The sequence below is a fragment of the Flavobacterium sp. 38-13 genome (genome assembly GCF_001899155.1).
GTDB lineage: Bacteria > Bacteroidota > Bacteroidia > Flavobacteriales > Flavobacteriaceae > Flavobacterium > Flavobacterium lindanitolerans.
On record NZ_MKVG01000012.1, the window covers coordinates 68,499 to 183,841 of the forward strand.

The 115,343-nt window shown below is 35.9% G+C and carries 105 protein-coding genes and 1 tRNA gene (1 of these 106 only partly in view); 62 read left to right on the forward strand and 44 right to left on the reverse strand.

Annotation, left to right across the window (positions count from 1 at the left end; genetic code table 11):
* Window positions 1-107 precede the first annotated feature (107 nt).
* From BGO88_RS07030 to BGO88_RS07040, 3 genes are all read right to left on the reverse strand, one after another.
* Window positions 108-1,979: an OmpA family protein gene (locus BGO88_RS07030; protein ID WP_056066940.1), complete on the reverse strand. Its 1,872-nt coding sequence runs from the start codon at window positions 1,977-1,979 to the stop codon at window positions 108-110.
* Window positions 1,980-1,998: 19 nt separating this feature from the next.
* A complete protein-coding gene (locus tag BGO88_RS07035) occupies window positions 1,999-2,931 on the reverse strand; it encodes a PorP/SprF family type IX secretion system membrane protein (protein WP_286706420.1) in 933 nt (310 codons plus the stop codon).
* Between the two features lie 63 nt (window positions 2,932-2,994).
* Entirely contained in the window at window positions 2,995-9,855 is a 6,861-nt protein-coding gene (locus BGO88_RS07040; protein WP_286706421.1) for a choice-of-anchor J domain-containing protein, read from the reverse strand.
* 466 nt (window positions 9,856-10,321) lie between these two features.
* Between BGO88_RS07040 and hflX the strand changes: the two genes are divergently transcribed.
* Complete coding sequence (gene hflX / locus BGO88_RS07045; RefSeq protein WP_286706422.1) at window positions 10,322-11,551, forward strand: GTPase HflX; 1,230 nt, start codon at window positions 10,322-10,324, stop codon at window positions 11,549-11,551.
* Window positions 11,552-11,615: 64 nt separating this feature from the next.
* On the opposite strand, the gene BGO88_RS07050 is transcribed toward hflX, so the two are convergent.
* The 6 genes from BGO88_RS07050 to BGO88_RS07075 all read right to left on the reverse strand — a co-directional run bounded on the left by BGO88_RS07050 (window position 11,616) and on the right by BGO88_RS07075 (window position 15,712).
* Window positions 11,616-12,500: a DUF3078 domain-containing protein gene (locus tag BGO88_RS07050; protein ID WP_374117954.1), complete on the reverse strand. Its 885-nt coding sequence runs from the start codon at window positions 12,498-12,500 to the stop codon at window positions 11,616-11,618.
* A gap of 67 nt (window positions 12,501-12,567) precedes the next feature.
* Entirely contained in the window at window positions 12,568-13,071 is a 504-nt protein-coding gene (locus tag BGO88_RS07055) for a DUF2480 family protein (RefSeq protein WP_286706423.1), read from the reverse strand.
* Between the two features lie 117 nt (window positions 13,072-13,188).
* Window positions 13,189-13,512, reverse strand: coding sequence for an SUF system Fe-S cluster assembly protein (locus BGO88_RS07060; protein WP_056066957.1), 324 nt, complete (start codon window positions 13,510-13,512; stop codon window positions 13,189-13,191).
* 103 nt (window positions 13,513-13,615) lie between these two features.
* Window positions 13,616-14,041, reverse strand: coding sequence for a SufE family protein (locus BGO88_RS07065; RefSeq protein ID WP_273237581.1), 426 nt, complete (start codon window positions 14,039-14,041; stop codon window positions 13,616-13,618).
* A gap of 4 nt (window positions 14,042-14,045) precedes the next feature.
* Entirely contained in the window at window positions 14,046-14,483 is a 438-nt protein-coding gene (locus BGO88_RS07070) for a hypothetical protein (RefSeq protein ID WP_273237583.1), read from the reverse strand.
* A gap of 14 nt (window positions 14,484-14,497) precedes the next feature.
* Window positions 14,498-15,712 (reverse strand): aminotransferase class V-fold PLP-dependent enzyme, encoded by a 1,215-nt coding sequence (locus tag BGO88_RS07075; RefSeq protein ID WP_286706424.1) that lies wholly within the window; start codon window positions 15,710-15,712, stop codon window positions 14,498-14,500.
* A 287-nt stretch (window positions 15,713-15,999) separates the two neighbouring features.
* On the opposite strand from BGO88_RS07075, the gene BGO88_RS07080 reads away from it, so the two are divergent.
* From BGO88_RS07080 to BGO88_RS07095, 4 genes are all read left to right on the forward strand, one after another.
* A complete protein-coding gene (locus BGO88_RS07080; protein ID WP_286706425.1) occupies window positions 16,000-16,875 on the forward strand; it encodes a heme/hemin ABC transporter substrate-binding protein in 876 nt (291 codons plus the stop codon).
* 79 nt (window positions 16,876-16,954) lie between these two features.
* Entirely contained in the window at window positions 16,955-17,989 is a 1,035-nt protein-coding gene (locus tag BGO88_RS07085; protein WP_056066971.1) for a FecCD family ABC transporter permease, read from the forward strand.
* A gap of 1 nt (window position 17,990) precedes the next feature.
* Entirely contained in the window at window positions 17,991-18,767 is a 777-nt protein-coding gene (locus BGO88_RS07090; RefSeq protein ID WP_056066975.1) for a heme ABC transporter ATP-binding protein, read from the forward strand.
* A gap of 11 nt (window positions 18,768-18,778) precedes the next feature.
* Window positions 18,779-19,816 (forward strand): hemin-degrading factor, encoded by a 1,038-nt coding sequence (locus tag BGO88_RS07095; protein ID WP_286706426.1) that lies wholly within the window; start codon window positions 18,779-18,781, stop codon window positions 19,814-19,816.
* Window positions 19,817-20,092: 276 nt separating this feature from the next.
* On the opposite strand, the gene BGO88_RS07100 is transcribed toward BGO88_RS07095, so the two are convergent.
* Window positions 20,093-21,181: an HmuY family protein gene (locus tag BGO88_RS07100; RefSeq protein ID WP_286706427.1), complete on the reverse strand. Its 1,089-nt coding sequence runs from the start codon at window positions 21,179-21,181 to the stop codon at window positions 20,093-20,095.
* Between the two features lie 17 nt (window positions 21,182-21,198).
* Window positions 21,199-23,322, reverse strand: coding sequence for a TonB-dependent receptor plug domain-containing protein (locus tag BGO88_RS07105; protein WP_286706428.1), 2,124 nt, complete (start codon window positions 23,320-23,322; stop codon window positions 21,199-21,201).
* Between the two features lie 160 nt (window positions 23,323-23,482).
* On the opposite strand from BGO88_RS07105, the gene BGO88_RS07110 reads away from it, so the two are divergent.
* Both BGO88_RS07110 and BGO88_RS07115 read left to right on the forward strand, forming a co-directional pair.
* Window positions 23,483-24,829, forward strand: a complete 1,347-nt coding sequence (locus BGO88_RS07110; RefSeq protein ID WP_286706429.1) for a serine hydrolase domain-containing protein — start codon at window positions 23,483-23,485, stop codon at window positions 24,827-24,829.
* 53 nt (window positions 24,830-24,882) lie between these two features.
* Entirely contained in the window at window positions 24,883-25,569 is a 687-nt protein-coding gene (locus BGO88_RS07115) for a hypothetical protein (protein WP_286706430.1), read from the forward strand.
* Window positions 25,570-25,626: 57 nt separating this feature from the next.
* Here BGO88_RS07115 and sufD read toward each other — a convergent pair whose 3' ends face one another.
* From sufD to BGO88_RS07140, 5 genes are all read right to left on the reverse strand, one after another.
* Window positions 25,627-26,943 carry a Fe-S cluster assembly protein SufD gene (sufD, locus tag BGO88_RS07120; RefSeq protein ID WP_056066997.1) on the reverse strand — a complete coding sequence of 439 codons (1,317 nt, stop codon included), beginning with the start codon at window positions 26,941-26,943 and terminating at the stop codon, window positions 25,627-25,629.
* A 104-nt stretch (window positions 26,944-27,047) separates the two neighbouring features.
* Window positions 27,048-27,416 (reverse strand): four helix bundle protein, encoded by a 369-nt coding sequence (locus BGO88_RS07125; RefSeq protein WP_056067002.1) that lies wholly within the window; start codon window positions 27,414-27,416, stop codon window positions 27,048-27,050.
* 112 nt (window positions 27,417-27,528) lie between these two features.
* Window positions 27,529-28,275, reverse strand: coding sequence for a Fe-S cluster assembly ATPase SufC (sufC, locus tag BGO88_RS07130; RefSeq protein ID WP_056067005.1), 747 nt, complete (start codon window positions 28,273-28,275; stop codon window positions 27,529-27,531).
* Between the two features lie 33 nt (window positions 28,276-28,308).
* On the reverse strand, window positions 28,309-29,757 hold the full coding sequence (sufB, locus tag BGO88_RS07135; protein ID WP_056067009.1) for a Fe-S cluster assembly protein SufB: 1,449 nt from the start codon (window positions 29,755-29,757) through the stop codon (window positions 28,309-28,311).
* A 58-nt stretch (window positions 29,758-29,815) separates the two neighbouring features.
* Window positions 29,816-30,145, reverse strand: coding sequence for a HesB/IscA family protein (locus BGO88_RS07140; RefSeq protein ID WP_056067012.1), 330 nt, complete (start codon window positions 30,143-30,145; stop codon window positions 29,816-29,818).
* 179 nt (window positions 30,146-30,324) lie between these two features.
* Between BGO88_RS07140 and BGO88_RS07145 the strand changes: the two genes are divergently transcribed.
* The 3 genes from BGO88_RS07145 (at window position 30,325) to BGO88_RS07155 (ending at window position 35,006) form a co-directional block, all read left to right on the forward strand.
* Window positions 30,325-31,182 carry an MBL fold metallo-hydrolase gene (locus tag BGO88_RS07145; protein ID WP_286706431.1) on the forward strand — a complete coding sequence of 286 codons (858 nt, stop codon included), beginning with the start codon at window positions 30,325-30,327 and terminating at the stop codon, window positions 31,180-31,182.
* A 265-nt stretch (window positions 31,183-31,447) separates the two neighbouring features.
* Complete coding sequence (locus BGO88_RS07150; RefSeq protein ID WP_056067018.1) at window positions 31,448-33,043, forward strand: S8 family peptidase; 1,596 nt, start codon at window positions 31,448-31,450, stop codon at window positions 33,041-33,043.
* Between the two features lie 58 nt (window positions 33,044-33,101).
* Window positions 33,102-35,006, forward strand: a complete 1,905-nt coding sequence (locus BGO88_RS07155; protein WP_286706432.1) for a M1 family metallopeptidase — start codon at window positions 33,102-33,104, stop codon at window positions 35,004-35,006.
* 32 nt (window positions 35,007-35,038) lie between these two features.
* Here the strand turns inward: BGO88_RS07155 and BGO88_RS07160 are convergent, their stop codons facing one another.
* Window positions 35,039-35,737 (reverse strand): S24 family peptidase, encoded by a 699-nt coding sequence (locus BGO88_RS07160; RefSeq protein WP_056067023.1) that lies wholly within the window; start codon window positions 35,735-35,737, stop codon window positions 35,039-35,041.
* Window positions 35,738-35,979: 242 nt separating this feature from the next.
* Here BGO88_RS07160 and BGO88_RS07165 point away from each other — a divergent pair, with 242 nt between their 5' ends.
* From BGO88_RS07165 to BGO88_RS07185, 5 genes are all read left to right on the forward strand, one after another.
* On the forward strand, window positions 35,980-36,705 hold the full coding sequence (locus BGO88_RS07165; RefSeq protein WP_286706433.1) for a hypothetical protein: 726 nt from the start codon (window positions 35,980-35,982) through the stop codon (window positions 36,703-36,705).
* Between the two features lie 257 nt (window positions 36,706-36,962).
* Window positions 36,963-37,439 (forward strand): M15 family metallopeptidase, encoded by a 477-nt coding sequence (locus BGO88_RS07170; protein WP_286706434.1) that lies wholly within the window; start codon window positions 36,963-36,965, stop codon window positions 37,437-37,439.
* A gap of 7 nt (window positions 37,440-37,446) precedes the next feature.
* Complete coding sequence (locus BGO88_RS07175; protein WP_286706435.1) at window positions 37,447-37,914, forward strand: hypothetical protein; 468 nt, start codon at window positions 37,447-37,449, stop codon at window positions 37,912-37,914.
* A gap of 5 nt (window positions 37,915-37,919) precedes the next feature.
* Window positions 37,920-38,240, forward strand: coding sequence for a hypothetical protein (locus tag BGO88_RS07180; protein ID WP_286706436.1), 321 nt, complete (start codon window positions 37,920-37,922; stop codon window positions 38,238-38,240).
* Window positions 38,241-38,284: 44 nt separating this feature from the next.
* Window positions 38,285-39,322 carry a patatin-like phospholipase family protein gene (locus BGO88_RS07185; RefSeq protein ID WP_056067051.1) on the forward strand — a complete coding sequence of 346 codons (1,038 nt, stop codon included), beginning with the start codon at window positions 38,285-38,287 and terminating at the stop codon, window positions 39,320-39,322.
* 65 nt (window positions 39,323-39,387) lie between these two features.
* Here BGO88_RS07185 and BGO88_RS07190 read toward each other — a convergent pair whose 3' ends face one another.
* Complete coding sequence (locus BGO88_RS07190) at window positions 39,388-39,648, reverse strand: hypothetical protein (protein WP_157485998.1); 261 nt, start codon at window positions 39,646-39,648, stop codon at window positions 39,388-39,390.
* A 357-nt stretch (window positions 39,649-40,005) separates the two neighbouring features.
* On the opposite strand from BGO88_RS07190, the gene BGO88_RS07195 reads away from it, so the two are divergent.
* The 4 genes from BGO88_RS07195 (at window position 40,006) to BGO88_RS07210 (ending at window position 43,430) form a co-directional block, all read left to right on the forward strand.
* Window positions 40,006-40,413, forward strand: a complete 408-nt coding sequence (locus BGO88_RS07195; protein WP_056067056.1) for a hypothetical protein — start codon at window positions 40,006-40,008, stop codon at window positions 40,411-40,413.
* 12 nt (window positions 40,414-40,425) lie between these two features.
* Complete coding sequence (gene rnpA / locus BGO88_RS07200; protein ID WP_286706437.1) at window positions 40,426-40,818, forward strand: ribonuclease P protein component; 393 nt, start codon at window positions 40,426-40,428, stop codon at window positions 40,816-40,818.
* A 154-nt stretch (window positions 40,819-40,972) separates the two neighbouring features.
* Window positions 40,973-42,610 carry a S41 family peptidase gene (locus BGO88_RS07205; protein WP_286706438.1) on the forward strand — a complete coding sequence of 546 codons (1,638 nt, stop codon included), beginning with the start codon at window positions 40,973-40,975 and terminating at the stop codon, window positions 42,608-42,610.
* Window position 42,611: 1 nt separating this feature from the next.
* Window positions 42,612-43,430: an OmpA family protein gene (locus BGO88_RS07210; protein ID WP_286706439.1), complete on the forward strand. Its 819-nt coding sequence runs from the start codon at window positions 42,612-42,614 to the stop codon at window positions 43,428-43,430.
* Here BGO88_RS07210 and BGO88_RS07215 read toward each other — a convergent pair.
* The 4 genes from BGO88_RS07215 to BGO88_RS07230 all read right to left on the reverse strand — a co-directional run bounded on the left by BGO88_RS07215 (window position 43,427) and on the right by BGO88_RS07230 (window position 48,105).
* Window positions 43,427-43,873 carry a GNAT family N-acetyltransferase gene (locus BGO88_RS07215; protein ID WP_286706440.1) on the reverse strand — a complete coding sequence of 149 codons (447 nt, stop codon included), beginning with the start codon at window positions 43,871-43,873 and terminating at the stop codon, window positions 43,427-43,429. The genes BGO88_RS07210 and BGO88_RS07215 overlap by 4 nt on opposite strands.
* An 8-nt stretch (window positions 43,874-43,881) precedes the next feature.
* Window positions 43,882-44,853, reverse strand: a complete 972-nt coding sequence (locus BGO88_RS07220; protein WP_286706441.1) for a DUF4837 family protein — start codon at window positions 44,851-44,853, stop codon at window positions 43,882-43,884.
* A gap of 41 nt (window positions 44,854-44,894) precedes the next feature.
* The gene (locus BGO88_RS07225; protein ID WP_286706442.1) at window positions 44,895-46,814 is read right to left on the reverse strand and encodes a LysM peptidoglycan-binding domain-containing protein; all 1,920 of its coding nucleotides are present in this window, start codon (window positions 46,812-46,814) and stop codon (window positions 44,895-44,897) included.
* 103 nt (window positions 46,815-46,917) lie between these two features.
* Window positions 46,918-48,105, reverse strand: a complete 1,188-nt coding sequence (locus BGO88_RS07230) for a phosphoglycerate kinase (protein ID WP_286706443.1) — start codon at window positions 48,103-48,105, stop codon at window positions 46,918-46,920.
* Between the two features lie 255 nt (window positions 48,106-48,360).
* On the opposite strand from BGO88_RS07230, the gene BGO88_RS07235 reads away from it, so the two are divergent.
* The 3 genes from BGO88_RS07235 to BGO88_RS07245 all read left to right on the forward strand — a co-directional run bounded on the left by BGO88_RS07235 (window position 48,361) and on the right by BGO88_RS07245 (window position 50,736).
* The gene (locus BGO88_RS07235) at window positions 48,361-49,131 is read left to right on the forward strand and encodes a hypothetical protein (RefSeq protein WP_286706444.1); all 771 of its coding nucleotides are present in this window, start codon (window positions 48,361-48,363) and stop codon (window positions 49,129-49,131) included.
* A gap of 67 nt (window positions 49,132-49,198) precedes the next feature.
* Window positions 49,199-50,347: a DNA polymerase III subunit gene (locus BGO88_RS07240; RefSeq protein WP_286706445.1), complete on the forward strand. Its 1,149-nt coding sequence runs from the start codon at window positions 49,199-49,201 to the stop codon at window positions 50,345-50,347.
* Between the two features lie 5 nt (window positions 50,348-50,352).
* Window positions 50,353-50,736, forward strand: a complete 384-nt coding sequence (locus BGO88_RS07245; RefSeq protein WP_056067076.1) for a DoxX family membrane protein — start codon at window positions 50,353-50,355, stop codon at window positions 50,734-50,736.
* A 1-nt stretch (window position 50,737) separates the two neighbouring features.
* On the opposite strand, the gene BGO88_RS07250 is transcribed toward BGO88_RS07245, so the two are convergent.
* The 7 genes from BGO88_RS07250 to BGO88_RS07280 all read right to left on the reverse strand — a co-directional run bounded on the left by BGO88_RS07250 (window position 50,738) and on the right by BGO88_RS07280 (window position 60,989).
* On the reverse strand, window positions 50,738-53,008 hold the full coding sequence (locus BGO88_RS07250) for a helix-turn-helix domain-containing protein (RefSeq protein ID WP_286706446.1): 2,271 nt from the start codon (window positions 53,006-53,008) through the stop codon (window positions 50,738-50,740).
* Window positions 53,009-53,098: 90 nt separating this feature from the next.
* The gene (locus BGO88_RS07255; RefSeq protein ID WP_056067390.1) at window positions 53,099-53,677 is read right to left on the reverse strand and encodes an OmpH/Skp family outer membrane protein; all 579 of its coding nucleotides are present in this window, start codon (window positions 53,675-53,677) and stop codon (window positions 53,099-53,101) included.
* Window positions 53,678-53,908: 231 nt separating this feature from the next.
* Window positions 53,909-54,757: a class I SAM-dependent methyltransferase gene (locus BGO88_RS07260; protein ID WP_286706447.1), complete on the reverse strand. Its 849-nt coding sequence runs from the start codon at window positions 54,755-54,757 to the stop codon at window positions 53,909-53,911.
* Window positions 54,754-55,170, reverse strand: a complete 417-nt coding sequence (locus tag BGO88_RS07265; protein WP_286706448.1) for a hypothetical protein — start codon at window positions 55,168-55,170, stop codon at window positions 54,754-54,756. Before BGO88_RS07265 ends, BGO88_RS07260 begins: the two co-directional genes overlap by 4 nt.
* Before the next feature lie 109 nt (window positions 55,171-55,279).
* Window positions 55,280-57,151: a tRNA uridine-5-carboxymethylaminomethyl(34) synthesis enzyme MnmG gene (gene mnmG / locus BGO88_RS07270; RefSeq protein WP_286706449.1), complete on the reverse strand. Its 1,872-nt coding sequence runs from the start codon at window positions 57,149-57,151 to the stop codon at window positions 55,280-55,282.
* A gap of 96 nt (window positions 57,152-57,247) precedes the next feature.
* Entirely contained in the window at window positions 57,248-57,667 is a 420-nt protein-coding gene (gene ybeY, locus BGO88_RS07275) for an rRNA maturation RNase YbeY (RefSeq protein WP_286706450.1), read from the reverse strand.
* Window positions 57,660-60,989: a coiled-coil domain-containing protein gene (locus BGO88_RS07280; protein WP_286706451.1), complete on the reverse strand. Its 3,330-nt coding sequence runs from the start codon at window positions 60,987-60,989 to the stop codon at window positions 57,660-57,662. Before BGO88_RS07280 ends, ybeY begins: the two co-directional genes overlap by 8 nt.
* A 207-nt stretch (window positions 60,990-61,196) precedes the next feature.
* Between BGO88_RS07280 and gltX the strand changes: the two genes are divergently transcribed.
* Both gltX and BGO88_RS07290 read left to right on the forward strand, forming a co-directional pair.
* Window positions 61,197-62,711, forward strand: coding sequence for a glutamate--tRNA ligase (gene gltX, locus BGO88_RS07285; RefSeq protein ID WP_286706452.1), 1,515 nt, complete (start codon window positions 61,197-61,199; stop codon window positions 62,709-62,711).
* Between the two features lie 70 nt (window positions 62,712-62,781).
* A complete protein-coding gene (locus BGO88_RS07290) occupies window positions 62,782-63,792 on the forward strand; it encodes an SPFH domain-containing protein (protein ID WP_056067091.1) in 1,011 nt (336 codons plus the stop codon).
* A 30-nt stretch (window positions 63,793-63,822) separates the two neighbouring features.
* On the opposite strand, the gene BGO88_RS07295 is transcribed toward BGO88_RS07290, so the two are convergent.
* The 4 genes from BGO88_RS07295 to BGO88_RS07310 all read right to left on the reverse strand — a co-directional run bounded on the left by BGO88_RS07295 (window position 63,823) and on the right by BGO88_RS07310 (window position 67,158).
* Window positions 63,823-64,065 (reverse strand): DUF6327 family protein, encoded by a 243-nt coding sequence (locus tag BGO88_RS07295; RefSeq protein ID WP_056067094.1) that lies wholly within the window; start codon window positions 64,063-64,065, stop codon window positions 63,823-63,825.
* Between the two features lie 11 nt (window positions 64,066-64,076).
* On the reverse strand, window positions 64,077-64,430 hold the full coding sequence (locus BGO88_RS07300) for a hypothetical protein (RefSeq protein WP_056067095.1): 354 nt from the start codon (window positions 64,428-64,430) through the stop codon (window positions 64,077-64,079).
* A 12-nt stretch (window positions 64,431-64,442) separates the two neighbouring features.
* Window positions 64,443-64,769: a YtxH domain-containing protein gene (locus BGO88_RS07305; protein WP_101470999.1), complete on the reverse strand. Its 327-nt coding sequence runs from the start codon at window positions 64,767-64,769 to the stop codon at window positions 64,443-64,445.
* A 295-nt stretch (window positions 64,770-65,064) separates the two neighbouring features.
* Complete coding sequence (locus BGO88_RS07310) at window positions 65,065-67,158, reverse strand: glutamine--tRNA ligase/YqeY domain fusion protein (protein ID WP_286706453.1); 2,094 nt, start codon at window positions 67,156-67,158, stop codon at window positions 65,065-65,067.
* Between the two features lie 127 nt (window positions 67,159-67,285).
* On the opposite strand from BGO88_RS07310, the gene folB reads away from it, so the two are divergent.
* Window positions 67,286-67,645, forward strand: coding sequence for a dihydroneopterin aldolase (gene folB / locus BGO88_RS07315; protein WP_286706454.1), 360 nt, complete (start codon window positions 67,286-67,288; stop codon window positions 67,643-67,645).
* Here folB and BGO88_RS07320 read toward each other — a convergent pair whose 3' ends face one another.
* Window positions 67,646-69,583, reverse strand: a complete 1,938-nt coding sequence (locus BGO88_RS07320; protein WP_286706455.1) for an LTA synthase family protein — start codon at window positions 69,581-69,583, stop codon at window positions 67,646-67,648.
* A gap of 133 nt (window positions 69,584-69,716) precedes the next feature.
* Here BGO88_RS07320 and BGO88_RS07325 point away from each other — a divergent pair.
* Window positions 69,717-69,790, forward strand: a tRNA-Cys gene (locus tag BGO88_RS07325).
* 59 nt (window positions 69,791-69,849) lie between these two features.
* Here the strand turns inward: BGO88_RS07325 and BGO88_RS07330 are convergent.
* The 3 genes from BGO88_RS07330 to rnr all read right to left on the reverse strand — a co-directional run bounded on the left by BGO88_RS07330 (window position 69,850) and on the right by rnr (window position 73,545).
* Complete coding sequence (locus BGO88_RS07330) at window positions 69,850-70,536, reverse strand: LysE family translocator (RefSeq protein ID WP_056067396.1); 687 nt, start codon at window positions 70,534-70,536, stop codon at window positions 69,850-69,852.
* Window positions 70,537-70,651: 115 nt separating this feature from the next.
* On the reverse strand, window positions 70,652-71,332 hold the full coding sequence (locus BGO88_RS07335; protein ID WP_286706456.1) for a head GIN domain-containing protein: 681 nt from the start codon (window positions 71,330-71,332) through the stop codon (window positions 70,652-70,654).
* A 26-nt stretch (window positions 71,333-71,358) separates the two neighbouring features.
* The gene (rnr, locus tag BGO88_RS07340) at window positions 71,359-73,545 is read right to left on the reverse strand and encodes a ribonuclease R (RefSeq protein WP_286706457.1); all 2,187 of its coding nucleotides are present in this window, start codon (window positions 73,543-73,545) and stop codon (window positions 71,359-71,361) included.
* 140 nt (window positions 73,546-73,685) lie between these two features.
* Here rnr and BGO88_RS07345 point away from each other — a divergent pair, with 140 nt between their 5' ends.
* The 4 genes from BGO88_RS07345 (at window position 73,686) to BGO88_RS07360 (ending at window position 77,673) form a co-directional block, all read left to right on the forward strand.
* Window positions 73,686-73,925 carry a putative signal transducing protein gene (locus BGO88_RS07345; protein ID WP_286706458.1) on the forward strand — a complete coding sequence of 80 codons (240 nt, stop codon included), beginning with the start codon at window positions 73,686-73,688 and terminating at the stop codon, window positions 73,923-73,925.
* A 636-nt stretch (window positions 73,926-74,561) separates the two neighbouring features.
* On the forward strand, window positions 74,562-74,993 hold the full coding sequence (rpiB, locus tag BGO88_RS07350; RefSeq protein ID WP_286706459.1) for a ribose 5-phosphate isomerase B: 432 nt from the start codon (window positions 74,562-74,564) through the stop codon (window positions 74,991-74,993).
* A 99-nt stretch (window positions 74,994-75,092) separates the two neighbouring features.
* A complete protein-coding gene (locus tag BGO88_RS07355; protein WP_286706460.1) occupies window positions 75,093-77,246 on the forward strand; it encodes a Tex family protein in 2,154 nt (717 codons plus the stop codon).
* Between the two features lie 82 nt (window positions 77,247-77,328).
* Entirely contained in the window at window positions 77,329-77,673 is a 345-nt protein-coding gene (locus BGO88_RS07360; RefSeq protein WP_056067110.1) for a helix-turn-helix domain-containing protein, read from the forward strand.
* Window positions 77,674-77,708: 35 nt separating this feature from the next.
* Here BGO88_RS07360 and BGO88_RS07365 read toward each other — a convergent pair whose 3' ends face one another.
* The gene (locus BGO88_RS07365) at window positions 77,709-78,089 is read right to left on the reverse strand and encodes a DoxX family membrane protein (RefSeq protein WP_286706461.1); all 381 of its coding nucleotides are present in this window, start codon (window positions 78,087-78,089) and stop codon (window positions 77,709-77,711) included.
* Window positions 78,090-78,268: 179 nt separating this feature from the next.
* A complete protein-coding gene (locus tag BGO88_RS07370) occupies window positions 78,269-78,448 on the reverse strand; it encodes a Sec-independent protein translocase subunit TatA/TatB (protein WP_056067112.1) in 180 nt (59 codons plus the stop codon).
* 248 nt (window positions 78,449-78,696) lie between these two features.
* Here BGO88_RS07370 and BGO88_RS07375 point away from each other — a divergent pair, with 248 nt between their 5' ends.
* From BGO88_RS07375 to BGO88_RS07455, 17 genes are all read left to right on the forward strand, one after another.
* Window positions 78,697-79,566, forward strand: coding sequence for a M23 family metallopeptidase (locus BGO88_RS07375; RefSeq protein WP_056067113.1), 870 nt, complete (start codon window positions 78,697-78,699; stop codon window positions 79,564-79,566).
* A 46-nt stretch (window positions 79,567-79,612) separates the two neighbouring features.
* Window positions 79,613-81,094 carry a GH3 auxin-responsive promoter family protein gene (locus BGO88_RS07380; protein WP_286706462.1) on the forward strand — a complete coding sequence of 494 codons (1,482 nt, stop codon included), beginning with the start codon at window positions 79,613-79,615 and terminating at the stop codon, window positions 81,092-81,094.
* A gap of 4 nt (window positions 81,095-81,098) precedes the next feature.
* Window positions 81,099-81,974, forward strand: a complete 876-nt coding sequence (locus tag BGO88_RS07385) for a carboxypeptidase-like regulatory domain-containing protein (RefSeq protein ID WP_286706463.1) — start codon at window positions 81,099-81,101, stop codon at window positions 81,972-81,974.
* Entirely contained in the window at window positions 81,974-82,876 is a 903-nt protein-coding gene (locus tag BGO88_RS07390) for a carboxypeptidase-like regulatory domain-containing protein (protein ID WP_286706464.1), read from the forward strand. Before BGO88_RS07385 ends, BGO88_RS07390 begins: the two co-directional genes overlap by 1 nt.
* Before the next feature lie 42 nt (window positions 82,877-82,918).
* Window positions 82,919-84,616, forward strand: a complete 1,698-nt coding sequence (locus BGO88_RS07395; protein WP_056067121.1) for a DUF6909 family protein — start codon at window positions 82,919-82,921, stop codon at window positions 84,614-84,616.
* A gap of 2 nt (window positions 84,617-84,618) precedes the next feature.
* The gene (locus tag BGO88_RS07400) at window positions 84,619-85,605 is read left to right on the forward strand and encodes a hypothetical protein (protein WP_286706465.1); all 987 of its coding nucleotides are present in this window, start codon (window positions 84,619-84,621) and stop codon (window positions 85,603-85,605) included.
* A 223-nt stretch (window positions 85,606-85,828) separates the two neighbouring features.
* A complete protein-coding gene (locus tag BGO88_RS07405; protein ID WP_101470988.1) occupies window positions 85,829-86,365 on the forward strand; it encodes a hypothetical protein in 537 nt (178 codons plus the stop codon).
* Between the two features lie 97 nt (window positions 86,366-86,462).
* Window positions 86,463-87,719, forward strand: coding sequence for a flippase (locus BGO88_RS07410; RefSeq protein WP_286706466.1), 1,257 nt, complete (start codon window positions 86,463-86,465; stop codon window positions 87,717-87,719).
* Window positions 87,720-87,721: 2 nt separating this feature from the next.
* The gene (locus BGO88_RS07415) at window positions 87,722-88,813 is read left to right on the forward strand and encodes a glycosyltransferase family 2 protein (protein ID WP_286706467.1); all 1,092 of its coding nucleotides are present in this window, start codon (window positions 87,722-87,724) and stop codon (window positions 88,811-88,813) included.
* A 352-nt stretch (window positions 88,814-89,165) separates the two neighbouring features.
* Complete coding sequence (locus BGO88_RS07420; protein ID WP_180326394.1) at window positions 89,166-90,167, forward strand: O-antigen ligase family protein; 1,002 nt, start codon at window positions 89,166-89,168, stop codon at window positions 90,165-90,167.
* A complete protein-coding gene (locus tag BGO88_RS07425; RefSeq protein ID WP_180326393.1) occupies window positions 90,160-90,972 on the forward strand; it encodes a glycosyltransferase in 813 nt (270 codons plus the stop codon). Before BGO88_RS07420 ends, BGO88_RS07425 begins: the two co-directional genes overlap by 8 nt.
* On the forward strand, window positions 90,956-91,678 hold the full coding sequence (locus BGO88_RS07430; RefSeq protein WP_286706468.1) for a class I SAM-dependent methyltransferase: 723 nt from the start codon (window positions 90,956-90,958) through the stop codon (window positions 91,676-91,678). Before BGO88_RS07425 ends, BGO88_RS07430 begins: the two co-directional genes overlap by 17 nt.
* Before the next feature lie 33 nt (window positions 91,679-91,711).
* Window positions 91,712-92,908: an O-antigen ligase family protein gene (locus BGO88_RS07435; RefSeq protein ID WP_286706469.1), complete on the forward strand. Its 1,197-nt coding sequence runs from the start codon at window positions 91,712-91,714 to the stop codon at window positions 92,906-92,908.
* Window positions 92,895-94,019, forward strand: coding sequence for a glycosyltransferase (locus tag BGO88_RS07440; RefSeq protein WP_286706470.1), 1,125 nt, complete (start codon window positions 92,895-92,897; stop codon window positions 94,017-94,019). Before BGO88_RS07435 ends, BGO88_RS07440 begins: the two co-directional genes overlap by 14 nt.
* Before the next feature lie 201 nt (window positions 94,020-94,220).
* Entirely contained in the window at window positions 94,221-95,204 is a 984-nt protein-coding gene (locus tag BGO88_RS07445; protein WP_101470980.1) for a UDP-glucuronic acid decarboxylase family protein, read from the forward strand.
* The gene (locus BGO88_RS07450; protein ID WP_286706471.1) at window positions 95,205-96,557 is read left to right on the forward strand and encodes an undecaprenyl-phosphate glucose phosphotransferase; all 1,353 of its coding nucleotides are present in this window, start codon (window positions 95,205-95,207) and stop codon (window positions 96,555-96,557) included.
* A gap of 2 nt (window positions 96,558-96,559) precedes the next feature.
* On the forward strand, window positions 96,560-97,336 hold the full coding sequence (locus tag BGO88_RS07455) for a glycosyltransferase family 2 protein (protein ID WP_286706472.1): 777 nt from the start codon (window positions 96,560-96,562) through the stop codon (window positions 97,334-97,336).
* On the opposite strand, the gene BGO88_RS07460 is transcribed toward BGO88_RS07455, so the two are convergent.
* Window positions 97,322-98,638, reverse strand: a complete 1,317-nt coding sequence (locus BGO88_RS07460) for a phenylacetate--CoA ligase family protein (protein WP_286706473.1) — start codon at window positions 98,636-98,638, stop codon at window positions 97,322-97,324. The genes BGO88_RS07455 and BGO88_RS07460 overlap by 15 nt on opposite strands.
* 90 nt (window positions 98,639-98,728) lie before the next feature.
* On the opposite strand from BGO88_RS07460, the gene purD reads away from it, so the two are divergent.
* Window positions 98,729-100,000 carry a phosphoribosylamine--glycine ligase gene (gene purD / locus BGO88_RS07465; protein ID WP_286706474.1) on the forward strand — a complete coding sequence of 424 codons (1,272 nt, stop codon included), beginning with the start codon at window positions 98,729-98,731 and terminating at the stop codon, window positions 99,998-100,000.
* Between the two features lie 57 nt (window positions 100,001-100,057).
* Here purD and BGO88_RS07470 read toward each other — a convergent pair whose 3' ends face one another.
* A complete protein-coding gene (locus BGO88_RS07470; protein WP_286706475.1) occupies window positions 100,058-100,288 on the reverse strand; it encodes a DUF6341 family protein in 231 nt (76 codons plus the stop codon).
* Window positions 100,289-100,403: 115 nt separating this feature from the next.
* Here BGO88_RS07470 and BGO88_RS07475 point away from each other — a divergent pair, with 115 nt between their 5' ends.
* Window positions 100,404-101,333, forward strand: a complete 930-nt coding sequence (locus BGO88_RS07475; RefSeq protein ID WP_286706476.1) for a DUF6427 family protein — start codon at window positions 100,404-100,406, stop codon at window positions 101,331-101,333.
* Here the strand turns inward: BGO88_RS07475 and upp are convergent.
* Window positions 101,328-101,981, reverse strand: a complete 654-nt coding sequence (upp, locus tag BGO88_RS07480; protein WP_056067163.1) for a uracil phosphoribosyltransferase — start codon at window positions 101,979-101,981, stop codon at window positions 101,328-101,330. The two genes, BGO88_RS07475 and upp, sit on opposite strands and share 6 nt — an antisense overlap.
* Before the next feature lie 175 nt (window positions 101,982-102,156).
* Here upp and BGO88_RS07485 point away from each other — a divergent pair, with 175 nt between their 5' ends.
* The 3 genes from BGO88_RS07485 to BGO88_RS07495 are packed head-to-tail and all read left to right on the forward strand — an operon-like array spanning window position 102,157 to window position 104,068.
* Window positions 102,157-102,762, forward strand: a complete 606-nt coding sequence (locus BGO88_RS07485; protein WP_056067165.1) for a DUF4254 domain-containing protein — start codon at window positions 102,157-102,159, stop codon at window positions 102,760-102,762.
* 6 nt (window positions 102,763-102,768) lie between these two features.
* Complete coding sequence (locus BGO88_RS07490; RefSeq protein WP_056067167.1) at window positions 102,769-102,972, forward strand: hypothetical protein; 204 nt, start codon at window positions 102,769-102,771, stop codon at window positions 102,970-102,972.
* A gap of 55 nt (window positions 102,973-103,027) precedes the next feature.
* Complete coding sequence (locus BGO88_RS07495) at window positions 103,028-104,068, forward strand: glycosyltransferase family 9 protein (RefSeq protein WP_286706477.1); 1,041 nt, start codon at window positions 103,028-103,030, stop codon at window positions 104,066-104,068.
* 10 nt (window positions 104,069-104,078) lie between these two features.
* Here BGO88_RS07495 and BGO88_RS07500 read toward each other — a convergent pair whose 3' ends face one another.
* On the reverse strand, window positions 104,079-104,978 hold the full coding sequence (locus tag BGO88_RS07500) for a DUF4349 domain-containing protein (RefSeq protein WP_286706478.1): 900 nt from the start codon (window positions 104,976-104,978) through the stop codon (window positions 104,079-104,081).
* A 149-nt stretch (window positions 104,979-105,127) separates the two neighbouring features.
* On the opposite strand from BGO88_RS07500, the gene BGO88_RS07505 reads away from it, so the two are divergent.
* From BGO88_RS07505 to BGO88_RS07530, 6 genes are all read left to right on the forward strand, one after another.
* On the forward strand, window positions 105,128-105,490 hold the full coding sequence (locus BGO88_RS07505; RefSeq protein ID WP_286706479.1) for an S-adenosylmethionine decarboxylase family protein: 363 nt from the start codon (window positions 105,128-105,130) through the stop codon (window positions 105,488-105,490).
* The gene (locus BGO88_RS07510; RefSeq protein ID WP_286706480.1) at window positions 105,490-106,710 is read left to right on the forward strand and encodes a DUF4178 domain-containing protein; all 1,221 of its coding nucleotides are present in this window, start codon (window positions 105,490-105,492) and stop codon (window positions 106,708-106,710) included. Before BGO88_RS07505 ends, BGO88_RS07510 begins: the two co-directional genes overlap by 1 nt.
* Window positions 106,711-106,918: 208 nt before the next feature.
* Window positions 106,919-107,134 carry a DUF350 domain-containing protein gene (locus tag BGO88_RS07515; protein WP_056067403.1) on the forward strand — a complete coding sequence of 72 codons (216 nt, stop codon included), beginning with the start codon at window positions 106,919-106,921 and terminating at the stop codon, window positions 107,132-107,134.
* A complete protein-coding gene (locus tag BGO88_RS07520) occupies window positions 107,127-108,644 on the forward strand; it encodes a polyamine aminopropyltransferase (RefSeq protein ID WP_286706481.1) in 1,518 nt (505 codons plus the stop codon). Before BGO88_RS07515 ends, BGO88_RS07520 begins: the two co-directional genes overlap by 8 nt.
* Window positions 108,622-110,256 (forward strand): flavin monoamine oxidase family protein, encoded by a 1,635-nt coding sequence (locus tag BGO88_RS07525; protein ID WP_286706482.1) that lies wholly within the window; start codon window positions 108,622-108,624, stop codon window positions 110,254-110,256. Before BGO88_RS07520 ends, BGO88_RS07525 begins: the two co-directional genes overlap by 23 nt.
* Window positions 110,237-111,253, forward strand: coding sequence for a hypothetical protein (locus BGO88_RS07530; protein WP_286706483.1), 1,017 nt, complete (start codon window positions 110,237-110,239; stop codon window positions 111,251-111,253). Before BGO88_RS07525 ends, BGO88_RS07530 begins: the two co-directional genes overlap by 20 nt.
* 50 nt (window positions 111,254-111,303) lie before the next feature.
* Here the strand turns inward: BGO88_RS07530 and BGO88_RS07535 are convergent, their stop codons facing one another.
* Window positions 111,304-112,356: a ferredoxin--NADP reductase gene (locus tag BGO88_RS07535; RefSeq protein ID WP_273237647.1), complete on the reverse strand. Its 1,053-nt coding sequence runs from the start codon at window positions 112,354-112,356 to the stop codon at window positions 111,304-111,306.
* A 124-nt stretch (window positions 112,357-112,480) separates the two neighbouring features.
* Between BGO88_RS07535 and BGO88_RS07540 the strand changes: the two genes are divergently transcribed.
* The 4 genes in view from BGO88_RS07540 to BGO88_RS07555 are tightly spaced (at most 54 nt apart) and all read left to right on the forward strand, a layout consistent with a single transcriptional unit that may run on beyond the window.
* Window positions 112,481-112,816 (forward strand): PadR family transcriptional regulator, encoded by a 336-nt coding sequence (locus BGO88_RS07540; RefSeq protein WP_056067185.1) that lies wholly within the window; start codon window positions 112,481-112,483, stop codon window positions 112,814-112,816.
* 1 nt (window position 112,817) lies between these two features.
* The gene (locus BGO88_RS07545; protein WP_286706484.1) at window positions 112,818-113,486 is read left to right on the forward strand and encodes a hypothetical protein; all 669 of its coding nucleotides are present in this window, start codon (window positions 112,818-112,820) and stop codon (window positions 113,484-113,486) included.
* A gap of 54 nt (window positions 113,487-113,540) precedes the next feature.
* Window positions 113,541-114,239 (forward strand): hypothetical protein, encoded by a 699-nt coding sequence (locus BGO88_RS07550; protein ID WP_286706485.1) that lies wholly within the window; start codon window positions 113,541-113,543, stop codon window positions 114,237-114,239.
* A gap of 54 nt (window positions 114,240-114,293) precedes the next feature.
* Window positions 114,294-115,343: the 5' portion of a DUF5687 family protein gene (locus BGO88_RS07555; protein ID WP_286706486.1), read on the forward strand. It continues 423 nt past the right edge of the window; 1,050 of the gene's 1,473 nt are visible here — the first part of the coding sequence; the start codon lies at window positions 114,294-114,296; its stop codon lies off the right edge, out of view.

A 115,343-nucleotide genomic window follows, 5' to 3' on the forward strand; every position in this document is an offset into this window, starting at 1 on the left:
TTCAACTTTCAACTTTCAACTTTCAACTTTCAACTTTCAACTTTCAACTTTCAACTATAAAAAAAGGGTTGCCTTTCAGCAACCCTTTTTTCTATTGACTTTAGAAATTATCTCTTGATAATCAAGAATTCACTTCTTCTGTTTTTAGCATGATCTTCTTCTGTACAGTTTTCTTTGCAATCCACTTTAGGCTCGCTCTCGCCATAACCTTTTCCAGAAATTCTGGATTTGTCGATTCCTTTAGAAATAACATACTGAACAGTTGATTTTGCTCTTCTGTCAGAAAGGTTCATGTTGTAAGCATCGCTACCTCTGTTATCGGTGTGACTCTTAACCATAATAACCATCTGGTCGTTGTTTTTCATTACCTGAACAAGCTTGTCTAGCTCAAATGCACCTTCCTGTGTGATGTTGCTCTTGTTAAACTCGAAGAAAATCTCTTTCAAGACAATTTCTGTTGGAGTAACAATCACATCGATTGGCTGCAGGTCAGCATTCACGTTTACGATTCCTCCGTTAGTTTTGGCAACCGGAAATACATTGCTTTCGTAACCGTCTTTTGCCACCTGAAGTGTATAAGCTCTGTTACAATCTACACTGTAAACCACTTGTCCGTCTGCAGCTGTAGTTCTTGTTTCGATAACATTTTTCTTATCGTCAAGAATAGCAACTCTTGCATCAGACAAGATAGCTCCTGTTTTAGCATCTCTAACAATAGTAACAACTTCTACGCCGCAAACCGGAGTTGCCTGATAGATATTGTCATTACCTGTTCTGTTACTTGAGAAGAAACCGATATTTTTAGCGGTGTTAAATGTAAACGCAAAATCATCTTTTGATGTATTTACCGGAGCTCCAACGTTTATTGCATCAGTCTTTTTGTTGAAATCGATTAGGAAAACATCCAAGCCTCCAAAACCTTTTCTTCCGTCTGAAGCAAAGAACAATTTGTTGTCATCTGTAATGAAAGGGAAACTTTCATTACCTTCTGTGTTTACTTTAGTTCCCAAATTCTCAGGAGTTCCAAAGCTTCCATCAGCGTTAACAGCTACTTTCCAGATATCGTTTCCACCGAGAGATCCTGGCATGTTCGAAGAGAAGTAAAGTGTTTTACCGTCTTTGCTGATACTTGGATTGCTTACTGAATATTCCTTGCTGTTAAATGGAAGTGCTTTTACATTACCCCATTTATCACCTTCTTTAGTTGCTTTGAACAAATAAACCTGTCCGAATTTAAGCTTTTTCGATTTGTCTTTTTCGAAGTCACCTTCTTTAAAACTTTCGCTGGCAAAATACATTGTATTTCCATCAGCAGTAATTGAAGCCGGGCCATCGTGGAATTTTGTATTGATTTCAGAAACCGTTACAGGCTCGCTGAATGTTCCATTAGCATTGTATGTTGCTTTGTAAAGATCCAGGAACGGCTCTTCATTCCAGCCATAAGTTTTTCTTGACTTATTTCTGGCACTCGCAAAATACAATGTATTGTCATTTGTCAATACAGCACCAAAATCTGATTGGTCACTATTAATATCTAATGACTTTTCATCATACAATTTGGTTTGGCTTTTCAGTTTTGGAAGATAATTAGGATCTTGCTTAAATGCTATAGCTCTCTGGTCGTTTGGAGCCATACCTGCAAATTTCTGCATTTGCACATTGGACTCTTCATACTTCCCTTCTGCTTTTAGCATTTGTGCATATCTGTAATAAGTTTCTGCATCCTGCTTTTCCTGAGTTGCTTTAGCATACCACTTGATAGCTTCCTTTGTATTAAAAACATTATAATAGCTATCGGCTAGCTGCTTATAAACATAATTATCAGCCTTACCTTTGTCTACTAGCTTCAGGTATTCGTTAGAAGCATCAACATATTCAAATCTGTTGAATAGTTTGTCGGCCTTTTCGGTATCTTTATTTTGTGCTGATAGTGTCATACTAGCGATCACAAAACTTAATGTAATATATAAATTTTTCATTGTCTAGGTCGCTTTTAGGTTAGAAATATCTTGGTGAACGTGATACCTTTTTCGGGAAATTCAAATCAAATAACAGGATAACCTCGTGAGAAGCCGGAGTTGTAACTTTCAGGTCAGAAATAATTCTGTCATAAGCATAACCCACTCTTAGGTTTGGAGTAATTGCATAATTAACCATTCCTCCAAAAGAGTCATCCAGTCTGTAAGTTGCACCAATCTCAAACTTTTCATTGAATAAAAAGTTAGTCGAAACGTCAAATGATGTTGGTGCATCAAAAGCTGACTTCACCATTGCAAACGGTTTGAATTTGATGTTATCTGTCAATTGGAACACATAACCTCCCGTTAAGAAATAGTGTTGTGTTTCCTCACCATAATATCTTTCCTGACCATCTCTCCTAACATTCAAATGCTTTGATTTGAGCATGTTTGGAACCGACAAAGCGATATAATAATTATTAGTATAATAGAAAAAACCTGTTCCGATATTGAAATATGTATTGTCACTATCTTCTGAGAATGCCTCATCAGTCGGATCAGGTAAAGACCCATTAATATCTGAAAACAAGCCTATTTTTTGGAAAGTGGCACCTGCTTTAATACCCAAGGCTAAGCGGTGCTCTCCACCAAGATTTAATGTATAGGAGAAATCCCCATAAACGTTCTGTTCTTTAACAGGACCAATTTCGTCAGAAATCACAGACAAACCTAAACCTACGTTTTTTCCGGCAGGAGAGTGTCCTGAAAAAGTAAACGTTCTTGGAGCGTCTTCGATTCCTTCCCATTGCTGTCTATACAATAATCCAAAAGATAAGTTTTCTTTTGAACCCGCATAGGCTGGATTGATCACGTTCATATTATACATGTACTGCGTATAATGCGGATCTTGCTGCGCTTCAACATCAACAAAAACCGACAGTGTTATCAGTGCGGTGAAAAGTATTTTCTTCATTGGTTTGATTTTTTTATAGTATCAAAACACTGCCTGCCATAGCAGGCAGTGTTTTTGACATATCTATTTTGTTTGTCTATTGATTTGAATCCATCCTGTTTTAGAAGGTACACCGCTACGCTCTATCACATAATAGTAGGTTCCGTCAGGCAATTCTTTGTCTTTGCTAGATTGACCTCTCCATTCGTTCGTGTAGTTCGTACGAGTGTATACTTCTGTTCCATAGCGGTTAAAGATAGTCAATTTCTTCACATTGAAACCGGCAAGGTCAAAATAATCATTTTTACCATCGTTGTTTGGCGAAATACCTTTTTGAATGTCACAGAAAGTGCTTTCTACAACAACAGGTTTTACATTCAAACATCCAGTAGCTGTACTGATTGTCACCGTAAAGTTCAATGGATACTGAACTTCTCCCGAAAGGTTGGCAACATATTGCGAAACATTAAAGATGTTGCTGTTGGTTCCAACCGGAGCTCCTAAAGCATCTTTCCATACAAATGTATAGCTTGGATCAGAAGGCTCAGCAATAAGAACATACTCATTGTTTCTACATTCGTCAGTAACATTAATTTCGAATGTGCTCTCAATAGTCACAGTATATGAAGATTCTGATCTGCTTCTGCAAATTGCAGGATCAGCCGGAATTATATACTTAATCACATAAGTACCTGGTGTACTTGTACCTGCCATAAATTCACCCGTTGTAGGATTCACATTCAATCCCGTGCTAGGCTCAACCGTAAACTGTCCGCCCGGTTCGAAAGCACCTGTTGGCAATTGTCCTGGTAGCGTAGCGCCTGAACAGAAACTATCATCCGCATAACTGAAATCTGTTACCGGGGTAATAGAGTTGGTAATTACGATAGTTGCATCAAATGTTCCTCCTGCTTTACATTCTGCAGGAATAGCATCCAATAAATAATTAATCGTGTAAGTACCTGGTTGTGTATTGGCAAGGTTGATTTCTCCTGTTGCCGGATTTACAGAAACGTTAGCATCTGTTGACGAGAATACTCCACCCGTTACAAAACCTGCTCCTAAATTAGGTGTTGGGTTTGTCGTTGCACTCTTACAAACTGGTGTTGTATAGTTAAATGTAACTACCGGTACAATAGTAGTACCTGCAATAGTTATTGTAAACTGACCTGTCTTATCATCCGTACAGTTTGTAATTGCAGGAGTTACTGTATACGTAACGGTATAGTCACCAGCAGTAGCTCCGTCAAGAGTAATTGTTCCTGTAGCAGGATCAATTGGCAATGCCGGAGAAATTGTATAGCTTCCGCCTGCAGTAAATGTTGCAGCGGTTACCGCTGTCGGACTAATTGTACCTGAAGGACAAACCGGTGTTGGGTATGTGAACTCAGTATCAATTTGATTCACCTGTACAGTAAACTCTAGCGTTTCATCACAGCCTGCTGTCACTTTTACACTATAAGTTCCTCCATCAGCAGCCGTCGCTGCAGCAATATTGAATGTAGATCCTGTCTGGCTGGAAACAGTTCCATCAGGCAATGTCCATTCAAAAACAGCATCAGCCACATTAAAGTTAGTTGCCTCAACAGTAAGAGTAGTAGAATCACCTTCACAAAGTATTGTGTCTCCTGTTACTGTAAATGCAGGTAGCGGAGCAGTTGGATCAACATTAAATTCTCTTGTTACAAAACATCCTGTTGAAATTTTCTCGATTCTTACATAAATAGGAGCAACAACTGTAGAAATAACAGAAGTAATTCCCGGTGTAGATCCGTCTTCAGCTTCTGGCTGAGTCAGGTAGTAAGAAATTTCATAATCATCAGAATTATCAACACCATCAAGAATTACGGCCGTATTTTCGGTTACGTTAAATGAAGTTGTAGTTCCTGTACAAGCCAGTAAATCATTTGGCTCATTGATTGGGAATTGATCTACTTTTAATGTTACTTCAGCTTTTCTTTCAGTAGTAGTTCCATCACACTTGTCGTATAGAGCTACAGCCTGCATTAATTCAACATCATCAGCACAAACATTAATACTCAAGTCACTACTGTAGAATTCACCATTTTTAAGCCATTTGAAAACTACGTTAGACAAGTCTCCATCCGGAATAAACCTCCAGGCTTCGTTACTGGCTGTCCACGTACCAACGTTTCTTCCTGGTGGAACAGCAAATTCTGTATTTGTGTCTCCCTGGATACCGATAACACCAAGCCCCTGGTTATGACTATTACAAGGAGTTCTGCTTTCAACGTAAACGTCAATCATATTACTTCCTTCATACAATACAATCTGGCTGGTCTGCAATTGACTATTACAGCCATAAGAAGCCATTTTATAAATATTCAAAACGAAAGCCCTACATGGAGCCGTACCAAGAACCGTATAGTTGATAGAAGCATCTGCCGGTGAATTCCCAGGTCTTGGATCTAAATCCTGTAGTACTCCTGAAATAGAATTTCGGTATGGCAATTGTGTTGGCGCATTTGTAGGCGGAATACTTGGTATTTGTCTGTTGGTAGCCATTGTCCATCCTGCATTATCAGATCCTGGTGTATACATACCACCGTTTCCTTGTGGTCCGGCAATACTGAATGTAATAGCACCGTTATCCGTCACTAACAATTTGCTGTATGAATCTCCAAAGAAACAGAAATTAAATGGCCTGCTGTTTCCAGTAGAATCACTAAGTAATGTCAGGTCAATAAGTGGTGACCAGTCGTCATCCACGTTTACCGGAACTGTAATACTTCCAGGTCCTGCAGTGTAAGGGAATGGCGGAGCATAGTCGATACGCTCAACACGATATCTGTTAGTAGCCTGTGTCTGGAAATAACTTGCCGTCAGGTCAATACAGTTGTCATTTGGACAAAGAAGTTTTTCTTCTCCCACAGACATTGTAATACCTTCAATATCTACACCAATACATCCTGGTGAGTTATAGATTGTAAATTCATATGGTCCGGCCCAGTAACTTACGTTATCCGGTCCGCAAATTGCTCTTACATAATATTCATATGGAGTAGCTTGCGCCAATCCGGTAATGTTAGCATGTGGCACGTTTACACGCTGTCCAGGCAAGTTTCCAGGATAGTTACCTCCAGCTGGCTGGAATACATACTCCCATGCCTGCTCCGTTCCTCCCGGTGACCAGGTAAGGTTTGCGGAAACCGGTGAAGTTTGCTCAACGGATAAGTTGGTTGGATAAGGACATGTAATTGTAGAACAGAAAGGCATCCCTCTGTACAATCTACTGTTTGGTCTTCCGGTTCCGGCAGGTTTAGTATATACTACTTCATTATAGAAGTTTGTAATTGTCAAACCAACCTGAGCCAGGTTTGCCGTACTGGCTGTACTTGGATTCCAGAATACTTCAAATTGTACTCCAGGACAGAAGTTAACCACTTGTGTAGCTGAAGCCTGTCCGTTAGCAGGACCCGTTAAAGTAGCGATAACCAATCCGTTTTGGATAATGTTCATCGAAACTCCTGTACCCCATCCGTTAGATGCAGTATCTGTCATTGTGAAAGTATAAGCACATAAATCTGCTGTTTCGCAAAGAAGTGTTCTGAACACGATTGGTCCAACCCACTGGCTTACATTTGGATCAGCACAGATTGCTCTTACATATACTTCATATTGGTTTCCTGGCTGTAACGGAGTACCGTTAACAGTATTTGTGTTTGCCAGGAAGTTTACGTTGTTTGTAGTAACAGCCCCATTAAAGTTAGCTGCCGGAACTCCTGTTCCGATTGGCTGAACTGCTACCTGCCATTGTGTTTCCTGATATCCTGGTGTCCAGAATATTTGTGCAGAAGTTGAAGTGATACTGTTCGTCACTATTCCTAAATCCATAGGATCCGGACATGCAGGAATTGGCTCAAACACTACATCATCAATAAAGATTTTGTTTGCGTTGTTTACTCCCGGAGGAACACGGAAAGCGATATTTACCAAATCACCATTAGTTGTGGCACTACCACGACCAACAAGATTAATGATACGCTCCTGATAAGTAGTATTTGTCAATGTACCTGTCCATAATGGTGTCGCGGCAAAATCTGATGGAGCAATTCCAGTATTTCCTGCGTTTGTAATTCTGATTTCAAGCGCATTTGCTGCAGTAGCACTGGCTACCTTATATTTATATCGCAATCTATAGTTCTGTCTTAAATCTAATGTTGGCGAAATCAGCCAGTCATCATTATTGGTACCGTTATTAGGCGTAAAAGTAGCTACTTCGTTTCCTTCAGAAGGAGTTGCCGTATCGTTCATGTTCCAGGTATTGGTACCCAAAACACTCAATACAGACCAGCAAAGTTCTCTTGTTGAAGTACTGTTGAATCCTTCAGAATAAGGAACCGCTAGCGGCTCACAAGCAGTGTTGAACAGGAATGGTCCTACCCAACGGCTAACATCTAAAGGAGAAGTTGAACAAACCGCTCTTACATAATATTCATATTGGGTAGCCGGAGTTAAGGCAGAACCTGCCCCTCCCGTTCCATATGTTCCACCGTTTGCTAAATTCACTGCTCTGGTATCATCATAGGCAGGAGCTCCTGCTCCCGGTGCCTGAACTACTACCTGCCATGCAGAAGCGCCTCCTAATGCAGGCTGCGTCCAGAATAAATCAGCACTTGTTGTCTGAGGGTTTCTTACGCCCAGAGCAGTAGGAATACCACAAGATACGGCCGTTCTGAAAGTAAACGGACCTACCCATGTACTTGCCCTGTTTGTTCCACATACCGTTCTGATATAGAATACATACTGAGTATCTGAAATCAATCCGGTTCTTGGATTAGGACGAACTGTTGTAGTGTTCGCTAAATTGATTGGATCATCATTTCCAGGTGCCACAGCAGTTGCCTGTGGTGCCAGATAAATTTCCCATTCCGTAGTTGGTCCCGAAGGAAGTGAAGCCGGTGTCCATGTTAGGGTAGCACCGCTTGCTGTGATTGCTGTTGCTCCCAGGTTGATTGGAGGAGGACATTTCGGGAATTCACAATCTACCATTTCTGTATGCAATGGCGTAGTGCCCGGTGCTCCGGTTCCAGCCGTTTTTTGATATAATAATTGTCCGAAAGAGTTTTGGACAACGATTCCTACACTTGCCTGTGCTGTACCACCAGATACCCAAACCAGTTCAAAAGGAATACCGTTACACAAAGGTACCGGAACTACTAAGGAAGTACCTGAAGTGAATTGAGGCCCTAATACTTTTACGGTAATACCGTTTTGTCGTACATGCATAACCGCTCCTTGCCATCCGTTAGTACCGGTTAGCCTGAAATTATGAACGCACTGTGCGTTTGGTAAAGTAGCATCACATATAGGTGTGAAGAATTCGAACGGACCTGCCCATGGGCTATAAGTCGTACCACCTTCCACACACAATGCTCTTACCCAATATTGGTAAGCAGTAGAACCCACAATTGGGGTTCCGTCAACTGTGGTAGTAAAATCTCTATTTGTCGTTACCAGAGTTCCTGAAACACCAGGACCAGGAATAGATGCTCCTGCCGGTTGAATAGCCACTTCCCATGTTGCATAAGCAGGGTTAGGATTATCCCATGCCAAAGTAACTCCTGTCTGATTAACAACCGGCGCACTTAAGTTAGTTGGCTCCGGACAAGTTACATATTGCAATTCTAAATAATAGCCTACTGTTTGTGTAGCACTGGTTGAAGAAATAACCACAATATAAGTCTGTCCTTCTGTTACTGCCAAAGCAGGAATTATTCTTGTACCACTTCCGGTGTTTGCCACACCCGTAATACAGCTCACTCCTACGTTAGCACAACTGTTGTATACAAATAAAGCGGAGTTTGGTCCGGTTGGCGTCATTTCAATTCTGACATCTCCGGTTGACGGAGCTACGAAAGAATAGAATACTTCGTTACCTGTCATATAATTTGTAGTGGCAGGAACGGCTCCACAACCTGTCCCCTGAGCTACATCGGTTCTGTCATTTGAGTTGCTTGTATTATTATTGGTAGAATACGGTATGCCCGGCATCACAATAGGATCCGAACACCTTTCTCCTAAAGCAGCTGTTGTAAAGAAATAGGGTGCAGTCCAATCACTCTTATTGGTTGCAGAACAAACAGCTCTTATATAATATTTATAATTGGTAGCAGCAGTCAATGTCCCTACAGGAATAGTGTAGGTTAGAGCGCCTGTTATAGGTATTATTGTACCCTGGTCCAATGTTTGTGTATCACGAACAATAACCAATTCAAAATCAGTTGCTCCTCCTGCCGGAACATTCCATGTAAGTACCGCATTCGTCATATTAATGGTAGGTGCCGCCATGTTTATAGGCATCTCACATTTTTTAGAAACACGCACATCGTCAATATACCAACGGTCACCTCCAAGGGCAGCGGTTGGCTGTGTGAAGACACGGACAAAAGCAATATACACCTGTTGCCCGGCATTATAGCCCAATGCTTTCAGGTTAACTGTTTTTTCGTCCCAGTGTGGTGTAGTACCGTCAGCTTCATAAATCCCATTTGGATTTAATTGCTGTTCATTCCAGGTTTCAGCAAGAGCATAATCTGCTAAAACACTAGGATCAGCATTTCTGGAAACCCTAATTTCATAGATGGTTCCCTGATCTTCATTAAGGAATGCTCTGGTTAAAAATTGGAGTTGGGCGTTTTCCGGCAAAGTAACCCGAGTAGTGGATAACCAGTTTCTCGAGGTGTTTCCCTGTCCAATCTGATAATTCTGTACAAATGCAGAATTGGGAACTGAAGCAGAGAAATTGGGTTGTGTGTTAATCAGCCAGTTTCTTTGTGCAGGAGAACCTGCTGGCAAACTACCATTATACCAATTCCAACCTGCAGGGAGTGCCGTACCTCCATCAAAATTCTCTGTCAGGCCTTGCCCATAGGCGACAAGAGAGATGAAAAAGGTAAGAAGTAATAACGTAATTTTTTTCATAAAATGAAAAGTTTAGGTTGTTTAATATATTTTGATAAAAATTTAAGAACTCCAAATTTAACTATTTTTAAGAATATCGTAACAAAAAAATGACATTTAACTAAATTGTTTTGTGAATATCAGCAGTTTTTGGGTCTATGGTGAGTTTAACGTAGAATTTTTTTCTCTTTTTTAAAGTATTATTTGCTGATTTTTTTAAAGTTTCTCCTAAAAAACATTCATCTTTATATATAATATTTCAATTTAACATTTTTTATGAAATGTTACTCAATAAATCATATTTTGCATTAAAATTCATGCAAAAGAAACCATGGGTTAGATATTAAAACGCCCTTTATAATCTTAATGAAGATTCTATATAACAAAAAAAAGCCTCCATGAATATAGAGACAAACAAATAATTTACATAAAAAAATAATCTTTTGGCACTCCTGTTATTAGCCAAACTGTTTTTATCTTTGCACTTATGCTAGAAAAGGAAACCATAAAGTTTGAAAAAACGGTAGTTGTCGGGATAGTCACACAACACCAGAATGAAGAAAAGCTCAACGAATATCTTGATGAGCTCGAATTCCTGACCTTTACGGCCGGCGGAGAAGTTGTAAAGCGCTTCTCCCAGAAAATGGAACGCCCTAATCCGAAAACTTTTTTAGGTACCGGAAAAATGGACGAAATCCACCATTATGTAAAGGAACACAACATCAATACGGTTATTTTTGACGATGAGCTTTCGCCTTCGCAACAAAAGAATATTACCAAAATACTAAACTGTAAAGTACTGGACAGGACGAACCTCATCCTGGATATTTTTGCGCAACGTGCCGAAACATCCTATGCCAGGACACAGGTAGAATTGGCACAATGCCAATACCTGCTGCCAAGATTGTCCGGAATGTGGACCCACTTGGAACGTCAAAAAGGAGGTATCGGGATGCGTGGTCCCGGTGAAACTGAAATCGAAACGGACAGGCGTATTGTACGTGACCGTATTGCCTTGCTGAAAGACAAAATCAAGGTTATCGATAAACAAATGTCTGTACAACGAAGCAACCGTGGCGCTATGGTTCGTGTGGCTTTGGTAGGTTATACTAACGTGGGTAAATCAACATTGATGAACGTCATCAGCAAAAGTGAAGTTTTTGTTGAAAACAAACTGTTTGCCACATTAGATACTACCGTACGCAAGGTGGTTATCAAAAACCTGCCGTTCCTGTTATCAGATACCGTTGGATTTATCCGTAAATTGCCGACACAGCTTGTAGAATCGTTCAAAAGTACGCTGGATGAAGTGCGCGAAGCCGACCTGCTATTGCATGTTGTCGATATTTCGCATCCGGATTTTGAAGACCATATTGAATCCGTAAACCAGATTCTGGCCGACATCAAAAGTGCAGACAAGCCCACAATTATGGTGTTTAACAAAATTGATTCGTACAAGCACCTGACTATTGATGCTGACGACCTCATTACTGAGAAGACAACCAAGCACTATACCCTTGAAGAGTGGAAAGACACCTGGATGTCACGTATGGGAAAAGACAGGGCGCTTTTTATTTCTGCACTCAACAAGGAAAACTTCGAGGAGTTCCGCGAAAAAGTATATGAAGCCGTAAGAGAAATCCATATCACACGTTTTCCTTACAACAAATTTTTATATCCGGATTATAAAGAAGCTCCTGAAGATCAAAATGATTAAAAAACAATAAAAAGAAAGCCTTCCGATGGAAGGCTTTTCTTTTAATATGTAGTGGTGTTTTTTTTTAAAAACCGTAATTGGCTCCTACCCCAAATACTTGTCTGATTTGGAATCCCTGAAAAGCATTGTCATCATAAATAGTCTGGAACGACAGGTTGGTAGAAAGATATTTGTTGATTTTCATCACGATATTTAACTGGTAGTCCAAATCCACATTCTGAGGATCTTCAAGATAATTGGAATAAAGGCTCAGGATGTTTTCAAAAGTCACATTGGCCATAATATCAAGCTTGTAATATGCCGAAGCATAGGCTCCCAATTCATAACGCAGCGACTTACCTTCTTTTACACCAAAATAGGCCTCATTAGGTAATGTAAAATTCTTGTCCACAAAAGTGATTTTTGAAGTAGCCGGTGCAAAGTTGAATTTCAAATTGTCATCTCTTTTCCAAAGAACACCCGGACCAAAAGTAAGATAGGCCGGAGAGAGGAAGTTGGTAATTTCGCTCCTTATTTCCACTCCATTGGCGTCTTTCCCATACTCATAACCTTTGGTAAACTGGGTCTTAAAATTTAAGAACGCAGAATAATACCAACGACTGTCCGGCTTGAATTTTTTACCAAGTAAAGAGTTCAGTTCCAAACGGTCATCTGTTTTCTTGGCAAATGAACTGGTTCTCGTTTTAACGATACCATACGATGCAATGACTTTGTTGTCCCACGTGAGATCGTCCTTCTTGTAATTGAAATCATAATTGACACCAAGGGTTCCGGAGATGTTGTTCTCACCACCCGCTAACCAGTTATCAAAGGTAGATTGGTTAAAAAGAAGAGACGCATTTCCTTTGGTCTGCCATGTTTTAGTAGTATCTGCTGGCGCAGCTGGCTCTTGAGCTTTTGCCTTTGTCATTCCGAAAAAGCAAAGCATTAGTAAGGTGAACTTTTTTATCATCTTTCCTGTTTTTTAACAAAGGTATTAAATACAGCTTTTTAAAGCAGGAAAAGTACTAAAAAAGTTACTTTTTCTTATACAAAGGCACCGCTGAGCAGGCCTCACCATACATAATACTTCTGGCAAAAGGCTGGAGTTTTTGCGCTGCCAACAGATAGGCTCCCGTTGGCACGGGCTTTCGGGAACATCCTTTGATTATGACCGGTTTTCCTTCGTATTTAGTGTAATCCAATGTGGGCAGAATTTCTTCATACAGAGAATTTTCCAAATCTTCCAGCCTGCCATTAGCTACTTTTTTCGCAAAAGGAGTCAGGTAGACGGTTACAAGAATAAAAGCCCATCCCGGAATAATAGCATCCGTACTGCAATAAACAGCAACATACTTATCCGCATATTGTGACCAGTCGTATTGTTTCAACTGTTCACGAAAATCTTTTTCACGCAAGAGAAAACCTTCCAAAAGCCACTGTGAAATATCCAACTCCACACGCTCTCCTTTTGGATAATAATCTTCCAGATCAAATACTTCTAATGCGCTGTTTGCTACTTTATTTACAATTTCTTCCATAAGTCAATAGTGGATAATGGATAGTTTTTAGTGGATAGTGGATAATTTTTAGTGGATAGTGCATTTATATAATGACAAGCCCAACTATAAACTATCCACTATCCACTCTCAACTACTCTACAGCATTCCTAGTTCTAATTTAGCTTCTTCGCTCATCAAATCTTTACTCCAGGGCGGATCAAACGTGATTTCGACTTCGGTTGCTTTTACGTTATCAATCTTGTTGATTTTTTCTTCTACTTCTTTCGGAAGACTTTCAGCCACAGGGCAGTTTGGAGAAGTCAGGGTCATTAATATTTTAACTTCATAATCCGTATTGACCATTACATCATAAATAAGACCAAGCTCATAAATGTCAACCGGTATTTCCGGATCGTAAATGGTCTTTAATATTTTGACGATATCCTCGCCAAGTTGATTTGTGTCTATTTCCTGTTCCATGTCTAAAATAATTTTTCGTGAACAAATCTGCCGAAGATTTGCAGTAATAAGAAGCCAGTAACGGCTTGCAGTTCAATTATGGACCCGGCTGTCCTTATTATATTTAAGAAACTGACTGAAAAGCCAGCGCATACATTTTAATCTGCTTGATCATTGACACCAATCCGTTGGCCCGTGTTGGCGACAAATGCTCTTTTAGTCCTATTTCGTCAATAAACTTAGTATCGGCATCCAGAATATCGGAAGCTTTCTGGCCTGAAAAAGTACGAATTAGTATGGCAATAATTCCTTTGGTCAGAATAGCATCGCTGTCTGCCGTAAAAACAATTTGACCATCGCGTTGTTCTGCATGCAACCAGACTTTTGACTGGCAACCTTTGATGATATTATCGTCGGTTCTGTACTGCTCATCAATCAATGGCAGCGTTTTGCCCATATCGATTACATATTGGTATCTTTCATCCCAATTCTCCTCATCAAACATAGAGAATTCGTCCTTAATTTCTTCTTGTATTTCTTGAATTGTCATTGTCTTATTCTTTGTTCAGGTCTGAAGCCGAAATGATTTTTTCAACCAGTTTTTTTATTTCTTTGGGTGGATTTCCGTGATCAAACGAAGCGCTCCTGTAAGTGTCCTGCTTATAAATTACGGTTAATCCTGCAATCATAGCCCCGTCATAAAATCGCTTTTCTGAAGGCGCTTTCAGGTTTTGAATATTCGTCCTGTCCACTTTAGCAAGCAGGTCCAGCATGCTGTTCCAATCACTTCGTGAAAGTTTTTTTTCAACAGCTTCCCCGTTTCTGCTTTTTATGGTAAAGATAGTATCCTGCCTGGCTATTATTTTACGATAGTTGCCACGGGTTGTAGCCTCATATTCAAAAGAAATGTTTTCACTCTCTTTTCGCAGTTCTGAACTGTTACAGCCTTTTGCCAGAACCAATACCATTACAAATGCAGATAAGATTTTCATACGCTATTATTTTTTTAAGACAACATGGTTTTGGCCTTTTTGACAGCCTCAACCAAAGCATCGATTTCTTCCTTGGTGTTGTAAAATGCAAAAGAAGCCCTTACGGTTCCCGGAATATTGAAAAAGCTCATGATAGGCTGAGCGCAGTGATGTCCAGTCCTAACTGCGATCCCCAGTTTGTCGACAATAGCTCCGATATCATATGGATGGATATCTTCAATGTTAAATGAAATTACAGAAGTCTTGTTTTTGGAAGTCCCGTAAATTTTCAATCCTTCTATTTCGAGCAAACGTTGAGTACCGTATTCCAAAAGTTCGTGTTCATATGCCGCTATGTTATCAAATCCTATAGAATTCAGATAATCAATTGCTGTTCCCAGAACAATTCCGCCCTCAATATTAGGCGTTCCGGCTTCAAACTTATGTGGCAACTCTGCATAAGTCGTTTTTTCAAATGTTACTTCCTTAATCATTTCGCCACCTCCCTGATAAGGAGGCAGTTTGTTAAGCCAGGCTTCTTTTCCGTATAAAATACCGCTGCCTGTTGGCCCACAAATTTTATGTCCGGAAAAAACATAAAAATCACAATCCAGCTCCTGCACATCCGGCTTGATATGGGGTGCCGCCTGGGCTCCATCAATCAATACAGCAGCTCCTGCTTTATGCGCTTTTTCGATGATTTCTTTTATCGGATTAATGGTTCCCAAAGCATTTGAAATATGGTTAACCGCCACAATCTTTGTCTTTTCCGAAAGCAATTTCTCAAATTCTTCCAAAACCAATTCTCCCTGATTGTTCATAGGAATCACCGTCAGCTTTGCTCCGGTACGTTCGCACAGCATCTGCCATGGCACTATATTCGAATGATGTTCAAGGTTAGATACCATCACCTCATCACCTGCTTTCAAAATAGCAGCAAATCCATTAGAAACCAAATTAATACCGTGCGTAGTTCCGGAAGTAAAAATCACTTCATGGTTGTGCCTGGCATTAATATGGCGCTGTATTTTGCTACGGGAAATCTCATAAGCGTCGGTTGCCAACTGGCTTAGCTTATGCACCCCGCGATGAATATTGGCATTGATTTCTTCATAATAAGCAGTAATGGCCTCAATAACCACTTTGGGTTTTTGCGATGTCGCCGCATTATCAAAATAAACCAACGGCTTGCCGTTCACTTTCTGGGAAAGTATCGGAAATTCGGCTCGAATGGATTGTATATCTAACATTTTATATCTGGAAATAGATGCAAATTTACGGTATGTTTATTTAATACGGTAAGAATTAAGATAGAATTAAAATTTCGTCACAGATTCATATAAAAACTATTGCCAATAAGCCGTAAAACAGGAACATAAGTCCATTTTCTGCCTGATAAATTCCCCTGAGGGACTCACAAAATATAGCTTTACAGTAATTTAAGGAAACTTTTAAGATTTTTTACTTTCAAGGCTTCAAAAATAGTTATAGTTTTGCCGTTAATTTAGATTTATTTAAAATAACAAACTCAACTACAATGAAAAAAATAAGTGTCCTTGTCCTTGCAATTGTTTCATTAGCAGTCGCTTCATGTAAAAAAGAAGAAGAAACTAAGAAAGAAGAAACTCCGGTTGAAAAAACCGAAGCCCTAAAAATTGTCTCATTAAACGGAGCCGTAACTGAAATTATTGCTGCTTTGGGTCATGAGAAAGAAATAGTGGGTGTTGATGTAACCTCAACTTATCCTGAAACAGTTAAAACAACTGCCAAAGACCTGGGCCACGTTCGCTCCATTACGATTGAATCAATTGTTGCTTTGAAACCAACAGTAATCATAGGAACTGATAAAGACATGAGTCCTGAACTGGCAGATAAAATCAAAGCTGCTGGAATCGAAGCTCATATCCTGACACAGGATTTTTCTCCGGAAGGAACAAAAAAATTAATCGCGGATGTTGCCGGGATTATCAAAAACACAGACTTTAAAGCCCTGACAGACAAAGTAGATGCTGATTTGGCAAAAATACAACCTATCGCTAAAGCTCCAAAAGTATTGTTTATCTACGCCAGAGGTGCCGGAACTTTAATGGTTGCCGGGAAAAACACTCCTGTTGAGAAGACAATTGCTCTGGCTGGCGGACAAAATGCAGTTACTGAATTTGATGACTTCAAACCTTTAACTCCGGAATCTTTAATCAAAGGAAATCCGGATGTAATCTTATTGTTTACGACAGGTTTACAAAGCCTTGGTGGTGTTGACGGATTGCTTAAAATTCAAGGTGTTGAAAAAACAAATGCCGGGAAAAACAAAAAGATTATTGCTTTAGATGGCGCCCTGATTTCCGGTTTCGGACCTCGTGTTGGCGAAGGAGCCGCAGCATTGAATGCGGAATTGATTAAAGCAACAAAATAAACTAAAAGCCTTTAAACCTGTCGCAAAAACGGACAGGAAATAAAATGCCGCCAATCCCATAGGGGAAGAATTAATTATAATGCAAAATAAATTACCGTTATATATAGTTTTAAGTCTGCTGTTGTTATTGATTTTGGCAACGGCAGCCTTATATATGGGAGTTTACGAATTTGAAAAGCATTCGTTCTTTGAGATTTTTAAGGCCCTTATCAACAATGACAATTCCATTCCGGAAAGTGACAAATTTGTCCTGATGGATTTGAGATTGCCGCGAATAGTAATGGCAATTCTGATTGGAAGTGCATTGTCAGTTTCAGGAACCTGCCTTCAGGGAATGTTCAAAAACCCTTTGGCATCACCGGACCTTATTGGAATTACATCCGGTGCGATACTTTTCGGTGCGATTTCAATTGTTCTTGGAAGCCATATCAAACCTTATATTCCTGAAGTATTTCACTTCTCGATGTTAAGTATAGCCGCATTTTTAGGCGCCTTGTTGACCATGACCATCGTTTACAGGATTTCAACCTCCAATGGAAAAACCAATGTAGTTGTTATGCTTCTTTCAGGAGTAGCAATAACCGCAATGGCATTTGCCACCACAGGTTTCCTGATTTATCTTTCGAAAGAAGAAGAACTCAGGGACCTGACATTCTGGAATTTGGGAAGTCTGGGCGGTGCTACCTGGACCAAAAATGCCATCCTGGCGGTCGTAATTATTATCGCTTTTTCTCTCCTGATTACCAAAGGAAAAGCGCTAAACGCTATGATGCTTGGCGAAAGAGACGCACAACATTTGGGAATTCCGGTTGAAAAAATCAAAAAGAGAATCATTATCCTGACTGCTTTGCTGGTTGGGACCTGTGTTGCCTTTTCAGGAAACATCGGCTTTGTAGGCCTGATTGTTCCTTATATTTTGAGATTAATTTTTAAGTCGAATTATCATATCATCCTGCCAATGTCGGCCATTTTTGGAAGTATTTTATTACTTACAGCAGACACGATAAGCAGAACCATTGCCGCACCTTCAGAAATCCCAATTGGAATACTGACCGCGTTTATGGGAGCACCAATCTTTATCGCTATTTTAATTCGCAGTAAAAAATCGATGTAATATGTTAGAAGCCTGTAAGATATCATATGCACATAAAAAGTTTTCCATCCTGGAAAACATCGACGTTTCTGTAAATTATGGCGAATTGCTTGTCATAGTAGGACCAAATGGTGCCGGAAAATCAACACTCCTGAGCATGTTGGCTAATGAAATGAAACATGGCGATGAGCCTATCATGTTCAAGAAAAAAACCTTTGAGGAATGGGACCAAAAAGAACTTCCGCTGCATAAGGCAAAATTTTCACAGCAGAACAGCAATGACATTCCTTTAACCGTAACCGATGTAGTGATGATGGGGCGCTATCCGTATTTCAACTCCGTACCTCACCAAACCGATTTGGATGCCGTAACGAAATCAATGGAAGAAACCGACGTTCTCTCAATGAAAGACAGAGATTACAATACACTTTCCGGAGGTGAAAGACAGCGCGTTCACCTGGCCAGAGTACTTGCCCAACTGGAAAATAATATTGCCCATAAGCTCGTGTTTCTGGATGAGCCTCTCAATAATCTTGATGTGCTACACCAACACAGAATATTACATACAATCAAAAACTTTACAGAACTGGGCAATACGGCCGTAGTCGTATTACACGATTTGAACCTGGCAGCACAATTTGCAGATCAGGTACTTCTTTTGAAAAAAGGAAAAATCGTAAGCCATGACAAACCTGAAAAAGTCTTTACAAAAGAAATCATAAGCAAGGTGTATAATTTTCCTTGCACGATTTGCCTTAATCCGGTAAATCAAAACCCTTTAATAATTTTTGGAACATAATAGTTACACAGATGGATACATTAACAAACAACCTGAAGTCACAATGGGATAAGCTGAAAGCTGAAAACCCAAATTTAAGAATCCGCAATGCTGCTGAAAAACTAGGCGTAAGCGAGGCAGAATTGCTGGCTACACAAGTAGGAGAAACCGTAACAAGGCTTCGTCCGGAATTTGCTGCAATACTGACTGACGTTGAAAAACTAGGAAAAGTAATGGCTTTGACACGCAACGAAGAGTGCGTTCACGAAAGAAAAGGAATTTATCTTAACCCTGATTTCAGCTCTCCGCATGCAGGACTGTTTGTAGGTGAAGATATCGATTTGCGTATCTTTTTAGGACATTGGGCTAAAGCTTTTGCTGTGGAAGAGAAATCAGAACACGGAGACAGAAAAAGCCTTCAGTTCTTTGGAAAGGATGGCCTGGCTATACACAAAATTTATCTGACAAAAGACAGCAACGAAGCTGCTTTTGATGAATTAGTTGCTAAATACAAGTCTGACGACCAGGCAGCGGAAGAATCTGCAATTGAAGTGCCTCTAAACATTGATGAAAAAGCAGATGCTGATATTGATGTTGCCGGTTTCCAAACGGCTTGGGAAAACCTGAAAGACACACACGAGTTCTTTGGTATGCTTCGCAAATTTGGAGTGACAAGAACGCAGGCATTGCGTTTGGCTCCAAACGAAAACTTCGCTAAAAAAGTAGAAAAAGGTGTAATCGTAAAAATGCTTGAAGGCGCTGCTGAAAGCAAACTGCCAATCATGGTGTTTACAGGAAACAGAGGAAACATTCAAATCCACACTGGTTTGGTAAGAAAAACAATGTGGCATGGTGACTGGTTCAACGTAATGGACCCAGATTTCAATTTGCACCTGGATATGTCTAAAATTGCCCAGACATGGATTGTAAGAAAACCAACAGAAGATGGTGAAGTTACCGCTATTGAAGTATTCAACGAAATGGGTGATATCATCGTTCAGTTTTTCGGAAAAAGAAAACCGGGTATTCCTGAATTAAAAGAATGGAAAGATCTGGTAGCTGCTTTGTAGGTTACTTAGTTTAATATATTTTATCCGGCCTGCCATCTGAAACAGATGGCAGGTTTTTTTATGGACAAAAACCCTGTTTTTGTTTGTTTTAATGAACGAAAACCTCCCAAATAAGCGTTTGCTCATTTATTAGGCTTAAAACAGCTTAAAAACAAAAAAACCGAGCCATTGGCTCGGTTTAAAATATACTTAAATTTACTAGTATTTTTCCTGTATTGATTTCTTCCTGACGATTGTTTCCATAAAAAAACCGGACATTGTCCGGTTTTGTATTAATTATTGTAGCAATTTATATTCAAAAGTTGGGAAACCTCTAACTCCTGCATCGTTTGTCATTGCCAGGAATTTAATTTTATAGTAGTTACCAGCAACATCTTTTATTACATAAAAACGATCTGTTCTGATGCTTGGTAATGAAGAAGGACCTCCACCGCTTCTCCAGTTTGAACCAATAATTCTTTGATCTGTTGCTGAAACTGTAAAGTTAGTTTCTACTACATTAGCCAAAGTGAAGTTTTCATAAGTTACTCCATCAGCATTTAAAACCTGGTATGCTTTTGTTCCACCTTTCATGTTAGTAACAATAAAGTCTGAATATCCGTATGTTACTTCACCACCACCCATATTCAGGTAGTTAGTAAAAGTTGTAAAGTTCAAATCCCATTTTGTTTTAACAGGCTCAACAGCTACAGTATTTCCTGATGTTAAGCTGAAAAATGTGAAGTTGTAATCTGCATTCTTAGTAATAGTTTTTTCCTGGAAAGTTTGAGAAGCTAAGTCAGCATACTGAATTTTATATCCGTTACCGTTTCTTAAAATTCTAACTTTTTTCCATCCTCTTGCATCACCATCTGTACTTACTGAACCAACGCTTGGTACTACTGTTGAAACAGCGAAGCCAAGATTTACAAGATATACTTTGTTTTGGGAATCAGTTGCAGAAACCTCTGCAATCGCAGTACCAATTCCTGAACCGTTTCCGGCCAAAACTCCGGTCGGATTATCAACATAACCGTTAGACGCCAATGTCGTTCCACCACCAACTGCAACGTCTGTATCAGCTGTTTGTGGCAATGTAATATCTGTTGTTTCTAATTTTTTTACAGCCATTTTTAGAGATCCGTTGATGGCTACTCTAAAATCAGAACCTGAAGAAAAACCCAGATCCCAAGAAGCTCTGTTTACTGATTCTGAAGAGCCTGTACTCAAATCTACAAATACTTGATTTGGTTGGTTAGGACCACCTACCGTTGGCTGTAGAACATCTCCAACTGATGGAACTTCCGTTTTAGGAGAATCATCATCGCTTGAACATGAAGCCATGACTAAAGCTGCAATTGAAAGAAATAAAAATGTTTTTTTCATTGTATTATGATTTATAATTAAAAATTAAGATTATACGTTAGTTTAGCAAAATAAGATCTTCCATAAGCCAACATTACACTTGATGTTACCGCGTGTCCTGCACCTTCGTTGGTTCTGCTTTGGTTAACATTGGTTACATCCAGTATGTTTCTGGCACCAATTGTCAAATCAAATTTATTTTTGAAAAAGGATTTTCTTATAGAAGCATCCAACCAGTTGCTTGCCTCAATATCAGAAATTACATATTGAGAGGTGCTCTCAACAAACTGTTGTGTTTTTCCGTTATATTTATAATAGGCAGAAAACGTTGTTGCCCATTTTGGAACGGTATAGGAGGCACTAGCATTTAGGTTAAAAGAATAGAGATATTTATCATCAGAGGTAAAAATCTGGTTTTTGATTACCTGTGAAATTCCAACAATTGAAGCCCCAAAATTCAAAACTAAATTTTCACCTTTCAACTGATGGTTTGTAGAAGCATTCCACATCTTGTACTTGCTGATATTGATATATTCATATTCAGGAATGCCGCTTCCTTCATTGAATCTCACAAAAGCCATATCTATTCTGTCATCAACATCTAAAAAACTTGCCGTTAACATATTGGAAAGTCGGAAATTTGAATCCAGATAAGATATTTTCTTAAAACTTACTTCATATGATGTACTTGTTTCCGGCTTAAGATTTTCATTTCCGGTAAAATGGTGTCCGTCAAAAATTTGTTTAGAATATAACTCTTCAAAAGTTGGAGTTCTGAACGATTTTCCAAGCGAACCGCGAACTTCTATTCCTTTATCAAATAGATATCGTAATCCCAAAGAAGAAGCATATTGGTTTTCAAATCGGGATTGTGAAGAAAATCGTAATCCCGGACGGACTGAAAACCTATCAGTGGCCTTAATTTCTGAGGACACGAAAAAGTCATAATTTTCAAGTCTCTTTCTGACAGGAGAAACATTATTGTTTTCTTCTTGCACGAGTGAAAAGCCCTGATTGTTTACCAATTCATAACCTATTTGCAAGTCGACTTTGTCATTGGTAAAAAAATTGCTCAAAGTTCCGGTCGAATAGAGCACTTCCATTGACTGATCCTTTACTTCTACATTATTTAACTCATTTTTTGAAACAATGAGTGTTCTAAAATCCTCAACGTTTCTTGCTTGTTTTTGATGAGAAACGGAAACATTATAGTGCAACTTCGAAAACAATTTCCCAACACCATTTAAATGATGGTAATATCTATCTGTAAAATAACGCTTATCATCGGAGTAACGATATGAACCGAGTTGCGTATTAAAACCAGATTGGACTACACTATTAAAAAACTCTACCTTTTCATCTAAGTATTCAAACTTGTAAAAAATTCTGAAATCATCTTTTGAATAGCTTATCAATGCGTTGGAATTTATCTGTTCTTTAGGCAACCAATTATATCCTCTTAGTCCGTCGTTTTCAACATGGTTAGGCCCTTCCTTTTCTCCTAAATATCCCTGAAAATCATTTCTGTTTCCTCCTAAAGAAACAAACCAGTTTTCAGAAAGCTTGTGAGAAACTTTTAAGGATTGGATATGTCTTCCCTTATCAAATAATGCAAACTCATTATTTACCGTTTCTTCTTGTGCAGTGGCAAAAATTGACCACTTATGAGTAGAATTCTTTTTTGTTATAATATTCAAAATTCCGCTTACTGCATTGGCTCCGTGAGTAACTCCCATCGAACCTTCAATAATTTCTATCTGTTCAATATCGTTAAGATTTATTTGAGACAAGTCAATATTATTCCCTAAACCGGCCTCATTCACCAATGGAACGTTGTCTACCAGAATTTTGAAATATTGTGCATCTAAACCAAAAAGAGAAACTGTTGAGCGCCCGTCACTTCCGCTAGGTCTTACTGTGATATTCAGATATTGGTTGAGAACATCACCTAAATTATTGGCAGCCAGATTTTGAATATCCTGACTTGTAATTACTTTGACATTAAAAACCGACTTGTTTATGGATTGCGGCTCAAATTGACCGGTAACAACTACTTCTTCAAGTTGACTGGTGCTTGTGGTATCTTGAAACTTTTCTTGTGAAAAAGCACTAAAAGAAAGAAAAAGAGATAAGGAAATATAAGCCTTAGTATAAATCTGCATTACAATTCATCTTTAGATTAATTCTAAATTGCAAATCTAGGGAGGCTTTCCGGTTTATGCAAATTATTTTTACTAATTCTAAATAAAAATATCGCGCTGTTCATTTCAGAGCATTCTGATAATGATTTTCTTCTTAAATTTACCAAAATCAAGAACTTTCATGAAGAAAAAACTTAAAATAGCAGGCATTCTTTTAGCGATAATGATTGTGTATTTGGGATTCACGAATTATCCAAAGCTGGACCTGATATCGGGATTTTCAGCAAAAAGCATTGCTTCCGGTTACTTTATTGGCCATCGAACCCAGCAAATGATTGAATCGGGAGACAATGATATCAAACTCATCAACCTGGCAAGCAACACGATTAACGAAAAAGAACACTATGCCACAACTTCAGTTTATGGTTTAAAAGAGCGTAAGGCAATTTATCGGGAAGGTCTTGGTGTTACATTAATTAATAATGATTTTGACCTTTCAAAGCCTTACCTGGTTCCAAAAAGGATTAAGTTGAATAGTAATCTTCCCTATCCTTTTGGAAATAACGAACCGAAAGACACTATTTTCGCTACTATTGATTATTCTAAATTAGAAAAAGCTGTAGAAGGTGCTTTTGATAAAAAAGGCGAAAAAAACAAAAGAACCCGCTCACTCCTTATTTTATATAAAGACAAACTTATTGCAGAAAAATATGATTCCGGTTTTGATAAGAATTCTATGATTTTGGGCTGGTCGATGACCAAGAGCCTGACAGCCACTTACTTCGGAATTTTGCAAAAACAGGGAAAAATAGATATCAATAGTCCGGCGCCAATTGCAGAATGGAAAAACGACAAACGTTCTAAAATTACCATAAACGACCTGCTTCATATGAATTCAGGTTTGGAATGGGAAGAGAAATATGACAAGATTTGTGATGCAACCCTTATGTTGTTTGAGGCCGAAGACATGTCAAAAGTACAAAGAGAAAAGCCTTTGGTGGGTCAACCAAATGAAAGCTGGAATTATTCTTCCGGAACGACAAATTTATTATCCGGAATCCTCAGAAATCAGTTCAAAACACAACAAGAATACCTGGATTTCTGGTATTCTTCATTAATCGATAAGATTGGTATGGATTCTATGTTGGTAGAAACCGATATGACTGGAAATTATGTCGGTTCTTCCTATGCCTGGGCAACCACCAGAGATTGGGGTAAATTTGGTCTGTTATATCTTCACAAAGGCAATTGGAATGGTGAACAGCTATTTGATGAAAGCTGGGCTAAATATGTTGCAACCCCAACCAATACTTCTAATGGGCGTTATGGCGGACATTTTTGGCTCAATGCCGGCGGCAAATATCCCGACGCTCCCAAAGACCTGTATTATGCCAGTGGTTTTCAGGGACAGAAAATCTTTATCATTCCGTCAAAAGATCTGGTTATCGTACGTTTTGGCCTGACAGAAGATGAAGTTTTTGATTTTAATAAATTGCTGAAGGATATTCTGGGCAGCATCAGCAAATAAATATTTGCCTTAAATTTTTCCTTAAAAATTATATCTTCGTAAAAACATAACAGATGAAAAAACTTGTTCTAGCATTAGCATTCGTTTCAGCGTTGTTCACTTCTTCATGTAGCAGTGATGACAGCAACAGTAGTCCGTCTTTAGGCGAAACAACGGGAAATTACTGGCCTATGGAAGTAAACAATACATGGACTTTTAGTTCCAATAGCGGAAGTTCAGAACTCAGGATGATTGGAGTCACTACAATTAACGGTACACCCTATTATGAGCTGTCTGATGATGCCGACAATGTTTTTGGTGTCCAGAACTGGGTAGCCAAAAAAGGGGCAACTTATTTCCAGAAAATTGCGGATACCAATATTAATCAGGATGGGGTGAGCATCAATATGCAGGGATACGAAATCCCGATTTTTAAAGACCATCTGGAAGCGAATTCTTCCTGGAATGGAACCGTAACCTCTAGGGTTAACTATTCTGTTAACGGGCAAAATTCTTCAACCACTGCCACTATCAAATACACCAGTACTATAACTGAGAAAAACTCAACTGTTGTGTTAAACGGTGCTACTTATCCGAATGTTATCAAAGTAAAAACCAAAGTAGAAATCAAGATTTTAAACCAAACCACCCCTATTGATTTAGAATACTGGCTTGCTAAAGATGTCGGGCCAATCCGTGAATACACTTCTTCCAATGGATCAATACAAGAAAGAACATTGACAAATTTCATGCTATACTAAACAAAAAAAGGCTTCAAAATAATTTGAAGCCTTTTTTGTTTTTAGATATGTTCAGATTTACAAATCAAATCCCATATTAACACCCAATTTCGTAGCAATAATCTTAGTGACTCTGGCTTTCATTGCCGGAATCTTGATACTTTCGATTACTTCATTCGAAAAGGCATACATCAATAACGCTTTTGCCTCTTTTTGAGGAATTCCTCTCGATTGCATATAAAACATTGCCTTTTCATCAAGCTGGCCAATCGTACAGCCGTGGGAGCATTTTACATCATCTGCAAAAATTTCCAATTGTGGCTTTGCATTGATAGAAGCCTTATCGCTTAAAAGTATATTGTTATTTTGCTGAAAAGCATCTGTTTTCTGGGCTTCCTTCTCCACATAAATCTTTCCGTTGAATACTCCGGTAGCCTTATCGTCAAAAATTCCTTTGTAATTCTGGTGGCTTTCACAATTTGGAGCGGCGTGATGCACCAAAGTATAATGGTCAACGTGCTGTTTTCCTTCAATAATGGTAATTCCTTTAAGCGTGGAATCAATATGCTCGCCCTGGTGGAAGAAATTCAGGTTGTTCCTTGTCAGGTTACCTCCAAAAGAAAAAGTATGCACAGAGGCGTTACTTTGCGTTTTCTGCGCAATATAGGTATTGTCAATCAACGATGCCTCAAGATTGTCGTTTTGAATCTTATAATAATCCACAATCGCTCTTTTCTGGGCAAAGATTTCAGTAACAGAATTAGTCAGTACCGGATTTTCATTCAAACTCTGATGTCTCTCAATAATCTGCACATGTGCATTTTCACCAACAATAATAAGATTTCTGGGCTGAACAAGCAATGCAGCTTCCGTGCCGGTAGAAAAATTGATAATCTCAATAGGCTTTTCTACTACCTTACTTCGTGGAATATTGATGTAGGCTCCTTCATAGGCAAACGCAGTATTTAATGAAGTTAAGCTTTCATCCTTGCTGGCAATCTTGTTGAAGTATTCATCAATTACCATCTTGTATTTTGGCTTGGTCAATGCCGATGACATCAGGCAGACATCCAAACCATCATGTGTTGTAGAAGAAAGAAATGAGCTGAAAACACCATCTACAAAAACAACTTTGTAAGTATCGATTTCATGAAGGAAAAATTTCTTTACTTCCGAAAATTCTACCGCATTTTCCTTTTTTGGAAAAACGCTGAAATCATTTTTCAAAATCGAACTCAGCGAAGTATATTTCCAGGCTTCCTCTTTTTTGGTTGGAAAGCCCTTGTTTTCAAAATTTTTAAACGCTTCCGTACGAACATCATGTAGAGCAGAATCAACATCTACACGTTCTTCAAAAGCCATAAAAGATGATATTAGTTTTTCTTTTAATTCCATTGTTTTAGTCTTAAAGTTGAAAGACTTAAAGTCCAAAGACTCTCGCTGTCAACTATTTTTTGTCTCTTAAATCTAAAATCAGCACTCTTTTTCAACTTGCGACTTTATGACTTTCGACTTAAATATTTAATAAACCCACTTATGAGTTTTGATATTTCAATTATTTCAAAAAGTAAATCGTCAAAATCTTTTTCTCCTATATAATTTAAGTCAGATGCTAAATATAATTGGGAACGAACTTCACCCGCCGATGCTTTTGCAACGTAGAGAAAATATATAAATTCCTTATCTGTATTGCGTTCAAAACCTTCTGCAATATTTGATGAAATCGAAATTGAGGCTCTCCGTATTTGCCTGACAAAATCAATGTCTTTTTTAAAAAATTCACCTTCAGTAATGAGGTAAATTTTTTTATTGAAAATTCTAGACTTTTGCCAAGAATTAATCTCTTCAAAGGAATTAAATTTTCCCATTTTTATGGGTTTTTATGGCGTATATTATTTTTTTAAGCCCTTTCAGACTTTCCGACTTGCGGCTTTATATCTTTCGACTTTCTGACTTTCTGACTTTCTGACTTTCGACAAATTAATTCTCCGCCTTAATCCAGTCGTAACCTTTTTCTTCCAGTTCGTAAGCCAATTCTTTTCCTCCGGATTTTACAATCTTTCCATTGTACAAAACATGTACAAAATCCGGAACGATATAATCCAGGAGTCTTTGGTAGTGTGTGATGACAATAATTGCATTGTTCTCACTTTTCAGCTTATTAACGCCGTTTGCAACAATTCTTAAAGCATCGATATCCAAACCGGAATCCGTTTCGTCAAGAATAGCCAGTTTCGGCTCTAGCATTGCCATTTGGAATATTTCATTTCTTTTTTTCTCACCACCGGAAAATCCTTCGTTAAGTGAACGCGACAAAAACTTTCTGTCAATTTCCAAAAGTTCTGATTTTTCACGAATCAGTTTCAGCATTTCATTAGCAGGCATTTCCTCCTGCCCTTTTGCTTTTCGGGATTCATTAATGGCTGTTTTCATGAAGTTCGTTACAGAAACTCCCGGAATTTCTACCGGATATTGAAAAGAAAGGAATACCCCTTTATGCGCCCTTTCTTCCGGTGCCAAATCAGACAAATCTTCTCCGTCCAATTCTACTGAGCCTTCAGTAACTTCATAATTTTCGTTTCCTGCAATTACGGCAGAAAGCGTACTTTTTCCAGAACCGTTAGGTCCCATAATCGCATGAACTTCGCCGGCTTTCACTTCAAGATTAATACCTTTCAGGATGTCTTTGTCCTCAATTCCAGCGTGTAAATTTTTTATACTTAACATTGTTGTTTTTGTGTTTTATAGAGTCTTGAAAGATTATCCAACCGAACCTTCAAGTGATATTTCTAATAATTTTTGTGCCTCAACCGCAAATTCCATCGGAAGCTTATTCAATACTTCTTTACTGAAACCATTTACAATCAAAGCAATCGCTTTTTCTGTAGGGATTCCTCTCTGGTTGCAATAGAAAACCTGATCTTCGCCAATTTTACTGGTCGTTGCCTCATGCTCTATTTTAGCCGACGGATTTTTAGATTCGATATAAGGAAAAGTATGTGCTCCACAGTTATTTCCCATCAATAGCGAATCGCATTGTGAAAAGTTTCTGGCATTATCTGCCCTTGAACTGATTTGAACCAATCCGCGGTAGCTGTTTTGAGATTTTCCGGCAGAAATTCCTTTGGAAATAATCGTTGATTTGGTGTTCTTTCCTAAATGAATCATTTTGGTCCCGGTATCAGCCTGCTGGAAATTATTGGTTACGGCAATAGAATAGAATTCTCCAACCGAATTGTCACCTTTCAGCACACATGAAGGATATTTCCAGGTTACGGCAGAACCCGTTTCAACCTGTGTCCAGGAAATTTTTGCATTTTTCTCGCACAAACCTCTTTTGGTCACGAAGTTGTATACTCCACCTTTACCTTCTTTATTACCTGGAAACCAGTTTTGGACAGTAGAATATTTGATTTCGGCATCATCCAAAGCAATCAGTTCCACAACCGCAGCATGCAATTGGTTTTCATCACGTGATGGAGCTGTACATCCCTCTAAATACGAAACATAACTTCCCTCATCGGCAATAACCAAAGTTCTTTCGAATTGCCCGGTTCCGGCCTGATTGATACGGAAATAAGTTGAAAGTTCCATCGGACAGCGAACACCTTTTGGAATATAACAGAACGACCCGTCTGAAAAAACAGCCGAATTCAGTGCCGCATAGAAATTATCCTTTTGCGGAACTACAGAACCGATATATTTTTGAACTAATTCAGGATGTTCCTTAATCGCTTCAGAAATAGAACAGAAAATAATTCCCTTCTCTGCCAGCGTTTTCTTGAATGTCGTAGCCACAGAAACGGAGTCCATGACAATATCCACAGCAACCCCGGCAAGTACTTTTTGCTCGTCGATAGAAATTCCGAGTTTTTTGAATGTTTCCAAAAGTTCCGGGTCTACCTCATCAAGGCTTTCGTATTTTGCTTTTTTTAAGGGTGCTGAATAATAGGAGATTTCCTGAAATTTAGGCTTTTCATAATGAACATTTGCCCATTCAGGTTCAACCATCTGCTCCCAGGCTCTGAATGCTTCTACTCTCCAATTGGTCATCCATTCCGGCTCTTCTTTTTTCTTCGAAATAGCACGGACAATGTCTTCATTTAAGCCAACAGGAAAAGTATCGGATTCTATATCAGTATAAAAACCGTATTCGTATTCTTTATTTTCAAGCTCGATTTTTAAATCGTCTTCTGTGTATTTGCTCATATTTTTTTAAATTCAACCCTTTCAGGGTTTGAAACCCAGAAAGGGTTAGTTTTAATTTTTATAGAGAAAAACTCTCTCCGCAACCGCAAGTTCGGGTAGCGTTTGGGTTATTGAAAACAAATCCTTTTCCGTTCAGTCCTCCTGAAAACTCAAGAGTGGTTCCTGCCAGGTATAAAAATGATTTTTTTTCAACGGCAATTCTTACATTATTATCTTCAAAAACCTTGTCGTTTTCTCCCAGTTCTTTATCAAACTTCAGCTCATATGACAAGCCGGAACATCCACCGCTTTTTACGCCCACACGAACGTAATCTTTGGTAGCATCAAAGCCGTCATCATTCATCATATCGATGATTCTTTTACTTGCTGTATCAGATACCTTTATCATAGTGATTTAAATTTAGTCTAATTAATTTGCAAAGATACGTCATATTTAGCTTTTTCCATAATCAGTAACATTTTTCTAACTATGTTTCTATAGAAAAAGTTTATTTCCGCCCATTAAAGCCAATCGATTTTAGTAATTTGCGAACAAAAAGCAGTTTTAACCCTTTATATCCTCATAAAATGAAATTATATCCAATTGAAGCAGGAAATTTTAAATTAGACGGCGGGGCCATGTTTGGCGTAGTTCCAAAAACGATATGGAATAAAACCAATCCGGCCGATGAAAATAACCTGATTGACATTGCCGCAAGATGCCTTTTAATTGAAGATGGAAATCGCCTGATTTTGATTGATACCGGAATGGGCGACAAACAATCAGAAAAATTCTTCGGATATTATTCACTGTGGGGCAACCATTCTATCGACAAATCATTGTCTCATTATGGTTTTCATCGTGATGATATTACCGATGTTTTTATGACACACCTTCATTTTGACCATTGTGGCGGAAGCGTACAGTGGAATAAGGATAAAACCGGCTATGAAGTCGCTTTTAAAAATGCAAGGTTCTGGACAAATGACAACCATTGGGAATGGGCCACAAAACCAAATCCAAGAGAAAAGGCTTCTTTTCTTACTGAAAATATTATCCCGATGCAGGAAAGCGGACAATTGGAATTTATCAAAAGACCGGATGGCGATTTACTGAAAAAATCAGAACTCGGATTTGATATTTTTTTTGCCGACGGACATACTGAAAAAATGATGATTCCAAAAATTCAATATCAGGGCAAAACCATCTGTTTTATGGCAGATTTATTACCAACTGCAGGACACCTTCCTTTGCCTTATGTCATGGGATACGACACCCGTCCGCTCCTGACACTACCTGAAAAAGCAAAGTTCCTGACCGAAGCAGCCGAAAACAACTACTATCTGTTTTTAGAGCACGATGCTCACAACCAAATCATAACCGTTGAAAATACAGAAAAAGGTGTCCGCTTGAAGGACGTTTTCACTTGTGAAGAAATCCTGTAACAATTATCTTTCAAACTATCTTATAAAATTGTGACTTAGCGTCTTTGCGAGGAATTATTTTTACAAAGGCGCTAAATAGCAAAAACCACAAAACTTCTTGCAATCATCAGCTCAAACAATAGATGAATTAATTTTGAATCCTCCTAAAAGCCAATTCATTGAACTTAAATCATCAACCTTTCTAAAATAAAGTTAATTATTTATAAGTTTGTGGTAAAGTCAGTGTACTTTTGGCAAACTAATTGAAATCAAATTTTTTTTGAAAATGAAAATACTAAAACTGTCCTCCCTTTCACTGCTTTCAGTGTTGGTTTTATCAGGATGTGGTGCTTCCAAAAGCATGACACCAATTACAAGTATCGAAAACCTTCCTTTAAAAACTTCAAAAATTAAAGAAAATGATTTGAAAAGATGGAGCCATCTTGACATCATAAAAGATACGATTCCAGGAATGAGCGTTGATAAAGCATATGCGGAATTGATTAAAAACAAAAAAGGCACGAAAGTAATAGTGGGCGTGGTAGATTCTGGTGTTGACATTGAACATCCGGATTTAAAATCAGTTATTTGGACGAATCCGAAAGAAATCCCAGGAAACGGAATTGATGATGACAAAAACGGTTATATCGATGACATTCACGGATGGAATTTCCTTGGCGATGTGACCAACGAAACTTTGGAAATGACAAGAATTGTCCGTAAAGGTGATGATGGTTCTGAAAATTTCAAGAAAGCAAAAGCAGCTTACGAAAAAGAATATCAGGAAGCTTTGGCATCAAAGCAACAATTTGATTTCATCAATAATGCCGATAAAACAATACAAAAAGAATTAAAAAAGGAAAACTATACATTAGAAGACCTTAAAGCGTTAGAATCAAAAGACCCGACTGTTAGTCAATACAAGAGAGTAATGCTTTCTGTTATTGCTCAGGCTGGACCAGAATTCAAGTCAGAATTGAAAGAATATCAGGAACACATTTACAATCAGCTGAATTACAACCTGAATCTTGAACACGACGGAAGAAAAATTTTAGGCGACAATATTGATGACCTAAACGATTCTAAACACGGAAACAACAATGTAACAGGGCCTAAAAAAGAAGGCGCTTCACACGGAACACACGTTTCAGGAATCATTGCTCAGGTAAGAAACAATGGACTTGGCGGAGATGGAATTGCTAACAATGTTGCTATTATGGCGGTCAGAGCCGTTCCGGATGGTGATGAATACGACAAAGATATTGCTTTGGGAATTCGTTATGCTGTTGACAATGGTGCTAAAGTCATCAACGGAAGTTTTGGAAAAGGATTCTCTCCGCATAAAGAATGGGTTTATGACGCCATCAAATATGCCGCAAGCAAAGACGTATTGATTGTTTTGGCAGCCGGAAATGAAGGTGCCGATCTTGATGTAGAAGAGCGTTTTCCAAATGACCGTATTGCATCTGGCGAAATTGCAGATAATGTAATAAAAGTAGGTGCCTTAGACACTACCTATGGAACAAACCTGGTAGCAGACTTCTCCAACTATGGCAGCAAAGACGTAGACGTTTTTGCCCCTGGGGTTAAAATTTATGCAACCTATCCAAATAACGAATACAAATACGAACAGGGAACTTCAATGGCGGCTCCAAATGTTGCCGGAGTTGCGGCTTTAATTCGTTCGTATTATCCGTCACTGACTGCTTCGCAGGTGAAGCACATCTTAATGGATTCCGGAATTCCAACCAATATAGACGTGGTTCTGAATGGCGAAAAAGCAAACAAACGTTCGTTCTCAAAAATATCAACATCCGGAAAAATGGTTAATGCCTATAACGCTCTGATTATGGCAGAAAAAATGGCTAAAACGAAAAAATAAAATCTAGGAAACTTTCAAAATGGAAGGGAAATCCCTTCCATTTTTATTTTGCATGCTTATGAAACAACTATTTCTACTTTCAGTATTTACAGTTTTCTGCGGTAGTGCGGTAGCACAAAACGGTTACTGGCAACAGCACGTCGATTACAAAATGGACGTGAACATGGATGTAAAAACATACCAATACAAAGGAAAACAAGAACTGGTCTATACCAACAATTCACCAGACACGCTCAAAAGAGTCTTTTTCCACCTTTACAACAACGCCTTCCAACCCGGAAGCGAAATGGATATCCGACTACAGACTATTGTAGACCCGGACAAAAGAATGGTCAAGACCACAAAATCTGGTGGTGTTGAAAAAACAGAAAGTAGAATCAGCCTCTTAAAACCTAATCAGATTGGCTACCTGAATGTAACCAATTTTATGCAGGACGGAGTTCCGGCTACCACCACGGTTGTTGGTACTATCCTGGAAGTAGACCTGGCAAAACCAATTGCGCCAAAAGGCAAAACCAAATTCACCTTGGATTTTGACGGACAGGTTCCGGAACAAATTCGCCGTTCTGGTCGAAACAGTTCAGAAGGTGTAGCGCTTTCTATGACGCAATGGTATCCTAAAATGGCGGAATATGATTTTGAAGGCTGGCATGCCGACCCATATATTGGAAGAGAATTTCACGGTGTATGGGGGAATTTTGATGTCAAAATTACCATCGACAAAAAATACATTTTAGGAGGCTCCGGATATCTTCAGAATAAAAATGAAATTGGATACGGATACCAGGATCAAGGTGTTGAAGTAAAAATACCTCGAAAAGTTAAAACCCTGACCTGGCATTTTAATGCGCCAATGGTTCATGATTTCAGTTGGGCGGCAGATAAGGATTATATCCATGATGTTTATCCTGGTCCAAATAATGTGGAATTGCATTTCTTATACAAAGACAAAGCAAAACTTAAAGAAAACTGGAAAAAAATGCAGCCAAAAACGGCAGAGTTAATGGATTTCTTTAATAAAAATGTCGGTCCATATCCATACAAACAATATTCCGTTATTCAGGGCGGCGACGGCGGAATGGAATATGCTATGTGTACGTTAATTACAGGCGAAAGGTCCTACGGTAGCCTTGTAGGCGTTACTGCTCACGAGATGGCCCACTCCTGGTTCCAGCACGTTTTGGCAACAAACGAGTCCAAACACGGATGGATGGATGAAGGTTTTACGTCTTACATTTCTGATTTGGCTATGGCTAAAGTATTGCCAAGTAAAGATGAAAAAAATCCATTCGATTCAGCCTATTCCAACTATTTCTATATGGTTAAAACCGGAAGAGAGCAACCACAGACCACTCATGGAGACCGGTTTGAAGAAAATATGGTGTATGGAATATCTTCTTATAGCAAAGGAGAATTATTCCTGACGCAGCTTGGATATATTATCGGGCAGGAAAACCTGGCAAAAACGCTTAAAAAATTCTATGAAGACTTCAAATTCAAACACCCAACGCCAAATGATTTCAAAAGAACCGCAGAAAAAATTTCAGGAATGAACCTGGATTGGTACCTGGTAGACTGGACGCAAACGACAAACACCATCGACTACGGAATTAAGGAAGTAAGAGATGCTGGCGGAAAAACAGAAGTCGTATTGCAAAGAATTGGAAGAATGCCAATGCCTTTGGATATTATGGTGACTTATGTAGATGGAAGCAAAGAATCGTTCTATGCTCCGTTACAAATGATGAGAGGCATCAAAGAAAACCCATATCCGGGTGTAAAAAGAACATTCTTAAAAGGATGGGATTGGGCATATCCTTCATTGAAATTCACTATTGACAAAGGAATGGGAATGATTAGCAAGATTGAAATCGACCCTGAAAACCTGATGGCCGATGTAAAAAAAGACAATAACACATATCCGGCACCTATTCCGGACAACAGCAAAATCTTGAAAAACTAATTAAAAAAGGCGGACAAAATTGTCCGCCTTTTTTAATTCATTGCATTAATTCGAATACTGGCTTTTACAAGTGCCAGCGCTTTTATTTTTGAAAGCTCTACATCTTTATCCTGATGGTGTTTGTTTTGGCTTACGAGCCTCACACAGCCCGGATTTTCGGATTTCTGTATATATTTCACAGTCACATACTCTTCGCCGCTCATATCGATTCCCAGGAGGTACATTTCGCCCCAGAAAATCTCATTGGCTACGTCATGTATTTCCTTATACAGTACTATATCGCCACTTTTCAAAAGCGGATACATACTATCTCCCGTTACATATACCGCACCATCGCATTTTGGCAAATGCGGAATCGAAATATGATCGATGGGATCCTGCGATTTACTATCCTGAAAAAGAGGTACCAACCCCGCTACAGCTTCAATATCATACAGCGGTATCTGTTGATTTTCAACAAAACTATCCGTCTTTAGCCTGTACATTTCAATCTGCTTGTTGTTCAGGATTTCTTCGTTATCTACAAAAATATTTCCTTGCCCTGTGAGAAGCCATGTTGGATTTAAATCCGTGTAAACAGAAATAATTTTTTCCAATACCTGCGACCCGATACTTTTTCCTTCTTTAACAGCTTTAGAAATACTTCCTCTGCTGGCGCCGATGCTATTTTCAAAAGCATAATAGCTTATGCCTTTTTTAGCCATATATTCTCCTACTCTTTCTGAAACCATACGATTATAATATTATTTTATTGAGCAAAATTACGAAAAAAATCTTTTTGAGCTGATTCTTGTGGATTATTTTCCTGTATTTCTAGATATTATAGTCACGAATATGTCAAAAAGCACAAAAATAATATGAAATGCCTAAAAAATTATTTACTTAATTCACTGTCTTACACAAACAACATAGTATACTATAACCTAATCAAAATCTTTTTTTATTTAAATTGCAAGGTCATAAAAATCAAACTATGAAAAGAACAATAACAGTCTTGTTTATCTTCTTCTTATTTTCCTCAAATAGCGTACAAGCACAATCAGAAGAAAAAAATTATATTAAAAACATTGAAAAGCTTTTTAATAATAAGAACTTTAAAGATTATAAAAATTTCTACAGTCATACTTCTTATCAAGAGATGGCTCAGGAAACAGAAGGATATGGCACTTATATGCCTGACGAAGAAGAATTTAATGAGTTTTTACAAAGCAATTTTGAAAAACTAATTTCACAATTAAAATCATTTCATATCAATAAACTCAACTATATCAACCATACGAATAAAGAGTTAGAAGTTTTTCATAATGAAGATGGGAGAAGTAGGAAAGCAATAAGGCTTAGCATATACTGGCAAGATATTGTTTCTAAAAAATTTTACAAATCGGAAAGTAACTATGTAATTCTAGAAACCAAGCCTGAATACTTCACATTTGATGATCTTTACGAATTAACAGCCGTAGATCTTAAAAAAGAGTCAAAAAGAATTAATACCGAAGTATACAAAAACATCTCTCCATTCATCGCGAAAGATTCTGAAGCGCTTATTCTTGAAGAAGATTCAATAGATGATGATTTCTATATATACACTATCAATGGAAAATCGGAAATAAATAACACCTTCCTGTTTAGGTATAAAGATGAAATATATAAGATCTTTGAAATAAAAAAAGATAAAGAGATTTTCTTGAAAGAAATGTAAGTAAAAAGAAGCGAGAACAATATTAAAACGTCATGAGAAATCAAGACGTTTTTTTTTTATTACATAAAGTCTATAACTGTTTTACCACTTTCAGTTACAATTAGGAATCTTTCTCATTCTTTCATTACGTTTTTTTAAAACCAAAACATTTTTAACCTAATTTAGAGGAAGAAAAGAACATGTTAATGTAGAAAATATTCTTATTTTAATTTTATTATTTGATTTTTTTCGTATATTTGTATAATAAACTTGAAGACATGGATAAATATACTAAACAACGAATCGAAAAACTTCACCCTACTGTTAGAGAAGAAGTTACAAAAGTCATTGAAGAATGTGACAATGCTTTGACTGGTAGGGCAAAAATCCGGGTGACGCAAGGGCTTCGGACTTTTGAAGAACAGGATGCCTTATATGCACAAGGAAGAACAAAACCCGGAAAAAAAGTCACGAATGCCAAAGCAGGTCAATCCATACATAATTATGGTTTTGCTGTAGATATCTGCCTGATAATTGATGGGAAAGAAGCTTCCTGGGATACCAAAAAAGATTGGGACAATGACAAGGTTGCTGATTGGTATGAATGTGTGAAAATTTTCGCCAAACACGGCTGGGAATGGGGTGGTAATTGGAAAACATTTAAAGATATGCCCCACTTTGAAAAAAGGAACCTTAGCTGGAGAGCATTATCAAAACTTAAAAAAGACAAAAACGGATATGTAATTTTAAAATAAAACAGCTATGAAAACAATTAGAAAAAACATGATGCTTTTCTTTTTCCTGTCGTTTGCTGCAGTCTCATGCGAATCGACAAGAACGGCGGTTTTTGATCAGTATTCCTATCAGAAAACAACCGAACTGAAAGTAGAAGCCTCAAAATTAATGGACAAAGCCACAGCGCCCTATGCAAAACACCAGCAGGATACCGAAGCCTTTTTCCTTCAGGTCGAAAAATTGATCGAATACGAAAAAAATAAGCCCGACAATGAAATCACGTTTGCTATGTGGAAACTTTTGACGGATGAAGAAAAAAACCTGTTATCTGGCTTTTTTAAACGCTGGAAAGAAAAGGAATCGTTATCGCCCGTTTTTCTTCAGGAATCCAAAAAACAGGTCATGGAAGCTATTGACATGCTAATACAGTATGAAATCAAAAAAGATAAGACCTCAAAAGATGGGCTTTTGAGCCTGATAAACAGCAATAAATAGAAATCATGGATATCGAAAAATTATTAAAACAGCTGAAACAGGAACTTGTCACTCTTTTAGGCGACAAATACAAAGAATTTAAACCTGAAATACAGAAAGACATCACTGCTTTCCTGGATAGTTCAAAGGAAAAATTGGAACGTTGGACCTTACTTTTGGCTTCATCTTCAATTACCGAAGAAGAATTTTCATGGCTTTTGAAAAGCCAGCAGGACCTTATCGCACTAAAAGCACTGCAAGGTGCCGGATTATCGAAAATAAAATTGAATAATATCAAAAATGCAATCATACTGACTATTTTTAAAACAGTCCTACTAAGCATCTAAAAACATAAATGAAATGTGTACCCAAATCTTAAATCATAAAAGCCATGTCAAAAAAAATCAAAATTTTAAGCCTGGATGGAGGCGGAATCCGAGGGATCATAACCTGCGTCATTTTAAAGTATATTGAAGAACAACTTCAGAAATTAGACAATCCGAATGCAAAAATTGGTGATTATTTCGATCTCATTGCCGGAACCAGCACAGGAGGAATACTTGCTTCTATCCTACTCTATCCCGACAGCAATAAAAAAGCAAAATATTCAGTAGAAACTGCCCTGGACCTTTATGCCAAACACGGAGAAAGTATTTTCAACGTTTCGTTTTGGCAGCAACTCATCAATCCGTTCGGACTTTTTAACGAGCGGATTTCACAAAAAGCACTGGAAAGACAACTTGAAAATGTATTTGGCAATCTTGAAATCAAGGATTTTATAAAACCCTGCCTGATAACATCCTATGACATCTTTCACAGAAAAGCTAAATTTTTTACAAGCCATGAAGCGGGTTCCGATTTAGAGAATTTTTACGCCAAAGACATCTGCAGAGCCACCTCAGCAGCACCTACTTATTTTGAGCCCGCCAACATAAAATCGCTTTATGGGCAGGAATTTACACTCATTGACGGTGGTGTATATGCCAACAATCCCGCTTTATGTGCTTATGCTGAAGCCCGGAAAATAGAATTTTCAAAAGTGCTGAACCAGCCCGGAAAAAAAGATTTTCCAAAAATCAGCGACATGATTATTGTCTCCATTGGAACAGGTCAGGTGTTAAAACCTTATACCTACCGTCAGTTTGAAAATGCGGGAAAAGTAAAATGGATTCAGCCGCTTATTGATATTCTGCTTTCTTCAAACGTAGAAACGACAGATTATCATTTAAAAAAAATGTATGAAACCTTAGGCTCAAGAAACAGGCAAAACTACCATCGGTTAATGCCTTCTCTAAAAAATGCTTCGCCAGAAATGGATGATGTTTCATCAAAAAACATCTATGAACTCATACAGGCCGGCTTGAGCTATATCGACCAAAACCGGAAGGAGTTGAACGAAATAGCTAAAAAGCTGATTAAAAACAGTTGAAACAAAAAAACCTTTGGATAACTCCAAAGGTTTTTAGTTAGATAGTTGGTCGGTTAGGATTTATACTATTCCTGTTTTTTTGCAGTTTTTACTGCAGGAGCTGCTGGTTGGACAGCTTCGGTTGTTTTAGTTGTGGTTGTTTCGGCTTTTTTCGCAATGTTTGCTTCCTGTTTCACTTCTGTTACTTTAGGAGCTTCAGCTTTCTTTTCGGCTTCGACGGAAGATGCTGCATTTTTTACAACTTCTTTTGTGGCTTTCTTTGGCGTTTCCTGTGCAAATGCTACAACTCCTGTAAGCATAATTGCGCTTAAAATTAATTTTTTCATAGTAGTTTTTTTGTGGTTATAGTGGTTGTATGTTTTTCGATTAAGTTAAAACAATTTCAATGCCATTTCGAGCCAACATTCAGAATGTTACCTGTAAAATCTAATCATAAATCATTAAAATTCAATTGATTGTAATTTATTTAAGCTCCATAAATCAACAAAAAACATATTTTCAAAAAGTGATACTATTCCAAAAAAAGATGTGGATTTTTGGGGATTATGTAGAAATTTTATGTTAAAATCTTGTGGAAAGAGCACACATTTCAATTTTATTATCTCCAATAATAAGGGAACGGGCCTACTGAAAGAATTCAATTCAAATATATTTGTAACTTTACCGCCCATATAAATTTCAAGATGAAAGCATTAAAAATGTTGGCCGTGCTGTTTTTTCTACTCATTGGAACACAGCAAACTTTTGCCCAGAAATACCGGTTCAAGACTTCCAGCTATAGCGTAATGGAACAAAATGCCAAAGGCCAATGGGGAAAATGGTCGGATTTTAAAGACACCAACCTGATTATCGTTCTTGATGGAGACAAAAACCGCATTGTTATAAATTCAGCACAAACACAGCTTTATTATATCGATGCTTATGGCAAAACTATTGAAAACGAAACAGACAAGACCGTGACTTTTAACTGTATAGACAATAGTGGCAACCGTTGTGTTATTGAAATCATTACCAGAAAAAAGCAAGGCAACCGCATTCAGTTTTACATCAATTATCCTGATTTAAAAATCGTTTATAATATTTATCCGTAAGACTTGAGGAAAATGAACACCTATCCCAAAACGGAAAAACTAAAAAGCAGGACTACGATTGATAGCATGTTCCGCGAAGGCAAGTCGGTTTCAAAATTCCCACTAAGACTGGTCTACAAAAAACAGGCTTTTGATGAGGGTCAAAAATTGAAAATAGGTGTGTCCGTTTCGAAAAAATATTTCAAAAAAGCCGTTGACCGGAATTATTTCAAAAGAGTACTTCGGGAAACCTACCGCCTCAACAAAAATTTATTGTTGGACTCTCTTGAAGAATCCTATGCTTTTATGCTTCTTTACCAAACAAAAGAAAGGCTCTCCTACGAAGACATAAATCATAAAACCATACAACTGTTCGAAAAATTTCGTCTTCAGGTAAAACCGGAAATAGAAAAAGATAAGGACTAAGCCATTTCAATACTAAAAAAGCAGTGGTTTCCGTTAGTAGCCTATATCAGTTTATTTTCATGTGGATGAAATGTTTACTCATTTATTCTTACTTTAGTGGTCTTGTTTTCCCTAATCTGAAAGAAACGAAGAAGAAAAAGAAAAACTTAAAGTTATGTATGCATTTTTAAAGAAGAGATATATCATTCCAGTGGTAGCTGGAGGCCTTTTATATGTTGGAGCGAGTTTCAGAAATGATTTCTTTGAAATTGCAAAACAGATTGAAATATTCACAACCATGTTCAAAACCGTGAATATGAATTATGTTGACGAAACGAATCCGGGTGAATTGATGGATAAGGCTATCAAGAATATGCTTATGGAACTAGATCCGTATACGGTCTATTTCAACGAGCAGGACGTCGTAAAATTCAAAATCAACAACACGGGCGAATATACCGGAATTGGTGCGATGATTACCAGAAAAGAAGGAAAGCTTATTATCAAAGAGCCTTATAAAAACTATCCTGCCGATAAGGCAGGCTTAAAAGCGGGTGATGAAATCGTCCAGATTGGCGATGTAAATCTTTCCGACTTTAAAGATGATGCTTCGCAACTTTTGAAAGGAAGCAAAAATGCCAAGATTGACATCAAATACCTTCGTCAAGGCAAAACGAATAATACAACTTTAGTTTTAGAGGAAGTTGACCTGAAAGCGGTTCCGTTTTTCTCAAAAATAGATGACAAAACAGGCTATATTGTTCTGTCACAGTTTAACGCCAAGGCATCACAGGAAACCAAACAGGCGCTTGAAAAACTAAAGGCTGATGGTGCTGAGAAAATAATACTGGACCTCAGAGGAAATCCGGGTGGTTTGTTGGGCGAAGCAGTTAATATCTGTAACTTGTTTGTTCCGAGTGGCGAAACAATCGTAACCACAAAATCTCATATTGAAAAACACAACAATACTTACAGAACATCAAGGGCTCCGGTTGATACTGAAATTCCTTTGGTCATTCTTGTTGACGGTAAAAGTGCCTCTGCTTCCGAAATTGTTGCCGGAGCTTTACAGGATTTGGACAGAGCGGTAGTTGTTGGTGCAAGAAGCTTTGGAAAAGGCCTTGTGCAAAGACCTATCGATTTGACCTATGGTACACAGGTAAAGGTAACCATTTCGCGTTACTACACTCCATCCGGAAGATGCATTCAGGCATTGGATTATGCCCATAAAGATAAGGACGGAAAAGCAATTCGCACCGATGAAAAAAATTACAATGCATTCAAAACCCGTAAAGGAAGAACCGTTTATGACGGCGGGGGAATCCAGCCCGATGTAGAATTATCTGAAACAAAATTAAGCGCCATTACGGAAGCTTTAGTCAAAAACGATGGTATTTTTAATTATGTAACGCGATACTACTATAAAAATCCGAGCCTGGGCGACAAAATACCAACTATTACCGATGCGGATTATGCCGATTTTAAAAAATTCCTGAAAGACCAGAAATTTGCTTTTGACACAGAAACCGAACAGGCAATGAAAAAAACGCTTGAGGCAGCCAAAAAAGAAAAAATAGACGAAGACATCAAGAACGAAGTCCAACAACTGCTAACGGCCCTGCAAAAAAGCGACGAGACCCAATTGAACAAACATCAGGCAGAAATTAAAGAACTTATTCTGGATGAAATCATCAAAAGATACCAATACAAAGAAGGTTTGTATCAATATTACACCAAAAATAATTCTGAAATCAAAAAAGCTACGGCCTTGCTAAACAATCCGGCAGAATACAACAAAATATTACTGAGATAAAATGCTTCGCATCCTTAAAATTTTACCCCTGCTTATTTTTGGATTCGTCTCTGCACAAGAAGAGGTCGTTCATTCTGTTTATTTTGATACGAACAAATACAACCTGACCGAAAATCAGGTGGAAGATGTTACAAAATTCATTCAGTCAACTGATTCAGTAAGGATAGAATCCATAAGCATTTATGGCTATTGCGATGACCGGGGCAAAGACGAATACAATTTTAAACTTTCCAGTAATCGCGCCAATGCCATTAAGGAAAAATTGGTTGAAAATGGAATCAGGAGTAAGATTATAGTTACTATCGAAGGAAGAGGAAGGGTATTGATTGAAGACGATATTGATAATATCTCTGAAGTACGCTCCAAAAACAGACGTGTGGATGTGGTAATGAATTTCAGAGAAATTCCAATCGAAAAGCTTGAAATTCCGGGTGTTTACAGTGAGATACATAAAAACCATGTTGTTGGCGACCGTATCTATCTTGAAAAATTATTGTTTGAAAAAGGGAGCAGCAAGCTTACAATGAAATCAAAAAACGAGCTGGACAGAATGGCACGGCAGCTCCTGAAATACAAGAATCTGGAATTTGAAATCCAGGGACATGTTTGCTGTACGCCTCCTTACCACAAAGAAGCTATTGATAAAGACACCAAAAAACGAAAACTTTCTGTAAACAGGGCTGAAGCCGTTTACAAATACCTGGTTTTCAAAAAAGTGCCAAAAACCAGAATGACGTTTAAAGGATATGGAAATACCCAACCGCTTGGCAAAGGAACTGATTTGGACCGCCGGGTAGAATTGGTGATTACAAAAGTTTAGGACCTTTTCATTTCGATATGGGGAATCCCATCTTCGAGATATTCTTCACTAGTCTGGGAAAATCCATGGCTTTCATAAAACTTTTTGAGGTAAAGCTGTGCTGAAATCGTAATCTTTTCTTCATCAAAATTATCCTTGATTGCTTTAATCGCTTCGCGGATAAGGTCATGCCCCCATTTTCTGTCGCGGTACTTTTCCTTCACGATAACCCTCCCAATTGATGATTCGTCAAAATAATCGCCCGCATTAAAAAGCCTGCAATAAGCTACTGTTTCGCCTTCAAATTCGCCAATTAAGTGAATTGCCTTCCTGTCTTTTCCGTCGATATCCTGATATACGCAATTTTGCTCCACTATAAAGACCTCACTTCGCAGTTCCAGCAAATTATACAACTCATCGAGAGATAGTGTCTTAAAAGGCTTTATTTTCCAAATTAGGGACATGCTCTTTTTTATAAGAATGAAATACTTTTAATTATCGACTCCAATTCGTGCATCAAATCGCGTTGCGGTGTTGACGGAGCATAACAAAATCCTTCGATGACAAGAATTCTATTGTTTTTAGCATCAATAATGCTGTAGTTAATAAATGGTCCGGACATCGTATCATTTCGCAGTTCCCAGTTTCCTTTGGTCTGGAAGGCTTTCAGACCACCTATGGTTGTATTTATGAGATAAGGCGAGTACGAATCTTCTGTAATCATTTGAGAATTTTCCGTAGTACCATGAATGTAAAGCCCTCCTATTGAATCGCGAGCCCGGACAATGTTGTTGATTGCATCGTCATTCTTTTTGATGGAATGCAACGGAACCTGATAAATCAGGATACTGGAGTTTCCAGTTTGGATTTCCTGCTTTAGCCATAAAAACTTATCCTTTTCAAGCACAACCTTAAATGTTTTCGGAACCAGAAGCGAAATATTGAATTTGTTCCTGAACTTCTTGTCATCCATTAATGAGGCCTTGATTTGATTCTGGGTCACCTCTATTTCTGTCTGTTGCATCCTCGCTATTATTTCAGCAGCATTTTTTTCAAGGTGGCCAATAATCGATGCGGTTGAGTTACCCGATATGCGGATGAGGTTTTGAGGCACACCAAACTGGTTTTCAGAAAAATTAAAATCATTTCTGGCCTCTTTTTTTATGTAAAGTATATTCCTGTTTTTGGCCAATGAGCCTTCAAAAGCGTGAAGCGGATACTGATTAATCGTAAAAAGTGGTTCTTCCTGAGGAAGTCCGTCAACGGGAGCAGCAAATTTTTTCCGGATTGTATCCCCTATTTCGCCTATCCAGAGTTTATCATCAATAAAAACAGCAAGCGAATTCGTATTCCCGATCGATTGCTTATCGGAATTTTTTACTTCTTTTTGATTGCAGGAAAAGGAAAAGGCTGCTAAAGACAGGAGCAACAATAGCTTTTTCATTGTGTTGCTTTTTGCAATGGAAAGCTAAAATCCAAAGATGATTATCCTTGGATTTTAAGCTTCATTCCAGGTTTGATGTTTTCGCTGCGAATATCATTCCATTTTTTGATATTTTCAACCGTAACTCCCGGATATTTTTTTGCGATGCTGAAAAGCGAATCTCCTTTTTGGACAAGATATTGGTGAACTTTGGCAGAAGAAGCAATCTGTTGTTGTGCTTTTTCTGCTTTGGTTTCGATTACCGGAGCATTTTCATTAGGAATCAGTTTTAACTTGCTTCCAGACAATACATTTGCGTCTTCAAGATTATTCCATTCCTTAATTTCTGCAACGGTTACACCATATTTTCTGGCAATAGAATTAAGATTGTCACCTTTTTGAACTACATAAAATTCAGATTTGTCGTCTTCCTTGTTTTCTGTATCATCTGTAGCAGCCTCTTTTGTTTTTGCTTCCTGCTTTTCAACAGCAGCTACAGCGGTTTCTGTAGTATCTTTTGTTTTGGCTGCCGGTTTTGGAGTTTTCTTTACTACTGTGGTAGCCACTCTTTCGCTAGTTTGAATTTTTAACTTAGCGCCCAGCATAACATTATTGTTTTTTAAACGGTTCCATTTCTTGATTTCAGCAACAGATACACCGTATTTCTGGGAAATCTCGCCAATGTTGTCACCTTTTTTAACCGTATGGTATTTTGTTTTGGTTACAATTTTACTGCCTTTTACAATTTCCGGTTCTTCAGAATAATCTATATATGGGCTTCTTGCCTCTGAAGAAGCAATTGCAGTTTCGTTTGTATTGCCAGTTGGCGATGTTGCTTTTCTTGAAAAATAAGGCTTTTCTTTTTTATCTTCTTCGATTTGTGCATAGGCATAAATCTTGTCTTCATTAGATGTGAAGACTGCAATCTTTGGAAGTGGCAGTCTCAGGTAATGATTTTTCCCTTTAACAAAAGGAATTACATCCAATTTATAACCCGGGTTCAGAAGCTTGATTTGAGATTCCGGTATATCCAACAGGTCAGAGATTTGCTTGAAACTCATTTCGCGCTTAATCATAACTGTATCAGTAGCAAAATAGCTTATGGCCGCTCTTTTTGGTTCAATTCCATGCTCTTTGTGGTATTCGTAAATGTACATTGTAGCGAGGAAAGCCGGAACGTAACCCTGTGTTTCTTTAGGAAGATTTTTTCGGATATTCCAGTAGTTTTGCTGTCCACCGGAACGTCTGATTGCTTTTGACACATTTCCGGGACCGGCATTATAGGAAGCCAAAACCAAATCCCAGTCTCCAAATATTTTGAACATATTTGAAAGATATTGGCAGGCAGCTTCAGTAGCTTTCAAAGGATCGCTTCTTTCATCAATATAGGAAGAAACATCCAGATTGTATTGTTTTCCGGTAGCAAACATAAACTGCCAAAGACCTGTCGCTCCTACTCTTGACCTTGCGTGCGGATTCAAAGCAGATTCTACAACGGCTAAATATTTGATTTCTAAAGGCACGTCGTATTTGGCAAGGGCGGCTTCAAACATTGGAAAATAATATTCAGAAATCGCCATCAATCGTTCGTACGATTTTTTCCTGTTTTTCAGGAATGATTTGATGATATTTTCAAGACCCTGATTGTACTCTATGTTGAAAGGTGATTTAGCGTCCATTTCTTTCAAACGGGCTTTCAACAAATCAGTAGATAAATCGTAATCTACTTTTTCGTCAGGATTCATATGAGCAATATCGAATTCCATTTCTTTAAAAAGATCCTGATTGGTCAATTCATCCATCCATTCCTTATCAACACAAGAAGCAACTTCATGGTCAACAAATGTGTTTTTTATAGAGTCTAAAACAGATAATTTTGGAGCTGTAATTTGCGGAGCTACCTCTTGTGAAACGGCATCCTGGGCAAAAATATTTAAGGAGAAAAAGGGTACTAAAAAAAGTGCTATTTTGGTTTTATTCATAACTGAAAATTATAACTTATTATATTTCAAATAATTATACATAATTGCAAACTTAACTTTTTATAACTAACTTTTAAAAGGTTTAGTATAAAAATTTTGTTTTTTAACTTATTATGGCATCAATTCCAGGTAGTGATTTTCCTTCCAGCATTTCCAGCATTGCCCCGCCCCCAGTAGAAACATAGCTCATTTTTGGCTCCAAACCAAACTGTTTTACCGCAGCAACAGAATCGCCACCGCCAACAAGAGAAAAAGCACCTTTTTGAGTAGCTTCTGCAATAAATTCTCCCAAAGCTATCGTTCCATATGAAAATTTTTCCATTTCAAAAACGCCCAACGGACCGTTCCATAAAATGGTTTTGGAATTTAAAATGACCTTTTTGAAATCTTCCAGCGATTTTGGACCTGCATCAAGTCCTTGCCAACCGTCAGGAATATTTTTTACGTCTGTTATTTTTGTTTCAGCATCATTCGAAAATGCGTTAGCCGCAACTACGTCAACAGGAAGATGGATTTCGACATTTTTCTCTTTTGCTTTCTTTAAAATCTCCAGTGCCAGATCCATTTTGTCGTCTTCACAAATTGAATCGCCAATTTTGCCTCCCAGGGCCTTGATAAAAGTAAAGGTCATTCCCCCACCAATAATCATATGGTCGATTTTATCGAGTATGTTTTCAATAACCGTAATCTTTGAAGAAACTTTTGAGCCACCCAATACAGCTGTTACCGGCTTTTCAGAATGCTTAAGCACCTTATTGAGACTTTCAATTTCTTTAGCTAAAAGGGTTCCGAAACATTTATCGTTTGGAAAGAACTGCGCAATAATTGTTGTTGAGGCATGCGCTCTGTGAGCCGTTCCGAAAGCATCATTCACATAGATGTCTCCTAATGAAGCCAATTTCTTTGAAAATTCAACATCTCCGGCTTCTTCTTCGGGATAGTAGCGAAGATTTTCCAAAAGCAGGATTTCGCCCGGTTTAAGATTTTTTGCTGCTTCCTCTGCTACCGGACCTATGCAGTCATTCGCAAATTTTACTTCTTTGCCCAGAACTTCTGCTGTTTTTTCAAGAATATGTTCCAGAGAATATTTTGGTTCTTTGGCTTTTGGCCTTCCCAAATGTGACATCAGGATTACGCTTCCGCCATCAGCAAGAATTTTATCAATTGTTGGCTTTGCCGCTTCAATTCGGGTGGCATCAACTACTTTAAAATTCTCGTCTAAAGGAACATTGAAATCTACCCTGATTAGTGCTTTTCTGTTTTTGAAATTGAAGTCGTTCAAAGTTTTCATTAGTGGTATATTTTATTTGTTTTTTTATTGGATTCACAAATATATGATTTTTAACCAACTAAAAAATATGAAAACATTTAAAATAAGCTTAAATCGTTAGCGAAAACGTTATAATTGATGATTGGGCTACTTTAGAAAATCCGATTGAAAAAATTTGTACATTTATTTCTTGTTAAAAACATCCCCGCCATTTTTAAATAACACGAAAGCCTTTGTTGCTCATTATCAAAAAAATAATCAATCCTTAGGAAACCTATGAAACATTCTTTCTTATTTGATTTAGATGCCGGGTATATCGTTATCTTCTTATTTTTTGCCATGCTATTGGCTATCAATGTCGGGTACCGGTTTGGGGTAAAAAAAACAAAGACTGATTCAGACAATTCCGGCATTTTGTCTTCACTATTAGGATTACTGGCCTTAATCCTCGCTTTTACTTTTGGAATGTCCGGTTCCAGATTCGAAACCCGAAAAGCAAGCCTTATTGATGAAGCCAATTGCATTGGAACAGCTATTCTAAGGGCAGACACTTATCCGGATAGCCTGAAAAACGCTTTTAAAAAAGATTTTGCCGTATATCTTAGCTCCAGGATTGCTTATTTTGAATCGGATAGAAATGAGGAGAAAATCAATAACTCCCTTAGAGAGTCGGCAGAAATAAGCCAAACCTTATGGAACAGGGCTACTCAATATTCAAGAGATAAAGATTTATTTTTACCTTCCAACATGATGATTCCGGCTTTAAACAGTATGTTTGATGCTGCTACAACAGCAAATGAAGCCTATAATGCTAACGTTCCGGAACCCATCGTTTATTTACTTCTGTTTTTTTCTATAATTATTTCCTTTTACATTGGTTACAGCTCAGGGTTTAAGAAAAAAATAGACCGGTTTTATATTTTGGGGTTTTGTCTTCTGACTTCTGTTGTTATCTATATAACCTTAGATTTAGACAGGCCAAGGCGCGGCTCTATAAACATGCAAAATGAAATGTTTTTGTTTAACGATTTGAAAGGCAACCTGTAAGTTTTCGAAGTTATTCATTTTTTTGCCGCGTGATAGCTGTTCATCCTTTTTCCCCTATATTTGTTCCATGCTATTTTCAGAAATCCTAGGACAAGAACATATCAAAAGCCACCTTACGAAAAGTGCTGATGCCGGAAGAATTCCGCATGCACAATTGTTTGTTGGTCCTGAAGGTTGTGGAACATTACCTATGGCTCTGGCCTATGCGCAATATGTGTTATGCCGGAATTCAGGTGGTGAAAATCAGGGCGAAAACGAGGCCTGTAATTTGAAATTCAATAACATTTCACATCCCGACCTGCATTTTATCTATCCTACGGTTTCGACAGATGATGTAAAGTCCAAGCCAAAAAGTCTTGACTTTATTGCTGATTGGCGCTCCTTTTTAATGGAAAGGCCTTATGGCGGATTGTTTGACTGGTATAAATATCTGGGCGTTCAAAACAAACAGGGACTGATTCGCGTAGAAGATGCCCAGGAAGTTTTAAAGTCACTTTCATTAAAATCCTATGAAGGTGGTTATAAAATCATGATTGTCTGGATGGCAGACAAGATGAATATTGAAGCTTCCAACAAGCTTTTGAAAATTCTTGAAGAACCACCTGAAAAAACACTTTTTATTCTGATTTCTGAAGATGAGGAATCTATCATACAGACAATACGTTCGCGCTGCCAGATACTTCATTTCAACGGAATCCATGAAAATATTATTGCTGATGCATTAGTTTCACGTGAAAATATAGACCCTCGCGAAGCCAGGAAAATTGCGCACCAGGCACAAGGAAATTTTAGCAAGGCATTGCACCTGCTGCATGAAGACAGCGAAGAACAGCCTTTTGAGCAATGGTTTGTTTTATGGGTACGTGCGGCTTTTCGTGCCAAAGGAAATGCATCAGCCATCAACGACCTGATTGCCTGGAGTGAGCAAATTGCCGGCCTGGGGCGTGAAGCACAAAAGAAATTTTTGCATTTTTGTATCGAAATGTTCCGTCAGGCATTGCTGCTGAACTATCAGGCATCAAGCCTGGTTTATATGGAACCTAAAGTTGAAAAATTCAAGCTGGAAAACTTTGCTCCATTTGTTAATGGCAACAATATCAATGATATTTACAAAGAGCTTTCTGATGCCGTTTATCATATTGAACGAAACGGAAATGCGAAGATTATTTTAACCGACCTATCTATCAAACTAACCCGATTAATCCACAAAAAATAGTAATCATGAACAACACTGCTTCTATTTTGATTTTAGTATTTTTGGCCGTAACCTTTTTACAATCAGGCTATGACAAGGTAATTGACTGGCAAGGTAATGTAGGCTGGCTCAAAGGTCATTTTGAGAAAACATTCATCAAAAACAGTGTACCACAATCCCTGATGCTAATTCTTGTTTTGGAAATAGCAGCCGGAATTCTTTGCGTTGCCGGTATTATACAGATGCTTATGAATAAAGGAACTACTTTTGGTTTTTACGGTTCTGTTGTTTCTGCTGTTACGCTGATTTTTCTATTATTCGGACAGCGTATTGCCAAAGATTATGATGGTGCCAGAACTATTGCCATCTATTTTGTTCCGGCTATTTTAGGTGTTTTTTTTATGCAATAATTTACTGCTGTGAAGCTCTGAATAACTTCAGTTCATCCCAGGTAAATTTATTCCCGTATTTTTCTTTCAATCCGTTGAGAGATTCTTCGTTGTAGCCTTCAAAAGCTTCAGCCAAATCTTGTATTACGCCTTCCGGAAGGATGTCTGATAATGCCACTTTTCCGGACTGGATTAATTTGACAAAATGAGTCACTATGGTCTGTTGCGTTAGTTTGCGAAGACCAGCGATTTCGGGTATAGAATTGTTTTGCTGCCAAAGTTCATAGGTTTCCTCCACCGTTGATTTTTTAGGTAGTTTTTTCGCTTTTTTCTTTGGCATATAACGCTCTTCATCATAATCATCATCTACCAATGTAGCGTGAGTATTCTTGAATTCCTCACGAATGGCATCCAGTTTTTTCGATTTATAGGATTTAATTTCCTGTGAATCCAGATTCTCTTTACAGATTTCCTGACCTGATGCCACAATTTCTATGAGTCTTTTGGCTTTCATCAAACGTAACACGGCCTTTGTCTGCAATTCTTCCAAAGCATAGAGTTCCTGAAAAAAGGTTTTTGCTTTCTTTACGCGTTTTACTTCTTCCAGTTTCCACAGGATTTCATAAACCAGCTGGTCCATTGGTTTTAAGAAATAATCGTGGGCAGCCTGAATTCGTTCCAAAACAAACTGAATATCATGCGCTTCATCAAAAAATAGCTTATCCAGCTGGCACATGAATTTTGTAGCCGGTTCCGTAAGTGCACCAATGGATTCTGCCTGCCTTTTCGCCCATTGCATATGCTTTGATTTTTCAGATTTTTCAGCATCTTCATTGTAGCTGTATTGATGGTTCCGCCATTCCTGTGCCAATTCTTTCCAATCAAAACTGTTTTTCAGATAGTTATGAATAAAATTTAGTGTCTCTTTTTCCAGGGAAGACTGCAATAGTTCTTCAGAAGCCTTGTTATTGGAATATTGCATGACATCATAGTCATTCGAAATGCCATTCATTTGCAATGGAGAAAGCAAAATAAGCCCTTCTAACGAACGAAGTCGTGACAGAGCAACATAGGCCTGCCCGGGAAGAAAAACCTGCGATACGTCAAGCACAGCTTTGTCAAAAGTTAATCCCTGGCTTTTATGAACGGTTATTGCCCACGCTAATTTAATCGGATAATGAGTAAAAGTACCTAAAACATCCTCTACGATTTCCTTAGTATTGGGGTCAACAGAATATCTAATGTTTTGCCATTCATATCTTTCTACTTCAATGGTCTTGTTTTCATCCGGAAAATGAACCAGTATTTCCTGCTCAGACAACGATTTTACGATGCCCATTTTTCCGTTGAAATAATTCTTTTCCAATGAAAGGTCATTTTTTACAAACATAATCTGGGCTCCAACTTTCAGGTTCAGCCTTTCATCAACAGGATATATCTTTTCAGGGAAATCGCCAACAATTTCAGGTAAAAATGTCAGTTGTTTTTCCTGTAAATCAACTAATGACTGTTCGTTTATAGCATCAGCTTTCGCATTATGCGTTGTCAGGGTAATATATCCCTTATTCTGTTTGAGGTCAAAATCCGGCCTTACATAGTGGTTCAGATTTTTGATGTCTTCTGCATCTACCTGATTGTTACGGAGATTGTTCAATATCGATATAAATTTATCATCGGTCTGACGAAAAATTTTTGAAAGTTCAATGTACAATGGCGGATATTGCTGCATTACATGCGAATGGAAAAAGAATTTTCCCCGGTAGTAGTTTTTCAGGACTTCCCATTCTTCATTTTTAACAACGGGCGGAAGCTGCAATAAATCACCTATGAATAATACCTGAGCACCACCAAACGGAAGTTCTTTTCTTCGTATGCTCCTCATTGTAAAGTCAATAGCATCCAATAAATCGGCCCGAAGCATACTCACTTCATCAATTATCAGCAATTCCATATTCAAAATCACTGATTTTTTGGTACCATTCATCTTGAAATGGCGCTTTAAGGTGTCTTTGGTTTCGAACTTTATGGTATCTGAAAAGTGGGGTGTTTTATTGTATTCCGGGATAAAACCCGCAAACGGAAGCTGAAACATGGAATGAATCGTAACACCTCCCGCGTTCAAAGCGGCGATGCCTGTTGGAGCCACAACTACCGTATTTTTATGTGTTGACTGGATTATTTCTCTTAAAAGAGTGGTTTTTCCGGTTCCGGCTTTACCGGTTAGGAATAGAGAACGCTGGGTTTGGTTGATGAATTTGAGCGTATAGGATGCTGCTTCAGAAATTGGTTGCATTGGCTTGTAGTTTTCGAATAGGGAAAAATAGTCAATTTTTTGAAATATTTCCAAAAAAAATGCCTTCTCGGGGAAGGCATCTTATAGAATTTATTTTTTCTCTTCAGTTTTTGCAGTATCCTTTGTTTCTGTTTTTTCTGGAGCTTTATAATTGTCATTCAATTCTTTAACTATTTTATCCGTGATGTCATATCCTTCTTTTGCATATAGAACCGTAGCAGCATCACCTGTTCCGTAGATATAAGAATAACCATTCTTTTTACCGTAATCTTTTATGTATTTTCTTACTTTGCTAACTACAGAATCCCTTTCAACAGCTGCTTCTTTTTGTAACTGTTGGCTCATAGCTTGCTGGGCATAAGTTAGTTGCTGTTCTTTTTTCTGCAACTCAGAGCCTTTTCTCTGTGCCCATTCTGGTCCATTTGCCTGTGCATTTCTACGGAAATTATCGGCTTCTTCCTGGAATTTTTTAATTTCAAGTTCCAATTCTCTGCCCATAACTTTCGATTTTTCTTCAAACTTGGCCTGAAGGTCTTTCGATTCTGTATATTCTTCCATCAATTTTACAGTATCGATATACGCTGTTTTTTCTGATGTGCTTTTTTCTTCGGCTTTGTTGCAAGAAAATAATGAGATTGCTATTGCAATGGCTACTATTGATTTTTTCATTCTGTGTTCTTTATTTTTTAATTGGGTCAAAAATAGAAAAAAAATGTTACAAATGGCTTAAGTGTAAATTTTCGGGCTTTTTCTTTATATAAAATTATTTTATGGTTTAAAAAACGAGCATAAATTCTGACTATCAAAAACGGATTGAAATAAGGCTATTTAAGACACTTTCAAAAAAAGACGATGTCTTTTCATATTGCCCTTAAAAATCTTCCAACTCCCGCTTTTATTTTAATTTTTAGCGTTTTTTAGCACATAAATGTGCGAAGAATATTCAAATTTCTCCTTTGCTTTCCAATTTGATTTCAAACCGATAAAAAATGCTTTAATAAAATTCATTTTTCCGGTTTTGTATTTTTCAGATAGAAGACTCACATAAAATGAATCAAATTTCATCGGCAGGATTTTTACAAGCTCAATATTTTCGTTTTGAAATAATTTTTTGATTGCCGTTTTTGAAAAATGCCACAAATGTCTTGGCGTATCATATGCTGCCCAAAATTCACCATAGTATTTTGCATCGTATGATTTAAAATTAGGTACGGCAATAATAATCGCGCCATTTGGCTTTAGCAATCTTTTTAATTCTTTTATTTGATTCTGTAAATCCGGAACGTGTTCTAAAACGTGCCACATGGTTATAATATCAAAAGAATGGTCATTAAAATCAGCTACCGGTTTTAATTCTATTCCTTTTTTGGCTGCAATTAACCTTGCTTTTTCACTTGGCTCTACACCTATTACATTCCAGCCGTCATTTTTAGCTGTTAAAAGAAAATCTCCGGTTCCCGCACCAATATCCAAAAGCTTACCTTTTTTTTTCAGGCTATTAACCAGGCTTAGTTTATTTTTTAGGGCAATATTTTTTATGAAGTGATAGGCTTTTTCAAAAATAGAACGTTTACTATCTGTATGCGATATATAATCGTCACTTTCGTAATATTTGGAAAGTTCTGTGCCTTTTGGTTGAGGTGAAGTAATCAGCATGTCCAAATCTTCGTCATGTAATAACTCGAAAACTTCTTTCGAAACAGAATTGTCTTTTACAGTTTGGTAATGCTTATGATTTGTTGAGGTCATTGTTTAAATTGGATGTATTCGTCTTTAAGATTTTTAAGATAAGCCGTTACTTTGTTTTGAAACATGGATTTATTGGAAAGACAATCTTCATTAAATTCATTAATTATTGAGATAGCAATAAATTTTGGCTGGCCTCCTACAATGTTAGCTATATTTTCTTGGTTTTGTACCGCAAAGTTTGAAAAACCGAAATATTTATCAAACTCTGAATTTTCATAGACAATAAGCTTATACTTGTCGCCATCAATCGTAATCCAAAACTCTCTTGTGAGATAATTATCCAATTTGTATTTAATAGCGAGAAATTGCTCAAACGGAAGATTTTTTAAATTGTTTTCAAAAATAAACGCATTAAGTGGTTTCGTGCCCAGAACTTCTTTTCCGTTTTCAGAGATATAATAGTCGTCTATCATAAAAGCCTGTTTGGTTCCAATGCAGCTTTGTAAAACAAAAATTATCAAAAGAATTGAGACAATTCCTTTGATAATGCGGTTTTGAGTACTTCGTTCCACGTGAAACATATTATCTTCCCATATGAATTAGTAATACGGAAATATCACTTGGAGAAACTCCGCTAATACGAGAAGCTTGTGATAATGTTACCGGGCGTATTTTTTTGAACTTTTCACGGGCTTCATGCGACAATGATTTAATCTTATCATAATCGAAAGATTCCGGAATTTTCACATCTTCCAAACGCGTCAGCTTATCAGCATTATTTTTTTCTTTTTCAATATAGCCTGAATATTTCACCTGTATTTCGGCTTGCTCTAATACTTCCTTATCAAGATTGTTGTCCTTAACATATTGAGCTACCTTTTCAAATTTCAGTATGTCTTCTAAATCAATCTGCGGGCGTGAGAAAACTTTAAACATTTTGTCGGGTTGCGAAATCAGGGCAGAACCTTTTTCTTCCAATATCGGATTCGTTTCTGCAACTGTTACGCTTGTTTCTTTAAAGAAATTAACCATTGCTTCTGATTCGTTTAATTTTTTCTCCATTCTGCGCATACGGGATTCAGAAGCTAAGCCAATCTCAAAAGATTTTGGCGTTAATCTGAAATCTGCATTATCCTGACGCAATAAGGTCCTATATTCTGCCCTCGAAGTAAACATACGATAGGGTTCTTCCGTTCCTTTCGTAATTAGGTCATCAATAAGCACCCCAATATAAGCTTCATCTCTTCTTAAAATTAGCGGGTCTTTTTCATGCACTTTTAAATGCGCATTGATACCGGCCATTAATCCTTGCGATGCAGCTTCTTCATAACCTGTAGTTCCATTAATCTGTCCGGCGAAATACAAACCTTCAACCAGTTTCGTTTCCAACGTATGTTTTAACTGCGTAGGCGGGAAATAATCATATTCGATGGCATAACCCGGTCTGAAGAATTTTACATTCTCAAAACCAACCACAGAACGCAGTGCTTTGAACTGCACTTCTTCCGGTAGTGATGTGGAAAATCCATTTACATAGACTTCAACCGTATTCCATCCTTCTGGTTCTACAAACAATTGGTGTCTTTCCTTATCTGCAAAACGGTTTATCTTATCTTCAATTGACGGACAATATCTTGGCCCAAGGCTTTTGATTCTTCCATTAAACATTGGAGAACGGTCAAATCCTTCACGTAGTAAATCATGAACCTGTAACGACGTATAGGTCATATAACATGATTTTTGATGTGCTAGCGGCTTGGTTTCGTCAGAATAGGAAAACTTATCCGGGTTTACATCACCTGGCTGTTCTTCCATTTTAGAATAATCTAAAGAACGTCCATCAACACGTGGTGGCGTTCCTGTTTTCATTCTTCCTGAGGTAAATCCGGCACGAACCAAATCTTCCGTGATACCATAAGCGGCTCCTTCACCTGCCCTACCGCCACCAAATTGTTTTTCTCCGATATGAATCAATCCATTCAGGAAAGTTCCATTGGTGAGAACAACAGACTTTGCTTTTATTTCGATTCCAAGCGATGTCTTGATTCCTTTTATCTTACCATCTTCAATAATCAAACCTTTTACCATTTCCTGATAGAAATCAAGATTTGGTGTTCTTTCCAGCATCAATCTCCATTCTTCTGCAAAACGCATCCTGTCGCTTTGAACTCTTGGCGACCACATTGCCGGACCTTTTGATTTATTGAGCATCTTGAACTGTATGGCCGTTTTGTCTGAAACAATTCCGGAATATCCGCCGAGGGCATCAATTTCTCTCACGATTTGTCCCTTTGCTATTCCTCCCATTGCCGGATTACACGACATCTGGGCTATGTTCTGCAAGCTCATTGTAACCAATAAGGTTTTCGAACCCAAATTGGCCGCTGCCGCGGCCGCTTCTGAACCAGCGTGTCCGGCTCCAACCACAATCACATCGTAGGTTTCTTGAAACATTTTTTTATCCTCTCTTTACGATTTTGGAAACCAAAATCTTATTGTGTTCCACGTGGAACGTTTAGTAATTTTTATTCTTTTGAAAAGATGTTTAAGCTATTGTTTCACGTGGAACATTGCAATCTTTTCATCTTCTTTTGAACGCATCAATAACTCATCTTCCTCAGATTTGTCCTTGTATCCTGCAAAGTGTAATATGCCATGAGCAAGCACTCTTTTCAATTCTTCGTCAAAACTCACGTTGAAATCTTTCGCATTGTCTGCTACTCTTTCTACTGAAACGAAAATATCTCCGTGTAATTCATTGCCTATGGAATAATCAAAACTAATAATGTCTGTTAAAGTGTCATGATCAAGATATTTGACATTGATTTCATGCAGGTATTCGTCATCACAGAAGATATAATTAATATCTCCTTCTTTTTTAGATTCTGAAACAATAACCTCTGAAAGCCACTTCTCTATTTTATCCTCATTTGGCAATTCAAACTCGGTTTCGTAATTAAAGCTAATCATCTTTTCTAAAGTATTCTTGAACCTTCTGGTTAAAATTTGGCCGCAAAGGTAGTGTTTGTCTGTTTAATATTTCAATACTATTTAAATATTGCTTTAAGGCTGGAGAAATAGCATTCGTTTGATTATTGTATTCTTTTTTGTTAGTCTGCGACTGGCGCTTCTTTTCTTCACCTTGCTGTTGGATTGCATTATCCAATTTCAATAATTCGTGTTTCAGGTTAAGCATCTTTTGAAGCGTTTCATTCTTGAAACCTTTATTCAACAAATCCTTTTCAATCTGCTTCATTTGGTTCAACGCATTCTGTCCACTACCACCCATTCCTTCTTTTTCTAAAGCCTTTTGCAATGCTTCACGCAAGCGTTGCTGTTCTTTGTAAATCTCTAATATTTCACCCGCATTGCCTTCACCGTCTTCTCCTCCTTCACCCTCTTTGTTTCCACTTTTAGAATTCTTACCTTTTCCTTCCTTACCAGGTTTTCCATCCTTACCCTCATTACCTTCTCCTTGTTTTTCACCTTTCTTCATACCCTCTTTCATCTTTTCACCCAATCCTTTCTGCTTCTCAATAATGTCAGGAAGTTGCATTCCCTGACCTTGACCCTGCTTAGGCTTCCCAGCACCGGAACCGGACATTTGCATCTGCATTTGCATGCTGTTTAAAATCTCACTCAGGAAATCGGCCAACTTATTGGATGAAGCGACGGCATATTGCTGGTGTGATACACCTTTTTGAATCTGGGCATCAGATAAGGTTTCCAAAGCCTTGTCAACATTGTAATGCACGTTACCAATTTCTGTAGTGATGTTCTCACCCAGTTTTGGATTCCTCAACGACATGGCAAACAAACTATCATCAACATGTTTGAATTGTTGTTTTAAATCCTGCTGTATTTTCAGGTTTTTATTAAATGAAAGCGAACCTTTTTTAAGTCCCTTAAAGTTCTTCATCAGGTCTTCCTGTGAGAAGGAATAAGCCAATAAATTATCCAGAATCTGACGCAGCATTTTCACGTCTTCTTCCAACTGTTCCATTTCTCCACCGGCCATACTTTCCATCATGGCACCGCTCATCTGTTTCATTTTTTGAGCAGCACTTTTTTGTTTAGGTTTGGCTTTGGCTTTCTGGTCTTTTTTTAATTCGTCAGATGCTTTCTTTAAATCCTCACCTATACTCTTTTCAGTTTGTTCGTCTTTGGGTAAGTCAATCGGTTTTTTTAATTGCTCGTTATCTTTTTCAAGTTGGTCCAATTCCTTTTGAATCTTCTCAAATTCCTTATTTATATCCTCCTGATTTTCGACAGAATTTTCTTTATCTTTATTAGACAAGGCTTCCTGTTTCTCAGAAAGCTTATCTAATTTTTCAGCCAACTGTTCAGCCTTTTTTTCTACATAATATTTCTTCGTAAGCTCAACTAGCTGCTCTAAATTTTTAGTCTGATTTTTTGAACTCTGTTTGAATTTATCAATCTTTTCAAACAGTTCTTCTTCTCTTAATTTTTCAGATAATTTCTGTAATTCATCCAATAACTTTTCATTCTTTTCGATTTCCTTTTCAGCCTTCTCAAGACGCTCTTTTAATTCTTCTTTGAACTCGTCTTTCTTATCGGTTTTAAACTTATCGAGGTTGTCTTCCATCTTTTTGGAAAACTCTTTCATCATTTGTTCCTGTTGTTTTTGGCGTTGGATAAAATCATTAACCTTTTGTTGGTCTTTAAATTCCAGGTTTGTTTTTTCTTTACCCAACTTTTGTAGTTTGTCAATTTCTGACAATTGCTTATCCTGGTTTTTAATTGACTTTTCTAAACTGTTGATGTTGTCATTTTGCTGCTGCAAATTCTGTTCTTCCTTTTCTTCGACAGTAGCTAACCTATCTGAGAAAACAGAAGATTTTGTAGATTTGAAACCATGCAGGGCATCATTATCAAAAACTTCAAAATAGTACTCATAGGAAACGCCTTCTTCTACGGGAAGCTGTCCGGGGAAAGAGAAAATGAACTGGTCAAAAACATCTTTTTTAACCGGCAAAGCCATCTTTTTGGCTTCATTAGTTTTGTTCTTCGGATAGAAAACAATCTGTAATTTTGATAATCCGTTATCATCAGAAACCTGTCCTACAATAACATTCTGGTTTAGTTTAAGGCTATCCGGTGCATTGTTCACCGCTATAGTTGGGAACTGGTCTTTGATAACAGAAATCTGATAATTCAGCTTTTCGTAGTGTTTCACTTTAGCATTTGAAGTCAAAATTTGATAATCCGTATTCTGAAAAATGCTTTTTGTAATCTGGAATGTATTCTCGTTAGAAGAAAATGGCGTAATTGTTTTTAAATCAGACCATTCGACAGATTTTGTTGCCAAAGTAGCCACTTTCCAAGTTACTTTAGTTCCTTCAGGTACAATTGCGTTTCCGGAGCCTTGTATGGTTTCTGATTTCTTATTCAAATAGGACGGAAAATTCAAAACCATTTCAAAATTGGCAATGGTTGGAACAGCTACAACAGCCAATTCAAAATCTTTGGTAGTAACCTGATTGGCTTCAATATGAAAACGTATGTTTTTAGACGGTCTTGTAAATTTATATTCAAAAAAACCCGGTTTTGTACTTTCCATAAAATAGCTTTCACCATCTATATAAATCATGGCATTTTCCGGAACTACTTTTCCTTGTGATTTTACCTGGAGTACAAAATCATTTCCTTGTTCAGTTTGCAAAGAAGGATTTATAATTTCGAAAGCAAACGGAGCCGGTGGTGAAAAGCGTTCGTTATAGCGCACTACTCTATTGAAGCTTTGGGTTATCATATCACTATTACCGGATATCATAAAAAAAGCAAAAAACAGGATTGGTATAATTGCCCACGGAAGAAATTTGATATTGCCTTTAAAGTTAATGGCATTACCAAAAGGAATCGGATTTAAGGTCTGTGCTTTCTGATCAATTGAAGCGAGTAATAATTCTGACTGATTGTTGTCATTTGACAATTGCAGGAAGTTTTTCAGTTTGTCATTAACTTCAGAAAAATGACTTCCTATGATTGCCGATGCCTCTTCATAATCAATTCCTTTCTGAAGTTTGAACAACTTGAAAATCGGGAACATTATAAACCGGAACAAAAGAAAAACTTCTACAGCTATGAATGCCCAAAACAAGATAGTCCTTCCCGTTGGTTTTAGCCAAAGAAAGTATTCGACAAAAAGCGTAAACAGCAAATACAGTAATCCTAACCCAATAAAGAAAATCAATCCTTTGAGTAGTTCATTTGCATAATACTTCTTGATAAATGCTTCTAATTTGTCGTAAATCAGTGTTTTATTATCCAAAATTGTCAATAGTTTCTTTATAACCGATAAAAATAGTAATTTATATTTATATGAAAGGTTAAAATTATGACGGCAGATGACAGATTGCAGACGGCGGATTTAAGATTTAAGATTGCAGATTTATACTGAGTTATTGTCTGAAAACTGCTTATTGTGAACTGATAACTTTTAACTAAAATCGTATCTTTGCACCAAAATTTACTCAAAATGTCTAGACCTATTCGCGTTCGTTTTGCGCCAAGTCCAACAGGACCTTTACACATTGGTGGCGTTAGAACAGCCCTTTTCAATTATCTGTTTGCTAAAAAACATGGTGGTGTTTTTTACCTTCGTGTAGAAGATACTGACCAAAACCGTTTTGTGCCGGGAGCCGAAGCTTATATTCTGGAAGCTTTGGAATGGCTTGGAATTGCTCCGGATGAAACTGTTGGAAAAAATGAAAAATTTGGACCCTATCGCCAAAGCGAAAGAAAACATTTGTATAAAGAATATGCTGACCAATTGGTACAATCTGGTTGGGCCTATTATGCGTTTGATACTGCTGAAGATTTGGACCAATTGCGCAAGAACGAAGAAGAACAGGGAAAAACATTTATTTACAATCACGGAAACCGTGAGCAATTGGATAATTCATTGACCAATTCTGCTGAAAAGACGGCGCAAAGAATTGCAAATGGTGAGGAATATGTTATCCGTTTCAAAACTCCGGTTAATGAGATTTTGCACTTGAACGATATGATTCGTGGTGAAGTAAAATTTGACACCAATCTATTAGATGATAAGGTTTTGTTCAAGGGTGACGGAATGCCAACCTATCACTTAGCAAATATAGTAGACGACCATTTGATGGAAACTTCACATGTAATTCGTGGGGAGGAATGGCTTCCATCACTACCATTACACGTTTTATTGTACAGAGCTTTTAATTGGGAAGCTCCGGAATTTGCCCACCTTCCCTTGATTCTAAAACCGGTTGGAAATGGCAAGCTTTCAAAAAGAGACGGTGATAAACTTGGTTTTCCGGTATTTCCTTTAGAATGGAAAGACCCTAGTTCCGGAGAAATTTCTTCAGGCTACAGAGAAAAAGGATTTCTTCCGGAAGCTGTAATCAATTTCCTGGCTCTATTAGGCTGGAGTTCCGGAACCGATCAGGAATTATTTACCCTTGATGAACTGATAACAGCTTTTGATTTGGAAAGAGTCCATAAAGCAGGCGCTAAGTTTGACCCTGATAAAAACAAATGGTTCAACCACCAGTATATCCAAAGAGCAGATAATAATGATTTAGCACAACAGCTTTCAAATGTATTGCTGGAAAAAGGCATCAATAAGCCTATTGAATTTTTAACAGAAGTTGTTCGTTTGGTAAAAGAGCGTGCTACTTTTGCTTCAGAACTTTGGGAAGTGTCTGAATTCTTTTTCCTGGCTCCGACTTCTTATGATGAAAAAGCAGCTAAAAACTGGAAACCGGAAACAGCTGAGTTGATGGAGAAGCTTATTAGTGTTTTAGAAAACACTTTGGATTTTTCGACTGAAAATGTTGAAAATACAGTCAAAACATGGATGACAGAAAATGAAATCGGAATGGGTAAAATTATGCAGCCTTTACGATTGAGCCTGGTTGGTTCTTTAAAAGGGCCTCACCTATTTGACATTATGAGCATGATTGGAAAAGAAGAAACGATTGCAAGAATTCGAAAAGCAGTTGACAGCTTGAAATAAATTAAAAGAGCCTTTCAGAAATGAGAGGCTTTTTTTGTACCTTAACCCAATTAACTTTAAACTTTGTATCATGGATCTAAACATTCCTTTGTATGTATTTTTATTCTTCGCCTTATTTATCTTCTTTTCGTCGTTCTTTACAGTAAAGCAACAGACTGCTGCCATAATAGAACGTTTTGGTAAATACCAAAGCATCCGTCATTCCGGATTACAATTAAAAATTCCGATAGTAGATAAAATTGCAGGTAAGATTAATTTGAAAATCCAGCAACTTGACGTTATCATTGAAACCAAAACGAAAGAAAACGTATTTGTAAAAATGAAAGTTTCTGTACAGTTTAAAGTAATTCAGGATAAAGTGTACGAAGCTTTTTATAAATTGGAATATCCACATGACCAGATTACATCCTATGTATTTGACGTAGTTCGAGCGGAGGTTCCTAAGTTAAAATTGGATGATGTTTTCGAAAGAAAAGACGATATCGCTATTGCCGTAAAACGCGAATTGAATGAGGCTATGACCACTTACGGTTATGATATTATCAATACGCTTATTACGGATATTGATCCGGATATTCAGGTAAAAAATGCCATGAACCGAATTAACGCAGCCGATAGAGAGAAATCTGCAGCAGAATATGAAGCAGAAGCAGGAAGAATCAGAATTGTTGCAAAAGCAAAAGCGGAAGCAGAAAGTAAAAGATTACAAGGACAGGGTATTGCTGACCAGAGACGTGAAATTGCCCGTGGTTTGGTAGAAAGTGTGGATGTATTGAACAAAGTAGGAATCAATTCACAGGAGGCTTCTGCCCTAATTGTTGTAACACAACATTATGATACTTTACAGGCCATTGGTGCAGATGCCAATTCTAATCTTATATTACTTCCTAATTCTCCTCAAGCCGGTAGTGACATGTTGAATAATATGGTAGCTTCCTTTACAGCTTCTAATCAGGTTGGTGAAGCTATGAAACGTGCCAAAGCATTTGACAAGACAGAAAAGAAATCAACTCCTAAACCACCTACACCACCTCATTTACCAGAAAGTGGCGATGTTGAAGGTTATGATTCAACCAAATAAAAAAAGAGGCTCATAGAGCCTCTTTTTTGTTTATAGACGAAAAATCTTTTTCGTCAGATAAGCTATCCCGACATTCTTGAGTGGTCCGGATAAACTTCCTATAATGCTTAATGCTATTCCCGGAACTGTTCCCAGGATATTTTTTGCAGTAAAACTGTCTTTGGTCTCATGAAAACTTTTGTTCATTTTTTCATAGGCCAAATCCTTCTCTACTTTCAAAATCTGAAGTTCCCTGTTTATTTCTTCATATGAAGAATAGCTCTTTACTTGCATAAGCTTTAATTTTAATATTTTTTGAAAAATAATCTTGAAAATGTTCTCAGAATCGGACCTTCCACAATTTTATCCTGGATATAATATACCAATATGGCAAGAACAAGATAAATTGCTCCGACAATTAAGAATCCATAAGCAAAATTATCCAGTCCATATCCAATTGCTAATGCCAATGCAATTGAAAAAAACAGGGTTACAATCACCAACATAACGCTCAAAAGAAATAATTTAAGCATTAAGGTGGTAGATTTCATTGCAATTTTGAAACCCCAAAGTTTATAGTAGGCAATATTAGCATCTAAAAATTCTTTGGCTCGGTCTTGCAGTTCGTCGGTGTTTTCTTTTATTTTTTCAAATGCCATAAAGCAGTTTTTTTATTTTTTACTAGCAGCTGTTGCTTGTGCTTTTAAATCAGCCAGTTTTTTTTCTAAAGCTGCAATTACATCTTCTTTGGTGTCTTGAGCATTGGCAACCAATTCATCAAAACCGGATTCCAAATCTACTTTTGCTCTTGAAAATTTACTTTTTACCTGATCTGATAATTGGTTGAATTTGTTTTGCAATTCATCTTTTTGGTGGTCAAATCCATCTTTGATTTTTTTTCTGGTCTTCTGACCTTTGTCTGGCGCAAATAAAATTCCTACTGCTGCACCAATTGCAGCTCCAGCTAATATTCCGATTACTGTGTTCGTTCTTGACATAACTTTTCTTTTTTTAGGTTAATAAACTAAAGTTACAGTAAATTTTAACATTTTGGTGTTAACAACCAGTTAAAGTATGCCAAAGTTTGTCAAAACCCTCATATACCTCATTAAATCGATTTTCAAAGAGCTATCTATATATTTACATTACTATTTTTAAAAAATGTCCTAAAATCAATTTATGGAAGTCAATTTTAATTATTAAAAATTATACTATTTCTATTTTTTATAGAAAATCTAAATAATAGAAAAGCCCCTGAATTCAGGAGCTTTTCATATATAAAATTTATAGTTTTTAATTTTGCGAAAGTAAATTCAGAACTTCTTCATTTTTTTCTGAATTTTTTAATTCGTCGAGTTGCGAAGAAAACTCCAAACGATTTGCTTCATCATTTTTTAAATTTTTGATGACTTCCAATCGAACATAAGGAGATTCGCTTTTAAGTGACATTGAATACAATTTATGTAATATTTCCGTTTCAACATCCGAAGTTTTTAGTGCTGAATATTTGAGAAGATAATTGGAAAATAACAAAGAGCTTTTGTTATTATTAATATTCTTCTTTAAAGTATTCTGCAACAAACTAAAATTAGCCACATTTGCCAACTCATCCCCTATTGCCTTTTCTACAGCGTTTCTTTCTTCCTGAGTGGCTACTTTGAAATATTTATTAATTTCTTTAAGGGAATTATTAATAATATTTTCTTCTTTTTTACCTTTTTCTTCCCAGGTATCTTTCAAAGAAACTGTTCTGTTGAAAACTAATCTTTTATCTGTAGAATCCTTATCTACAGTAAAATAACCCAATCTTTGGAACTGGAACTTATCTTCATTTTTAGCCTCTTTCAAACTTGGTTCCAAATAACCGGTAACGACCTGAAGCGAATTTGGGTTTACAAATTCCAGGAAATCCTTTCCTTTATGAGTATCCGGAGATTCATCTGTAAAAAGTCGGTCATACAGGCGCACTTCCGCTTCAATCGCATGGGCAATAGAAACCCAATGCAATGTACCTGATACTTTTCTTTGGCTTGCTTCTGTACCGCTACCACTTAAACTATCCGTATCATAGGTCACATGGATTTCTGTAATATTTCCATTAGCGTCTTTTACAACACTTTCACCTTTAATGATATAGGCATTTTTCAATCGTACTTCTTTTCCAAGCGTCAATCTAAAAAACTTGCCTGTAGCTTCTTCTAAAAAGTCTTCCCTTTCAATATACAATTCTCTTGAAAAAGGTACTTTTCTGAATCCTGCATTTTCATCTTCCTGATTATTTTCTGCATCCAGCCACTCTTCTTTTCCTTCCGGATAATTGGTAATAACCAGCTTTACAGGATCCAAAACTGCCATAACACGAGGTGCCGTTTTGTTTAAATCTTCACGTATGCAGAATTCCAAAACAGAAACATCAATCAAATTATCACGTTTGGCAATACCAATAGTGTGGGCAAAATTGCGGATAGAAGCCGGAGTATATCCTCTTCTTCTCAATCCGGAAACAGTTGACATTCTTGGGTCATCCCATCCGTTAACATGTTTATCTTCAACTAATTTTAATAGTTTTCTTTTACTTACAACCGTATGCGAAAGATTCCTTCTTGCAAATTCTCTTTGTTTTGGGCGAATGCTTTTGTTATCATAAATCTGATCCAGGAACCAGTCATATAATTCTCTGTGAGGCAAAAATTCAAGCGTACAGAAAGAATGCGAAATTTGTTCTAAATAATCGCTTTCACCATGTGCCCAGTCATACATTGGATAAATTTTCCAGGCATCACCTGTCCTGTGATGGTGTTTGTGTAATATGCGATACATAATAGGATCACGCATCAGCATATTTGTTGATTTCATATCTATTTTTGCTCTCAAAATATGTGTTCCTTCCGGAAATTCGCCATTTTTCATTCTTTCGAATAAATCAAGGTTTTCTTCTACAGAGCGATTACGGTAAGGACTATCCACTCCTGGAGTAGAAGGCGTCCCTTTTTGCTGAGCCATTTCTTCAGAAGTCTGGCTGTCTACATAAGCTTTTCCTTTCTTAATAAATTCAACAGCCCAATCGTATAATTGCTGGAAATAGTCAGAAGCATAACATTCGTGTTCCCATTGGTATCCCAACCATTGTACATCACGTTTGATTGCATCAACAAATTCCTGCTCTTCTTTGGCAGGGTTGGTGTCGTCAAAACGAAGATTAACAGGTGCTTGATAATCAATGCCTAATCCAAAATTTAAAGCAATCGAGCTTGCATGTCCGATATGCAAATAACCGTTGGGTTCAGGCGGGAAACGAAAACGTAATTTCTGTTGAGACAAGCCATTTTTAATATCTTCTTCAATGATTTGCTCAATAAAATTCAGTGATTTTTCTTCTGATGCCATATTCATAAATTAAGACCGCAAAGTTATTCATTTTGCCAAGAAAATGCTTAATTTTTATTCTTTAATACCTAATTTTGAACAACGAAATTATATAACGGAAATCTCCAATCAAAAAATACATCTTACCATGGGAATTATCAAGCTAAAAAACATCAGAACCTATTCATTTCATGGTTGTTTAGTCGAAGAAAGCAAAATCGGTTCTGATTATTCCGTAGACCTGGAAATCAAAACCGATATGCGTAAATCTATGGAAACAGATGAACTGGAAGATACTGTGGATTATGTTCACCTCAATAAAATAGTAAGGGAAGAAATGGCTGTTCGTTCCAAACTTTTAGAGCATGTAGCTCATAGAATTGTACAGCGTATATTTAGAGAAATAGCTTCTGTTTCCAGAATAATTGTTGCTGTTTCAAAAATAAATCCTCCAATTGGTGGTGATGTTGAAGCAGTTACCATTCAACTGGAGGAATATAGAAGCTAACTATTTTTTCATTTTATATTTTTTCTCTTTATAAAGGTCTGAAGCTGCAGTAACGTGAGCCAATGCGTCTTTAGCCAATTCTTCGTCTAATTTCACAGGCGTCAAAACCGTATCATTTTCAATTTTAAACTGCAATGCTTTTTTATTAGGTTGCATAATCACTACCTGATCCTCAACTCGGAAAGCATTGATATCGTGAAACTGCATGATGGATCTTCCTTTGGTTTCCGGCTTTAGGTCATGAATATTTCTTCCCGGCATTGGCGTCTGTACTTTCATTCCAAGCATACTTAATAACGTTGGCGGAATATCAATCTGACTGCTCAATTTATCATATTTCTCACCTTTTGGAACCTGAGGCCCTATAATCAAGGCAGGAATTCGGAACTTTTTAATAGGCACTAAATGCTTTCCGTAGGTTCTTGTATTATGGTCTGCAATTACAATAAAAACCGTATTCTTGAAATAGTCTTCTTTTTTGGCCAATTCAAAGAATTTACCAATAGAAAAATCAGCATATTTCATAGCGTTGTTGACCGTATTTTTATTCTTGTCAAACAATTGGATTCTTCCGTCAGGAAACTCAAAAGGTTCGTGGTTAGATGTTGAAAACATCAAAGAAAAGAAAGGTTTATCTTTTTGTGATTTGAAATATTCATTTGCTTTAGTAACCAAATCTTCATCAGAATAGCCCCAGGTACCTTTAAAAGCATATTTCTTTTTGTCTTTGTCAAAATCAGCCTCATCAATGATATTGTGAAAGCCATTTCCGTTAAAGAACGAGCCCATATTATCAAAATTTGCGCTTCCACCATAGATAAAACTTGTATCATATCCTTTGCTTTTTAATAGTTCTGCCAACGTAAAAAAGCCAGATTGTGAATTGCTTAATTTGACAACGCTTTCTGACGGAGAAGGTAAAAATCCGGTTACTACTGCTTCAATACCTCTGACACTTCGTGTACCGGTACAATACAAATTTGTAAATAATAAACCTTCTTTTGACAATTTATCTAAATTAGGCGTTAGTGGCTTCCCTCCTAAACATCCTACATATTCTGCTCCAAGACTTTCCTGAAGAAAAATAACCAGGTTATAAGGCTTTTCTCTTAATGAATCCGGGTTTTGATTGTGCAATAAAGGCAATTGAGGATCTGTAAAATCTTCCGGCAAGGCAGTCATGTATTTTTTCACTCTGGCATATGCTTCACTGCTTTCCATTTTGCCATACATTTTTGCGGCATTGTTTTCATTTTTTAAAGAATAGGCTGCAAAAGCTACGGTATAAAAAGAATTCAATCCGATGCAATTCGTCAACTGATCTGTTGAAAAAATAGCATTACTTGCGTTTATAGGACGTTTTGAAGTTAAACTGGAACGAGCTCCAAAAAACAATAAAAAGGCCACCAAAGGGAATAAAATCAGCTTTGTTTTGTAATTCTGGAATGACGGATAAAACAATTTTTTTCCTTTTTTGAAACCAAAATAAACTGCCACACTCAAAAACGCCACCGCAAACAGCATTGAAGGCAGGTAACTTTTTAATAGAGTTCCCATTACTTCCTTAGGATAAATCAAATAATCAAGGAAAAGTCTGTTTGGTCTGGTATCGTATTGGGCTATGAAATCAGGAGTAGAAAGTTCCATTAAAAGGAACAGAAATAAGAATAAAAGAAAATAGATATGGAAAAACTTCTTGATTTTTTGCAGAAAACGGTCTGGCAAAAGACAGATTAAAACCGCAGGAAGGAAAGAAATATAACATAAAATGATAAGGTCAAAACGCAATCCGATTGGAAAAATATACCAATAATTTTCCGTTTCGCTTATCCTATCTTTGTATAAGAAAAAAAGCAATATCCTGCTTAATGTCATAATTATCAATCCGATAGAAATAAAATTAAATAATGGCTTTAGAAAATGGAACTTTTTAAACATGGCTTTTTTGATTTTGTTTCAGCCAAAAGTAAAATTTATTATTATCAAATAGTTAAAATTAAAAATTAATATTTGCTAAAGATTTTCTTGCGTTACAGCAAATAATATGTAAATTTGCCATCCAAACAGTTATGGCGTCGTGGCCGAGTGGCTAGGCTGGGCTCTGCAAAAGCTCCTACAGCGGTTCGAATCCGCTCGATGCCTCCAAAAGAAAAAGAGATACTTTTCAGTATCTCTTTTTTTATTTTCCAGGTGTTACAATACCCTTATTTTTTTCTGTTTTCTATTTTTTCTAAAGCCGATTTGACAAGCTTCTGGTCACTCGGAAACCACCCTTGCAACATGATGGAGAATCCAAAAATTATTAAAAGTATGCTTGTGATTTTTTTGATTTTTAGAATATTGGAAGAAGTCATTTTACTTTTTAATCTTTTGGCCAGAAACATTTTGGCCAGGTCAACCATTAGATAAGTTCCGATAACCGATGCGAAAAAAACTATCAGTCTGGAAGTTTTCAAATCAAGCTGAGGTCCAAAAGTAATGATAATCAATAACCAGAATCCAAGTACTCCAACATTGATAAAATTGAGTAGAAATCCTTTTATAAAAAGGCTACCGTAATTTTTTTTAATAAGTTCAACTTCTGCTTCTTCTGAAATATTTTTACTTGCTTTGTTGAGTTTTAGGTATGAAATTATACCATAAGTAAGCATAATCAGCCCTCCAAAAATAAAAAGTGCCGGTTCATCTTTTAAACTGTTGATAAGTCGGTAACTGCTGAAATAAGCAATACAGATGAAAAGAACATCTGCTACTATGACTCCAAAATCGAAAACCAATGCAGCGCGAATGCCTTTGACTGCCGCGGTTTCAAGCAATATAAAAAAAACAGGCCCAATCATAAAACATAGGAATAAACCTAGAGGAATGCCTGTTAAGATGTCTTGAATCATTAAAAAAGGATTGTAATTTTTGAAAGTTTCTTGAGATCCATATTCAATCAGCAATTTATGCAAATTAAAAATAGTAACACAAAGATAATTTAAAAATTACAATCCTTGACTGTGTTTATCGCTGGGATTCTGTAATATTTCCTCCAGCAAACGTCTTTTTATTTATTTTTTTAGGACTTCCGTAAATCGTTATATCCCCTCCTGCCCTGGTTTTGGCATCAACCAATTCAGAAGCTCTTACATCTGCTTCTCCACCTGCATTTACAGCTACTGTGGTTTGTGAAGTTTCTAAATCTTTAGCATCAACAATACCACCTGAATTGATGACAATATCCTGACTGTTTGCATTTCCTTTTAACTTTACAATGCCGCCGGATGTCGCTTTTACATCTAATTTTTGAGCTTCAAGGCTGATTTTTATTTCAGCACCTTCTTTTGCATTGACATGAAAATCTATAGCTTTAAAAGTTTTTTCGCTTGAAACATAAGAGCCTTCACTGGCTTCAATAGTTTCAATTTCATTTTTGTAATAAAGAATTGCAGTGATGTCTTCTCCTTTCAAAAGCTTTTTCAATTTCATTCTTACTTTCAGCTCTCCGTTTTTGTTGACAATTTCTACATCTTCCCTACGGTCACCGGTAATTTCAATTTTGTTTTCATTGGACGGAACCAACTGTAATGAAATCCTGTCAAAAACTTTTACCTGATCAAAATCACCTAAATTTTTAGTGATTTTTTCCTGTGCAAAATTTAGCTGCGATAGCATTAGGAATGCTACAAAAATTATCTTTTTCATGTTTTTATAATTTGGTTAATATCTACTTATTCATTCTTTCTCAAAAATGTAAAATCCAATTGTTTTTTAACCAGATCGGCACTTTTTACTTTTACGTAGACTTCATCTCCCAATTGCAATATATTCTTTGAAATTTCTCCAACCAAAGCATATTGCTTTTCATCAAAGGTGTAATAATCATCGCGTATTTCACGAATTCTACACATACCTTCACATTTATTGGAAACAATTTCTACATAAATTCCCCATTCAGTGACTCCGGAAATTACGCCTAAAAACTCTTCATCCTGGTGATCCTGCATATACTTGACCTGCATGTATTTGATGCTGTCTCGTTCAGCATTGGTAGCCAAAACTTCCATGTTTGACGAGTGCTGGCATTTCTCTTCATAGGATTCTTCATCAACAGATTTTCCACCGTCAAGATAATGCTGCAACAAACGATGTGCCATTACGTCCGGATAACGTCTGATTGGTGAAGTAAAATGTGAATAATAATCAAATGCCAAACCATAATGCCCTATATTCTCTGTTGAATATTTTGCTTTGCTCATGGATCGGATTGTCAAAGTATCGACCATATTCTGCTCTTTTTTTCCGTTAACATCTTCAAGCAATTGATTAAGCGATTTGGAAATATCTTTTTTAGATTTAAAGTTGATACTGTATCCAAATTTTGAAATTACGGTTTGTAAACTAATCAGTTTATTTTCATCCGGCTCATCGTGAATTCGATAAACAAATGTTTTCTTAGGTCTTTGTTTTCCAATAAATTCGGCTACTTTCCTATTGGCTAAAAGCATAAATTCCTCAATAAGATGATTGGCATCTTTTGATACTTTGAAATACACTCCAACAGGTTCTGCCGCTTCGTTAAGATTGAATTTTACTTCTACTTTATCAAATGAAATGGCTCCATCACGCATTCTCTTTTTGCGTAATATTTTGGCCAGTTCGTCCATTTTAAGAGTGGCTTTTTGAATGGCTTCAGGAACAATATATTCACTTCCGGTTAAAGAAATCTCTGCAGGAATAGTATTTCCTTTGGTTTCAATAATATGCTGCGCTTCCTCGTAAGCAAAACGCTGGTCTGAATAAATAACGGTTCTTCCAAACCATTGTTTCACAATCTCAGCATTTTCTTTTAATTCAAATATGGCAGAAAAAGTATATTTTTCTTCATGTGGTCGTAGTGAACAGGCAAAATTTGACAATACTTCAGGAAGCATAGGCACTACCCTATCTACCAGATATACAGAAGTTGCCCTTTGATACGCTTCATTATCTAAAATTGTTCCTTCTTCCAAATAATAGGAAACATCTGCAATGTGAACACCTATTTCATAATTACCATTCTCTAATACCTGAAACGACAAGGCATCATCAAAATCTTTCGCATCCTTAGGGTCAATAGTAAATGTCAGTACGTCCCGCATATCACGTCGTCTGGCAATTTCACTTTCCTGAATGGAAGTATCCAGTTTCTGGGCATAGGCTTCCACATCAACGGGAAAATCATAAGGCAAGCCGTATTCTGCTAAAATAGCATGGATTTCTGTATTGTGTTCACCTGGTTTTCCAAGAACCTTGATAACGGCACCAAAAGGGCTGTCTGCTTTTTTTGGCCAGTCTTCAATATGAACCAGAACAACATCACCATTCTGCGCCTCTCCTATCTTTTCTTTAGGAATAAAAATATCAGTATACATTTTTGGATTGGCAGTAGAAACAAAGGCAAAGTTTTTTTGGATATCAATTACTCCAACAAAATCCGTTTTTTTCCTTTCAACAATTTCAATAACCTCTCCTTCAGGCTTTTTGCCTTTTCTCCTGTTGTAGAGATAAATCTTTACACGGTCTCCATCTAACGCTTTGTTCAGATTATTGGTAGGAATAAAAATATCATCTTCAAATTCTTCCGAAACAAAATAGGCTGTTTTTCTGCTTGTCATGTCGATTATACCTTCGTAATAATCCTGGCTGGTAGCTACCACCAGGTATTTACCCGGTTCAATCTCAACAATTTTTTTCTGTGAAGCTAAAAGCTTCAGGTCCTTGATAATTTCATTGCGGCTTTTCGTATCGTCTACTCCAAGCTTTGCTCCTATTTGCTTATAATTGAATGTTTTATTGGCATCTTGAGATAAAATCTTTAAAATTTTTGCTGTAAAATCTTTAGTTTTCTTTACAGGCTTTCGTGGTTTCTTACTCATATTTCTTTTCTAATAATGCTGAAAATTACGAAATTGTAGACAGTTTCTTCTCAAATGTTAATTTTTTTAAACAAAATATAACTTTTGCCTATCAGCTAACCAAATACATTTCTTGTTATCTTTATGAAAACCAAATTCAAATGGAAAATTTCATCACGCTCGCTATCTTCAATTACCCTCATGAAATCACTATTTTAAAACACAGGCTCGATTTAGAGGACATCCGATACTTTTTCGAAAATGAGACAATGATGAACATCGTACCTATGTATTCACAGGCATTGGGAGGAATCAAACTTAAGGTGCACCCGGAAGACGCAGAAGACGCAAAAGAAATTCTCGACGAATTTAACCGTAATCAAAATTTGAAAATCGTTTAAATATTCCGAAGTTGTCAACATTCATTAAAAACAAAAAAAGAAAAAGGAAATTTTAAATTTATTTTTTGATGGTTATTATAGCTTGTTGATAGTTGGAATAATTTAATTTTTTAAGTGTAGGATTTTAAGTTAGCATTTGTTATACCGACTTATTAACAACCCTATTTACTTTTAAAGAGTTCATTTTTAAGGTTTTTTAAGACATGTTAACATCCGTTGATAATCATTTTTTACTTAAAAATGTAAATAACTTTACTTGTTAATTACTGTTAACAAACTAATTTTTGATGCTGATAACTTTTCTAAAAATTAGCCAAACTAAATTTGCATTTTTAAAAGTGATTTTGGATTAGTGATTTTAATTGAACAAACAAGAAATAGTTCTAAAATTCTATCCGAAGTTATAAACAATCCATGTTAATTTATAATTAACTAAAAGTCAGTACATTGTAAATTCCTGTTAACATCGCAATAATTTAACATTTACATTACAATTTATATAATGATATCAGGCTTTTACAAAACTATAAAAACGTAACGTTTTGATAATCAAGTAAAGCAATTTCAACAGCATTTAGTTTGGTAAATGGAAACCGTTACGGTAAATTTGCAGTACACAACTAATTAATAGAACTTATGAAAATTTCAATAGGAAATGACCACGCCGGACCAGAATATAAAAAGGCAATTGTTGATATGCTAAAATCTAAAGGACATGAAGTTACCAATTATGGAACAGATACTACAGATAGTGTAGATTATCCTGATTTTGGACATCCGGTAGCTTTGGATGTTGAAAACGGCAAGGCAGATTTCGGAATTGTAATTTGTGGCAGCGGAAACGGAATTAATATGACTGTTAATAAGCATCAGGGAATTCGTAGTGCCTTATGCTGGACTAAAGAAATCGCCGCATTGGCAAGACAGCACAATAATGCGAATATTATTAGTATCCCGGCGAGATTTACAGCGATTCATCAAGCCGTAGAAATGGTAGAAACATTTTTAAATACCGATTTTGAAGGCGGAAGGCACCAAAATCGTGTGAATAAGATAGCCTGTAGCTAAAATATATTTTCAAAACAGAATTTAAAAGCATCTTTGAACCACAAGTTTTAAGATGCTTTTTTTAAATTGCTTCCTCTTAAATTATTATCAAGACTTTATATGACCAATTTAGAATTCATTTCAAAACAAGTTACTGCGCCGGTAAAAAATATAGAAAACACATTACAGCTTTTAAGCGAAGATTGCACCATACCGTTTATTTCAAGATACAGAAAAGACAAGACAGGCAATCTTGATGAGGTTATAATAGAACAGATTGCCAAATTGAACAAGGAATTTGAAACCATTGTTAAAAGAAAAGAAGCCATTCTTAAATCTATAGAAGAGCAAAATTCATTAACTCCGGAATTGGAAAAAAAAATCAGGCAAACTTTTGATTTAAACGATCTGGAGGATTTATACCTGCCTTTTAAGAAAAAGAAAAAAACAAGAGCCGATGTGGCCCGTGAAAAAGGATTGGAACCTTTGGCCAAGATTATTATGGCACAAAATAATGATGATATTGATTTTGTAGCTTCGAAATATATCAATGATAAGGTTGAAAATGAAGATGAAGCGCTTCAGGGGGCAAGAGATATTATAGCAGAATGGATTAATGAAAATATTTACATCAGGAAAAATCTTAGACGCATTTATCAGCGAAAATCAGCAATAGCAACCAAAGCAGTCAAGCTGAAATTTGAAAACGAATCGAGTCCGGAAGCAGAACAGATCAAACAAAAGGCTAAAAAATTCGAACAGTATTTTGATTGGTCAGAAAATTTGATGAAAGCACCTTCTCACCGCCTTTTGGCAATGCTACGTGCCGAAAATGAAGGATTTATAAAACTAAAAATTGAAATTGAAAACGAGGAAGCCATCGAAATGATGGAAGAGTCTATTATCAAAAATAAGAAAGAAACAGCTGTACATCTCAAGAAGGCTATTGAAGATAGTTACAAGCGATTGTTATCTCCGGCAATATCAAATGAAACGCTACAGGAAGCAAAAGCAAAAGCAGATATTACGGCAATCCAGGTTTTTGCCGGTAATTTAGGACAGTTGCTTTTGGCACCGCCTTTGGGAGAAAAAAGAATTTTGGCTATTGATCCGGGCTTTAGAAGCGGATGTAAAGTGGTTTGCCTTGATGAAAAAGGCGATTTGCTATATAACGAAACGATTTTTCCTCATGCGCCTCAAAATGAAACAGCTATCGCTATGAAAAAAATCCGTTCCATGGTAAATGCATATAAAATTGATGCCATTTCAATTGGAAACGGAACCGCTTCGCGCGAAACCGAATTTTTCATTAAAAAGATAGCCTTTGACAAGCCTATACAGGTATTTGTTGTTAGCGAAGCAGGAGCTTCTGTATATTCTGCCTCGAAAATTGCACGTGACGAATTTCCAAATTATGATGTGACGGTTCGTGGTGCAGTTTCAATTGGAAGAAGATTGTCTGATCCTTTGGCAGAGTTGGTAAAAATTGAACCAAAATCAATAGGAGTAGGGCAGTACCAGCACGATGTTGACCAATCTCAATTGAAAGAGGAATTGGATACGGTGGTCATGCGTTGCGTGAATTCCGTTGGTATCAATATTAACACGGCAAGTAAATCTTTATTGAGCTATGTTTCCGGAATAGGAGAAAAGATGGCTGAAAATATTGTAGCCTACCGTTCAGAAAATGGGGCATTTGAAGAAAGAAAACAATTAAAAAAAGTGCCAAGGCTGGGAGAAAAGGCCTACCAGCAAGCTGCAGCCTTCATTAGGATTTCAAACGCTAAAAACCCGTTAGACAATTCCGCCGTACATCCGGAAGCCTATGCTATAGTTGAAAAAATGGCAAAAGATTTGAAAATATCGCTAAATGAGCTGATTGCCAATAAGGAAAAGATTGGACAGATACCGTTAGAAAAATACGTTACTGAAGATGTGGGATTATTAGGTTTGAAAGATATAGTCAAAGAATTGGAAAAACCGGGTCTGGATCCAAGAAAAGCAGCCAAGGTTTTTGAATTCGACCCAAATGTAAAAACAATTGACAATCTGAGAACCGGAATGGTATTGCCGGGAATCGTAAATAACATTACTAATTTTGGTTGTTTTGTTGATATCGGAATCAAGGAAAGTGGCCTTGTTCATATTTCACAATTAAAAGAAGGTTATGTTTCTGACGTAAATGAAGTGGTTAAATTACACCAGCAGGTACAGGTGAAAGTAGTGGAAGTAGATGAAAGCCGTAAAAGGATTCAGCTCACCATGATTTTATAAAATTAGAACGTTTTTGCTATTTTGTTTATATTTGAAGGAATATACTTTGAAATTTAAAATAGTAACCAATATATAAGCCAAGATGATAAAATTAAATTTACAGCCTATTTTTAAGATGAAAGGAATTACCAAACCAGTAAAATATCTTATCGAAAGAGGCCATTCCGGAAGTTATGCCAATGCAGTAGTGAATGACAAACCGTTGTCAATTCCCTTTAAAAAATTAGAAAAATTCTGTATTGATTTTAATTGTACGCCAAACGACCTGTTTGATTTTGTTCCTGAAAAGAACCAAAAGCTTCCAGGTAATCATGCACTTTATACAATTTCGAAAGGCGATGCCATAGGAGAAATCCATAAAATATTAAACGAATTGCCAGTCTCTAAAATTCAGGAACTGTATGGTATACTCAAAAACACTGAATAATAAAAAAGCCCCGGGATTGACCTGGGGCTTTTTCATTATTCAGTAAATAGGGGTTTGTATTTGTGCCAATTATCTCCAATCATCCAGAGATTGATCAGAAAAAGTACTCCGGAAATACTAAGACCAGTAGTTGTAGGCATCAATACTGCATTATGCAATATGATTCCAACAGTTATTGGAAGAATTACGATTGCGCCTAAGGCTCTTGTTTTTGGAAAGATAAATAATAATCCACCAAGCAATTCAATACAAGCAATTAAAGGCATAAGCCAAACAATAGCTCCAAAAGCTTCATAAATTTTCATTTCCTCGGGTTTTATTTCAGGCATTGGCATATAATGAAAAAATTTATCCAGGCCGGCATTGATAAACATCAGCCCAAAAAGAACACAAAGAATGGTTTTGATTATTTTCATTTTTTTAATTTTAAGGTTATTTTTATAAGTCAAAATTAAAAAATTAAGCTTTTAAATTACATAATAATAAAAAATTAAGAAAATAAAATTAGTATATCTGAGATATAATCATAAAAATAAAAGCCTCAAGGATTTCATAATCCTTGAGGCTTCAATAAAACAGCTTTTAAAAAGCGGTCTTAAATTTTTGTATCTTCTTCTTTTTTAGATGCAGCCGGTTGATCATCTTTAGCAGCATTCTTGAATTCTTTTATACCCGAACCCAATCCTTTCATCAATTCTGGAATTTTTTTACCTCCAAAAAGTAATAAGATAATCGCAACGATTACAAGTATTTCGGTTAAACCTAATTTTCCCATGATTAAAAAAGTTTATGCTTTCGCAAGCATTTGTAAATATTTGCAAATGTAAAAAGAAAAATCATACCTCTTTCCTTATATAACAAATAATTATAAGTTAAAAAAGCCTTTTTTATTTGGAAAAGCTTCGGAATCAATACACTCACTAATTATTTTGAAAAGTGTAAAACCTATTTAACACCTTAGTAATAGCATAAAAACATTGGCAAGACATCCAAATTATTATATTTGTAAAATACAAAAATGAAATGTCAGGTAAGCGACTCAAAAGACAGATTTTAAAGAAAAAACTCTTCACAAAAAACCGGTTGGTTATTTTGAATGAAGAAACTTTTGAAGAAATTTTTTCCCTGAAACTCAATCTGATGAATGTATTTGTAGTGCTGACAGGTGGAGCTATTTTCCTGATTGCGATTACAACCTACATTATTGCATTTACACCACTTCGTGAATACATTCCGGGCTATGCATCTACCAAATTAAAAAGGGAAGCCACAGAATTGGCTTTGAAATCAGATTCCCTGGAGAAGGCCATCAAAATGAATAATGCCTATATTGAATCGATTAAAAAAGTACTTGCTGGCGATGTGGAAGTGGCCAAACTGAGCAAAGATTCTATTATGGCAGCGGAGCAGACAGCTGCTTCAGAAGTGAATTTCAAGCCGTCAAAACAGGATTCCATTTTAAGGGAAAAAGTAGCCCAGGAAGACAAATACAATCTTTTTGACAAGGCGCAGACCAAAGTAAACCTGGTATTATTTCCACCGGTTACCGGTCATATAACCGATAAATATGATCCAAAAAACAAACATTTTGCCGTTGATGTTGCTGTTCCGAAAAACACACCTATAAAATCAGTAGCAAACGGAACCGTAATTTTTGCCGATTGGACCCCGAGTACAGGCTATGTGATTATCATAAGGCATGGAGAAGGAATCATGTCGGTTTATAAACATGCAGCATCACTAACAAAAACACAAGGAGATGTTGTCAGAACAGGTGAAGTAATAGCCATGGCAGGTTCCACAGGTCAGGAATCTACAGGAGTTCATCTGCATTTTGAATTATGGAAAGATGGATTTGCCATTGATCCGACCAACTTTATAGAATTTGAATAAGGGGAAGTTTATTCCTCACTATTCCTAAAAAATAGAAAACTTTAAAATGTCAATAAAAGCTTTTTTTGCTAAAAAATTCGCCAAAAAAATTTATGACAAGACTCAAAAATGGGCCAGGAATCCTGTTGAAACTCAGGAACGGGTTTTTAAAAACCTGATTCAGCAGGCAAAAGATACCCAATTTGGTAAAGATCATAATTTTAGTGGCATACTTTCATATTCAGATTTTGCAAAAAATGTCCCGATACGTGATTATGAAGGTCTGAAAACTTATATCGAAAAGGTTAAAAAAGGAGAAGAGAATGTTTTGTGGAAAGGGAAGCCGATATACTTTGCAAAAACTTCCGGAACAACTTCCGGAGCCAAATATATCCCACTGACAAAAGAGTCTATGCCGTTTCATATCCAGGCGGCACGAAATGCAATCCTTCACTACATTCATGAAACCGGAAATGCTTCTTTTGTTTCCGGAAAGATGATTTTTTTACAGGGAAGTCCTGTTTTGGAAGAAAAAAACGGAATCAAGTTAGGACGTCTGTCAGGAATTGTAGCCCATTTTGTTCCTAAATACCTTCAAAAAAACCGAATGCCGAGTTGGGAAACCAATTGTATAGAAGATTGGGAAACCAAAGTAGATGCTATAGTTGAAGAAACGTTTGACAAGAATATGACGGTGATTTCTGGAATTCCGTCATGGGTACAGATGTATTTTGAAAAGTTGAAGCAGAAAGGAGAGAAGCCGGTTGGTGAAATTTTCAGGAATTTCAGTCTTTTTATCTATGGAGGCGTTAATTATGAGCCCTATCGCGCCAAGTTTGAAAACCTGATTGGAAGAAAAGTGGATAGCATTGAACTTTTTCCAGCCTCGGAAGGTTTTTTTGCCTATCAGGATTCCCAAAAGGAAAAAGGAATGTTACTGCTTTTAGATGCAGGGATTTTTTATGAGTTTGTAAAAGCAGACGAATTTTTTGCAGAAAATCCGAAAAGATATACCATTGGCGAAGTAGAAATGGGAATCAATTATGTGCTGATTATTTCTACAAATGCCGGACTTTGGGGCTATAACATAGGCGATACGGTACAATTCACGTCATTAAAACCTTATCGTGTTGTCGTTTCCGGTAGGATTAAGCATTATATATCCGCTTTTGGAGAGCATGTTATAGGAAAAGAAGTGGAAGAAGCACTCAGGGAAGCGATGCAAAATACGGCTGTACGCGTGAACGAATTTACCGTAGCACCACAGATTACGCCAAAAGACGGATTGCCTTATCATGAATGGTTTATTGAGTTTGAAAATGAGCCGGAAGATATTGCCACCTTTTCACTTCGGATAGACGATGCCATGAGAAAACAGAATGTGTATTATGACGACCTGATTACAGGTAACGTATTGCAAAAGCTGGTCGTAACTAAGGTTTCAAAAAATGGTTTTCAGGAATACATGAAATCCATAGGAAAACTGGGCGGACAGAATAAAATTCCGAGGTTGAGCAATGATAGAACTATTGCTGACAAGTTAAAATAGAAGGATGAAACGTACTACAATATTATTTTTATTTTTTGCAGCAAATGTTGCCGCCCAAACCAAAGGTGTTGTTAAGGACAGTCTGACCGGAAATGCTATTGCCTATGTAAGTATTTGGGTTGAGAATGAAAATATAGGTACTACTTCTGAAGAAAATGGCGAATACCAGATTGGTACCAATGACAAGAATAAAAACCTTATTTTTTCGGCATTAGGATATCAGAAAAAAACCGTTAAGGTTTCGGAATCACAGATAGTCCTGCTTTCACCTTCGACTTTTGAATTGGATGAGGTAACGATTAACAATAAAAAAGAAAAGAAACAGTTGGAAATAGGCAAGACCAAAAACACCATTGCCGAAGCTTTTGACAACGGACCAAGGATGGATGCCAAATTTTTCCCATATTATCCGGAATACAAAAAAACACGCTGGATTCAAAAGGCAATTATTTTAACTGACAGCAGGATTGATGATGCAACCATCAAGCTACATCTTTATGATGTTGATGAAAATGGATTTCCAGGTAACGAGTTGTTGTCTAAAGACTATATCGTTACAATCAAAAAAGGCGTGACTAAAAATGAAATTGACCTATCGGATTTTAATTTAGAAATGCCCAAAACCGGAATTTTTGTGGTTTTTGAAAAATTGCTGATTAAGAAAAACAGGGTAGAAAAAACGATTAAAGATTTCAATACCAATACAACAAAAATCCAGACTACTTATGCTCCGTTAGTGCTTTATAATGCAGTAGAAAGAGATTTTTTATATAGTTTTTCCGGTGGGAGATGGTTGAAAAGAACGAGAGAAGAAATGAACCCGTTTTCGGTTTCTAAAACAATATATGAGCCTTCCGTAACATTAATACTTACTAATTGATGAAAATTAAAGCGGCATTATTTTTCTTCTTATTCAGTTTTTCTCTCTTTTCACAGGTCAAAGGTGTTGTTAAGGACGAAAGAGGAAATCCTATCCCTTTTGTAAGCATTATGGTCCAAAACGAGGAAGGCGGAACTTCGTCTGAGGAGGATGGAAGTTTTTCTATTACGGTTGATGCTGCCAAAAACCTGATTTTTTCTGCAGTAGGATTCGAAACCAAAATTATTAGAGCAGCAGAAGCGAAAAATGTGGAGTTGCATAAAAAGGAAATCGAATTGAATGAAGTAGTTATTAGTTCTGCAAAAAAGCAAAAAGAAAAAGAAATTGGCAGTTTTGGCCGGGGAGGTATACGTTATTACAGCCAGCAAACAACGGCTAAGTATTTTCCTTATTCTGAAGAAGCAAAAAATTATCCCTTTTTAAAAGAAATTACCATATACACAAGCAGTAAGATTGACAACGCTAAAGTCAATCTGCGCCTTTTAAATGTAAAATCGGATGGGTCACCTGGAGAAGATATATTAGAAGACAATCACATTGTTGAGGTTAAAAAAGGCAGCAAGAATACGACGGTCAATATGGAGAAAAATAATATTGAAATCCCAAATAATGGGTTCTTTGTAGTTATTGAGCATTTAAGAATCAACGAAAATAAATTCAAAAAGAAAGGTCTGCAGTATAAGGACATAACCGGAAACAAAAAAAGGATGGATGTTGAAACCTATGAGCCGTTTTTTGGATTTTTGCCTTCAGAAGAAAATACCTGCTGGTATTTCAATGGAAAATGGACACAGAACGGATTACACAAAATGCAAAATCCTAAAAGCTATAGCAATTTGTTGATGAGAAAATACCATGACAAGTATTTAGAGATAGCAATGAGCATTACGCTTACCAACTAAAAAATAAAAAACCTACATTTGCAGGTTAGAAAATAAATAGAAATGAAAGAAACTAAAAATATATCACGATCAAGAGCCCAGGAGTCTTCTGCGGCTATTGAAAAGCTGTACATCACTATGCGCCATTTGTTTAATAGAGGATTCTATAAGCCAATGGGTGTTTCGGGTGATACATTAAGGGAAGCATTATTGCAATTAAGGCCGGAAATTTACGGAACGATTGCAGAAGAAAAAGTAGAATTAAGCGGACTTTTGTACGTAATCGAAAGGCTTCCAGTAGGAATTGAAGAATGCCGATTTATCAATCTCACATCAGATGAAGGCTATTCAAAATCACATTTCAAGGCGATTGTTCCTCCAAAAAGAAAGAGAAACTGCTACAGAATTGATAGCGAACAAATGAATGTTGAAATCACAAGAGGACGTTCTGATATTTACGATATCCTGACGCACCTTACCTTTATTTTTATCGAATCACATAAAATCAAGGATAGGGTTCTTTTGGATGAAAACACTAAGGAAATGACCCGAGATTGGGAAAAGCTGGAGCAGATTGTGGTTCAGAATAAAAAGCTTACCCTCATTGAAAAAGAAATAGCGATTTCGCATGCTTCTATTATTCTGGGACGTTCTTTTGAGGAGATACTGGACATTTATGAAGCTTTTGGAACGGAAGAAAAACCGGATCGTTTCCTTCATGTGATTTACTGGTTAGGAAAACTGGCTATTGAAGAGGTAATATTCAATAACAAGAGAACCATAACCTTCAGTCCTATACTCCGAGAGCGTTTAGGACACCATATCCACGGAGAAATTTGGGCGAATAATATCAAAGAAGTATTAAAGCAAAACGAATTGCTTGACAGACCGATTCATATTATCAGCGCGAATATGCATAGTGTTATGAATTCTATTTTTGCAACGCATACGCTTAAGACTAAATTTAAGGATAAGACTGACTTCTTTGTTTATGAAGAACTAAGTAAGCCGGGTGCTAATGACCTGCGAAATAAAGTAGAAGAATTTGCCTTGAAATATGGCATGATTTCGTTACCGGACACTTCAGGTACCAACATCGATGTGCAGATTTTTGATACGGCCAAAATAGATTGGGCAAAATCAGCATTCCCGAAAGCGAAAATAGGGGCGCACGCTCCGGTTATTATCGTCATGGATTATGCCTTTGGTGAACAGGCTTATGAAACTATTGATGAGCTTTTAAAGCCATATAAAGATGGCAAGAACAAATATTTCCTGAATGTAGAATCGGTTTCTATTATGGGGAAAGCCGGAATTTTGGAAGGCGGAAAAGGAGATATCATGATTCCGTCTGCCCATATCAACGAAGGAACAGGCGATAACTATCCTTTTGAAAACCAGCTAACGGCCGAAATGTTTGAAGGAAACGGAATTCCGGTATATGCAGGACCTATGGTTTCTGTATTGGGAACATCACTTCAAAACAAAGATTTGCTGAAGTTTTTCCACGAATCAACATGGGGTGTCATTGGCCTTGAAATGGAAGGAGCATACTATCAGAAAGCAATACAATCAGCTTCAAAAATCAGAAAAAGTATCAATCCAGACGTTCAGGTCAGATATGCTTATTATGCGTCAGATAACCCCCTAGAAACAGGAAGTACACTGGCTTCAGGTGGTTTAGGAACCACAGGAGTAAAACCAACCTATCTTATTACGATTAAAATACTAGAACAAATCTTTAACATAAAAACAAACTAACCATGAGTTCAAACTCACCAACCAATCCGGACAATCAAGAAATTGACTTGACTCAAGTTTCGAAGAAATTAGGGAATGTGTATCAAAACTTTCTTTTTTTGGTATTTAAGGGGCTTCTATTTTTAAAAAGAAATATAATTATCTTGGCTGTTCTCTTTATTGTAGGGGTTGGATTAGGATTTTATTTAGACAGAAATACAACTGTCTATAACCATGAAATAATTATTAAGCCAAACTTTGGTAGTACCGATTATGCATACGCCAAAGTAAATTTAATTAACTCAAAAATAAAAGAAGGAGACTTTGAATTTCTCAATCAAATTGGTATTAAAAAGTCGGCAAAGTTATCAAAAATTGAAATTGAGCCAATACCAGATATATACGAATTTGTTAATTCGAAAGAACAAAACCTTGAATTGGTGAGGCTTATGGCTGAAAGCAGTGATCTTAGCAAGATTATTAATGATGAAACAACAAGTAAAAACTATGCCAATCATAAAATCATATTAACAACCAATAAAGAAATTAGTCGTAGTGAGATTATAGAACCTGTGCTTGATTATTTAAATAAGAGTGAATTATACTCAAAAATTCAAAATACTATCATAGAAAATCTTCGATCAAAGATAGAATCAAATAAAATTACAATTAATCAAATTGATAATTTATTGGCAGATTTTTCGACGGCTTCAAAAGGAAATTCAAAAAGCGGTAATTTGGTTTATTATAATGAAAACACACAGTTAAATGATGTTTTAAAGACTAAAAATGAGCTTGTTATTGATCAAGGAAACAAAATGTTAGAGTTAGTTTTTTCTGATAAAATTGTAAAAGAAAGTAGCGAGGTTTTGAACATCAAAAATAATCAATCTCTTAATGGGAAAATGAAATTCATCATTCCGATTTTATTTTTATGTATTTTCTTTGGAATTTTATTAGTAAGAGGGTTCTATAAATCCCAAATGGAAAAAATGAAAGCTACTTTTTAACTTGAGGAAGTATGATTGTATTTTTTGGAAATAGTATAAAAGAAATATGAGATTTTTACATTAATAAAAATACGGATATACAGATAGACTGTATTAGCGATATGCCATAAAGGTGTTTTTAATATGTTTGATTAAATAATGACAAAAACATCTGAAAATAATTTATTTAAACTCTTTAAATTAATAAATATATATATATTTTTGCGCTTTAAAAAATATACAAATGAAAACAAAAATCATTATCGCTAGTTTATTTTTAGCATTATTTGCTTCATGTAAAAATGAAGAAAAGAAACCTGTTGTAGCTGAAGAACCAAAAGTAGAGACATTTGATGTTGCTATTGATTTAATTATTAAAGCAGATGATGAAATGATTTTGCTTTATAAGGATGGTACTAATCAATGGTTCGATGAAGATCATGCAGTTTGGTTAGGTGTAAAGGGAAGTGATTCTGTACAAACCGCTACATTCAATTTACCTGAGGGAGTTATTGGTACAGATTTAAGATTTGATATCGGGCGTAATGATTTTAAAGGTTTAGCACCGATAGAAATAAAGAAAATAACTATTTCATACAAAGGGAAAAAGTTTGTAATTGACCAGGATAAGGTAAATGATTATTTCGCAACTAACGAATTTATCGTTTATGATCCGGCTACAAAACAATATTCATTTAAGAAAAATGATAAGGGAGAATATGATCCTTACTTCCAATCGAAGGAGCCTTTGTTAGCTGAATTAATAAAGGTGGCTCAATAGCACATTATTTTTATTGTAAACATAAAAAAGGTTATTCGAGTGGATAGCCTTTTTATTTTTATGGGGATAAGGTTTTGAAAACGTTAAATTAAATCAAATGATGTTTAAATCCCAAAAAGTAAAAACTCTTTTTTCAAATTTTATATCATTATCTGTTTTACAGGGACTGAATTTAATTTTACCGTTATTAACTATTCCTTATTTATTAAAAGTTATTGGAGTAGAAAAATATGGAATTTTAGCTTTTATCAATGCAGTCGTATTATACTTTCAAATTGTAACGGAGTATGGCTTTAATTCGACTGCAACCCGAGATATTTCTGTATCTTCCTCCGACAAAAAAAAGGTAGGACAGCTCTTTAATGAGGTATTGTCAGCAAAGTTATTCCTTCTCGGAATAGGAATTATTGTTTTGAGTATACTTGTTTTTTCCTTTCCATTCTTACGAAAATATTTTGATTTATATTTTTATAGTTATGGTGTAGTTGTTGGCATGGCCATTTCTCCAATTTGGTTATTCCAGGGTTTACAACAAATGAAATACATAACTTATATTAATGTAGTATTTAAAACCCTTTTTACTTTAGCAATTTTTGTTTTTGTAAAAAATGAAAATCAATATTGGTTAGTGCCGGTATTTACTTCTTGCGGGTTTATTTTTTCAGGTATTTTGTCTTTAATAATTGTAGCAAAAAAATTCCGGATACGATTTATATTTCAAAGCTTCGACAAAATTGTCAATCAATTAAAAAATGGGAAGCATATTTTTCTGTCGGAACTGCAAATGACATTGCTGTCTAATACAAACCTTTTAATTATCGGGTTTATTGCTGGAAATAGTTCTGTTGGTTATTATTCGTCAATTGAAAAGGTTATCAGAGCTATTAGCAATCTAAATGCACCCGTTATCAATGCACTATATCCTTTTATCTCTAAGGAAATGGTCAATGATAAAATAAATGCAGTGAAAATAATTAACAAAGTAGTTAATATAGGTGGTAGCGTTATTTTCTTTTTTATTTTCTTGTGTTTTATTTTTTCAGATTATATTATTAATCTGATTTACGCAGATAACTTTAATGAAGATGCTGTTTTAATTTTTAGAATAATGATTTTATTTCCTTTATTATCCTTTTTGGATCAGGTTTTTGGAAAACTGGTTTTGTTAAATAATGGAAAAGATAAAGAATTTCTTAAAGTATTTTTTTATTCTGGCTGTATTAGCTTATTATTGACTTGTATTTTGACGTTTTATTTTGACTTTATAGGTACAGCTATAGCTTCAACATTTGCACAAATTTTAGTTGCTTCCGGAATGTTTTATTATTCTATGAAGATTATTAGGGCGAAATAATTATGGAATTAAAATTAAGTATTATAATCCCTGTATACAATGGGGAAAAACATATTGAAGAATGTATAGAGTCACTTACCAAGCAAACTCTCTCTGATTGTGAGTTTATTTTTGTAAATGACGGTTCTAATGATAAAAGCGTTGAATTAATTCAAAAACATCTGATAGAAGATCCAAGAATTATTCTTATAAATCAAAAAAACAGTGGTGTTAGCGTTGCCAGAAATACAGGGATAGAGTCAGCAAAAGGAGAATATATCGGTTTTATTGATTCGGATGATTTCGTTACTAATGATATGTTTGAAGTTTTATATAAAGAAGCAGTAAAGAAAAATGCAGATGTTGTTGTTTCGGATTATTATTTAGGCAGAGACGGTAAATATGTAAAGAAAAAAACAGTATTTGAGTATGGTTTCTTGTATGATAATGAATCAATCAATAAAAAGATTATTCCAAGTCTGATTACAAATGAGGATATAGTATTGCCTGCGGTTTGGAATAAGATTTATCGAAGAAAATTTCTACAAGACAACAATTTCTTTTTTTTGAAGAAATTTTCCCTTGAGGAAGACATTTTATTTAATATTCAGGTAATTAGTCATGCAAAGACACTTTTTTTTATAGATTATTGTGGTTATTTTTACAGAGAAACTGTTGGTAGTGCCTCAAGAAAAATAGCTGAAAACTCTTTTTTTGATAGAATAATAGAAAACTATAATATTGATATTAAGAGTCTTACAAATATTACAATTCCGTATGAAGAAGTAAAGAAATTTCAAGCCGTAAAACTTGTAAATCTCTCTTTATACTATTTGTTTAAAGGTGCAATTGACGATCAAATTACCAATAAGGAGAGAAATCTGCTGTATAAAAGAATTATTTTAAATAACGATGTGGTTTTTTCGTCAAAAAAATATAAACAGGAACTTTTAAAAAATAAGGGTTTATTAGAAATCGTAATGATGTTTATAATAAGAAATAAATTAATTACCACAGCTCATATTTTAGGTTTCCTGTTAAATAAAATATACACCCCTAAACTTTCTGAAATATTCAGATCTTTAAATCAAAAAGTAAATGTTTTCATTAAATAAACCTTACCATCTTCTTTTTTTTCTCGGCCTATTTTTTTTCCCATTTAACTCTTTTGAAGGGATTAAAGCACTAGGAGAATTTAAAAATGAATCCGGAGCTTACTTTTTTCTGTTAGGTTTTATCTTACTTTTTTTTCAAAAAAAAATATCATTACCCTTATATAATTCTGTTTTTAAAATAATTCTGGTTTTTTTAGGCTGGTGTTTTCTTTCAACATTACTAAATTTTACAAATGTTGAAAACAGTTATTTTAAGCACACAACAGGAATTAATAGATTTATACGCCAATATATCTCCTTACTGTTATCAGGTATCGTTTTTTTCCTTTTTTACTATAATGTGTTAATAAAAATGGAAATAAAAGAAATACTTTATAAAATAAGAACTGTTTTTTTATACTCCTTATTTACCGCTTCAATAGTTGGTTTTTTTGAAGTACTAGCAGGCTATTATGGGATTTCATTAGCACGTTATGCTTTTTATGTGTTGGATTATTTTCCTTTTTTTGAAAAAAGACTTATTGGAGACAGAATTTCCTCAATTGCTGATGAGCCTCCTTTTTTTGCAGTTTATTTAATAACCATATCAGGTTGGATGTTCAGTTATATGTTAACCAATAAAGGTATATTGAAATACCTTCCTACAATACTTATACTCGTTCTTACTTTCTATTCCGGTTCAAGGACAGCATTGATTGTAATATTTATACAGGTTATTATTTTCTTTCTGACAACTGTATCAAAAGAAAAAATAATTAAGAATACAATCAGAGCTACTGTTGTCTTTTCGTTTTTAACAGTATGTATTTTTATCTTTAATGGAGATAAGATAATTAATGCTTTTGAAGAAAAGATAGACTCGCTTGATTTTAGAAGTAACCTGACAAAAAATATCTCAAATCAATCCCGTTTTGGGATGCAATATGCAGCGCTCCAGGTTTTCTTAGAACATCCTATTATTGGAGTAGGTTATGGACAGCAGACATATTATAGTCGCTTTCACTATCCAGCCTGGGCAGTAAAGAACAATTATGAATTTAAAGAAGCTTATAAAAACCCTGCTGTCAAAGCTTTTCCACCCAGCTACAATATGTATACCAGGATTTTGTCGGAATTAGGATTGGTTGGCATTTCAATTTTTATATTCTTGATTTATTTCAGTATCAAAAAAATCAAATTTCTTATAAAAAATAAGAGCGGTGAAAAACAAGTACTGGCAATAATTCTATTGGTCGGATTATCGGGTCTGTTTATAAATTTACTTCAAATAGATACTTTCAGATTGTATGGACTTTGGTTATATTTGGCAATCTTAACAGTCTTGACAAATAAGCAGGAAAATGCGTATGAATAAAGTTGCACTATTAATTCCTCATTATAATAATTTTAGGGGTTTAGTGACTTCCATAAACTCAATTGATTCTTCGGAATTTATAGATATTGTAATTGTAGATGATGGAAGTACTAGAGAAAAAATAGATGAAGATGTTTTAATCAAAGCATTTAAAGCAAACGGAACAATAAAATTTCTCTATTTGCAAGAGAATAAAGGCATTGAACACGCATTAAATCACGGTTTAGATTATATTCTGAACAATAATTATCAATTTACTGCCAGGTTGGATGTTGGTGATGTTTGTGTGGGGAAAAGATTTCAGATACAACATAAATTCTTAGAAGATAACAAGAACATAAAATTTATAGGAGCAAATGCAAATGCTTTTGATATGGAAGGTAATTTTTTATTCAGATATAATTTTCCATTAAAACATTCCGAGATAAAAAAACGCATATATTTGAATGCTGTATTTGTTCATCCAACATTTATGTTTGATAATGAAATTATAAAAACGGTAGGATATTATCCCACAAATTATAAATCGGCTGAAGATTTTGCATTTGCAATGAAAGTAGTCAAACACTTTATTACAGAAAATCTGGAAGAATGTTTGGTAAATGTCGAAATTAATCCGAATGGTATTTCATTATCTAAGAGAAATCAACAAATTCGAAGCAGATTAAAAGTAATAAAAGATAATTTTTATTTTGGTTACTATCCAATATACGGGCTTTTTAGGAATATCATTATTTGTATTACCCCCAACAAATGGATTGCAGCATTGAAAAAAATAAAAAAACGAAATGATAGACTTCATTAAAAAAAGTATACAAAAGGAAAAATTTGAACCTAAATTTTTAGGCTTTTGTATAAACAATAACTATTTAATAAGAAAGGAATTAAATAGTCAGATAAAAAAAAATGCTCTGAATGCTAAAGGAATATTATTAGATTTTGGATGCGGAACTAAACCATATAAAAAATATTTTACTAATGTTTCAAGATACATAGGAATTGATTTAAAAATTGACGGTTGGGAGCATCGCCAGAATACGGTCGACTTTTTTTATGATGGAAAAACAATACCTTTCGAAGACAATTATTTCGACACCATGCTTTGTACGGAGGTTTTAGAGCATGTTTTTAATATAGAAGAATTACTGTCAGAGTTTCAAAGAGTTCTAAAACCTAATGGAACAGCTTTAATTACAACACCTTTTATGTGGGAAGAGCATGAAATGCCACATGATTTTGGTCGTTATACAACACCGGCATTGGTATATTTATATGAAAAATATGGGTTTGAAATAGTTTCCCATCATAAAACAGGAAATAACCTAAAAGTTATAGCACAGTTTAGTATTAACTATGTAAAAACATTATTGCCAGCAAATAAAATTTTAAAACAAATATTGCTAATTCCTTTCATAATTTACTTCAATATTGTAGGTTCAGTTTTTGGATTCTTACTTCCCGGAGACAAAAGTGTTTATTTTAATAATGTTTTTGTTATCAGGAAGAAGTGATTTTTGGGAAATGAATAAAATTTATAACTAGAGATGAAGAAGATTATTGAAAATAGCTATGATTATTTGTTTATAGGCATGCTGCTGCTTTTGCCTTTTTCATTAGCTTTTCCAAGTATTGTTCTAGGATTACTTGTTTTTTCTTTTATCCTCGATATAAAAAAAGTTAATTTGGATAGAATAAAAACAGTTCCTTTTTATATTCTATATTCTTTATTCCTTTTTATTTTTATTAAGGCCCTTATAAATAATAGTTTAATAATAGATCAGAAGCTACTTAGCAGGTATCTGTTTGTTTTGGTAATTCCCATACTTTTTTTAAAAATTAAGGATATAGAGAAAATAAAAACTGCTCTTATAGTTAGCATACAGTTGATGATAGCAGTATCAATTTTCAAAATAACGAAGCACTATATAATTTTTAATAATTTCCCTCTCGGAGATGGGCTACTTGTAAATGAACTCCTAGTTCTGGAAAGGCCTTATGCTGGTTGTATGTCCTTAATGGGATTAATACTTTCATTAGAAAAAATAAGAGATAACGATAAGAATAAAGGTCTGTTTATATTTTTTAGTATAATGTCGATTTTTTTTATAGTTCTAATAGCAGCAAGAAACTCTTTTATAACTCTGTTGTTTTTATTCTTTCTGTATATATTTTTCTATTTAAAAATTTCAAAACGTTATAAGTTCACATTTATAGGTTTTTGGCTTTTAATAATAGTAACAATTATATCTCTAAACAAAAACATTTTAGAGCGATTTCATATAAATAAAGACATAGAAGGAACACTTTCAAAAATTGCTATCTTCGAACCTAGATATGTAATTTGGCCATGTGCCTATGATTTAACTAAAAAGGAAGAATTTAATTATATAGTGGGATATAAAAGTGAAACTGAAATTAGTGCCGGATTGATTAATTGCTATTCTCAAAAAATAAGTAATGAATCAAGAAGGGGTTGGTTTTTAGAAAGAAGATTTAATACGCACAATCAATTTTTAGCTTTTTTCCTTAGCTCAGGAATAATTGGTTTTTTAGCTTTAGTGTCATTTTACTTTTTTTCTTTATACTTATACAGATATAACTTTTTTGCTGTAGCGATATTAATAAGTTTCTTATTTTTCTTTCTCTTTGAAAATGTTCTTTCCAGACAATTTGGATGTTACATCTTTGCTATCTTTACCTCTCTTTTTTTATTAAAAAACAAAATAAATGAAAAGGAATAAAATAGTTCATATATTACATTCAGTTGGAGGAGTTGATGTTTCTTTACGTCTTATTCTGTCTAATATTAATAATATAGAATTTGAAAATGTAATTATCCATGGACAAAAAGATACTGAAGATGTATTTCTTGATAAAAACAATCAAAAATTAAAGAGTTATAGAATACCTATCAATAGAGACATATCTTTTAAAAACGATTTAAAATCAATTATTCAAGCCTATAAGATAATAAAAAAGGAAAAGCCAGATCTCATACATTCCCATAGCGCAAAAGGAGGTATAGTTGGTCGAATGGTTGGTCGAATGCTGGGTATTAAAGTATTACATACACCTCAGGCTTATTCTTATTTAAGTACAGAAAACTTCTTAAAAAGAAAAGTTTACATCACTATCGAAAAATTATTTGCAAATGGTAATTCTATATTATTGGCATCTTCGAATTCTGAAAAAAACAGAGCTATCAAAGAGGTTGGATATGTAGAAAAAAAAACAATTTTATTTAATAATTCTATTCTACCAATAGATCAGTTATCAGAACTTACAATTGAAAAAAATTGGCCAGATGATTATATATGTACAGTTGGAAGACCTTCATTTCAAAAAAATATAGAATTGATGATTCAGGTTCTTTTTGAGATTAAGAAACACCAAAAGAACATCCATTTGGTTTTAATGGGAGTAGGGTACCATTCACCACAATTAGATTCTATAAATGATTTAATAAGTAAGCTGGATTTAAAATCTAACATTACCTTATTAAACTGGACAAACCGACAAGATATTTTTAGAATAATAAATGATTCTAAATTATATATTTCTACAGCACGTTATGAAGGCTTGCCTTATTCTATAATTGAAAGTTTAGCACTATGCAAACCCTGTGTAGTTAGTGATTGTGATGGAAACAGAGATTTAATCATAAACGATTTTAATGGTTTTGTAATTAAAGACAGTCATCCGGAAAGTTTTTCCACAAAAATTATTGAAATTTTAAATAATGAGGAACTTTATTTAAAATTTTCTCAAAATGCTAAAAAATATTTTACTGAAAATTTCAATATTATTGATAATATAAAAAAATTAGAAAATATCTATAAATCAAATATATAATTGTTTTTCAGGTGAAAAAATCGTCAAAATAAACTTACTTTTCATGCCTTTGTTTTTTATTGTATAAATTATTTTTTTTTAAATATTAACGATTATAGTTTTTTGTTGTAAATGATAATCCTATTTTTGGGAACATTTATTTTTGTGGCTAAATCAAATAGTTTTTCCATGAAAATTTCACAATTAAAAGATTAATCTGGCATGAAAAGAATATTAATAACCGGAGCGGCAGGGTTCTTAGGATCCCATTTGTGTGATCGTTTCTTAAAAGAAGGTTATTTTGTAATTGGAATGGACAATCTTATTACGGGTGATTTAAAGAATATTGAACATTTATTCAAACTTGAAAATTTCGAATTTTACCACCACGATATAACCAAGTTTGTTCATATACCGGGCAGATTAGATTATATATTACATTTTGCATCGCCAGCCAGCCCAATAGACTATCTCAAAATCCCTATACAGACACTAAAAGTAGGGTCGTTGGGAACTCACAATCTTCTGGGATTGGCGAGAGTAAAAAAATCAAGAATATTAATAGCTTCTACATCGGAGGTGTATGGAGATCCATTAATTCATCCGCAAACCGAAGAATATTATGGAAACGTAAATACTATAGGACCGAGAGGAGTTTATGATGAAGCGAAACGTTTTCAGGAATCCATAACCATGGCCTACCACACTTTTCATGGCGTTGAAACCAGAATTGTTAGGATTTTCAATACCTATGGGCCAAGAATGCGATTAAATGACGGAAGGGTAATTCCCGCTTTTATAGGTCAGGCGCTTAGAGGCGAGGATTTGACTATATTTGGTGACGGAATGCAGACGAGATCTTTTTGTTATGTTGACGACCAGGTAGAAGGAATTTTCAGATTATTACATTCAGATTACATATATCCTGTAAATATTGGTAATCCGGATGAAATAACCATTAAGGATTTTGCGGAAGAAATTATCAATTTAACAGGAACAAATCAAAAAGTAGTATATCGTCCTTTACCGATAAATGATCCGTTGCAAAGACAGCCGGATATTACAAAAGCAAAAGAACTTTTGGGTTGGGAGCCTAAAGTATCGAGATCAGAAGGAATGAGAATAACTTATGAATATTTTAAATCTTTATCATCGGAAGAATTGTTGAAAGAAGAGCATAAAGATTTTTCAAAATATATTTTTTAAGTGCGCAAAAAAACGGGAAGATATTCTGGCTATATAAGGCCATTTTCATATGTGCTGGATTTGATTATCATCAATATTCTGGCCAATTTTCTATTGCCGGAAACACTAAACCTGTTAGGATATCATTTTTTCATTTCTGTTTCCTGGCTAATCATTGCCTGGAATATCGGTTTCTATGAAGTCTACCGTTATACCAAAGTTATTGAGATTTTCAGCAATATCTTAAAGCAATATTTATTCTTCCTGCTTATCAATTTTGCATTTATCGGATTTTACCTCAAATTTTCCGAACCTTCAAAAATGATCGAATTCGTTTCGTTTTCACTTATTCTAGTCAGCCTTGCCAAGTTTTTTATCTATTTTTCATTACGAAGATTCAGAGTTGTTTTTGGAGGGAATTTTAGAAGAGTAGTTATTGTTGGAAATGGAAAAAGCACCATCCAATTAGGAGATTTTTTTAATGAAAATCCGGATTATGGATATAAACTGGAAAAGGTATTTACCTTGACTCCAAATAAAAAAGAACAGATAGACGAATGTTTTGAGTTTGTTATGGAGAACAAAATTGATGAAATCTATTGTTCTCTGTCGGATTTATCAAATGCCGATTTAAACAGGTTTATTGATTTTACAGATAATAATCTGAAAATACTGAAGTTCCTTCCTGATAATAAAGAGATTCTGGCCAGAAACCTAATCTTTGATTATTATGACTATATTCCAATTATTTCATTAAGAAATATACCTTTGGACGAAGTAGCCAATAAAATAATAAAACGAATATTTGATATCGTTTTTTCTTTATTAATTATTGTGGGGATTCTTTCCTGGTTAATTCCAATACTGGCGCTCCTTATCAGGCTCGAATCCAAAGGAAGCGTTTTCTTCAAACAGAAAAGGAACGGATTGAATTATAAAGAATTCTATTGCTATAAATTCCGTTCCATGCGACTGAATGAAATAGCAGATTTATATCAGGTTTCCAAAAATGACCCTAGAATTACAAGAGTCGGTAAATTCATAAGAAAAACCAGTATTGACGAATTACCTCAATTCTTCAATGTTTTATTAGGTGATATGTCTGTCGTAGGACCAAGACCACATATGGTGAGCCATACAGAAATGTATGCCAGAAGGATTGATAAGTTTATGGTACGCCATTTTATCAAGCCGGGCATTACAGGTTTGGCACAGACTAAGGGTTTCAGAGGTGAGGTCGAAAGCGATAAAGACATAATCTATCGCGTAAAATTTGATATTTTTTATCTTGAAAACTGGTCATTGTTATTGGACATCAAAATCATTTTCCTCACAGTAATCAATGCTATCAAAGGAGAAGAAAAAGCCTATTAGCAATGAAAGGGCATCTGGTTTCCATTATTACACCCTCTTTCAATTCCGAAAAATTTATTTCTGACACGATACAATCGGTTAAAAACCAAACCTATCAGGATTGGGAAATGATTATTGTCGACGACGGATCAACAGACGGCACTATTTCCATAATAAAAGAATTCCTTACCGATAGCCGGATTCAATTATATCAATTAGGACAAAACTCAGGAACCGGAGTTGCCAGAAATAAGGCAATTACTTTAGCAAAGGGCAGGTATATTTCTTTTTTGGATTCTGACGACCTGTGGAAACCGGAAAAGCTTCAAAAGCAAGTTGAATTTATGACCTCAAAAAACCAGCCTTTTACCTTTTCGTATTACGAATGTATTGATGAAAGCGGAAAAGCATTGGGAAAAATTATCCAGGCACCACAAAAACTAACCTACCGTCAACTTTTCTGGAGCAATTGGGTGGGAAACCTGACAGGAATTTATGATGTGGATTTTTTTGGGAAAATAGCTGTTTCTTCAGTGCGGAAACGACAGGACTGGATGATGTGGCTCACCATACTCAAAAAAATAAAAACGGCAGAACCTATTCCGGAAAGCCTGGCGATTTACAGGATTCGTGAAAATTCCATTTCTGCATCCAAAACAGAGCTTTTAAGGCACAATTACAAAGTTTACAGGGATTTTCATCACAAGAGTATTATTGGGTCGGTAATCTGCATGATTGGATTTTTATTTACCCATTTTTTCATCAAACCAAAGTATGTGAAAAAATCAAGACCTGAGTAATGACTGGAATTGTTTAAGCTTACCGCGGTTAATTCGGGCTAAAGAAGATTTTCGGAGGAATGTGAATTTTAAGTTCGGTTCTAGGTACAAGGAAATGGCATCTTCAATTTTAGCAATCTGTTCTAATGTCAGGTCAGCTTCACTTACATATTCAATTTCAAAAGAATCGTTTTTGGTCTGCCTTATTATAAATTCTTTTACATTTCCATCGTCTTCGATTATACTTTTTGTAACATAATAAAAAGTCAATCCCGGTGATTTTTTACCGCTTGGCAGCACAGCAACATCATTCGTTCTTCCGATCAATTGCTTAAGAATGGGTTTTTTGAACGTGCTTTTTTCATCGAGTATTCCAATATCACCAATATCGTATCGTATAAAAGGATGTGCTTTGTTATATAGTGAAGTAATTACAATCCGTCCCTGTGTGCCGTGGGGAACCGGTTGTCCGTCATCATCCAAAATCTCGACAAATAAGGTTTCCGCATTCACCTGCCATTCCCCTTTTTGATTTTCAAAAGCAATCAGGTCCAGTTCTGAAGCACCGTATTCATTAACAACAGGCACTCCAAACTGTTTTTCCATTAGCATCTTATCTTGTTCAAAAAGCATTTCCGAAGTCACAATGCAGACTTTGAGCGTAGGACAGATATCTTTTAGTATTATACCTTTTTGTTCCAGATATTTTGCAAATAGCACAACAGAACTCGTATACCCGTTGATATAATCAAACTTTTTGCGTTTAAAATGACCTAAGAATTTTTCCAGAACTGGATCAGACAAATCAAAAATTGGGAAACGGAACCTATGGCTCAGAAAGTCTTTGAGACGTTCTTTTTTGTTTCCAATAAAATCCAATGGAATACCATAGAATCGTGCCTGATAGGAGCTGTTAAAATCAATTCCATACCACCCAAATCGGTACATATTTGATGCCCAGGTCATAGCATGCGAATAATTATCTTTCGCAAAAATAAATGGGTCGCCACTGGAACCGGAAGTCTTGTTTACAAATACATTTTTAGCAGTTAAACCTTGGGAAAGTCTCAAATCTAAAGGCTGTTGCAGTTCCTTTTTGGTAAGAACAGGCAAAGCGTTCCAATCTTCAGAAGTCTTTCCGAAGGCCAATTGGCGATAAAAAGAATTGTTTTTCAGGTGGTAATCAACAATCTGCTTTCTTTTCCCAAGAATATAATTCTCATAACTCGCTTCAGGAATTTCAAGGATATTGTCAAATTCCAATCGGGCTTCATCTATGGGAAAGCCGCTAATTTTTAAGGAAAAGTCAAAAAGTTTAAACACAGCCTGAAAGTTGATAGTTTTTAGTAAATTAATTATTTTTTATCTTCAAAAGCAATTAATTTTGGCACTTAATTAAACAACAACACAACAATGACAATTTTATTATTAGGTTCTGGCGGAAGAGAACATGCTTTGGCCTGGAAAATATTGCAGAGCACAAAATGTTCAAAATTATTTGTAGCACCAGGAAATGCTGGTACAGAAACAATTGCAAAAAACATCAATATCAGTCCAACCGATTTTGCAGCCATAAAAAACTTCGCTATTCAGGAAAAAATTGACATGGTTGTTGTAGGACCGGAAGACCCTTTGGTCGCCGGAATTTATGATTTCTTCAAAAATGACGAAAGCCTGAAGCACATTCCCGTGATTGGTCCGTCAAAAGTTGGAGCACAATTGGAAGGAAGTAAGGAGTTTGCAAAAGAATTTCTGGTAAAGAACAATATTCCTACGGCTGCCTATGGAAGTTTCACTAAAGAAACCTTAGAAAAAGGACAGCGATTTCTCGAAACACTTGATCCTCCTTATGTTTTGAAAGCAGATGGATTGGCAGCTGGTAAAGGCGTTCTGATTATTCAGGATTTGGAAGAAGCCAAAACAGAATTAGCCAATATGCTTGTTGGTGAAAAATTTGGTCAGGCAAGCTCCAAAGTTGTAATCGAAGAATTTTTAGACGGTATTGAATTGAGCTGTTTTGTTTTAACGGACGGCAAAAACTACAAGATACTTCCAACTGCTAAAGATTATAAAAGAATTGGAGAAGGCGATACGGGTTTGAATACCGGAGGAATGGGAGCCGTTTCACCTGTTCCTTTTGCCGATTCCGTATTATTGGAAAAAATTGAAAGCCGAATCGTAAAGCCAACTATTGCCGGATTGCAAAAGGATGGAATAGAGTACAAAGGATTTATATTCATAGGGCTGATTAATGTGAAGAATGAGCCAATGGTTATTGAGTACAACGTTAGGATGGGCGACCCGGAAACTGAAGTTGTCATACCAAGATTAAAGTCAGATTTGGTTGAACTGTTTTTAGCTGTTGCCAATGAAAAATTAGACCAGGCTACTTTAGAAATAGATCCCCGAAGCGCGACGACCATAATGGTCGTTTCAGGCGGCTATCCGGAAGATTATGAAAAAGGGAAAGTTATTTCCGGAATCGAATCCGTTTCAGATTCTATTGTTTTCCATGCCGGAACCAAAATGGCAGATGGGCAGATAGTGACTAATGGAGGAAGAGTGCTGGCAGTGACATCTTATGGTGATAATTTTAAAGAAGCTATCCAAAAATCATATCATAATATTGGAAAACTGAATTTTGATAATATGTATTTCAGAAAAGATATCGGGTTTGACCTATAATCAACAAAAAAAACCGGGAAGTATATATTCCCGGTTTTTTGTTTTATTTAGAATAGCCTACTCTAAGAAAGAATGAGCTGTAGTATCCTGGAACTCGTCGTTGTTGGCTTTGTGCAATTTTAATTGCTTAATCCAATAAACAATTGCCACAGCACAGATAATCATAAAAATCCAGTTCAGTGTGTTGGCAGCCCACCAGTTTTCCAATTCTAATTCTCTGAAAAAATCAAGCGGTTTGAATAAAATGTCTACGAATAAATATTGTATTCCTTCGAAAAATGATTTCATATCGTTTGTTATGTTTTATTTTATGAACTTCTAAAATTTCTGTAGAGATCAACTTTATCATAGTTCATTTTAGAACAAGTAGTATCTTTACACTGCAAAAGTATAAAATATCCTCATGATTACAAGCATTTTTAGCAAATCTAGGCCGTTAAATTATATAATTATTTCAACGCTGTTGGTTGTATGCTATTTTTTATACCTTCAAAAATTTCCTGAACGGGTAGATTCTGCCGAAGGAGTTCTGTCCGGCATAGGCCTGCTGCTACTTTTAGTAGGGTCTCTTTTTATTGTAAATTTTGTGACCAAAAAGAACGGATTAAGTAAGGATAATAGCTATACGTTTCTTTTTTTCTTCTCTTTCCTGGTTTTATTTCCAACAACATTAATCAACGCAAACCTGATTATTTCTAACTTCTTTATACTTTTGGCACTACGCAGGCTGATTTCATTGCAATCCCTACTCACACCAAAAGAAAAAATATTTGATGCTTCGCTTTGGATTTTTATCGCGGCCATTTTTCACTTCTGGAGTATTCTGTTTATCCTGATTGTTTTCGTATCGATTCTTTTCCACGTTTCCAGAGATTATAGAAACTGGATCTTGCCATTTATTTCCTTTTTTGCAGTTGGAATCATCACTCTGATGTATGCGCTGATTTTTGACAGAAGCCTAATTGAGACAGTAGTCGATAGTGCCTTAATTGATTTTAATTTTAATTACTTTACCAACAACTATCAAAATTTTGCGCTTTCACTTTATGTGGTTTCAGCGGCTTTCTTTTTTATAACACAGGCATTGACACTGCCAAACAAACCGTTAAACATGCAATCCTCTTACAAAAAGATAATTGTTGCGTTTTGTCTTGGTGCTGTCGTTTTTCTGATTTCTTCCAATAAAAATAATAGCTTGCTGGTATATACTTTCGCTCCGGTAGCTATCATGGCAACCAATTATATTGAGTCGATGCAAATCAACTGGCTAAAAGAAACTTTTATTTATGTGATTGTGGGCTGTAGTCTATTGACGTTTTTTTCGCAATTATAGCTTATTGCCATAGGCCAGGTCGCCGGCATCTCCTAAACCCGGAACAATATAATTTTTCTCATTCAGCCTTTCATCAAGAGTGGCTACCCAAAGATGGCAATAATCGGGAAGATGTTCCTGCAGATAGGAAATCCCTTCCGGTACGGCAATTACCACAGCAATATGGACCTCTTTTGGGGTTCCTTTTTCCATTAATTTATTAAAAACAGCCACCATAGATTGGCCTGTAGCTAACATTGGGTCTATGAGTAAAAGGTTCTTGTTTTCAATGCTTGGAACAGCCTGATATTCTACCTTGATTTCAAAAGAATCATCATTATTATAATGATGGCGGTAGGCAGAAACAAATCCGTTTTCAGCACTATCAAAATAATTCAGGAAACCCAAATGCAGGGGTAATCCGGCACGCAATATGGAACATAAAACCAAATCATCCTGAATTTCAGTGGTTTTTTTAATACCAAGAGGCGTTTGGATTTCGACATCCTTATAATGAAGATTTTTGCTGAGCTCATACGACATTATTTCACCAATGCGTTCAATATTTCTGCGAAAACGCATACTGTCTTTCTGCACGTTTACATTGCGGATTTGTCCTAAGAAATGGTTTAAAACGCTGTTGGCTTCTGATAAGTAATGTATTTGCATGTTTTTTTAAGTTTCTAAGTTTTTGAGGTACTAAGTTCCTAAGCTAAGAGTTCTAAAATCTAAAATCTAAAATCTAAAGTCTAAAGTCTAAAGACTAAAGACTAAAGTCTGCTTTCTAAAATTTTTCCCTGCCATAAAGGTATAAAAAGTATATTTGTATTTTAATTGTAAAAATATGTTTTCAAAACTAGCCTATTCCGTATTCGAACAGAGCATTAAGGATTATCACAAACATGATAATGTAGATCAGCCAATCAACAATCCTTATTCAAATGACACATTTGAACATTTGTTGTACTTGAAAAACTGGATAGATACAGTGCAATGGCATTTAGAAGATATAATCCGTGACCCCAACATTGACCCTGTTGCAGCTTTGAAACTGAAAAGAAGAATTGATGCTTCAAACCAGGAAAGAACAGATATGGTAGAATATATCGACAGTTATTTCCTGAAAAAATACAGCGGTGTTAAAGTAAAAGACAATGCGAAGATAAACTCTGAAAGTCCGGCATGGGCATTTGACAGATTGTCAATCCTGGCGTTGAAGATTTATCACATGAACGAAGAAGCTACGCGTGAAGATGCCACTCAGGAGCATAGAAATGCTTGCCAGACCAAATTGAATGTACTTTTGGAGCAGCGTTCAGATTTGTCTACGGCTATTGACGATTTGCTTACAGACATTGAAAAAGGAGATAAGTTCATGAAGGTCTATAAGCAGATGAAGATGTATAATGATGATGAGTTGAACCCTGTTTTGTACCAAAACAAAAAATAAGACCAAATGGCGGATAAGAATTTTATCAGTTCGGAACCGTTATTTTTCAAGATTGTTTACGGACTGACTTTTTTAGCATTCCTATATGTTTTATATGAAATGCTTTTTCTGGAAACCGAACAGCAATCCCAACCATTAAAATTGATTGTTCTTGCTTTGTTTGGAGTCTTCTTTATTCGAAAAGGCCTGAGCGGAATGAGACAAAAATAATAACGAAAGACTTTTTTGAGAAAAATTCATAAAAGTCTTTTTTATTTTATAACCAATGTCAAAAATCAAACACATTTTAGTCTTTAGGCTTTCTGCGATGGGCGATGTTGCAATGACCGTTCCTGTATTGAGAGCCTTTGCTGCACAATATCCGGATGTAAGGCTAACGGTAGTATCCCGCCCTTTTTTCAAGCCTTTTTTTGACGGAATTCCCAACCTTGACTTTTTCGCTATCGACCTGAAAGAAAGACATAAAGGCTTTTTAGGGCTGTTGCGTCTGTATAAAGATTTGAAGAAATTGGGTATTGATGCTGTAGCCGACCTGCATAATGTGCTGCGTTCCAAAATAGTGCGTACGCTTTTTGCATTGGCCGGAAAAAAAACAGCCTTTGTAGACAAAGACAGGGCTGGAAAAAAAGCTTTGACCCGGGCGGAAAATAAGGTTTTTAAACCGTTAAAGCCAATGACTGAAAGACATAAGGAAGTTTTTAGAAAACTGGGTTTTGAAATCAATCTTGAAAATCCTGTGTTTCCTGAAAAAGCAAATCTTTCCCAGGAGATTTTAAATGTTACCGGAATAAAAAATAAAAAATGGATTGGAGTAGCACCTTTTGCGCAATATGAATCCAAAGTTTATCCTCAGGACATGATTCAGGAAGTTATTGATAAGCTTTCTGAAAATCAGGAATATGTAGTCTTTTTATTTGGAGGAGGAAATAAGGAAACAGAAATATTGAAGGAATTGGCGAAAGGGAAAGAAAACGTAATTACGGTTGCAGGCAGGCTAAAATTAGAAGAAGAAATAAAGCTAATTTCCAATCTCGACCTAATGCTTTCAATGGATTCAGGCAATTCGCATATAGCCGCAATGTTAGGTATAAAGGTAATTACGCTTTGGGGAGCCACACATCCTTACGCCGGATTTTTACCTTTTAATCAGGAACTAAGCTCAGCGCTCACTTCCGATAGAGAAAAATATCCGTTATTGCCTACTTCTGTTTACGGCAATAAAAAAGTAGAAGGCTATGAAGATGCCATGCGAAGCATTCCGGTAGAAAAAGTTATTACTACCATTAATGACAAATTGAGAGGATAAGATTTCGTAATTAAGGATTTGCCTTTTTCTTTCTTCTTCGTATTAAAATCCAGATAATAATTCCAAGAACGATAATGGTCCAGATATTTACGAAGAAAATAATAATTTCTTCCAAAATGTGCCACCCTGTTTTCAGGCCATCCGTAATCCTTACACCAATGCTGGTTCTGTATTCTTCACTATCCGGATTCGCAATGACTTCTTTTTTGAATTCCTCTCTTTGATAAAGAGACAGGCTTAACGTACTGAAATTTACCTGGTCTTTTAGCGAAAGATTAGACAGTTTGGCCTCGTCAGATTGAGTTTGACTTTCATGTAACCTATCTTCGGCATCTAGTGTTTCACCTAATTTTTTGCCGCGATTTGCGATAGCATCTTCAACACGTTTTTGATTGTCCTGATTTCTTTTTTGGGAAAGGTCGTTTGACAATAATTTTAAAGAAACATCATCAGCTTTTATAATCCGGTAGTCCAGATAGTCGATTTGACGTGCGATTGTTTTTAAAGTAGTATCCAATAGTGTATTAGGAACGCGAATAATCATATTATTTTCCACAACAAAACGAGTAGTTTCAACTAAGGAGTCGTTACTTTTCTTTGCTGTTGAGGTATTGATAATATTGCTTCTCAATTCCGTCGAGCTTACAAAACCACCAAATCTGGCAACCGTATTTTCAATAGCATAAGTTGATTTTGCGACATTTTTGACCTTGAATCTCAAATCAGCCGTGCGGATGAATTTCCGGGTTGAATTTTTATCTACAACGGCAGCGGAAGACGAAACCATTGATGCATCTTGGGATGAAACAGTTTCTGCGGCAGCCTCTTCAGAATAAGCTTCCCGTCCTTTGTTCTGTTTACAAGAAAAAAAACTAGCAGATAAAAGAAGAAGATAAATGACTTTTTTCATTTTCAAAGGTTTGATTTTTAATCAAATGTAATTAAAAAAGGACTTTGATAATCAGATGACAACATGTATTTTATGAAAAAATTAGTAGTTTTTTCTTTCATATAGAAAATATTGCTATTTTGGCTTTTTGTAACAATCTATTTGTTTTTATGGCTATTCAGGCAAATCCTCTCGGATTACATCAATTACTTACGCTTCATGTCGAAGATCGTAAAAAACTTGTTCAGATAGAACAATTTATAGATTTTACAGAAGGATTACTTGAAAAATATAACCTTGAAAAAGTCGGTATAGCTTCACATGTTTTTGATAATAAAAGCTATACGGTTGCTTTTTGCCTCATGGAATCTCATATCTGTATCCACACCTGGCCAGAAAATAAGAATTTGGCATTGGATATCTATCTGTGTAATTATTCACAAGACAATACAGAAAAGGTTAGGCAATTAGCACAGGAATACATTTCCTTTTTTGGAGCTGAAGTTTTAAAACAAGTTGAAATAGATAGGTAATGCATATAACTTGTAAAAAATGCGGTACAACTACCTCAATTGAAAGCAATTTCGAAGTCAAATATTTTGGCTGTCCTAATTGCAGGAGCTTGTTTGAAATCAAGGAGGAACTTAGTCTCGTGAAAGAATTTGAGCACAAGCCGTTAAATCCAATACTGGATATAGGAAGAAGAGGCATTATTGATGGAAAAGAATATGAAATCATCAGTATGTTTGTCAAAAAGTTCCATGCCATTCATTATTGGAGGGAATACACGCTAAAATCAAAAGACGACCATTATTTATACCTGTCAGAATCAGAAGGGCACTGGATCTTGCTTGAAGAAATTCCCGATAAATTCAATGTTTCCAGAAAATATAAAAGGCTTACCTATAATGAGGTTTCCTACGATTTATATGAAAATACGCATTGTAGAGTTGAGTCGGCATACGGATTCTTTGATGAAGAAATACCCCAAACGGAAATACAAATCATAGAATATATAAAGCCACCCTATATCGTTTCGATTGAAAAATTAGAAAAAGAACAAAAGGCTTATTTTGGAAGGCATTTTAGTAAAAGAGAAATAAAAAAAGCATTTGGTAATCCGGAGCTACCCGGTAAATTTGGTGTAGGTTCTGTACAGCCTTTCCTTTTTAATTTTTATAATGTGGCGATTATTTTTTGCTGTACGGCCATTCTTATTTTACTAACACAGCTGTTCATGAACAATAGTAGGGGCGAAACCGCAGTGTTTTCAAAAACTTTTTCATTTACAGAATATAATAATAAGGACTTTGTTTCGGAGTCATTTATTTTAGAAGGGGCTTCCGCTCCGCTGACTGTGTTAATACATTCAGAGGTAGACAATTCCTGGGCTAATGCACAAGTCACATTAGTTAATGAAAATACAAATGAGGAAGAATCTGCCAGTCAGGATATTGAGTATTATCATGGATATACTGATGGCGAAAATTGGAGCGAAGGAGACAGAAGTGAAGAATTTAATATTTGTGGTGTAGGACAAGGAAAATACCATTTGGTTATTACACCTCAAAAGCAACCAGACGATACATTAAATGACCGTATAACAGTCAAGGCAGTTTGGAAAAGTCCGTCCATGTGGAATTTCTTCATTTCGATATTGGTTATGGGAATTGCTTTGGGTATTATTTATTTTGCAAATAAAAGCTTTGAAACCACCCGATGGAGTAGTAGTGATTTCTCACCATTTAATTAGGAGAATATGGATATTAATACAATAAAAGTTTTTATTAAAGATAATAAATGGCCTGTCCTGATGGGGCTTTTCGTTTATGGACTTTTTTTATTTTTTACTTTTTCCGGAAACCGGATTTGCGATTGCGTATCAACAGAAAAATACAGTTCAAATAATAACAGCAGACACGTTGGAGTCACCCGTTTTTACCATAAATAAAACAAAAAATATGGAACATATATTAGTAAAAGGAATTATCAATTCGCTCATTTTTTCAGGAGTAGGAATATTTGTTTTGATTATTGGCTATCTGATACTTGAAAAGATGACCCCTGAAAACACATGGAAAGAAATTGTCAATAACAAAAATGTAGCTTTAGCTATTGTATTCGGGGCTTTCATTATTGGAATCTCAATCATTATTAGCGCTGCAATTCATGGCTAAAAACTTTTTAAAGTTTGAATACCTGCTGCTTTTCGCCGTTTTTATTATTGCGACATGCGGATTGATTTATGAACTGGTTGCCGGAACTCTGGCAAGCTATCTTCTTGGTGATTCCGTAAAGCAGTTTTCATTTATAATTGGAGTCTACCTGTTTTCTATGGGAGTGGGCTCTTATTTTGCAAAATTTGTCAAAAAAAACCAACTCAATACCTTTGTAGAAATAGAGATTCTGGTTGGTGTTATTGGGGGATTGAGCTCTGTTATTTTGTTTATCCTTTTTGAAAAAGTAGATTATTTCCAGTTCATACTCTATCTGCTGGTTTTTGTTACCGGATGTCTCGTAGGTTTGGAAATTCCGCTTTTGATGAACATTCTCAAGGAAAAAGTAAAATTCAGTGATTTGGTTTCAAATGTTTTTACATTCGATTATATCGGAGCATTGCTGGCGTCTGTTTTATTTCCATTGGTTCTGGTGCCAAAATTAGGAGTCATGAAAACCTCGCTTTTCTTTGGGATGATTAATGTTTCGGTAGCAATAATCTTGTGTTTTCTTTTATCAAAAGACTTGAAGCATTCTTTATTGCTAAAGCTTAAAGCCATTTCTGCATTTATAATTCTGCTTTTGACTTTCTTTTTTTCAGACCAGATTTTGTCATATTCCGAACAAAAGCTCTATGGTGAAAATATTATTTTTACGAAAGCAACCCCATATCAGAGAATTGTACTGACCCATACCAAAAACGATTATAAATTATACCTGAACAACAATTTGCAGTTTAGTTCAGCAGATGAATACCGGTATCATGAAGCCCTTGTTCATCCTGTCATGGCCAATGCAAAAAATATTGAAAATGTTTTGGTTTTAGGCGGCGGCGACGGGCTTGCTGTCAGAGAAATTCTAAAATATAAGGAAGTCAAAAAGATTACGTTGGTCGATTTAGATGAAGGTATGACGAAGCTTTTTGCTTCCAACACCATCTTAACAAAATTCAATGACAATTCACTGACTAATCCCAAAGTAGAGGTGGTCAATAAAGATGCTTTTCTATGGGTCAAAGAAGAAAATAATAAATTTGATGTAATTATTATTGATTTTCCGGACCCGTCAAATTATAGCTTAGGAAAGCTGTATTCCTTGAATTTTTATAAATCATTAAAGAAGATTGTAGCTCCTGAAGCAGCAATCGTAATCCAGACAACATCGCCTTATTTTGCACCGAAGTCTTTTTGGTGTATTAATAATACCGTAAATGAAGTTTTTCCAAATGCAGACTCCTATCACGTTTACGTCCCGTCCTTTGGAGAATGGGGCTATACCATTGCTTCCAATAACAATACGGCAGACTTTAGCAAAGTAAACCGAAAAGTCAGCGGGCTTAAATATTATGATTACCAATATAAAAAACTGAATTTTTTTCCGAAAGACATGAAGGCAAAAGATTTAGAGATTAATAGACTAGACAATCAAATTTTAGTGAGGTATTTTGATGAAGAATGGGGAAAACTATAATCCAAAATCCAGGCGGTCATTTCTGAAATCCGTTTCGGCAGGAATCATTTTGGTATCTGTTCCTTCTTTTTTGATAGCCTGCAAAGAAAAAGCAATCAATTTTGCCATCCGGCTTTCTGGAACAAATCATATTTTAGGACATAGGCTTCGAACCAAAAACTTTCCGAAAATTTCTAAGACAATCGAAATTCCGTATTTAATTATTGGTGGTGGAATTGCAGGACTTTCTGCAGGCAGACAACTGAAGAAAAAAGGAATTGAAGATTTTCTGATTTTGGAATTAGAAACTGAAGCCGGTGGAAATTCACGAAACAGGGAAAATAAATATTCTAAATATCCTTTAGGAGCCCATTATTTACCCTTGCCCAATATTCATGACAAAGAATTGGTGCGATTTTTAGAAGAATCAAAAATTATCGTTGGTCACGAAGATGGTTTCCCGGTTTTTGATGAAGAACAACTTACGTTCATGCCGCAGGAAAGATTGTTTATTAAAAATACCTGGCAGGAAAGTCTGGTCCCAAAATTTGGGATTTCAAAAACATCGGAAGAAGAGTTTAACAGGTTTTTTGAAATCATGTCGGATTTTCGAAATAAGAAAGGAGAAGACGGAAGATTTATTTTTGATATTCCTCTCGCCAATATATCAAAAGATGGGCATCACAATTTTTTGGATAAAATCTCTATGAAAGAATGGCTGGTACAAAATAAATTTCTTTCGGAAGAACTGTATCAATATGTAAATTATTGCTGTCGTGATGATTTTGGCTTGGGTATCGAATTTGTTTCGGCTTGGGCCGGAATACACTATTTTGCTGCCCGAAAACACAATGCGACAAAAGAAAAAACGGAAAACGTTCTGACATGGCCTGAAGGAAATGCCAGATTAATGAATCATCTCAAAGAATATTCGAAAGATAAGATTATTACAAACCATCTGGTGTATGAGGCAGGGATTAAAGGAGAAAATGTAATTGTCAATGCCTATGATGACCTGAAAAAAGAAACTGTTGCAATTGTTGCCTCAAAAGTAATTTTTGCAACGCCACAATTTATCAATGGCTATCTGCTAGCTAGCAGGCAAACCGTTACAAAAGAATTCCATTATGCTCCGTGGTTACTGGCTACCTTAACAGTTAAAGACCTTGATGATAATAACAGCTATCCTTTATGCTGGGACAATGTTATTTATGGAGCCAAAGGGTTGGGGTATATTTTCAATCAGCATGAATCACTAGGACAGATTCAGGAAAAAAAGGTAATTACTTATTATTATAGTTTTTCAACAGCTGATTTAAAGAAATCAAGAAAGGAACTGCTGACAAAACCAGAAAGTTACTGGAAGGAATTGATCATAAGTGATTTGAAAATACCACATCCGGACATAGAAAATAGTATAGAAGAAATTGATATCCAACGAATAGGGCATGGAATGATTAGTCCGGTTCCGGGTTTTTTATTTGGAAATTTCAGGGCCGAGGCTTCACGCACAATCGAAGATAAAATCTTTTTTGCTCATAGTGATTTATCCGGAATCTCAATTTTTGAAGAAGCTTTCCATCAAGGGATTAATGCCGTAAATAAGATGCTCAATGAAACAGCCTTGGATTAATAAGCCCAAAACTGACATTCCTTTTATTCTTTTTCCGCAATTTTTTGTGTTGGGGATTGTATTTTTATGTCAGGACTTTTTAAAGGAAGCCGAGGAAAAATATTCTTTTTTTACATGGTTGCTTTTAATCGTATTTATTGATGTGGCCCATGTTTATGCCACCTTATTTAAAACGTATTTTGTAAAAGAAGAATTTGTAAAACGGAAAAAGCTTTTGCTTGTTCTTCCTTTATTCTGTTTTTTGGTTGGATTTTTGTTATTCCTTTTTGGAGCAAAAACTTTTTGGGCGGTTTTGGCTTATGTAGCCGTATTTCATTTTATCCGACAGCAATACGGATTCATGCGACTTTATTCACGCAATGAAATCAAGACTAAATGGACGGTGTTTTTAGACAACCTGTTCATCTATACGGCAACAGGCTATCCTATGATTTTTTGGTTTATGAATCCTTCCAGAAAGTTTACCTGGTTTGTTGAAGATGAATTTTTCTCTTACCAAAATCCGTTGTTGCTGCAGTTCTTCACACGGTGCTATTTCCTCATCGTGGGTTTTTATGCTGTAAGGACAGTGTACTTTTTTATAAAAACAAAATATTTCAATATACCTAAAAATGCTATTATTACAGGAACAATCCTGTCCTGGTACTTTGGGATTGTATATTTCAACAACGATTTGGTATTCACATTGCTCAATGTAGTTTCTCACGGGATTCCTTATATGGCATTGATTTATTTCAACCAAAGAAACAACCACCACTCTTTTCAGATACCAAAACTTTCCAGTTTTTTAGGAATTTTGGTTTATATCGGCATTCTTCTTTTGTTTGCTTTTACTGAAGAATATCTCTGGGAAGTTCTGGTGTGGAATGAACATTTTAGTTTTAATGAAAGTATAGATTCACTTGTAAAATGGCAGATTCTTTTAGTTCCGTTGCTAACCGTTCCACAGTTCACGCATTATATTTTGGACGGTTATATTTGGAAATCCAGGAAATAGCAGAAATAAAAAAGAGGCCGAAGCCTCTTAGTTGTTTTTATATGTGATGATTAAACATCGTCAAAATCAATATAAATTTCTGCAGAAGTTGGATGTGCCTGGCAGGTTAATGTTAATCCTTCCGCAATTTCTCTGTCGGTCAGGATTGAATTCTTTTTCATTTCTGCACTTCCGGAAACAATTCTTGCAATACAACTGCTGCAAATACCTCCCTGACAGGAATACGGAGCGTCGATTCCTTGTTTTAGTGCAGCATCAAGTAGTGTCATCTTTTGTGACATATCAAAAGTAGTCTCTTCATCATCAACTAAAACTGTAACCTTAGTATGGCCTTCTAATGATTCAGAAATTTTATTTTCTTTAGTAGAAGCTGAAAACAATTCAAATTTGATGTCCTTTTCTTTGATATTATTTTCTTTCAGGACATTGTTTACGGTATTAATCATCTCTTCCGGACCACACAAATAAAATTTGTCAAACTCAACGGAAGCATGTTTGTTTTTCAGTATAAAATTTACGGCAGATTTCTCAATCCTGCCAAACAATGCATTTTCTGCTTTGGCCTGACTGAATACATAATACACAAAGAATCTTCCGGTGTATTGAAGCTGAAGATTATGCAACTCTTCGTGAAAAATGGTTTCTTCAGGAGATTTATTCCCATAAACCAATACAAAAGTGCTTTGTGGTTCTTTTTCTAAAACACTTTTTAAAATAGACATTACTGGAGTTATACCACTTCCGGCAACAAAGGCAGCATAATTTTTAATCCTGTTGGCATCCGGTTCAAAAATAAATTTTCCTTCCGGAGAACCTACTTCAATCGTATCTCCTGCTTTTAGCTGTTTGTTTGAAAACTGGGAAAATGCACCATTGGAAACGGCCTTAATTGCAATGCGTAATTCGCCGCTGTCTGGGGATGAACAGATAGAATAGGCGCGGCGGATTTCATTTCCATCTAATGTCAGCTTCAGGTTTATATATTGGCCAGCTATGAAATTATAGTTGGGTTTCAGTTCTGAAGGAACATTGAAAAGTACAGAAACAGCATCTTTTGTTTCTCTTCTGACTTCTTTTATCGTTAGTTTATAAAATGTAGACATTCTGTATATTTTATGCAAAAATAAGCATTCCCTAAGCTTTTTTAAATAAGAAAAGCTTAAAAAATAATACCTAACTATTTTATGCATAAGAAATTTATGTATATTTGAGAACTAATTTTGAAAAATGAAAAACTCCCAATTATATAAAGGAAGTCTTACTACCATAATAATGAAGTTATTAGGTGAAAACGGACGTATGTATGGTTATGAAATCACACAGAAAGTAAAAGAAATAACCAAAGGCGAACTGAACATCACAGAAGGCGCGCTTTATCCGGCATTGCATAAACTCGAAGCTGAAGGTTTGTTAGATGTTGAAATTGAAAAGGTAGACAATCGTCTCCGGAAATATTATAAGCTGACAGAAAACGGACAGACCGAAACCGTAAACCGCCTGGCCGAATTGGAAGAATTTATAAAAAATATGCAAAGCATCGTTAACCCTAAATTGAGTTATTAAAATGAAACTGGATAAAAATCAGATACATATAATTGAAACGGTTTTAGACAAACTAGGTGTGGTTTATGTTGATTATAAATATGAAATCCTGGATCATATTGCTACGGAAGTAGAGGAAAAAATGATAATCCATACTATAACTTTTGAAGAAGCTTTCCCGGAAGTATTAAAAAAATGGCAGTCCAAATTCAAGAAATCATCTAGTGTGTTGTTTGGTTATTTTTGGGAAATGCCAGAGATTTTGCTCAATAAATGCATTAAAATGTATAGAAAGAAATTGCTTTTGGTATTTACGGGTGCTATGGTCTTAACTTCCGGATTCCTGTTATTTTCTTCTTTTTTGAAAAACCATCTGGTCGACTTTTTTAGCATTGTGACAATTTTATATAGTGTTGCTTTTTTACTGTCGGCTCTAGGATATGTTAAAATCCGATTATCAAAAAGAAAAACATCATATGGATTTTTATATAAACAGCAATTTATGGCCAGCGTATTAGTGACTTTCCAACAACTCTATTTTATGAACAATGGTTTTGAAAGAAATAATTTTTCACCACTTTTCAGCTATTTCATGATTTTTATCTTGTCACTATATTTTCTTTTGTCTGTTTATAGCTTTATCTTCTACAAAGCACATTTTCAGGAGTTAAAAAGAATGCAGTATTCTTAATCGCCTCCAAACGAACCATATTACAATAAGACAGAAGTATAAATTCCTGTTTCTATGAAATTAAACGAACAGCAAATAAATCAACTCTATCTATTCACCCGCCAGCATTTTGTAGAATGGTATGACCTGCAATCTGAACTGGTTGACCATTTGGCAAACTCCATTGAGGACAGGTGGAAAGAAAATCCAAAACTAACCTTTGAAGAAGCTCTGGAACTGGAATTCAAAAAATTCGGAATTTTTGGATTTATGGATGTTGTGGATGAACGGCGCCGGTTTTTATCAAAAAAATACAGCAGGATAATCTGGAAACACTATAAAGAATTTTTCAGGCTGCCTAAAATCATCCTGACCGTTTCATCGATGTATTTTTTATATTTCCTTTCAGAAAAACTACAGGACTCCCAATACCTTTACCTCAGTATTTTAGCTGTTATCGGTATTGTATTCACCGTAGAAAGCCGTAAAATTCACAAGGCTCAAAAGCTGAAAGAAAAGGAAACAGGGAAAAAATGGTTTTTTGAGCAAATGGTTGATGCTTTTGATGTCTATCCGATTACGCTTTTGCCTATGCAACTGATTAATTTATCAGTAACAATTGGTGAAGAAGGATGGCATAGGGGAATAGCCATTTTTGGTGCTATACTACTGGTATTGTTTGCCTTATTACAATATGTACACTGGAAAATCGTGTACCCAAAAATCGTACTGGAAATGGGAAGTGTCTATCCGGAGTATGAAATGTCAAAATAAGCTGTAACGTTTGTATTGATTGTACTACTAATTCTCAAAACCCAACCATAAACTATGTTTAAAAAATTTCTCATGCTGGAATGGAAGGCTTTTTTCCGTTCCGCTTCATTCAGAACCAATCTCGCCTTAAAAATATTAATGATTTTTGGGGCTATTTATTTCACGCTGATTTTCCTTTTTATGGGAATTGGCGCGTTTTATCTTATCAAAGAAGAGTTGCACCTTGACCCTTTGGTGACCGTCAATCAATTTTTGATTTATTATTTTCTTTTTGATTTAATAATGAGGCTTTTTCTGCAGAAAATTCCAGTCATGAATATTCGGCCGTTGCTCACTCTGCCTATTAAGAAATCAACCATCGTAAATTTTGCTTTAGGCAAAACGGTACTGTCGTTTTTTAATTTCGTACACTGCTTTTTCTTCGTGCCTTTTTCAATCGTACTGATTATGGAAGGATATGACATTGTGGGCGTTATTCTTTGGCACATTGGATTGATGGCTTTGGTATATGTCAACAACTTCCTTAATATATTGCTCAACAATAAAGATTATCTTTTTTTAATCTTTATCGGACTTGTACTGGTTTTAGGAACCATGCAGTACTATGACTTGTTTGATGTAACTAATTATACTTCTGTTTTCTATCAGGGATTATTTGATACCAGGTATATTTTCCTGATACCAGTATTTTTGCTGATTGCTTTGTATGCAATTACCTTTAATTTCTTTAAAAAGAATCTGCATTTGGATACGGGACTTTCATCAAAGCATAGCGTAGCCAAAACAGAACAATATACCTGGCTTAACCAGTTCGGAACTATTGGTACATTTCTTAAAAATGACATACGCCTGATAAAGCGTAACAAGCGTTCCAAGACTACAATCTTTATGAGTCTCCTGTTTCTTTTTTACGGACTGCTTTTCTTTGCAAGCGGAATAGAATCCTATGACAATCCGATGATGCACATGTTTGCCGGAATTTTTGTAACAGGTGGTTTTTTATTCACTTTTGGTCAATTCGTACCAAGTTGGGATAGTGCTTATTATCCGTTGATGATGACGCAAAATATTCCTTATAAAGGATACCTTAGTTCAAAATGGTGG

What these genes read in the sequence shown, in the direction of transcription:
- BGO88_RS07210 (WP_286706439.1), top strand. Translation starts at nt 42,612, where the DNA reads ATGCTTCGCATCCTTAAAATTTTACCCCTGCTTATTTTTGGATTCGTC.
- BGO88_RS07065 (WP_273237581.1), bottom strand. Translation starts at nt 14,041, where the DNA reads ATGACAATTCAAGAAATACAAGAAGAAATTAAGGACGAATTCTCTATG.
- BGO88_RS07100 (WP_286706427.1), bottom strand. Translation starts at nt 21,181, where the DNA reads ATGAAAAAAACATTTTTATTTCTTTCAATTGCAGCTTTAGTCATGGCT.
- BGO88_RS07245 (WP_056067076.1), top strand. Translation starts at nt 50,353, where the DNA reads ATGAACAACACTGCTTCTATTTTGATTTTAGTATTTTTGGCCGTAACC.
- BGO88_RS07035 (WP_286706420.1), bottom strand. Translation starts at nt 2,931, where the DNA reads ATGAAGAAAATACTTTTCACCGCACTGATAACACTGTCGGTTTTTGTT.
- BGO88_RS07235 (WP_286706444.1), top strand. Translation starts at nt 48,361, where the DNA reads ATGAAACATTCTTTCTTATTTGATTTAGATGCCGGGTATATCGTTATC.
- sufB (WP_056067009.1), bottom strand. Translation starts at nt 29,757, where the DNA reads ATGAGCAAATACACAGAAGACGATTTAAAAATCGAGCTTGAAAATAAA.
- BGO88_RS07305 (WP_101470999.1), bottom strand. Translation starts at nt 64,769, where the DNA reads ATGTCAAGAACGAACACAGTAATCGGAATATTAGCTGGAGCTGCAATT.
- sufD (WP_056066997.1), bottom strand. Translation starts at nt 26,943, where the DNA reads ATGGAATTAAAAGAAAAACTAATATCATCTTTTATGGCTTTTGAAGAA.
- rnpA (WP_286706437.1), top strand. Translation starts at nt 40,426, where the DNA reads ATGAACACCTATCCCAAAACGGAAAAACTAAAAAGCAGGACTACGATT.
- BGO88_RS07360 (WP_056067110.1), top strand. Translation starts at nt 77,329, where the DNA reads ATGATAAAATTAAATTTACAGCCTATTTTTAAGATGAAAGGAATTACC.
- BGO88_RS07205 (WP_286706438.1), top strand. Translation starts at nt 40,973, where the DNA reads ATGTATGCATTTTTAAAGAAGAGATATATCATTCCAGTGGTAGCTGGA.
- BGO88_RS07535 (WP_273237647.1), bottom strand. Translation starts at nt 112,356, where the DNA reads ATGTCTACATTTTATAAACTAACGATAAAAGAAGTCAGAAGAGAAACA.
- BGO88_RS07335 (WP_286706456.1), bottom strand. Translation starts at nt 71,332, where the DNA reads ATGAAAAAGATAATTTTTGTAGCATTCCTAATGCTATCGCAGCTAAAT.
- BGO88_RS07300 (WP_056067095.1), bottom strand. Translation starts at nt 64,430, where the DNA reads ATGGCATTTGAAAAAATAAAAGAAAACACCGACGAACTGCAAGACCGA.
- BGO88_RS07345 (WP_286706458.1), top strand. Translation starts at nt 73,686, where the DNA reads ATGGAAAATTTCATCACGCTCGCTATCTTCAATTACCCTCATGAAATC.
- BGO88_RS07110 (WP_286706429.1), top strand. Translation starts at nt 23,483, where the DNA reads ATGAAGAAAAAACTTAAAATAGCAGGCATTCTTTTAGCGATAATGATT.
- rpiB (WP_286706459.1), top strand. Translation starts at nt 74,562, where the DNA reads ATGAAAATTTCAATAGGAAATGACCACGCCGGACCAGAATATAAAAAG.
- BGO88_RS07160 (WP_056067023.1), bottom strand. Translation starts at nt 35,737, where the DNA reads ATGGTTTCAGAAAGAGTAGGAGAATATATGGCTAAAAAAGGCATAAGC.
- BGO88_RS07080 (WP_286706425.1), top strand. Translation starts at nt 16,000, where the DNA reads ATGAAAAAAATAAGTGTCCTTGTCCTTGCAATTGTTTCATTAGCAGTC.
- BGO88_RS07265 (WP_286706448.1), bottom strand. Translation starts at nt 55,170, where the DNA reads ATGATAGACGACTATTATATCTCTGAAAACGGAAAAGAAGTTCTGGGC.
- BGO88_RS07145 (WP_286706431.1), top strand. Translation starts at nt 30,325, where the DNA reads ATGAAATTATATCCAATTGAAGCAGGAAATTTTAAATTAGACGGCGGG.
- BGO88_RS07525 (WP_286706482.1), top strand. Translation starts at nt 108,622, where the DNA reads ATGAAGAATGGGGAAAACTATAATCCAAAATCCAGGCGGTCATTTCTG.
- BGO88_RS07550 (WP_286706485.1), top strand. Translation starts at nt 113,541, where the DNA reads ATGAAATTAAACGAACAGCAAATAAATCAACTCTATCTATTCACCCGC.
- BGO88_RS07180 (WP_286706436.1), top strand. Translation starts at nt 37,920, where the DNA reads ATGGATATCGAAAAATTATTAAAACAGCTGAAACAGGAACTTGTCACT.
- BGO88_RS07175 (WP_286706435.1), top strand. Translation starts at nt 37,447, where the DNA reads ATGAAAACAATTAGAAAAAACATGATGCTTTTCTTTTTCCTGTCGTTT.
- BGO88_RS07400 (WP_286706465.1), top strand. Translation starts at nt 84,619, where the DNA reads ATGAGTTCAAACTCACCAACCAATCCGGACAATCAAGAAATTGACTTG.
- BGO88_RS07225 (WP_286706442.1), bottom strand. Translation starts at nt 46,814, where the DNA reads ATGAATAAAACCAAAATAGCACTTTTTTTAGTACCCTTTTTCTCCTTA.
- BGO88_RS07330 (WP_056067396.1), bottom strand. Translation starts at nt 70,536, where the DNA reads ATGATTCAAGACATCTTAACAGGCATTCCTCTAGGTTTATTCCTATGT.
- BGO88_RS07425 (WP_180326393.1), top strand. Translation starts at nt 90,160, where the DNA reads ATGAATAAAGTTGCACTATTAATTCCTCATTATAATAATTTTAGGGGT.
- BGO88_RS07435 (WP_286706469.1), top strand. Translation starts at nt 91,712, where the DNA reads ATGAAGAAGATTATTGAAAATAGCTATGATTATTTGTTTATAGGCATG.
- BGO88_RS07140 (WP_056067012.1), bottom strand. Translation starts at nt 30,145, where the DNA reads ATGATAAAGGTATCTGATACAGCAAGTAAAAGAATCATCGATATGATG.
- BGO88_RS07060 (WP_056066957.1), bottom strand. Translation starts at nt 13,512, where the DNA reads ATGGAACAGGAAATAGACACAAATCAACTTGGCGAGGATATCGTCAAA.
- BGO88_RS07260 (WP_286706447.1), bottom strand. Translation starts at nt 54,757, where the DNA reads ATGACCTCAACAAATCATAAGCATTACCAAACTGTAAAAGACAATTCT.
- BGO88_RS07055 (WP_286706423.1), bottom strand. Translation starts at nt 13,071, where the DNA reads ATGGAAGAAATTGTAAATAAAGTAGCAAACAGCGCATTAGAAGTATTT.
- BGO88_RS07115 (WP_286706430.1), top strand. Translation starts at nt 24,883, where the DNA reads ATGAAAAAACTTGTTCTAGCATTAGCATTCGTTTCAGCGTTGTTCACT.
- BGO88_RS07040 (WP_286706421.1), bottom strand. Translation starts at nt 9,855, where the DNA reads ATGAAAAAAATTACGTTATTACTTCTTACCTTTTTCATCTCTCTTGTC.
- BGO88_RS07355 (WP_286706460.1), top strand. Translation starts at nt 75,093, where the DNA reads ATGACCAATTTAGAATTCATTTCAAAACAAGTTACTGCGCCGGTAAAA.
- BGO88_RS07410 (WP_286706466.1), top strand. Translation starts at nt 86,463, where the DNA reads ATGATGTTTAAATCCCAAAAAGTAAAAACTCTTTTTTCAAATTTTATA.
- BGO88_RS07415 (WP_286706467.1), top strand. Translation starts at nt 87,722, where the DNA reads ATGGAATTAAAATTAAGTATTATAATCCCTGTATACAATGGGGAAAAA.
- BGO88_RS07540 (WP_056067185.1), top strand. Translation starts at nt 112,481, where the DNA reads ATGAAAAACTCCCAATTATATAAAGGAAGTCTTACTACCATAATAATG.
- mnmG (WP_286706449.1), bottom strand. Translation starts at nt 57,151, where the DNA reads ATGTTTCAAGAAACCTACGATGTGATTGTGGTTGGAGCCGGACACGCT.
- BGO88_RS07190 (WP_157485998.1), bottom strand. Translation starts at nt 39,648, where the DNA reads ATGAAAAAATTAATTTTAAGCGCAATTATGCTTACAGGAGTTGTAGCA.
- BGO88_RS07395 (WP_056067121.1), top strand. Translation starts at nt 82,919, where the DNA reads ATGAAAGAAACTAAAAATATATCACGATCAAGAGCCCAGGAGTCTTCT.
- BGO88_RS07125 (WP_056067002.1), bottom strand. Translation starts at nt 27,416, where the DNA reads ATGGGAAAATTTAATTCCTTTGAAGAGATTAATTCTTGGCAAAAGTCT.
- BGO88_RS07170 (WP_286706434.1), top strand. Translation starts at nt 36,963, where the DNA reads ATGGATAAATATACTAAACAACGAATCGAAAAACTTCACCCTACTGTT.
- rnr (WP_286706457.1), bottom strand. Translation starts at nt 73,545, where the DNA reads ATGAGTAAGAAACCACGAAAGCCTGTAAAGAAAACTAAAGATTTTACA.
- BGO88_RS07530 (WP_286706483.1), top strand. Translation starts at nt 110,237, where the DNA reads ATGAAACAGCCTTGGATTAATAAGCCCAAAACTGACATTCCTTTTATT.
- BGO88_RS07320 (WP_286706455.1), bottom strand. Translation starts at nt 69,583, where the DNA reads ATGTTTAAAAAGTTCCATTTTCTAAAGCCATTATTTAATTTTATTTCT.
- BGO88_RS07105 (WP_286706428.1), bottom strand. Translation starts at nt 23,322, where the DNA reads ATGCAGATTTATACTAAGGCTTATATTTCCTTATCTCTTTTTCTTTCT.
- BGO88_RS07510 (WP_286706480.1), top strand. Translation starts at nt 105,490, where the DNA reads ATGCATATAACTTGTAAAAAATGCGGTACAACTACCTCAATTGAAAGC.
- BGO88_RS07310 (WP_286706453.1), bottom strand. Translation starts at nt 67,158, where the DNA reads ATGGCATCAGAAGAAAAATCACTGAATTTTATTGAGCAAATCATTGAA.
- purD (WP_286706474.1), top strand. Translation starts at nt 98,729, where the DNA reads ATGACAATTTTATTATTAGGTTCTGGCGGAAGAGAACATGCTTTGGCC.
- BGO88_RS07240 (WP_286706445.1), top strand. Translation starts at nt 49,199, where the DNA reads ATGCTATTTTCAGAAATCCTAGGACAAGAACATATCAAAAGCCACCTT.
- BGO88_RS07380 (WP_286706462.1), top strand. Translation starts at nt 79,613, where the DNA reads ATGTCAATAAAAGCTTTTTTTGCTAAAAAATTCGCCAAAAAAATTTAT.
- BGO88_RS07490 (WP_056067167.1), top strand. Translation starts at nt 102,769, where the DNA reads ATGGCGGATAAGAATTTTATCAGTTCGGAACCGTTATTTTTCAAGATT.
- ybeY (WP_286706450.1), bottom strand. Translation starts at nt 57,667, where the DNA reads ATGATTAGCTTTAATTACGAAACCGAGTTTGAATTGCCAAATGAGGAT.
- BGO88_RS07500 (WP_286706478.1), bottom strand. Translation starts at nt 104,978, where the DNA reads ATGAAAAAAGTCATTTATCTTCTTCTTTTATCTGCTAGTTTTTTTTCT.
- BGO88_RS07520 (WP_286706481.1), top strand. Translation starts at nt 107,127, where the DNA reads ATGGCTAAAAACTTTTTAAAGTTTGAATACCTGCTGCTTTTCGCCGTT.
- BGO88_RS07215 (WP_286706440.1), bottom strand. Translation starts at nt 43,873, where the DNA reads ATGTCCCTAATTTGGAAAATAAAGCCTTTTAAGACACTATCTCTCGAT.
- BGO88_RS07515 (WP_056067403.1), top strand. Translation starts at nt 106,919, where the DNA reads ATGGAACATATATTAGTAAAAGGAATTATCAATTCGCTCATTTTTTCA.
- BGO88_RS07165 (WP_286706433.1), top strand. Translation starts at nt 35,980, where the DNA reads ATGAAAAGAACAATAACAGTCTTGTTTATCTTCTTCTTATTTTCCTCA.
- BGO88_RS07070 (WP_273237583.1), bottom strand. Translation starts at nt 14,483, where the DNA reads ATGAAAATCTTATCTGCATTTGTAATGGTATTGGTTCTGGCAAAAGGC.
- BGO88_RS07495 (WP_286706477.1), top strand. Translation starts at nt 103,028, where the DNA reads ATGTCAAAAATCAAACACATTTTAGTCTTTAGGCTTTCTGCGATGGGC.
- BGO88_RS07430 (WP_286706468.1), top strand. Translation starts at nt 90,956, where the DNA reads ATGATAGACTTCATTAAAAAAAGTATACAAAAGGAAAAATTTGAACCT.
- BGO88_RS07295 (WP_056067094.1), bottom strand. Translation starts at nt 64,065, where the DNA reads ATGCAAGTAAAGAGCTATTCTTCATATGAAGAAATAAACAGGGAACTT.
- BGO88_RS07485 (WP_056067165.1), top strand. Translation starts at nt 102,157, where the DNA reads ATGTTTTCAAAACTAGCCTATTCCGTATTCGAACAGAGCATTAAGGAT.
- BGO88_RS07375 (WP_056067113.1), top strand. Translation starts at nt 78,697, where the DNA reads ATGTCAGGTAAGCGACTCAAAAGACAGATTTTAAAGAAAAAACTCTTC.
- BGO88_RS07405 (WP_101470988.1), top strand. Translation starts at nt 85,829, where the DNA reads ATGAAAACAAAAATCATTATCGCTAGTTTATTTTTAGCATTATTTGCT.
- BGO88_RS07220 (WP_286706441.1), bottom strand. Translation starts at nt 44,853, where the DNA reads ATGAAAAAGCTATTGTTGCTCCTGTCTTTAGCAGCCTTTTCCTTTTCC.
- BGO88_RS07075 (WP_286706424.1), bottom strand. Translation starts at nt 15,712, where the DNA reads ATGTTAGATATACAATCCATTCGAGCCGAATTTCCGATACTTTCCCAG.
- BGO88_RS07475 (WP_286706476.1), top strand. Translation starts at nt 100,404, where the DNA reads ATGATTACAAGCATTTTTAGCAAATCTAGGCCGTTAAATTATATAATT.
- BGO88_RS07085 (WP_056066971.1), top strand. Translation starts at nt 16,955, where the DNA reads ATGCAAAATAAATTACCGTTATATATAGTTTTAAGTCTGCTGTTGTTA.
- BGO88_RS07095 (WP_286706426.1), top strand. Translation starts at nt 18,779, where the DNA reads ATGGATACATTAACAAACAACCTGAAGTCACAATGGGATAAGCTGAAA.
- BGO88_RS07255 (WP_056067390.1), bottom strand. Translation starts at nt 53,677, where the DNA reads ATGAAAAAATCAATAGTAGCCATTGCAATAGCAATCTCATTATTTTCT.
- BGO88_RS07155 (WP_286706432.1), top strand. Translation starts at nt 33,102, where the DNA reads ATGAAACAACTATTTCTACTTTCAGTATTTACAGTTTTCTGCGGTAGT.
- BGO88_RS07455 (WP_286706472.1), top strand. Translation starts at nt 96,560, where the DNA reads ATGAAAGGGCATCTGGTTTCCATTATTACACCCTCTTTCAATTCCGAA.
- BGO88_RS07230 (WP_286706443.1), bottom strand. Translation starts at nt 48,105, where the DNA reads ATGAAAACTTTGAACGACTTCAATTTCAAAAACAGAAAAGCACTAATC.
- BGO88_RS07505 (WP_286706479.1), top strand. Translation starts at nt 105,128, where the DNA reads ATGGCTATTCAGGCAAATCCTCTCGGATTACATCAATTACTTACGCTT.
- BGO88_RS07545 (WP_286706484.1), top strand. Translation starts at nt 112,818, where the DNA reads ATGAAACTGGATAAAAATCAGATACATATAATTGAAACGGTTTTAGAC.
- BGO88_RS07250 (WP_286706446.1), bottom strand. Translation starts at nt 53,008, where the DNA reads ATGCAACCAATTTCTGAAGCAGCATCCTATACGCTCAAATTCATCAAC.
- gltX (WP_286706452.1), top strand. Translation starts at nt 61,197, where the DNA reads ATGTCTAGACCTATTCGCGTTCGTTTTGCGCCAAGTCCAACAGGACCT.
- BGO88_RS07185 (WP_056067051.1), top strand. Translation starts at nt 38,285, where the DNA reads ATGTCAAAAAAAATCAAAATTTTAAGCCTGGATGGAGGCGGAATCCGA.
- BGO88_RS07440 (WP_286706470.1), top strand. Translation starts at nt 92,895, where the DNA reads ATGAAAAGGAATAAAATAGTTCATATATTACATTCAGTTGGAGGAGTT.
- BGO88_RS07195 (WP_056067056.1), top strand. Translation starts at nt 40,006, where the DNA reads ATGAAAGCATTAAAAATGTTGGCCGTGCTGTTTTTTCTACTCATTGGA.
- BGO88_RS07030 (WP_056066940.1), bottom strand. Translation starts at nt 1,979, where the DNA reads ATGAAAAATTTATATATTACATTAAGTTTTGTGATCGCTAGTATGACA.
- upp (WP_056067163.1), bottom strand. Translation starts at nt 101,981, where the DNA reads ATGCAAATACATTACTTATCAGAAGCCAACAGCGTTTTAAACCATTTC.
- folB (WP_286706454.1), top strand. Translation starts at nt 67,286, where the DNA reads ATGGGAATTATCAAGCTAAAAAACATCAGAACCTATTCATTTCATGGT.
- hflX (WP_286706422.1), top strand. Translation starts at nt 10,322, where the DNA reads ATGCTAGAAAAGGAAACCATAAAGTTTGAAAAAACGGTAGTTGTCGGG.
- sufC (WP_056067005.1), bottom strand. Translation starts at nt 28,275, where the DNA reads ATGTTAAGTATAAAAAATTTACACGCTGGAATTGAGGACAAAGACATC.
- BGO88_RS07150 (WP_056067018.1), top strand. Translation starts at nt 31,448, where the DNA reads ATGAAAATACTAAAACTGTCCTCCCTTTCACTGCTTTCAGTGTTGGTT.
- BGO88_RS07470 (WP_286706475.1), bottom strand. Translation starts at nt 100,288, where the DNA reads ATGAAATCATTTTTCGAAGGAATACAATATTTATTCGTAGACATTTTA.
- BGO88_RS07290 (WP_056067091.1), top strand. Translation starts at nt 62,782, where the DNA reads ATGGATCTAAACATTCCTTTGTATGTATTTTTATTCTTCGCCTTATTT.
- BGO88_RS07385 (WP_286706463.1), top strand. Translation starts at nt 81,099, where the DNA reads ATGAAACGTACTACAATATTATTTTTATTTTTTGCAGCAAATGTTGCC.
- BGO88_RS07090 (WP_056066975.1), top strand. Translation starts at nt 17,991, where the DNA reads ATGTTAGAAGCCTGTAAGATATCATATGCACATAAAAAGTTTTCCATC.
- BGO88_RS07390 (WP_286706464.1), top strand. Translation starts at nt 81,974, where the DNA reads ATGAAAATTAAAGCGGCATTATTTTTCTTCTTATTCAGTTTTTCTCTC.
- BGO88_RS07370 (WP_056067112.1), bottom strand. Translation starts at nt 78,448, where the DNA reads ATGGGAAAATTAGGTTTAACCGAAATACTTGTAATCGTTGCGATTATC.
- BGO88_RS07365 (WP_286706461.1), bottom strand. Translation starts at nt 78,089, where the DNA reads ATGAAAATAATCAAAACCATTCTTTGTGTTCTTTTTGGGCTGATGTTT.
- BGO88_RS07420 (WP_180326394.1), top strand. Translation starts at nt 89,166, where the DNA reads ATGGAAATAAAAGAAATACTTTATAAAATAAGAACTGTTTTTTTATAC.
- BGO88_RS07445 (WP_101470980.1), top strand. Translation starts at nt 94,221, where the DNA reads ATGAAAAGAATATTAATAACCGGAGCGGCAGGGTTCTTAGGATCCCAT.